The 115,343-nt window shown below is 65.4% G+C and carries 92 protein-coding genes, 1 tRNA gene and 1 pseudogene; 56 read left to right on the top strand and 38 right to left on the bottom strand.

Annotation, left to right across the window (positions count from 1 at the left end; translation table 11 throughout):
• Positions 1–53 precede the first annotated feature (53 nt).
• Entirely contained in the window at positions 54–1,520 is a 1,467-nt protein-coding gene (locus AC1DQQ_RS14755) for a hypothetical protein (RefSeq protein WP_478045606.1), read from the bottom strand.
• 513 nt (positions 1,521–2,033) lie between these two features.
• On the opposite strand from AC1DQQ_RS14755, the gene AC1DQQ_RS14750 reads away from it, so the two are divergent.
• From AC1DQQ_RS14750 to AC1DQQ_RS14680, 15 genes are all read left to right on the top strand, one after another.
• Positions 2,034–2,219, top strand: a complete 186-nt coding sequence (locus AC1DQQ_RS14750; RefSeq protein ID WP_478029660.1) for a Flp family type IVb pilin — start codon at positions 2,034–2,036, stop codon at positions 2,217–2,219.
• Between the two features lie 75 nt (positions 2,220–2,294).
• On the top strand, positions 2,295–2,477 hold the full coding sequence (locus AC1DQQ_RS14745; protein WP_478029659.1) for a Flp family type IVb pilin: 183 nt from the start codon (positions 2,295–2,297) through the stop codon (positions 2,475–2,477).
• Between the two features lie 78 nt (positions 2,478–2,555).
• The gene (gene cpaB / locus AC1DQQ_RS14740) at positions 2,556–3,458 is read left to right on the top strand and encodes a Flp pilus assembly protein CpaB (protein WP_478029658.1); all 903 of its coding nucleotides are present in this window, start codon (positions 2,556–2,558) and stop codon (positions 3,456–3,458) included.
• Positions 3,430–4,950, top strand: a complete 1,521-nt coding sequence (locus AC1DQQ_RS14735; RefSeq protein WP_478029657.1) for a type II and III secretion system protein family protein — start codon at positions 3,430–3,432, stop codon at positions 4,948–4,950. Before cpaB ends, AC1DQQ_RS14735 begins: the two co-directional genes overlap by 29 nt.
• Before the next feature lie 5 nt (positions 4,951–4,955).
• Positions 4,956–5,270, top strand: a complete 315-nt coding sequence (locus tag AC1DQQ_RS14730) for a hypothetical protein (protein WP_478029656.1) — start codon at positions 4,956–4,958, stop codon at positions 5,268–5,270.
• A 1-nt stretch (position 5,271) separates the two neighbouring features.
• Positions 5,272–6,813 carry a pilus assembly protein TadG-related protein gene (locus tag AC1DQQ_RS14725; RefSeq protein ID WP_478045605.1) on the top strand — a complete coding sequence of 514 codons (1,542 nt, stop codon included), beginning with the start codon at positions 5,272–5,274 and terminating at the stop codon, positions 6,811–6,813.
• Entirely contained in the window at positions 6,810–7,328 is a 519-nt protein-coding gene (locus AC1DQQ_RS14720; RefSeq protein ID WP_478045604.1) for a TadE/TadG family type IV pilus assembly protein, read from the top strand. The genes AC1DQQ_RS14725 and AC1DQQ_RS14720 overlap by 4 nt, the downstream gene beginning before the upstream one ends.
• The gene (locus tag AC1DQQ_RS14715; RefSeq protein WP_478029653.1) at positions 7,325–7,939 is read left to right on the top strand and encodes a TadE/TadG family type IV pilus assembly protein; all 615 of its coding nucleotides are present in this window, start codon (positions 7,325–7,327) and stop codon (positions 7,937–7,939) included. The genes AC1DQQ_RS14720 and AC1DQQ_RS14715 overlap by 4 nt, the downstream gene beginning before the upstream one ends.
• 31 nt (positions 7,940–7,970) lie before the next feature.
• Positions 7,971–9,158 carry a CpaE/TadZ family protein gene (locus tag AC1DQQ_RS14710; RefSeq protein ID WP_478029652.1) on the top strand — a complete coding sequence of 396 codons (1,188 nt, stop codon included), beginning with the start codon at positions 7,971–7,973 and terminating at the stop codon, positions 9,156–9,158.
• Positions 9,158–10,525, top strand: a complete 1,368-nt coding sequence (locus tag AC1DQQ_RS14705; protein ID WP_478029651.1) for a CpaF family protein — start codon at positions 9,158–9,160, stop codon at positions 10,523–10,525. Before AC1DQQ_RS14710 ends, AC1DQQ_RS14705 begins: the two co-directional genes overlap by 1 nt.
• Entirely contained in the window at positions 10,525–11,526 is a 1,002-nt protein-coding gene (locus AC1DQQ_RS14700) for a type II secretion system F family protein (protein WP_478029650.1), read from the top strand. The genes AC1DQQ_RS14705 and AC1DQQ_RS14700 overlap by 1 nt, the downstream gene beginning before the upstream one ends.
• Positions 11,527–11,530: 4 nt before the next feature.
• Positions 11,531–12,499, top strand: coding sequence for a type II secretion system F family protein (locus AC1DQQ_RS14695; RefSeq protein WP_478029649.1), 969 nt, complete (start codon positions 11,531–11,533; stop codon positions 12,497–12,499).
• 4 nt (positions 12,500–12,503) lie between these two features.
• Positions 12,504–13,514: a LytR C-terminal domain-containing protein gene (locus AC1DQQ_RS14690; RefSeq protein WP_478045603.1), complete on the top strand. Its 1,011-nt coding sequence runs from the start codon at positions 12,504–12,506 to the stop codon at positions 13,512–13,514.
• Positions 13,511–14,323, top strand: a complete 813-nt coding sequence (locus tag AC1DQQ_RS14685) for a hypothetical protein (RefSeq protein ID WP_478045602.1) — start codon at positions 13,511–13,513, stop codon at positions 14,321–14,323. The genes AC1DQQ_RS14690 and AC1DQQ_RS14685 overlap by 4 nt, the downstream gene beginning before the upstream one ends.
• Positions 14,320–14,868, top strand: a complete 549-nt coding sequence (locus AC1DQQ_RS14680) for an A24 family peptidase (protein ID WP_478045601.1) — start codon at positions 14,320–14,322, stop codon at positions 14,866–14,868. The genes AC1DQQ_RS14685 and AC1DQQ_RS14680 overlap by 4 nt, the downstream gene beginning before the upstream one ends.
• On the opposite strand, the gene AC1DQQ_RS14675 is transcribed toward AC1DQQ_RS14680, so the two are convergent.
• The 4 genes from AC1DQQ_RS14675 to AC1DQQ_RS14660 form a co-directional block, all read right to left on the bottom strand.
• A complete protein-coding gene (locus tag AC1DQQ_RS14675) occupies positions 14,848–15,477 on the bottom strand; it encodes a response regulator (protein ID WP_478029644.1) in 630 nt (209 codons plus the stop codon). The two genes, AC1DQQ_RS14680 and AC1DQQ_RS14675, sit on opposite strands and share 21 nt — an antisense overlap.
• Positions 15,455–17,182: a sensor histidine kinase gene (locus tag AC1DQQ_RS14670; protein ID WP_478045600.1), complete on the bottom strand. Its 1,728-nt coding sequence runs from the start codon at positions 17,180–17,182 to the stop codon at positions 15,455–15,457. The genes AC1DQQ_RS14675 and AC1DQQ_RS14670 overlap by 23 nt, the downstream gene beginning before the upstream one ends.
• 226 nt (positions 17,183–17,408) lie before the next feature.
• On the bottom strand, positions 17,409–18,584 hold the full coding sequence (locus tag AC1DQQ_RS14665; RefSeq protein WP_478045599.1) for an MFS transporter: 1,176 nt from the start codon (positions 18,582–18,584) through the stop codon (positions 17,409–17,411).
• A gap of 12 nt (positions 18,585–18,596) precedes the next feature.
• The gene (locus AC1DQQ_RS14660; RefSeq protein ID WP_478045675.1) at positions 18,597–19,631 is read right to left on the bottom strand and encodes an aldo/keto reductase; all 1,035 of its coding nucleotides are present in this window, start codon (positions 19,629–19,631) and stop codon (positions 18,597–18,599) included.
• A gap of 99 nt (positions 19,632–19,730) precedes the next feature.
• Here AC1DQQ_RS14660 and AC1DQQ_RS14655 point away from each other — a divergent pair, with 99 nt between their 5' ends.
• The 6 genes and pseudogenes from AC1DQQ_RS14655 (at position 19,731) to AC1DQQ_RS14630 (ending at position 24,458) form a co-directional block, all read left to right on the top strand.
• On the top strand, positions 19,731–20,624 hold the full coding sequence (locus AC1DQQ_RS14655) for a LysR family transcriptional regulator (RefSeq protein WP_478045598.1): 894 nt from the start codon (positions 19,731–19,733) through the stop codon (positions 20,622–20,624).
• 170 nt (positions 20,625–20,794) lie between these two features.
• Complete coding sequence (locus AC1DQQ_RS14650; RefSeq protein WP_478045597.1) at positions 20,795–22,393, top strand: alpha-amylase family glycosyl hydrolase; 1,599 nt, start codon at positions 20,795–20,797, stop codon at positions 22,391–22,393.
• Complete coding sequence (locus AC1DQQ_RS14645) at positions 22,390–23,415, top strand: glycosyltransferase family 4 protein (protein WP_478045596.1); 1,026 nt, start codon at positions 22,390–22,392, stop codon at positions 23,413–23,415. The genes AC1DQQ_RS14650 and AC1DQQ_RS14645 overlap by 4 nt, the downstream gene beginning before the upstream one ends.
• Before the next feature lie 140 nt (positions 23,416–23,555).
• Positions 23,556–23,631 (top strand) — tRNA-Thr (locus tag AC1DQQ_RS14640).
• Positions 23,632–23,707: 76 nt separating this feature from the next.
• Positions 23,708–24,025, top strand: a pseudogene (locus tag AC1DQQ_RS14635) (Arm DNA-binding domain-containing protein); the annotation flags it as partial.
• Positions 24,026–24,041: 16 nt separating this feature from the next.
• A complete protein-coding gene (locus tag AC1DQQ_RS14630; protein WP_478045595.1) occupies positions 24,042–24,458 on the top strand; it encodes a phage integrase central domain-containing protein in 417 nt (138 codons plus the stop codon).
• Positions 24,459–24,824: 366 nt separating this feature from the next.
• Here AC1DQQ_RS14630 and AC1DQQ_RS14625 read toward each other — a convergent pair whose 3' ends face one another.
• The 6 genes from AC1DQQ_RS14625 to AC1DQQ_RS14600 are packed head-to-tail and all read right to left on the bottom strand — an operon-like array spanning position 24,825 to position 29,775.
• Entirely contained in the window at positions 24,825–25,598 is a 774-nt protein-coding gene (locus AC1DQQ_RS14625; protein ID WP_478045594.1) for an SDR family NAD(P)-dependent oxidoreductase, read from the bottom strand.
• A gap of 21 nt (positions 25,599–25,619) precedes the next feature.
• Positions 25,620–27,170, bottom strand: a complete 1,551-nt coding sequence (locus tag AC1DQQ_RS14620; RefSeq protein WP_478045593.1) for a class I adenylate-forming enzyme family protein — start codon at positions 27,168–27,170, stop codon at positions 25,620–25,622.
• The gene (locus AC1DQQ_RS14615) at positions 27,109–27,903 is read right to left on the bottom strand and encodes an SDR family NAD(P)-dependent oxidoreductase (protein WP_478045592.1); all 795 of its coding nucleotides are present in this window, start codon (positions 27,901–27,903) and stop codon (positions 27,109–27,111) included. Before AC1DQQ_RS14615 ends, AC1DQQ_RS14620 begins: the two co-directional genes overlap by 62 nt.
• Positions 27,896–28,234: an EthD family reductase gene (locus AC1DQQ_RS14610; RefSeq protein ID WP_478042334.1), complete on the bottom strand. Its 339-nt coding sequence runs from the start codon at positions 28,232–28,234 to the stop codon at positions 27,896–27,898. The genes AC1DQQ_RS14615 and AC1DQQ_RS14610 overlap by 8 nt, the downstream gene beginning before the upstream one ends.
• A gap of 4 nt (positions 28,235–28,238) precedes the next feature.
• The gene (locus tag AC1DQQ_RS14605) at positions 28,239–29,036 is read right to left on the bottom strand and encodes an enoyl-CoA hydratase/isomerase family protein (protein ID WP_478045591.1); all 798 of its coding nucleotides are present in this window, start codon (positions 29,034–29,036) and stop codon (positions 28,239–28,241) included.
• 40 nt (positions 29,037–29,076) lie between these two features.
• Entirely contained in the window at positions 29,077–29,775 is a 699-nt protein-coding gene (locus tag AC1DQQ_RS14600) for a carboxymuconolactone decarboxylase family protein (RefSeq protein ID WP_478045590.1), read from the bottom strand.
• A gap of 154 nt (positions 29,776–29,929) precedes the next feature.
• On the opposite strand from AC1DQQ_RS14600, the gene AC1DQQ_RS14595 reads away from it, so the two are divergent.
• From AC1DQQ_RS14595 to AC1DQQ_RS14560, 8 genes are all read left to right on the top strand, one after another.
• Positions 29,930–31,171, top strand: a complete 1,242-nt coding sequence (locus AC1DQQ_RS14595) for an acyl-CoA dehydrogenase family protein (RefSeq protein ID WP_478045589.1) — start codon at positions 29,930–29,932, stop codon at positions 31,169–31,171.
• Positions 31,168–32,244, top strand: coding sequence for a phosphotransferase family protein (locus AC1DQQ_RS14590; RefSeq protein WP_478045588.1), 1,077 nt, complete (start codon positions 31,168–31,170; stop codon positions 32,242–32,244). Before AC1DQQ_RS14595 ends, AC1DQQ_RS14590 begins: the two co-directional genes overlap by 4 nt.
• 61 nt (positions 32,245–32,305) lie before the next feature.
• Positions 32,306–34,759: a TonB-dependent receptor gene (locus tag AC1DQQ_RS14585; RefSeq protein WP_478042338.1), complete on the top strand. Its 2,454-nt coding sequence runs from the start codon at positions 32,306–32,308 to the stop codon at positions 34,757–34,759.
• A 16-nt stretch (positions 34,760–34,775) separates the two neighbouring features.
• Positions 34,776–36,113 carry an FAD-dependent oxidoreductase gene (locus AC1DQQ_RS14580; protein ID WP_478029623.1) on the top strand — a complete coding sequence of 446 codons (1,338 nt, stop codon included), beginning with the start codon at positions 34,776–34,778 and terminating at the stop codon, positions 36,111–36,113.
• Positions 36,110–37,408 carry a spinster family MFS transporter gene (locus AC1DQQ_RS14575; RefSeq protein WP_478045587.1) on the top strand — a complete coding sequence of 433 codons (1,299 nt, stop codon included), beginning with the start codon at positions 36,110–36,112 and terminating at the stop codon, positions 37,406–37,408. Before AC1DQQ_RS14580 ends, AC1DQQ_RS14575 begins: the two co-directional genes overlap by 4 nt.
• Before the next feature lie 7 nt (positions 37,409–37,415).
• Positions 37,416–38,324, top strand: coding sequence for an SDR family NAD(P)-dependent oxidoreductase (locus AC1DQQ_RS14570; RefSeq protein ID WP_478045586.1), 909 nt, complete (start codon positions 37,416–37,418; stop codon positions 38,322–38,324).
• Positions 38,321–39,076: an SDR family NAD(P)-dependent oxidoreductase gene (locus AC1DQQ_RS14565; protein WP_478045585.1), complete on the top strand. Its 756-nt coding sequence runs from the start codon at positions 38,321–38,323 to the stop codon at positions 39,074–39,076. Before AC1DQQ_RS14570 ends, AC1DQQ_RS14565 begins: the two co-directional genes overlap by 4 nt.
• Positions 39,073–41,028, top strand: coding sequence for an oxidoreductase (locus AC1DQQ_RS14560; RefSeq protein WP_478045584.1), 1,956 nt, complete (start codon positions 39,073–39,075; stop codon positions 41,026–41,028). The genes AC1DQQ_RS14565 and AC1DQQ_RS14560 overlap by 4 nt, the downstream gene beginning before the upstream one ends.
• Positions 41,029–41,031: 3 nt before the next feature.
• On the opposite strand, the gene AC1DQQ_RS14555 is transcribed toward AC1DQQ_RS14560, so the two are convergent.
• From AC1DQQ_RS14555 to AC1DQQ_RS14515, 9 genes are all read right to left on the bottom strand, one after another.
• Positions 41,032–42,048: an NADP-dependent oxidoreductase gene (locus AC1DQQ_RS14555; RefSeq protein ID WP_478045583.1), complete on the bottom strand. Its 1,017-nt coding sequence runs from the start codon at positions 42,046–42,048 to the stop codon at positions 41,032–41,034.
• Positions 42,045–43,058, bottom strand: a complete 1,014-nt coding sequence (locus AC1DQQ_RS14550; RefSeq protein ID WP_478042345.1) for an acyl-CoA dehydrogenase family protein — start codon at positions 43,056–43,058, stop codon at positions 42,045–42,047. Before AC1DQQ_RS14550 ends, AC1DQQ_RS14555 begins: the two co-directional genes overlap by 4 nt.
• Before the next feature lies 1 nt (position 43,059).
• Complete coding sequence (locus AC1DQQ_RS14545) at positions 43,060–44,235, bottom strand: acetyl-CoA C-acetyltransferase (protein ID WP_478045582.1); 1,176 nt, start codon at positions 44,233–44,235, stop codon at positions 43,060–43,062.
• Positions 44,236–44,257: 22 nt separating this feature from the next.
• The gene (locus AC1DQQ_RS14540; RefSeq protein WP_478045581.1) at positions 44,258–45,439 is read right to left on the bottom strand and encodes an acyl-CoA dehydrogenase family protein; all 1,182 of its coding nucleotides are present in this window, start codon (positions 45,437–45,439) and stop codon (positions 44,258–44,260) included.
• Positions 45,439–46,587, bottom strand: coding sequence for a thiolase family protein (locus AC1DQQ_RS14535; RefSeq protein ID WP_478045580.1), 1,149 nt, complete (start codon positions 46,585–46,587; stop codon positions 45,439–45,441). The genes AC1DQQ_RS14540 and AC1DQQ_RS14535 overlap by 1 nt, the downstream gene beginning before the upstream one ends.
• Positions 46,584–47,009: a Zn-ribbon domain-containing OB-fold protein gene (locus AC1DQQ_RS14530; protein WP_478045579.1), complete on the bottom strand. Its 426-nt coding sequence runs from the start codon at positions 47,007–47,009 to the stop codon at positions 46,584–46,586. The genes AC1DQQ_RS14535 and AC1DQQ_RS14530 overlap by 4 nt, the downstream gene beginning before the upstream one ends.
• Positions 47,010–47,086: 77 nt before the next feature.
• A complete protein-coding gene (locus AC1DQQ_RS14525) occupies positions 47,087–47,860 on the bottom strand; it encodes a helix-turn-helix transcriptional regulator (protein WP_478045578.1) in 774 nt (257 codons plus the stop codon).
• Positions 47,861–47,866: 6 nt separating this feature from the next.
• Positions 47,867–48,475 carry a TetR/AcrR family transcriptional regulator gene (locus tag AC1DQQ_RS14520; RefSeq protein WP_478029606.1) on the bottom strand — a complete coding sequence of 203 codons (609 nt, stop codon included), beginning with the start codon at positions 48,473–48,475 and terminating at the stop codon, positions 47,867–47,869.
• Positions 48,476–48,546: 71 nt separating this feature from the next.
• The gene (locus AC1DQQ_RS14515) at positions 48,547–49,245 is read right to left on the bottom strand and encodes a carboxymuconolactone decarboxylase family protein (protein WP_478029605.1); all 699 of its coding nucleotides are present in this window, start codon (positions 49,243–49,245) and stop codon (positions 48,547–48,549) included.
• Positions 49,246–49,364: 119 nt separating this feature from the next.
• On the opposite strand from AC1DQQ_RS14515, the gene AC1DQQ_RS14510 reads away from it, so the two are divergent.
• The 8 genes from AC1DQQ_RS14510 (at position 49,365) to AC1DQQ_RS14475 (ending at position 59,463) form a co-directional block, all read left to right on the top strand.
• Positions 49,365–50,117, top strand: coding sequence for an SDR family NAD(P)-dependent oxidoreductase (locus AC1DQQ_RS14510; protein ID WP_478045577.1), 753 nt, complete (start codon positions 49,365–49,367; stop codon positions 50,115–50,117).
• A gap of 17 nt (positions 50,118–50,134) precedes the next feature.
• Complete coding sequence (locus AC1DQQ_RS14505; protein ID WP_478045576.1) at positions 50,135–50,896, top strand: SDR family NAD(P)-dependent oxidoreductase; 762 nt, start codon at positions 50,135–50,137, stop codon at positions 50,894–50,896.
• Positions 50,893–52,044 carry an acyl-CoA dehydrogenase family protein gene (locus AC1DQQ_RS14500; RefSeq protein WP_478045575.1) on the top strand — a complete coding sequence of 384 codons (1,152 nt, stop codon included), beginning with the start codon at positions 50,893–50,895 and terminating at the stop codon, positions 52,042–52,044. Before AC1DQQ_RS14505 ends, AC1DQQ_RS14500 begins: the two co-directional genes overlap by 4 nt.
• Entirely contained in the window at positions 52,041–53,099 is a 1,059-nt protein-coding gene (locus AC1DQQ_RS14495; protein WP_478045574.1) for a phosphotransferase, read from the top strand. Before AC1DQQ_RS14500 ends, AC1DQQ_RS14495 begins: the two co-directional genes overlap by 4 nt.
• A 789-nt stretch (positions 53,100–53,888) precedes the next feature.
• Complete coding sequence (locus AC1DQQ_RS14490) at positions 53,889–56,186, top strand: TonB-dependent receptor (RefSeq protein ID WP_478045573.1); 2,298 nt, start codon at positions 53,889–53,891, stop codon at positions 56,184–56,186.
• Positions 56,173–57,111 carry a hypothetical protein gene (locus AC1DQQ_RS14485; protein WP_478045572.1) on the top strand — a complete coding sequence of 313 codons (939 nt, stop codon included), beginning with the start codon at positions 56,173–56,175 and terminating at the stop codon, positions 57,109–57,111. Before AC1DQQ_RS14490 ends, AC1DQQ_RS14485 begins: the two co-directional genes overlap by 14 nt.
• 82 nt (positions 57,112–57,193) lie before the next feature.
• The gene (locus tag AC1DQQ_RS14480; protein WP_478045571.1) at positions 57,194–58,021 is read left to right on the top strand and encodes a GntR family transcriptional regulator; all 828 of its coding nucleotides are present in this window, start codon (positions 57,194–57,196) and stop codon (positions 58,019–58,021) included.
• Positions 58,022–58,089: 68 nt separating this feature from the next.
• Positions 58,090–59,463, top strand: a complete 1,374-nt coding sequence (locus tag AC1DQQ_RS14475) for an MFS transporter (protein WP_478029595.1) — start codon at positions 58,090–58,092, stop codon at positions 59,461–59,463.
• Between the two features lie 102 nt (positions 59,464–59,565).
• On the opposite strand, the gene AC1DQQ_RS14470 is transcribed toward AC1DQQ_RS14475, so the two are convergent.
• Positions 59,566–60,384, bottom strand: a complete 819-nt coding sequence (locus AC1DQQ_RS14470; RefSeq protein WP_478045570.1) for a phytanoyl-CoA dioxygenase family protein — start codon at positions 60,382–60,384, stop codon at positions 59,566–59,568.
• 170 nt (positions 60,385–60,554) lie between these two features.
• Here AC1DQQ_RS14470 and AC1DQQ_RS14465 point away from each other — a divergent pair, with 170 nt between their 5' ends.
• From AC1DQQ_RS14465 to AC1DQQ_RS14450, 4 genes are all read left to right on the top strand, one after another.
• The gene (locus AC1DQQ_RS14465) at positions 60,555–61,514 is read left to right on the top strand and encodes a poly(ethylene terephthalate) hydrolase family protein (protein WP_478045569.1); all 960 of its coding nucleotides are present in this window, start codon (positions 60,555–60,557) and stop codon (positions 61,512–61,514) included.
• A gap of 239 nt (positions 61,515–61,753) precedes the next feature.
• The gene (locus AC1DQQ_RS14460; protein WP_478045568.1) at positions 61,754–62,554 is read left to right on the top strand and encodes a phytanoyl-CoA dioxygenase family protein; all 801 of its coding nucleotides are present in this window, start codon (positions 61,754–61,756) and stop codon (positions 62,552–62,554) included.
• A 13-nt stretch (positions 62,555–62,567) separates the two neighbouring features.
• Positions 62,568–63,383, top strand: coding sequence for a phytanoyl-CoA dioxygenase family protein (locus tag AC1DQQ_RS14455; RefSeq protein WP_478045567.1), 816 nt, complete (start codon positions 62,568–62,570; stop codon positions 63,381–63,383).
• Positions 63,380–64,408 carry a phytanoyl-CoA dioxygenase family protein gene (locus AC1DQQ_RS14450; RefSeq protein WP_478045566.1) on the top strand — a complete coding sequence of 343 codons (1,029 nt, stop codon included), beginning with the start codon at positions 63,380–63,382 and terminating at the stop codon, positions 64,406–64,408. The genes AC1DQQ_RS14455 and AC1DQQ_RS14450 overlap by 4 nt, the downstream gene beginning before the upstream one ends.
• A 398-nt stretch (positions 64,409–64,806) precedes the next feature.
• On the opposite strand, the gene AC1DQQ_RS14445 is transcribed toward AC1DQQ_RS14450, so the two are convergent.
• Positions 64,807–65,604 (bottom strand): GntR family transcriptional regulator, encoded by a 798-nt coding sequence (locus AC1DQQ_RS14445; RefSeq protein WP_478045565.1) that lies wholly within the window; start codon positions 65,602–65,604, stop codon positions 64,807–64,809.
• A gap of 180 nt (positions 65,605–65,784) precedes the next feature.
• Between AC1DQQ_RS14445 and AC1DQQ_RS14440 the strand changes: the two genes are divergently transcribed.
• Positions 65,785–67,779, top strand: coding sequence for a cellulase family glycosylhydrolase (locus tag AC1DQQ_RS14440; protein WP_478045564.1), 1,995 nt, complete (start codon positions 65,785–65,787; stop codon positions 67,777–67,779).
• Between the two features lie 35 nt (positions 67,780–67,814).
• On the opposite strand, the gene AC1DQQ_RS14435 is transcribed toward AC1DQQ_RS14440, so the two are convergent.
• The 5 genes from AC1DQQ_RS14435 to AC1DQQ_RS14415 all read right to left on the bottom strand — a co-directional run bounded on the left by AC1DQQ_RS14435 (position 67,815) and on the right by AC1DQQ_RS14415 (position 76,735).
• Positions 67,815–69,323 carry a tryptophan halogenase family protein gene (locus AC1DQQ_RS14435; RefSeq protein ID WP_478045563.1) on the bottom strand — a complete coding sequence of 503 codons (1,509 nt, stop codon included), beginning with the start codon at positions 69,321–69,323 and terminating at the stop codon, positions 67,815–67,817.
• Positions 69,320–70,369, bottom strand: a complete 1,050-nt coding sequence (locus tag AC1DQQ_RS14430) for a cupin-like domain-containing protein (protein ID WP_478029580.1) — start codon at positions 70,367–70,369, stop codon at positions 69,320–69,322. The genes AC1DQQ_RS14435 and AC1DQQ_RS14430 overlap by 4 nt, the downstream gene beginning before the upstream one ends.
• Entirely contained in the window at positions 70,362–71,075 is a 714-nt protein-coding gene (locus tag AC1DQQ_RS14425; RefSeq protein ID WP_478042365.1) for a SapC family protein, read from the bottom strand. The genes AC1DQQ_RS14430 and AC1DQQ_RS14425 overlap by 8 nt, the downstream gene beginning before the upstream one ends.
• 71 nt (positions 71,076–71,146) lie before the next feature.
• Positions 71,147–74,335 carry a TonB-dependent receptor gene (locus tag AC1DQQ_RS14420; protein WP_478029576.1) on the bottom strand — a complete coding sequence of 1,063 codons (3,189 nt, stop codon included), beginning with the start codon at positions 74,333–74,335 and terminating at the stop codon, positions 71,147–71,149.
• Between the two features lie 144 nt (positions 74,336–74,479).
• Positions 74,480–76,735, bottom strand: coding sequence for a beta-glucosidase (locus tag AC1DQQ_RS14415; RefSeq protein ID WP_478045562.1), 2,256 nt, complete (start codon positions 76,733–76,735; stop codon positions 74,480–74,482).
• A 267-nt stretch (positions 76,736–77,002) separates the two neighbouring features.
• Here AC1DQQ_RS14415 and AC1DQQ_RS14410 point away from each other — a divergent pair, with 267 nt between their 5' ends.
• Positions 77,003–79,489 (top strand): glycoside hydrolase family 3 protein, encoded by a 2,487-nt coding sequence (locus AC1DQQ_RS14410; protein ID WP_478045561.1) that lies wholly within the window; start codon positions 77,003–77,005, stop codon positions 79,487–79,489.
• Between the two features lie 127 nt (positions 79,490–79,616).
• A complete protein-coding gene (locus AC1DQQ_RS14405; RefSeq protein WP_478042368.1) occupies positions 79,617–80,636 on the top strand; it encodes a LacI family DNA-binding transcriptional regulator in 1,020 nt (339 codons plus the stop codon).
• Here the strand turns inward: AC1DQQ_RS14405 and AC1DQQ_RS14400 are convergent.
• Genes AC1DQQ_RS14400 through AC1DQQ_RS14390 form a run of 3 tightly spaced genes read right to left on the bottom strand, consistent with a single transcriptional unit; the run spans position 80,596 to position 84,730 of the window.
• On the bottom strand, positions 80,596–81,462 hold the full coding sequence (locus AC1DQQ_RS14400; protein ID WP_478042369.1) for a LysR family transcriptional regulator: 867 nt from the start codon (positions 81,460–81,462) through the stop codon (positions 80,596–80,598). The two genes, AC1DQQ_RS14405 and AC1DQQ_RS14400, sit on opposite strands and share 41 nt — an antisense overlap.
• Positions 81,463–81,494: 32 nt before the next feature.
• Positions 81,495–83,897 carry a sodium:solute symporter family transporter gene (locus tag AC1DQQ_RS14395; RefSeq protein ID WP_478045560.1) on the bottom strand — a complete coding sequence of 801 codons (2,403 nt, stop codon included), beginning with the start codon at positions 83,895–83,897 and terminating at the stop codon, positions 81,495–81,497.
• Positions 83,897–84,730, bottom strand: a complete 834-nt coding sequence (locus AC1DQQ_RS14390; RefSeq protein ID WP_478045559.1) for an HpcH/HpaI aldolase/citrate lyase family protein — start codon at positions 84,728–84,730, stop codon at positions 83,897–83,899. The genes AC1DQQ_RS14395 and AC1DQQ_RS14390 overlap by 1 nt, the downstream gene beginning before the upstream one ends.
• Before the next feature lie 242 nt (positions 84,731–84,972).
• Here AC1DQQ_RS14390 and AC1DQQ_RS14385 point away from each other — a divergent pair, with 242 nt between their 5' ends.
• The 8 genes from AC1DQQ_RS14385 to AC1DQQ_RS14350 all read left to right on the top strand — a co-directional run bounded on the left by AC1DQQ_RS14385 (position 84,973) and on the right by AC1DQQ_RS14350 (position 95,490).
• Entirely contained in the window at positions 84,973–87,213 is a 2,241-nt protein-coding gene (locus AC1DQQ_RS14385; RefSeq protein WP_478045558.1) for a TonB-dependent receptor, read from the top strand.
• A gap of 13 nt (positions 87,214–87,226) precedes the next feature.
• Positions 87,227–88,180, top strand: coding sequence for a ribokinase (locus AC1DQQ_RS14380; RefSeq protein ID WP_478045557.1), 954 nt, complete (start codon positions 87,227–87,229; stop codon positions 88,178–88,180).
• 10 nt (positions 88,181–88,190) lie between these two features.
• Positions 88,191–90,335, top strand: a complete 2,145-nt coding sequence (locus AC1DQQ_RS14375; RefSeq protein ID WP_478045556.1) for an SUMF1/EgtB/PvdO family nonheme iron enzyme — start codon at positions 88,191–88,193, stop codon at positions 90,333–90,335.
• 7 nt (positions 90,336–90,342) lie between these two features.
• Complete coding sequence (locus tag AC1DQQ_RS14370) at positions 90,343–92,163, top strand: glycoside hydrolase family 127 protein (RefSeq protein WP_478045555.1); 1,821 nt, start codon at positions 90,343–90,345, stop codon at positions 92,161–92,163.
• A gap of 35 nt (positions 92,164–92,198) precedes the next feature.
• Positions 92,199–93,725, top strand: coding sequence for a carboxylesterase/lipase family protein (locus tag AC1DQQ_RS14365; RefSeq protein WP_478045674.1), 1,527 nt, complete (start codon positions 92,199–92,201; stop codon positions 93,723–93,725).
• Positions 93,726–93,727: 2 nt separating this feature from the next.
• A complete protein-coding gene (locus AC1DQQ_RS14360) occupies positions 93,728–94,933 on the top strand; it encodes a CaiB/BaiF CoA transferase family protein (RefSeq protein WP_478045554.1) in 1,206 nt (401 codons plus the stop codon).
• Positions 94,934–95,055: 122 nt separating this feature from the next.
• Positions 95,056–95,211 carry a DUF3309 family protein gene (locus AC1DQQ_RS14355; protein WP_478042379.1) on the top strand — a complete coding sequence of 52 codons (156 nt, stop codon included), beginning with the start codon at positions 95,056–95,058 and terminating at the stop codon, positions 95,209–95,211.
• A 96-nt stretch (positions 95,212–95,307) separates the two neighbouring features.
• Positions 95,308–95,490: a hypothetical protein gene (locus tag AC1DQQ_RS14350; protein WP_478029560.1), complete on the top strand. Its 183-nt coding sequence runs from the start codon at positions 95,308–95,310 to the stop codon at positions 95,488–95,490.
• Positions 95,491–95,541: 51 nt separating this feature from the next.
• Here the strand turns inward: AC1DQQ_RS14350 and AC1DQQ_RS14345 are convergent, their stop codons facing one another.
• Complete coding sequence (locus AC1DQQ_RS14345; RefSeq protein ID WP_478045553.1) at positions 95,542–98,529, bottom strand: hybrid sensor histidine kinase/response regulator; 2,988 nt, start codon at positions 98,527–98,529, stop codon at positions 95,542–95,544.
• A 209-nt stretch (positions 98,530–98,738) separates the two neighbouring features.
• Here AC1DQQ_RS14345 and AC1DQQ_RS14340 point away from each other — a divergent pair, with 209 nt between their 5' ends.
• Entirely contained in the window at positions 98,739–99,035 is a 297-nt protein-coding gene (locus AC1DQQ_RS14340; protein ID WP_478045552.1) for a plasmid stabilization protein, read from the top strand.
• 99 nt (positions 99,036–99,134) lie between these two features.
• On the opposite strand, the gene AC1DQQ_RS14335 is transcribed toward AC1DQQ_RS14340, so the two are convergent.
• Positions 99,135–99,650 (bottom strand): YciE/YciF ferroxidase family protein, encoded by a 516-nt coding sequence (locus AC1DQQ_RS14335; RefSeq protein ID WP_478045551.1) that lies wholly within the window; start codon positions 99,648–99,650, stop codon positions 99,135–99,137.
• Positions 99,651–99,865: 215 nt separating this feature from the next.
• On the opposite strand from AC1DQQ_RS14335, the gene AC1DQQ_RS14330 reads away from it, so the two are divergent.
• The gene (locus AC1DQQ_RS14330) at positions 99,866–100,372 is read left to right on the top strand and encodes a CinA family protein (protein WP_478045550.1); all 507 of its coding nucleotides are present in this window, start codon (positions 99,866–99,868) and stop codon (positions 100,370–100,372) included.
• A 109-nt stretch (positions 100,373–100,481) separates the two neighbouring features.
• On the opposite strand, the gene AC1DQQ_RS14325 is transcribed toward AC1DQQ_RS14330, so the two are convergent.
• From AC1DQQ_RS14325 to AC1DQQ_RS14315, 3 genes are all read right to left on the bottom strand, one after another.
• The gene (locus tag AC1DQQ_RS14325) at positions 100,482–101,669 is read right to left on the bottom strand and encodes a S53 family peptidase (RefSeq protein WP_478029559.1); all 1,188 of its coding nucleotides are present in this window, start codon (positions 101,667–101,669) and stop codon (positions 100,482–100,484) included.
• Between the two features lie 169 nt (positions 101,670–101,838).
• Complete coding sequence (locus tag AC1DQQ_RS14320) at positions 101,839–103,131, bottom strand: glycoside hydrolase family 130 protein (protein ID WP_478045549.1); 1,293 nt, start codon at positions 103,129–103,131, stop codon at positions 101,839–101,841.
• Between the two features lie 283 nt (positions 103,132–103,414).
• Entirely contained in the window at positions 103,415–105,736 is a 2,322-nt protein-coding gene (locus tag AC1DQQ_RS14315) for a TonB-dependent receptor (RefSeq protein WP_478042383.1), read from the bottom strand.
• A 403-nt stretch (positions 105,737–106,139) separates the two neighbouring features.
• On the opposite strand from AC1DQQ_RS14315, the gene AC1DQQ_RS14310 reads away from it, so the two are divergent.
• Positions 106,140–107,120, top strand: a complete 981-nt coding sequence (locus AC1DQQ_RS14310) for a LacI family DNA-binding transcriptional regulator (protein ID WP_478045548.1) — start codon at positions 106,140–106,142, stop codon at positions 107,118–107,120.
• On the opposite strand, the gene pgmB is transcribed toward AC1DQQ_RS14310, so the two are convergent.
• Positions 107,111–107,779, bottom strand: coding sequence for a beta-phosphoglucomutase (gene pgmB / locus AC1DQQ_RS14305; protein WP_478045547.1), 669 nt, complete (start codon positions 107,777–107,779; stop codon positions 107,111–107,113). The genes AC1DQQ_RS14310 and pgmB overlap by 10 nt on opposite strands.
• A 2-nt stretch (positions 107,780–107,781) precedes the next feature.
• Positions 107,782–109,908, bottom strand: coding sequence for a glycosyl hydrolase family 65 domain-containing protein (locus tag AC1DQQ_RS14300; protein ID WP_478045546.1), 2,127 nt, complete (start codon positions 109,906–109,908; stop codon positions 107,782–107,784).
• A gap of 143 nt (positions 109,909–110,051) precedes the next feature.
• On the opposite strand from AC1DQQ_RS14300, the gene AC1DQQ_RS14295 reads away from it, so the two are divergent.
• The gene (locus AC1DQQ_RS14295; protein ID WP_478045545.1) at positions 110,052–111,278 is read left to right on the top strand and encodes an MFS transporter; all 1,227 of its coding nucleotides are present in this window, start codon (positions 110,052–110,054) and stop codon (positions 111,276–111,278) included.
• Positions 111,279–111,422: 144 nt separating this feature from the next.
• Here AC1DQQ_RS14295 and AC1DQQ_RS14290 read toward each other — a convergent pair.
• Positions 111,423–115,343: beta strand repeat-containing protein (locus AC1DQQ_RS14290; RefSeq protein WP_478045544.1), on the bottom strand; the 3,921-nt coding region annotated here is incomplete at its 5' end.

Genomic DNA, 115,343 nt, shown 5'->3' with positions numbered 1-115,343 from the left:
ATCTTCGACCTCTTCCTGCAAGCCGGGAGGGGAGTCCGGGGCAGGCACGAGTGTCAATGCGTCGCCGCTCGGTCATTGACGTGGATCACTGCCCATTTGTCGGTATAGGCCCGGCGCCATCCCGGCTCGCGGTCCAGGATCTTCACCAGCGCGTTGTCGGGCGGCAGGATTGTCCAGCCGAATTTCCAGCGCTCCTCCGCTGCTTTCCAGCGCGCGGCGTCGCCATGCGCGATCTTGACATAGTCGGCGGTGAAGGCGTCGCCATACATGTCCGATCGTCCGTCGATGAACGGCGCGATCCCCTCGAACGCCAGCAGGCCGCCGAAACTATATTCGTTGAACACCGGCTTGTCGCGCAGCCCGGGCGGGAGGTTGCGCAGCGCAGTGACCGGGACGCCATAGCTGTCTGGCCGATCGAACGGAGTGATGAGGCGATAGGTCGCGGTCCCGACGAACAGCAGCAGTGCGACCGCCAGCAACGGCGCCAGCTCGCGGCGCTCCGCCCATAGCCGCGGCAGCAATGCCGGCCGCGGCCGCTCTGCATCCACCGCCCAGGCGCGCCCGAGCGGCTCCGCGAGGAGGATCGTGGCGAGCGTCACCAGCACCATCTGGTTGCGCATATGCTCGAACGTGATGTGCAGCGCGGCCAGCAGGATCAGCAGGCGCATCGCTGGAATGCGAACCGGGCGCAGCAGCAGGAAGAACAATCCGCTGAGCAGCAGCACCTCCAGGCTCGACGCACCGCCGAACCGCGCCGGCTGCCATTCGGCGATCAGCGAGAGCAGCGAGAGGTTGTTGACGTAGAAGGGGTAGAGCAGGCCATCCAGCCCGGCCGGGGTCGCCATCGCCGCCGCGAGCGAGACGATGCCGAATAGCCCCCATTGCCGGACCACGCGCAGGCGGTCGCCTGGTGCGGCGGAAACCAGCGCCTCAAACCCCAACCCGCCGGCCAGTGCCAGGCCGAACACGAAGCTGCCATGAGCATTGGCCCAGACGAGCATAAGAATCGCGAGCGCGAGCGGGGGCGCGCGCTCGCGCTCGCGTGCGCGCAAGAGCGCGATCAGCCACGCCGCGAGCATCGGCAACGCGAGCAGATGCGGCCTCGCCAACAAGGACTGCCCCAGCCCGATCGACAGATAGAGCATCATCAGCGCCGCCGCACCGGGTCGCTGCCAGCGCCGCAAATAGAGCGCGACGATGGCGTAGAGCGCCGCCACCGCGGTGCCGAACAGCAGGATCAGCCCACTCCAGCCACCATAACGCCAGGCGCCATACATCAGCAGTTCGGACAGCCATTCGTGCGCGACCCAGGGATGGCCGCGCGCGGTGAACGAGAAAGGGTCGGATCGCGGGACCGTGCCGTGCGTCGCGATCCACTGTCCGGTCGCGATATGCCAGCCGGTATCGCCATCGGCGAAGGCCGAGGACAAGACAGTCACGAACGCGAATGCGGTAAAGCTGGCCAGCAATAGTAAGACAATATCGGGAAGGTCAGCATCGCTGGCTTTTCCCTTACTCATTTTGGTAAGACTAATTGTGGCATAGAAATCTCCCCCTAGGCCCGCTCATCGGACTAATGGGTGATTCGTTTTTTGCAAAAGTGATTCGCCCATTTGTAAGAATCGGACAGGCGATTCATACCGTTGGATAAAAGCGACAGAGCAATATATCCATTCCGGCCCGAAATGGGTATGACGAACGATATACAAATTATGCCCTTTGTCCCGCGCGGCACATTTTTTCTGCGATTCTTGATGGTTAACCGGCAGCACCCCTTCCCCAACGCCGTTAGCTTAAGTGCCTGATAAACCGACAATTAAGCTTTAATGGTTAACAGGAGTTAGCCGTAAGATGTTGAAATAAATATGCAATTAGTGGGTTATTGACTCGTTACCCACTTCGACCCCTTCTGAACTGGCATTCCGAGGACGCCTGATCGGGCGAGCTCTGAAACGAGTTAGGCACACCCGATCCCAGACTGCCCACGGAATAGTTGGGGCCGGCGAGTGCCGGCGGGGAATTGGGGAAGTGACATGACCATGATCAAGAATCTTTTGCTGGACGACAGCGGCGCATCTGCCGCTGAATACGCGCTGATCCTCGCGATCGTCGGCACCGGCATCGCCGTAGCCGCCTACACGCTCGGCACCTCGATCAGCAACGCCATGAACAAGGCGTCGAACTGCATCAATCGCGTGCCGAGCAACGCGGCCTGCTGATGCACGGCTGACGCAGGCGGAGCGCTTTCGGGAGGGGGAGCGCTCCGCCGATCCGGCAAAGAAGGAGTTTTCGACATGACGATGATCAAGAATTTGCTGACCGACACCAGTGGTGCCTCGGCGGCGGAATATGCGCTGATCCTGGCGATCGTCGGCACCGGCATCGCCGTTGCCGCATTCACGCTCGGCGGATCGATCAGCAATGCCATGAACAAAGCGTCGAACTGCATCGCAAACGGCGTCAACGGCGTTTGCTGATGAACTGAGCGGGGTCGCGGATCATCCGCGATCCCGTTCCGATCGCGGTAGCGATCGGCCGGCGGGGGGTCGGTAATCATGCGTGGACAGGGACTTATCATATTGGGCGTCGCGATCCTGATCGGGCTCGCGGCCGTTTTCCTTGCCAATTCCTATCTTGGCCGGGTCGAACAGCAACAGACGACCACGGCCCAGGGCATGGTCAAGGTCGCCGTGGCGAGCGTTCCGCTCGACTTCGGCACGCCGATCACGCCCGACAAGGTGCGGCTGGTCGATTGGCCGGCGAGCTCGCTGCCCGAGGGGACGTTCAGCTCGATCCCGCAGCTGCTGCCGATGAACCACACGCGCGTCGCGCTTCGCCCGATGGCGGCGAACGAGCCGATCCTGCGCTCCAAGATTTCCGGTGAAGGCGGCCGCGCGGCGATTTCCGCGGTGCTCGATCCGACCAAGCGCGCCGTCGCGGTGCGCGTCGGCGACGTCGCCGGCGTCGCCGGCTTCGTGTTGCCGGGCGACGTCGTCGACGTGCTGATCACCCGCACGCCGATGAATCCCAATGGCAACAGCCAGCAGATCACCGACATCCTGCTGCAAAAGGTCCGCGTCATCGCGATCGACCAGGATGCCAGCGACAACACCGACAAGCCGGCGATCGGCAAGACCGCGACGCTGGAAGTCGCGCAGGTCGATGCGCAGAAGCTCGCGCTGGCGCAACAGGTCGGACAGCTCAGCCTGGCGCTGGTCAATCCCGCGTCGGAAACCAGCCCGACGGTCGAAACCGTCAGCACCAACGATCTGCGCGATGGCGCCTATGTCGGTGGCTATTCGGACGGCGCGCCGCGCTTTCAGCCGCCACTCCTTTCCGCTCCACCCGCAGGGCCGCGCGCACCGCCGCGCAAGCCGGCCAATCCCGACCTCACGGTCATGATCGTCCGCGGTACCAAGGACAGCAGCTATGAGGTGGGTCGCTATGTCGGTCGCTGACATGAAAGCGCGCTGTCGCGTGCTCGCACTGGCGGCCAGCGCCGCCGCCATCATCGCCCCGGCGATGACCCAGGCGCAGGAAACGGTCAGGACCGCGGATGCCAATCTGCGCGCCGGCCAGCTCGACGTCGCCGTCAACAAGAGTCAGGTGCTGACCGCCGACCGGCCGTTCGCCAAGGCGCTGATCGGCAATGCCGATGTCGCCGACGTCCTGCCGCTGACCAATCGCTCGCTTTATGTGCTGGGCAAGAAGATCGGCACGACCAGCCTGACGCTCTATGACAAGAACAACAATCTGATCTCGGTGATCGACGTCGCGGTCGGACCCGATGTCCTCTCGCTCCGCCGCCAACTCAGCGAGCTGATGCCGAGCGAGCAGATCGGTGTCCGTATGTCGGGGGACTCGGTAGTGCTGACCGGCACCGTCTCGAGCGGCCCGGCGATCGATCGCGCCAAACAGATCGCCGCCACTTATGCCGGCGACAAGGTCGTCAACCTGCTGGCGGTCGGCGCGTCGCAACAGGTCATGCTCGAAGTGCGGTTCTCCGAAATGAACCGCAACGTGGCGAAGAGCCTGGGGATCAACACCGCCTTCACCAACGGCAATGGCGCCAGCACCTTTCAGGGCGGTATCGGCAATACCGCGCCAGGCACGGCGCTGCTGACCAACAAGAACGGGGTGCCGACAGTCAATCTGTCCGGTATCCTCGACACATTCGGTGTCGTGTCCAAGGGCATTTCGCTCGGCAATCTCAACATCTTCACCGCGCTCGATGCGCTCGAGCGCAAGGGGCTGGTGACCACTCTGGCCGAGCCGACCCTGGTCGCGCTGTCGGGCGAGTCCGCATCGTTCCTGGCGGGCGGAGAATTCCCGGTGCCGGTGTCGCAGGGCGGCGGCAGCGGCGGCGGCCAGAATAGCGGCAGCAACGCGATCACGGTCGAATACAAGCCGTTCGGCGTCAGCCTGGCGTTCACGCCGACCGTGCTCGATGACGGCGTGATCAACATGGTGGTCGCGCCCGAAGTCAGCTCGATCGATCCTTCGGCCTCGGTCACGATCAACGGCCTGACCATTCCCGGGCTGCAGACGCGGCGTGCCAAGACCACGCTGGAACTGCGCGACGGCCAGTCGTTCGCGATCGCCGGATTGTTGCGCAAGGATTTCCAGAGCACCGTGCGGCAATTCCCCTTGCTCGGGTCGATCCCGATCATCGGCGCGCTGTTCAGCTCGAGGGGATTCCAGCGCCAGGAAACCGAGCTGGTCATCATCGTCACGCCGCGGCTGGTGCGGCCGGTGCCGGCGGGCCAGCTTCGCCTGCCGACCGATCGCGTGCAACCGCCGAGCGAGCTCGATCTGTTCATGATGGGGCGGACCGACAAGGCGGTCGGGACCAATCCATTCGACCCGAACGAGCCGCCCAAAGATGGGCCGAAGCCGATACCACCCGCCGGAGGCTTTTCCGGTCCCAATGGCTACGCGCCGCAAAGGTGACCGATATGCGCTTCATCCATCCGATCGCGGCTATCACGTTCCTGGGGAGCATCGGCTTGCTGGCCGGGTGCACGCCGATCGACACCACGTTGGGCGACTCGGTGAAGACCGATTATGCCCTCCAGACGATCAATCCCGATCCCAAGCCGGTGCCGGCCGAGGCCGCGGTGATGGAAGGCGGATCGGGGACGCAGGCGGCGGGGGCCGCCGAGCGCTATCGCAAGGGCGCGGTCAAGCAGCCCCAGGCCCAGTCCACCGGCAGCGGCGGGAGTGTCGGCAGCGGCGGAGGCGGGGGGGGATCCCCCCCCAGCTCCAACTGACATGCGCCGCGCAGCCCAAAAGCTCTGGAAATCGGAGAGCGGTTCGGTCGCGCCCATCGTCGCCATTTCGCTGTTCGCGCTGATCGGCGCGGCCGGGATCGGGTTCGATTATTCACGGCTTGTCGGCTTGCATACCGAGCTGCAGGACGCCGCCGACCACGCCGCGCTGGCCGCCGCCGGGCAGCTAGACGGCAAGACCAATGCCCGTAGCCGCGCGGTCTCGGCCGCGCAGAGCCTGATCACCAATCTGGCGCTGTTCGCCAATGACGGCGCCAACCGCGCCGTGTCGGTGACCAGCGGCAACGTCGTCTTCTATCAGGACAAGGCCAAGACCACGCTGTCGACCAGCGATGCCAATGCCTATTTCGTCCAGGTCACCGTCGACACCAAACAGGCGCGCTATGCGCTGACGCCGGTCGTCGCCGCCTTTACCTCGCCCGCCATCAACGCCAAGGCGTTTGCGGGCGTGGCGTCGGGCATCTGCAAGGTGCCGCCGGTGATGATCTGCAATCCGCAGGAGACGGCCACCGTCAAGACTTTCGACGCCAGCGGGCTGATCGGCGATGGCCTCAATCTGGTGTCCGTCGGCGGCGGCAATGGCGGCTGGGCACCGGGCAATTTCGGGTATCTCAACACCCACGCAGGCAGCAACGGCGCGCAAGGTTTGCGCGAGGGGCTGGGCTGGCTGACTCCGGCCGGCGACTGCTTGCCGCAAACCGGGGTCGACACCAAGCCGGGTGCCAGCGTGTCGGTCACCGACGCGCTCAACACGCGCTTCGACATTTACGATTCTGGCCAGCCTTGTCCGAGCGGCGGCACCTGTCCGCCGTCGGCAAACACAGTCAAAGACCTGGTCAAGCAGAACGGCAACGGCAACAATTCCTGCACGCTCGGCAACAATGGCTGGCAGGAAGCGTCGAATCCGTATCTGCCGACCAGCGCCACCACGCCGCTGACTTCGGCACAGATGCCCAACGCGATGGGCTATCCACGCGACATGTGCCACGCGGTAAGCGCCGACGGCACCTGCGCAAGCGGCCGGATCGGCGACGGGTTGTGGGATCGCAACGCCTATTTCTACGTCAATTATGGGTCGGGGTTCGACTGGCGTACGGCGATGACGACAGCCGGGTACAATTCCAACACCGTCACGCGGTACCAAGTCTATACGTGGGAACTGACCAACGCCGCGTCGCGGATCAACACGCCGCGAGCGGTCGGCGCCAACACGACCGCTTATGGTGCACCAATCTGCTGGTCGGGAACGCCCTCCGGCGGAATCACTCCGGGCGGCAACAATGTTGACCGTCGGCGGATTTCGGCGGCGATCGTCAATTGCCAGCAGAACAGTGTCAACGGATCGTCGACCAATGTGCCGGTGGTCAAATGGGTCGAACTGTTCCTGACCGAACCGTCGGCCAACCGGGCGCGGACCACCGCCGGCGACATCTATGTCGAAATCATCGGCGACACCGATAGCGGCAGCGCGGGCGGCACCGCGGGACAGGTGGTACGCAAGGACGTACCCTATCTGATCGAATGAGCGGGGGGCGCTTCTCGATCGCCTCACGGGCGCTGGCCTGTCGCCGCGGTTCCGCGGCGGTCGAAATGGCGCTCGTCACGCCATTCTTCCTGGTGCTCGCCTGCGGCGCGGTCGACCTGGGCAATTACTTCCTGTCCGAACATGCCGTGCTGAAGGGCGTACGCGACGGTGCGCGCTACGCGTCGCGGCGCTACCCGGTCAATTGCGCCGCGGTGACGACCGACACTAGCGCCATCGCCGTCGCGACCCAAAATCTGGTGCGCACCAACACCGTCGACGGAACCGGCACTGTCCGCCTCAACGGCTGGACCAGCAACGCCACGATCGTCGTGTCGGTCGCCTGCAACACCGACACCACCTATCGCGGCGGCATCTACACCGCGTCGACGGCGGGCGTACCGGTGGTCTCGGTGACCGCGACGGTTCCCTATCCCTCGCTGTTCAAGGCATTCGGCATCACCAACACGACGATCAACCTCAACGCGACCGCGCAAGCGGCGGTGGTGGGCGCATGACGACGTTACGCGCGCTGCTGCGATCGACGCATGGCGGGACCGCCGCCGAATTCGGCCTGCTGACGCCGTTGCTGCTGTCGTTCATGATCGGCACGGTCGATCTCGGCCGGTTCCTGTGGACCTGCAACCGTGCCGAAAAGGCAACCCAGATGGGGGTACGCTACGCGGTCACCAACGACATCGTGCCGACCGGGCTGGCGACTTATGACTTCGCGATCGCCGGTGGCATTCCGCAAGGCGATCCCATTCCGTTGAGTTCGTTCGGTGGCGCGGATTGCAATTCGGCGAGCGGCACGGTGACCTGCGTCTGCAGGACTGGGGCGACTTGCCCCACGCTCACCCCCGTCAATACGACGGCGTTCAACGCCATCGTGACCCAAATGCAGCGATTCTACCCGAGCCTGACCGCCGACAAGGTCACGATCAGCTATGAATATTCGGGCTTGGGATATGCAGGAGATCCTAACGGAATCCAGGTATCCCCGGTCGTCACGGTCCGGCTCAAGCAGCCGACCTTTACGCCGATGCTGTTCCGCTTCTTCGGGAGCGCCACGATCAACCTGCCTACCTATGCGGCGTCGCTGACGCTGGAAGATGGTAAAAGCACATGAACCGGGAGTTTGAGTTGTGGGAGCGGTAGAGTTGTCCGAGTTCGAACCGAATAGCTGGACCATCAGGCGGCCCGGCGCGGCGGTCGAATTGGTGCTGTCGCAAGAGGAAGTGCTGACCGCCGAATTCGGCCCCAGCGTCGTCGGCGGCTGGTCGCTCGACACCAGCAAGATCGAACTCGATGACGAGGTCCCGGAAGAGATCGTCGAGCGCGCGCGGGTGATCGTGATCGAGGTGCGGCCCGACCGGCCCGCCTCGCTCGCGCGGCTGATCAGGCTGCACGTGGCGCACCCATCGATCGCGGTGATCGCGGCGGTCCGCAACCTGACCGTGCCGACAATGCAGGCCCTGCTCCGCGCAGGCGTCAAGGACATCATCGCCTTGCCGCTGGTCCGCAACGACCTCGAAACAATGCTCGAACGGATGCGCGAGGAGATCGAGCGCGGGTTGGCCCTGGCGACGCCGACCGGCAAGGTCGTGTCGATCATCAAGAGCGTCGGCGGCGTCGGCGCGACCGCGTTGCTGACCCAGGCCGCCGCGCTTTATGCCCGGCGCGAAGCCGATCGCGGGTTCAAGGCCTGCCTGTTCGACCTCGATCTGCAAGGTGGCAACGCCGCGACGCATCTGGGGATCAGCCCGGCCTTGACCGTCAGCGAATTGCTCGACGCCGGCAAGCGGCTCGACCCGGCGGTGCTGACCTCGGTCGCCGCCGAACATGCGTCGGGCCTGCGGGTCGTTGCCGCGCCGACCGACCTGATGCCAACCGACACCGTCGGCACCGACCAGATTTGCGATATCGTCCATCTGGCGACCGCGGAATATCGCACCGTCTTCCTTGATCTGCCGAGCGACTGGACCAATTGGTCGCTCTCGCTGGTCGCGCAGTCGGACGTGGTGTTCCTGATCGTCGAATTGTCGATCGCCAGCCTGCGCCAGGCGCAACGCCAACTCGCCTTGCTGCTCAAGCTCGGCGTGGCGGCCGAGAAGGTTCAGGTCGTGGTCAACCGCGTCGAGAAACGGCTGTTCCAGCAGATCAACCTGAAGGACGCGTCGGACACGATCGGCCGCCAGATCGGGCTCAGCGTCACCAGCGACTTCGCGTTGATGAACACCGCGCTCAATCGCGGGGTGATGATCGGCGACATCAAGTCGAAAAGCGCGGTAACCCGCGACCTCAACAAGCTGCTCGACGCGATCGACATGCTGCTCGAGCGCGGCTGATGAGTGCCTGGCAGATCAGACGCGCCGGCGAACGCGCTGCCTCCGGGCAAGCCGAAACCGTGCCCGACAAGGACGTCCAGTCGCAAGCCGAGGCCGATCGCCACACCGCGCTCAAGGTGGAATTGCACCAGCGCCTGCTCGACCTGATCAACCTGTCGGCGCTGGAGACCATGTCGCGCGAGCAGATCCACGCCGAGATCGGCGAGATCGTCCACGAACAATTGTCGCTGCAGAAACACGCGCTCAACCTGGCCGAGCGCAAGCGGCTGGTCAGCGACGTGCTCGACGAACTGCTCGGGCTCGGCCCGCTTGAGCCATTGCTCAAGGATGAGAGCATCACCGACATCCTGGTCAACGGCTTCGACTCGGTGTTCGTCGAGCGCCACGGCAAGCTCGAGCCGTCGTCGATCCGCTTCAAGGACGAGCGCCATCTGTTGCGCATCATCCAGAAGATCGTTTCCGCGGTCGGGCGCCGGGTCGACGAGGCGTCACCTTATGTCGATGCGCGACTGGCCGACGGCTCGCGCGTCAACGCGATCATCCCGCCGCTCGCGGTCGACGGGTCGCTGCTCTCGATCCGCAAGTTCGCGCGGGTGCCGATCGATATGGATCGACTGATTTCCTATGGCAGCGTGCCGCGGTCGGTCGCGCAGGTGCTCGAAGCGATCGTCGAGGCGCGGCGCAACATCCTGATCTCGGGCGGCACCGGATCGGGCAAGACCACGCTGCTCAACGCGATGTCGGCCTATATCGACAATTCCGAGCGGATCGTGACGATCGAGGATTCGGCCGAACTCCAGCTGCAGCAAGCGCATATCGCGCGGCTGGAAACGCGGCCGGCCAATATCGAGGGTAATGGCGAAGTCACCCAGCGTGACCTGCTCAAGAACGCGCTGCGCATGCGGCCCGACCGCATCATCGTCGGCGAAGTCCGCGCCGGCGAGGCGTTCGACATGCTGCAGGCGATGAACACCGGCCATGACGGGTCGATGACCACGGTCCACGCCAATACCGCGCGCGATGCGCTGTCGCGGCTCGAACAGATGATCGGGATGAGCGGGATCGACATCGCGCCGCGCTCGGCGCGCGCGCAGATCGCCTCGGCGATCAACGTCGTCATCCAGGTCGGCCGATTGTCCGACGGCAAGCGCCGCCTGATGAGCCTGTCCGAACTGATCGGCATGGAAGGCGAGGTCGTCACCATGCAGGAGATTTTCCGCTTCCGCCTGACCGGCCGCGACGAGCATGGCACGGTGCTCGGCCGGTTCGAAGCGAGCGGCATCCGTCCGCATTTCATGCAGGAACTCGAGGATCGCGGGATCAAGCTGCCGGCCGATATCTTCAATCCCAGCGCGGCGCTCGACTGATGTCCTCCGACGTCATCCGGCTGCTCGTCCTCGCGCTCGTCTTCGCGGCGGTCGTGCTCGGCATCGAGGGCGGCATGCGCTGGTATCGCACCAATCGCGGCGGCGCGATGGCGGTCAACAAACGCCTGCGCCTGATCGCCAGCGGGTTCGACCGGCCCGAAGTCCTCGCGCGCCTGCGCCGCGACACTTGGGGCGACGCGATCCGCTTGCCCGGCTTCCTGGCCGGCCCGGGGAAGAAGCTCGATACGACGCTCCGCACCGCCGGGTTCGGCCTGTCGCCGGGACGCACCTTCATGCTGATGCTGCTGATCGTCGCGGTGTTGTTCATGCTGACGATATTCGGCGCCGTCATCTTCGGTTTCCGGATCGGCCTGGGCACGGTGCTGATGGCGGCATGCTTCGCCACCGCGGCGGGCATGGTGCTGCCGCTGATGCTGATCGCGCAGCGCGCCGAACGCCGCCGCAAGAAGATGGCCGAGCAATTCCCCGTCGCGCTCGACATCTTCGTGCGCGGGCTGCGCGCCGGGCACCCGGTGGCGTCCGCGCTCGATCTCCTCACCCAGGAAATGACCGACCCGATCGGCAGCGAGTTCGGCATCGTCACCGACGAAGTCGCTTATGGCGCGGAATTGCGCGACGCGCTGCAGAACATGGCCGATCGCTGCGATCTCGACGATCTGCGCATGTTCGTCGTGTCCTTGTCGGTGCAGAACGAGACCGGCGGCAATCTCGCCGAAATCCTCGAAAACCTGTCCCAGGTCATCCGCGAGCGCGCCAGCATGGTGCTGATGGTCCGCGCGCTCAGCTCGGAAGGCCGCATGACCGGGACGATCCTGACTGCGTTGCCGGTCATGGCGTTCGTCGCCTTGTTCCTGCTCAACCCGCCTTTCTACCTTCAGGTGGCGGGCGATCCCGCTTTCTCGATCGGCTTCGGCTGCCTGATCGGGCTCTATCTGATCGGATTTTTCATCATCCGCCGTCTCATCAACATCAAGGTCTAGCGCGATGTGGGAAACCGTCATCCAGCAATTTCCGCGCTATGCGATCCTCGCCGGCCTGTTCGCCGTGGTCGTGATGATCGTGCTTGGCGTGTCGACCGTCGTCACCGGGCGCGCCGCCGTGCGTCGCCGGCTCGCCGAAGCGGCAGCGGCGGGGCAGACCGGGGGGCATGTCGCGACCTTGCGCGATTCGGGACGCGCCGACGCCTGGAGCCGCCTTGTCGGCGCGATCGAGAAGCGCGGGGTGTCCCTGGTCGATACCAACAACGCGACACTGACCGCGCGGCTGGCGGCAGCGGGCTATACCTCGCCCCAGGCACCGCGCGTGTTCACCCTCGCGCGGCTGGCGTTGACGCTCGGCCTGCCGCTGCTCCTGGTGGCGGCGACCGTCTTTCGCGGCGAGGCGCCGTCGCTGCTCAAGCTTTATCTGTTCGGCGCGGCGCTCGCAGTGCTCGGACTCTATTTGCCCAATCTCTGGGTATCGGCGCGCGCATCGCGGCGCCAGGAGCAGATCGTCAACGGCTTTCCCGATGCGCTCGACCTGATGCTGGTCTGCGTCGAGGCCGGGCTCGGCATGGAAGCGGCGTTCGATCGCGTCGGGCGCGAAATGGCACGGTCGCATCCGCTGGTCGCCAATCTGCTCGCGACCACGGTGCTCGAACTGCGCGCCGGGCGCGGCCGCGAGGAAGCGCTGCGCCGGATGGGCGATCGCGCCGCGGTCGACCAGATCCGGTCGTTCACCACCTTGCTGATCCAGTCGAACAAGCTGGGCTCGAGCATCGGCCAGACGTTGCGCATCTATGCCGGCGAAATGCGCGAGCGCCGCAAGATGCTGGCACAGGAAAAGGCGCATCGTCTGCCGGTGCTGATCTCGATCCCGCTCGTCGCCTGCATGTTGCCGGTGATGATCGGCGTGCTGATGCTGCCGGCTGCGATCCGCGTCGTTCGCCAGCTTCTGCCCATGATGGGAGGATGACGGAATGAAGCGCAATCTCGCCTCGCGTGCCGCGCTGATCGGCCTGTTGGTCGCTGCCAGCGGATGCACGAGCTCGGCCAAGCGAACCGCGCTGCCCGAGGGAACGCGGTTCACCGCCGCGACCGACGCCTCGTCGATCGCCGCCGCGCGACTGCTCGCGGACGGCAATTACGGGTTGGCGATCGAAATGTATCGCCGCATCCTGGTCGCGACTCCCGACGATGCGACAGCGGTCGAGGGGCTCGCGCTCTGTTATGACCATTTGCGCCGCTACGATCTGAGCGACGTCTATTTCCAGAAGGCACTGGCACTGGCGCCGCGCAACGACGCTTTCTACCGCGCTTATGCCGCGTCGCTGACCGCGCAGGGCCGCAATGACGCCGCGGCGTTGCTCGACCTGGACATGCGCACCATGCTGGCCTCGGCATCCGCCACGCCTGCCGCCGCACCGATGCCAACACAGCCAGTTGCGCCGCCGCCGCCAATAGCCGCCCCTGCGCTGGCGAGCGCGGCCGCGGTGCCGGTCGCGCCGGCCCCCGTCATTGTCGCCGGCCCGCGCCTCGAACAACTTGCCCCGGGGGTCGTTCGTCTGATCCTGCCGCCAGCGCGCAGCGTCGGTAAGGGAGCAATCCTCGCCTCTTCGCCCGCGCCAGCGTCGGTACCCGCACCCTCGCGGGTAGCGTCTCCGAAGCCGATCGCCACGCCGTTGGTGCCAGGCGCGCTGCGCAACACGATGGTGGTCAATGCCGCTGGGCGCAAAGGCGTTGCCGGGCGCGTCCAATCCTATCTTGCCGGGCGCGGCTGGCGCCCACTCGATCGCGGCGACAGCGGCATGCGCATCGCGGTCAGCCGTATCCTCTATCCGCCGTCGGGCGAGGCGACCGCACGCCGGCTGGCGCGCGCAGTGCCGTTTCCGACCCGGCTGTACGCCACCAGCCAGGCCAACCGGATCCAATTGCTGGTCGGCGCTAACGCGCTGCGGTTCGCCGCCAAGCCCGCCGGGGGACGACGGTGATCCTCGCCGTCCGGCTGCTATCGCTGGCGGCCCTGTTTGCTTGTGGCACAGCGTCGGCGGCGCCGCCGGACGATCTCGTTTTAGTCGATGCCGCGATCCGGGGCGGGCGGCTGGTCCAGGCGCAGACGATGCTCGATCTGTTGCCCGACGCCCAATCCGGCACGTTCGATGTCGCGGTGCTCCGCGCGCAGCTGATGCTGGCGCAAGGCCAATATGCCGAAGCCGAGCGTGCGTTCGGCAAGCTGGCAGCAACGCCCAGCGACGATTGCCGCGTGGTCGCCGGGCTCGGCAGCGCGGCCGCGGCGATGCGGCATACCGAGGTCGCCCTCGCCCGGTTGCAGGATGCGACCACGCGCTGCCCGGCCAACTGGCGGCTATGGGCCGATCTCGGCCACGCTTATGATTCCGGCGCGCGGTGGAACGACAGCAAGGCGGCCTATGAGCGGGCGTCGGCACTGGGCGCGCCGCGCGCGTCGCTGCTCAACGACATGGCGATCTCGCTGTTGATGCAACACCGCTATCCCGAAGCCAAAGCCTTGCTGCAACAAGCGCTGGCGGCCGATCCGGATGATCGACGTGTCGCCAACAATCTCGATATCGCCGCCGCATCGATGGGCGAACCGCCGGTGCGCAGGCGCGGGGAGGATGCGGCGCGCTGGGCAGAGCGATTGTCCAACGCCGGCTATGCCGCCTCGCTCGCCGGCCGGAGCGACGATGCGCGGGCGTGGCTGACCCAGTCGCTCGCCGCGGCGCCGATCTATCCGGCGGCAACCGCCAATATCCTCTCGTCGCTGGGGCCCCAGAAATGACGACGCTTCCCAACGTCCTGTTGATCGCTTTGTATCTCGTGCTGGCGCTCGCCGCGCTGACCGATGTGTGGAAATTGCGCATCCCGAACATATTCCCGGCCACGATCATCCTGCTGTTCCCGGTCTGGATGTACAGCTGCGGCTGGAACGCGCAGCTGTGGCAGAACGCGCTCGTGTTCGTCGGCACCTTCCTGGGCGGCCTGTTCCTGTTCTCGCGCGGATGGCTCGGCGGCGGCGACGTCAAATTGATGGCCGCGATCGCCTTATGGTTCGACTTCAAGGGCGCGGCGGCGCTCTATCTGTGGATGGGGATTGGCGGCGCGCTGCTCGCCATCGTCTTCATCGTGCTCCGGCGGATGCTTCCGGCCGGGATCGCGCAATCGACCAACGTTGCCAGCCTGAAGGCCCGCGGCCCCATTCCCTATGGCCTGGCGATCTCGGCCGGCGCGATGCTCGCGATCGTCGGGGGCAACATCAATCCGCAGCCAAAGGCCTGGTATCTCGATCCGGCCAGCCTGACCGGCTCACATCGCTTCGGCAGCTAACATCATGATGAGCTGAGCGCGCGAACTGATCCCCAGCTTGCCGTAGATGTGGTGCAGATGGAGCTTGACCGTGCCTTCGGTCAGTCCGCAGCGGCGCGCGATCTCGCGGTTGCGCAGGCCTTCGCCGACCAGCTTGACCAATTCCTCCTGCCGGCGCGTCAGCCCATATTGCGGCAGCACGGGCACCGACTGGCCGGCCATGCTGCGCTTCAACACGCGCTCGATGATGGTCGGATCGATCCAGGTGTCGCCGCGATTGACCGCCTCGATACAGGTGATCAAATTGCTCGGGTCGTTGTGCTTGAGAACGATGCCGTTAATGCCCAGTTTGACCGCCTCCATCGTCTCGACCGGCTTCAGGCCGACGGTGAGAAAGACGATCGGGATCTGATTGCCCGCGCCGCGCAATGTCCGCAGGATGTGCAGGCCGCCGCCATCGGCCATGCTGACGTCGAGCACCAGCAAGTCGAATACGCCATGCGCGACGCGGTCGATCGCATCGACCGACGTTCGGGCGGTGTCCTGGACAACATGGCCGTTGGTCTCGAGAAACTGGCGCAGCCCCTCGAGAAAGATCGGGTGATCGTCAACCAGCAGCAGTTTCGACATGGACACCAGCCTTTAGTGGAATTCTGAGCGACAATAGCACACCGCGCTCCATCGGATCGGTATAAGCGCGCCCGTTGAGGGCTTTCACGCGCTTGGTCAGCGAATGCGACAAGACGCCTTCGACGTCGGCGCCATCGGCGCTGGTGTCGATGACCGTCGCGCCGTTGCTCCTGATCGCGACGAACACCGCCTCGTCGCGCAGCGCCGCGGCCACTTTGACCACGGACGCATGGGCGTGCTGCACCGCGTTCGAGACGGCTTCACGCACCAGGAACTCGACTTCGAGCGCAATGTCGGGAGAGACGGGCAGCACCGCTGGCTCGGCCTGGACCGAACAGTCGATGCCCCATTGCCGCGACAGCAATTCGGCGCGCTGCGCCAGGTGGCTGGCGAGATCGATCCGCTCGCTGACCGGCTGGGCGCTGTCGTTGATCAGTTCGCGCAGGCACGCCTGTTCGGCGGAGATGATCGACTCCAGGCCCTTCAGTCGCTCCTGCCGCTTGGCGACCGGCATGTCGGTTTCCTTCATCAGGACCGCGACCTGCATCCTGAGCCCGGCGAGCGTCTGCAACACGCTGTCATGCATGTCGCGACTGATCTCCAGCCGCGCATTGGCAAAGGCGTTCTCGCGCCACGCCTCGAACATCTGGTAGCGGTCGAGCGTCGCGCTGACCGCATGGCCGGCGCTGACGACCTGACCCAGCAGCACCTCCGACACGCGCGGCAATCCGATCAGATAGACATAGCCGTCCATCGCGTTCGCCGCGATCGGCATCGCTGCGACGATCGTCGCGCCGTCGACCAGCTCGTCCGGCAGGAAACCGGGCTCGATCGTGCGAACGACCGGATCGCGCGCGACCTCGCTGTTGACCATCGCCTTGCCGGTCCGCGCCTCCCACAGATAGGCTTCGTCCCAGCCGGTCGGCAGCAGCATGCGGTCGGCGATCGCGGACGGCGGATCGATCCGCGACAGCGCGCCGTCCGCGAAACGATAGAAATGGCGGTCGTCATCCTCCCCGCCGCGCCAGCAGATCAGAATCGTCGACACTTGGAACCGGCTCGCCAGCCGCGCCGCGATCTCCTCGATCGGCATCGACCGCGCGCGCATGCCCGTGGCCAGCAACTCGCCGTTCCAGCGGTCGCTCGATGTCGCATCGGTCTGCCGCATCTTCACCACCAGCGCGGCGGCGGCAATGAAGGTCAGCACCGTGAATTGCAGCATCCGTTGCCCGTCACTGATATGGGGCAAGGCCGGCCACAAAGCCGCAGCCCGATTATGGAGAAGAATGACGAGCGAGAAGATCAGATATTCGAGCGCGACGCTGGCAATACTCGACTGAATCCGCTTGGCGACCAGCAGGAAAACGATGAACGGCAGATAGAGAATGGTGACGGTCGGATAGAAGATCAGCACGCCGAGGCCGATCGCCTCATCGGCGACCGATCCGATACGGCGTATCAACCACGTGACTTTCCAGGACACCAATCTCACGACCAGCGCCGCAACCGCGAGCAGCAGATAGGCGATGAAGCACCAGTGGACGGCCCGATCGAGCGCCGAAATCGGGAACGGGATCGCCATGACGATACCCAAGGCGATCGTCGCGAGCAGCGTGCGGCCGGCGGCGACGACGTCATGCGCCACCGAATAACCGAGATCGCGCCGCAGCGCCTCTCTAAGACCGTTTGCAAACTCGCCCGTCAATCGCCCTCCCCCCGCAGCGATGTTACACCATCGACACACTAATGTCAGATGATCTCGTAGCGCCGATTGTCCCAAGAAATGCACCGCCAGCTGCAAACGCAGGTCGTCGATTGGGGACGAAAAGCGCCTTTCGCCCCCTGGCATCGCCAGTTAATTCGCAATTCTACGTATCGAATCCCCGCCCCCAACGCCGCGCGCGATGAACGCGGGCGGCCGGGACAACAATCTATATCGCCGAACACGGACGACGAGCGGGAAGCGAGTGCCGCTTGGCGGCGAGCATGACCGCGACCAATCCGATCGCCGACGTCACCGCTCCGGCCAGCGCGACGGCCGGGTAGCCCCATCCGGCGGCAATCACGCCGCCGCCCAAAGCGGCGCCAAAGGCATTGCCGAGATTGAACGCGCCGATATTGACCGAGGACGCGAGGTTCGGAGCGTCCGCGGCCGCCGCCATCACGCGCACCTGCAGCGGCGGCACGAGGGCGAAGCTCGCCACGCCCCAGGCAAAGACCAGGATCGCGGTCGGGGCGGCATAAGACATCGTCAAGGCGAACGCGATCAAGATCGCCGACAGCGACGCCAGGGTAACGATCAGCGTGCGGTCGACGTGCCGGTCCGCGAATTTGCCGCCGGCCCAATTACCAACCGTGAGTCCCAGACCGTAGGTCACCAGCATCGCGGTGACGAGGCCGAGCGAGGCATGGGTCGCGTCGCGCAGGATCGGCGCGATATAGGTGAAGACGGTGAACATCGCGCTCGATCCGATCACGGTGAGCGCAAGCGCTCCCAGCACCTTGCCGCGCATCAACACGCGCAGCTCGGCGATGGCATTGCCGCCTTCCGGTGCCGGCAGGGCCGGCAGCGTCAACCGCAGCGAAACGATGGTGGCCACACCCAAGGCGGCGATGCCCCAGAACGAGGCGCGCCAGCCGAGATGCTCGCCCGCCCAGGTCGCGAGCGGCACGCCGACGACATTGGCGATGGTCAGCCCCATGAACATCGCGGCGACCGCGCTGGCCCTCCGCTGCGGCGGCACAAGCCCAGCCGCGACGATCGACCCGACGCCGAAAAAGGCGCCATGGTTGAACGAGGTCAGGATCCGCGCCGCCAACAACAGCGCATAACTATGCGAAACCGCCGCCAGCACATTGCCCAGCGTGAAGATGGCGGCGAGCCCGATCAGCAGCGCCCGGCGCGGGACGCGGCCGGTGGTCAGCGTCATCAGCGGCGCGCCGATCATCACGCCCAGCGCATAGCCGCTGATGAGCAGGCCGGCGGCCGGAATCGAGACGCCGAGATCTTTCGCGATCACCGGGAGCAGCCCCATCGGGGCGAACTCGGTCACCCCGATGCCGAAGGCGCCGACCGACAAGGCCAAGAGGCCGGGATTGAACTTCATTGCCGCCTCCTTTCAGACCAGCGCCGGATTGAGGCGGGCAAAGCCCTCCTGCTGGCGGTAAGGCGTGTGCGGATAAGGCGGCAGCACGTCGCTTGCCGCATCGAGCCTTGCGACCTGTTCGGGGGTAAGCGACCAGCCGACGGCGCCAAGATTGTCGCGCAATTGCTCCTCGTTGCGCGCGCCGATGATCACCGACGAGACGGTCGGGCGTCGCAGCAGCCAATTGATCGCGATCTGGGGCACGGTCCTGCCAGTCTCGGCCGCCACCGCCTCGAGCGCGTCGATGACACGATAGAGCTGCTCGGTTTCGACGGGCGGCGCGAATTGTTCGGTGTCGTGCAGCCGGCTTCCCGCCGGTACCGGACGATCCCGCCCGATCTTCCCGGTCAGCCGCCCCCACCCAAGTGGGCTCCAGACCAGCGCGCCAAGACCCTGGTCGGCGGCGAGCGGCATCAGCTCGGATTCGTAAGCGCGGCCGATCAAGGAATAATAGACCTGGTGCGCGACGAGACGAGGCCAGCCGTAGCGATCGGCGATCGCTTGCGCCTTCATGATCTGCCAGCCGGGATAATTGGAAACGCCGGCATAACGGATCTTTCCCGTGGCGATCAGCAGATCGAGCGTGCCCATGACTTCCTCGGCGGGTGTCGAGGCATCGAAGGCATGGAGCTGGAGCAGATCGATATAGTCGGTGCCCAGCCGCCGCAACGCGTCCTCGACCGCGCGGATCAGCCGGGCCCGGGATGCGCCCCAATCCTGCGGCCCCTCTCCCATCGGCAGGCCGGTCTTGGTCGAGATCAGCACGCTATCGCGGCGGTCGCGGATCGCCGCACCGAGAATCTCCTCGGAGGCGCCGTTGGAATAGACGTCCGCCGTGTCGAACAACGTAACGCCGGCATCCAGGCACAAGTCGACCAGCCGCCGCGCCTCGACGACATCGCTCGTTCCCCAGGCGCTGAACAGCGGCCCGTGACCGCCGAAGGTTCCGGTGCCGAAACTCAGCGCCGGTACCCGCAAACCCGATGACCCCAATTGCCGATATTCCATCACTCGTTCATCCCTTGTTCGTTTGGCGCATAGATGGACATCAAGGCTTTGCCCGTGTACCCGCCGTCGACGCGAAAGATTATTGCATTGGGCGCAAAGATGGCGAGCGGAACCGATCGGGCGCGCGAGATGGCGCTGTTCATGGCGGTGATCGACAATGGTAGTTTTTCGGCGGCGGGCCGCCTCCTCGACCTCAGTCCGTCGGCGGTCGCGCGCGGGATCGACCGGATCGAGGCGCGGCTCGGCATACGCCTGCTGCTGCGCTCGACTCGCACGCTGGCGCTGACCGCGGAAGGCCAATCCTATCTCCAGGCGGCGCGGCGCATCCTCGCCGATCTCGACGATGCCGAGCAGCAGATCGCCGACCAGGGCGCGCCACGTGGCCGCCTGAGCGTCAGCGCGGCTTTTGCTCATGGGCGGCTCTGCGTGGTGCCGCTCTTGGGCAAGTTCGCCGCCTCCTATCCGCATATCCTGGTCGATATCGCGCTGACCGACACGCTGGTCGATGTCGCAGCAGGCCAGGCCGATGTCGCGATCCGCTTCGGTCCGCTGCCCGACAGCACGCTCACGGCCCGCAAGCTCGGCGAGACGCGCCGGGTCATCGTCGCGTCACCAGACTATCTCACGAAACACGGAACGCCGCGCGAGCCCGAAGACTTGCACCGGCATAACTGCCTCAACTTCAACTTCCGACGCGCCGAGCCGATCTGGCCATTCCGCCGCGACGAGAGCGATTTCTCGCTCTGCGTGAAGGGCAATATCGAAGCGAATAATGGCGAGACGCTGGGCCAGCTCGCCGCGATCGGCATCGGCATCGCGCGCGTCGGCGCCTTCAGCGTCGCCCAGGAGATCGCCAGCGGCCAACTCGTCCCGATCCTGGAGGCGTTCAATCCCGGCGATGTCGAGCAGATTCACGCCGTATTCGTGGGCGGCGTCAGTACCCCGGCGCGGATACGGGTCTTTGTCGACTTTCTGGCCGAAAATTTGCGGTGAGATCGCCCCATCTCGATGACCAACGAGTCCTTTCGGAACCACGCAGCCAGTTTCGAGCTTTTAGCCCGATCCCGAGGAGAAGATCATGATCGTTCAGCGTCAAGTCCACGCACTATCGACGCCCGGCGACGTCGCGCCGCTTTCCAGAGGCGTTGAAAAGGCGTGACGGAGTGACATCGACCAGGAAAGCGCCCTGGTGGGAAAGCGGCGTCATCTATCAAGTCTATCCACGCTCGTTCCAGGACAGCAACGGCGACGGGGTCGGCGATCTGCGCGGGATCGAGCAGCGGCTCGATTATATCGCGGCGTTGGGCGTGGACGCGATCTGGCTGTCGCCGATCTTCCCGTCGCCGATGATCGATTTCGGCTATGACGTCGCCGATTATTGCGGCGTCGATCCCTTGTTCGGGACGCTGGACGATTTCGACCGGCTGCTGAAGGCGGCGCATGCGCGCGGCCTCCGACTGTTGCTCGATTTCGTCCCCAACCATAGCTCCGACCAGAATCCCTGGTTCCTCGAAAGCCGGCGATCGCGCGACGACCCCAAGCGCGACTGGTACATCTGGCGCGATCCGGCGCCGGGCGGCGGCCCGCCCAATAACTGGATCAGCGATATGGGCGGGTCGGCCTGGCAATGGGACGAGGCGACCGGGCAATATTATCTGCACGCTTTCCTGAAGGAGCAGCCGGACCTCAACTGGCGCAACCCTGCCGTGCGCAAGGCGATGACCGACGTGCTGCGTTTCTGGTTCGAGCGCGGCGTCGACGGATTCCGGATCGACGTGCTGTGGCACATGGTCAAGGCGGAAGGGCTACCCGACAATCCGCTTAATCCGCATTACCGCGCCGAACTGGGCGAAAAGCTCAAGCTGCTGCAGATCCATTCGACCAACCAGCCCGAGGTCCATGACATTGCCGCGGCGTTCCGCGCGCTGGCGGACAGTTATGGCAACCGCCTGCTGGTCGGCGAGATCTGCCTGCCGGTCGAAACGCTGATGCATTATTACGGCCGCGGCGCACCGGGGGTGCACCTGCCGTTCAATTTCCAGCTGCTCGACGCGCCATGGCACGCGCAATCGCTCGCCGCGATGATCGGCGCCTATGAAGCGGCGTTGCCCGAGGGAGCCTGGCCGAACTGGGTGATCGGCAGCCACGATGCCCCACGCATCGCGGCGCGGCTAGGCGAGGCGCAGGCGCGTGTCGCAGCGATGCTGTTGCTGACGCTGCGTGGCACGCCGACCTTGTATCAGGGCGACGAGCTCGGGATCGGCAAGGTGACCATCCCGCCGAACCGCATCCGCGATCCCCAGGATTTGAGGCAACCGGGCATGGGCCTCGGCCGCGACCGCTCGCGCACGCCGATGCCCTGGGACGGATCGGCCAATGCCGGGTTCAGCACCATCGAGCCGTGGCTGCCGCTCAACGACGACTGGCCGCTCCGTAACGTCCAGGCCCAGCAGCAGGATAGCGGATCGATGCTGTCGCTCTATCGCCAGTTACTGCGCTGCCGGCGGGAGTCGTCGGCACTGGCGCTCGGCGCATTCGAGCTGGTCGCGGCGGACGGCGATCTGCTGGTCTATGACCGGTTCGACGATCGCGAGCGCGTGCGGGTGGCGCTCAACCTCGCCGCCAATGCGATCAAATTGCCGTTCGATTTCGATCCCGCCGCGCACCTGCTCGTCGGCACGCACCCGCGCGAGAGCTTGGGCGACATGCTGCGCCCGAACGAAGCAATGGTCTTTCGCCTGACCGACCCGGCCGCGTCATGAAGATCGCGATGCTGGCGCCGATCGCCTGGCGCACCCCGCCACGCCATTATGGGCCATGGGAGTTGGTGACCAGTCTGTTGACCGAGGCGCTGGTCGCGCGAGGCGTCGACGTCACGCTGTTCGCGACTTTGGACAGCATCACCTCGGCCAAGCTCGACGGCATCGTCCCCGCGCCCTATTCCGAGGACCCGACGATCGACGCCAAGGTGTGGGAGTATCGCCACCTCTCGCATTTGTTCGCGCAGGCCGATCGCTTCGACCTGATCCACAATCAGGCCGATTTCCCAGCCCATGCCTTCGCGCCGCTGGTGCGCACGCCGATGGTGACGACGATCCACGGTTTCTCGTCCAAACGCATCCTGCCGATGTACCAGCCGTTCCAGGATCGCGTTCACTACGTCGCGATCAGCGAGGCGGACCGGCATCCCTCGCTGCGCTACGCCGCCACCATCCATCACGGCATCGCGCTGGAGGAATTTCCGTTCGAGCCGGACGGTGGCGACGGCCTGTTGTTCTTCGGCCGCATCCATCCCGACAAAGGCGCGAAGGAAGCGATCGCCGCCGCCCGCCGCAGCGGCCACCGGCTCGATATATACGGCATCGTCCAGGACCAGGCCTATTTCGATGCGGCGGTGGCCCCCGAACTCGACGATCATATCCGATATCACGGCCCGGTCGGCGGCGCCGATCGCGCGCGCGCACTCGGCAAGGCGCGCGCGCTGCTCCACCTGATCAATTTCGACGAGCCGTTCGGCCTGTCGGTGGTCGAGGCGATGGTGTGCGGCACGCCGGCCATCGCCACCCGGCGCGGATCGATGAGCGAGCTGATCGAGCATGATAGAACCGGGTTTCTGGTCGACGACGCCGAAGGCGCGATCCGCGCGATCGACCGAATCGGCGCGTTGGACCGGGCCGTCGTTCGGCAACGCGCCATCGAGCGCTTTTCGGTCGGCCGCATGGCCGACGAGTACATCGCGCTCTACCGCTCGGTGCTGCAGCATGTAGACGTCCGCAACGGCTAACTGACGCGCTGCCCGCAACCGACTGCTAGACGAAACAACATTTCCAAGGGATCCAGAAGGCGCCATCGCGACGGCGCGCTTGTCAGTCTCCGACAAGCCTGATAAGCGCCCCGCCTTGCCGTGCCGGAAGGCGCGTGCGGGCCGCCTTAGCTCAGCTGGTAGAGCATCGCATTCGTAATGCGGGGGTCACAGGTTCGAGTCCTGTAGGCGGCACCATTACATATGGGGAGCACCCCTGTAAAACCGCGGAAAACCTGCGGTAACTGCCTCGGCGGTCCCACGAAATCTCATTATGTTCCGCCGTGGCCCACCAAAAAGGGGCCACGAATGGTGGGGCCACGAGCGGTCCAGGAGGCGTGGCCCCATGCTTACCGTTGTGCAGATTCGGGCGCTTGAACCGAGGTCGCGCCCTTATACGGCTTTTGATTCTGACGGCCTCTTTTTGCTGGTTCAGCCGTCAGGCTCATTGCTCTGGCGCTTTCGCTACAGAAAGTTCGGCATCGAGCGGAAATTGTCTCTCGGGAGCTTTCCCGACATCAGCTTGCAGCAAGCGCGCAAGGAGCGCGACAAGGCGCTGGCCCAGTTGGTCGACGATATCGATCCAGTCGAGGAGAAGCGTGCGCCGCTTGAAAGCCGAGCTTGCCGCCCAAACCACGTTCAAGCTCGTGGCCGACGAGTTCATCCAGAAAATGGAAAAGGAGGGAAAGTCTCCCGCCACGATCAAGAAGGCGCGGTGGTTTCTCGAACTGCTGGAGGACATCGGGAAGCGCCCGATTGCCTCGATCACGCCGCACGAGCTGCTCGACGCCTTGAAGCGGATCGAGCGCCGAGGTCACCACGAGACGGCGAACAAATTGCGATCCTTTGCCGGCCGCGTGTTTCGCTACGGTTTTGCGACGCTGCGGACCGAGCAGAACCCTGCGCGGGGCGCTCATCTTGCCAAAGGTCAAGCATCACGCTGCGGTCATCGAGCCGGCGAAGGTCGGCGCTCCTGCGAGCCATCGACGATTATGAGGGTCGGCCCGAGACTGTATTCGCGTTGAAGCTGGCACCGCACGTGTTTCTGCGGCCGGGCGAACTGCGCCAGGCCAAATGGAGCGAGATCGATTTCGCGCGCTGTTTGAGATAAAGTCGTTAGAGCGGAATCTGGCATTCCTCCCGCTCTGCCACAGCCATTGAAATTACTAGGCAACCCGCGAAATCCGAGCGCCTTTCCGCCCTCGGCCAAGTGCTTGAAAGACCTAGGCATGGGCCTCCGCCGATAATGTTTTTGCCGCTTCCTCGTCCGAACGGCGGATTGATAACGCCCCCTTATGTCGAACAGTGCGGCGGCTGAAGTCGCACATACGCGAAATAACACGGTTCGCGCTTGTCCGGCAGCGCCGCCAACTATCCCTAGAAATCGCGGCTCACAGTGTCTGACCGTCATCGATCGTGAAGATCGACCCGGTCGTCTGGGCGCTCGCGTCGGAAACGAGGTAAAGAACCATCGGATCGAGCGCCGATTCATCCATCACGCGCCGACGCGCGAACCCATCCAGCAAACTCTGGCCGGCCGACGTTTCCCAGATGGCGTCGTTCATTTCGGTCGCGACATAGCCGGGGCACAGGATGTTGACGTTGACCCCCTTCGCCGCCCAATCCTTGGCGAGCGACCGGCCCATCTGGGCGACCGCGGCCTTGGTCGCGCTGTAGGGCGCGATCCCGGCCGAGGGGTGGTGTGCGGTGATCGAGGAAATGATCACGATCCGGCCATGGCCACGGTCGAGCGCGCCCGCCGCGACCATGCGCCGGGCGCCTTCGCGCACCGTCAGGAACACGCCGCGCAAATTGACCGCCACCATCTGGTCGAACGCCTCGACGGGAAGGCCGAGCGCACTGCCCGCGACGTTGAGACCGGCATTGGCGACGACCGTGTCGACCGGTCCGAACCGCGCCGCCGCAGCGTCATAGGCGGCGACGATCGACGCCTCGTCGGTGACGTCGAGCGTCACCGCGAGCGCCTCGCCGCCCGCCGCCGTAATCTCGTCCGCCAGTGACTCGAGCAGCCCCGCGCGGCGCGCACCGATCACGACCTTCGCGCCGCTCGCCGCGAGAATGGCAGCGAAGCGGCGACCAAGCCCGGATGAGGCACCGGTAACGAACGCAACCCGACCGGTGAGGTCGAACGAAAAACCTTTCATCTGTCCCCCTTGCTGGCGCAGCTAGCCTCGGCCGAGCGCCGTTGCGGCGCGCGCGGCCATCGCCTTCTTGTCGAGCTTGCCGGTCGCGCCGACCGCCATTTGCTCGACGATCAACAGATGCTCGGGCCATTTCTTGCGCGAGAGGCCTTCGCGTTCGAGATGGTCGACCATCGTCGCAAACATGAACGGCGCCGCGCCCTGGCGGACCCGGCAGACTGCGCAAGCCTGTTCGCCCAGCTTGGGTTCGGGCACGCCGACCACCGCGACCTCGGCGATCGCCGGGTGGCGCAGCAGCGCGGCCTCGATCTCGGCGGGATCGATGTTGAACCCGCCGCGAATGATCTGGTCCTTGATCCGACCGACCACGGTGACGAATCCCCCCTCGTCGCGGACGATCTCGTCCCCGGTCAGGAAGAAGCCGTCGCGGCTGCGCCGCTCCTGGCCCGACCCGAGTCCCTCGGCATAACCGAGGAACAGCGACGGCCCGCGCACGCCCGCCTGCCCACGCGACCCGCGCGCTAGTGCGACGCCGTCGGCATCGAACGCTTCCTCCTCGGTGCCCGGAAAGGGAACGCCATCCGATCCTTGCCGCCGCGCAAGCGGATCATCGGGGCGCGTTGAGCAATGCCCCATGCATTCGGACATGCCGAACATCCTGAGCGCCTTGAGACCCAGCAGCGTTTCGGCATCGGCGATCAATTCGGCGGTCATCGCGCTGCCCCCGACCGCGGCGGCGCGCAGCGGCAGGGTTCCTGACCACGATCCAGTCTTCGCCGCCTCGACCATCGTATAGAGATGGGTCGGCACCATGATCGCCCAGCCGCAGCCATGCTCGACCGCCCGGCGCATCGCCGCCGCCGGATCCCAGGGATCGACGAACACCAAAGGCCGCCCCTGCGACAAGGCGAAATGCGCAGTGAAGGTAAATCCCGGCGCGCTATCCAGGGGCACAATGCCGAGGATCGAATCCGCCGGTTCCAGTGCCGCGATCGCCGCGCAGGCGCGGGTCGCATAATTGAGCGCGGCGGCGCCATGCATCACCGCCTTGGGCACACCGGTGGACCCCGAGGTAAAACCGATCAGCACGGTGTCGCGATCGCGCGGATCGGCGGTACGCCCCTGGCGTGCGGCTTCGGCGACGATGATCGCGCCGTCGCTACCGATAACGACATGCGCGGCGTGGCCGAGCCGCGCCTCGAGCACCTGGCGGTCCGCCTCGGACAGTTTCGGCGAATAGGGACAGAAGGTCGCTTCGCAAGCCGATGTCGCCAGCGCCGCCGCCAGCGTCTCGGCACGCTTGACGCCGGCGACGAGAACCCGGCTCCCCGCCGTCACGCCCGTCGCGGCCAGGCGCTCCGTGATGTCGAGCGCGAGCCCGTAGAGTTCGCGCCGCGTCCAGCGGCGATCATCGCAATCGATCAGCGCGAGCGCGTCCGGGTCTGCGCCCGCATGGGCCACGAATTGCGGCCATAATCGCTCACCGGTCCAGGTCAGGCCGTCGGCACGAAACTCAACCAATCGACTGCCCTCCGTCGACGAGGAAGGTCTGGCCAGTGATGAAGCTGCCGGCATCCGACGCCAGCAAGGCGAGCGTACCGCTCACTTCCTCCGGCTTGCCGAACCGCCCAAGTAGAATGCCAGCGCGCGTCTTCTCCTGGATCGCGGGATCGAGCGTCTCGGTCATTCCGGTCTCGATCGATCCCGGCGCGATGGCATTCACACGGATGCCGTGTCCGGCCCATTGCGCGGCGAGGTCGCTGGTCAAATGGACGATCGCCGCCTTGCTGGTGGTGTAGGGCACGACCTGGCCGTCCTCGGGCCGGTACGAGATGAACGCGCCGACCGAGGCAATGTTGACGATCGATCCGCCGCCGTTCGCGATCATGTGCCGAGCGGCGTGCCGGCAGGCGAGGAAGGTGCCGGTGACGTTGATATCCATCACCTTGCGCCAGCCCTTGAGCGGAATGTCCTGCGGCAGTCCCCACCACGAGGCGCCGGCATTGTTGACGAGCAGATCGAGCCCGCCGAACTCGGCGACGACCTTGGCCACCGCCGCTTCGACCGAGTCCTCGTCGGCGATGTCGCACGACAGGCCGATCGCGGGGACGCCGAAACGCTCGGCAATCCCCACCGCGATCGCCGCGCATTCCTCGCCGTTGCGCGAAGCCAGCGCGACCGCGCAGCCGAGGTCGGCAAGCGTCGCCGCCATCGCTTCGGCCAGCGCGCCGCGCCCACCGGTGATCAGCGCGCGCTTGCCATCGAGGCGGAACGCCGCGGTCGCGAAACCGGGGGCAAGGTCAGCCATCGCCGCCCCCGGCAAGCAGATCAACCTCATCGGTGATCAGGATGATGCGCCGGCCGCCCATGCCCTTGGTCTGCGCGGTCGCCGCCTTCCATTCGGGCGAGGCGAAGGCCGCGTCGAGCGCGGCCTGGTCGGCGAAAGTCAGCACGGCATGTCCGTCCCAGCCCGGCGTTTCGGGACTGTCATAGTCCTTGGTAACCACGCCATGGCGATAGGCGAGCAGGCCGGGCAGCAGCTTCGCCGCATCGGCATGCGGCCCGCGCCACCATTCGGTGAAACGCTCCTGCGGCCAGTCGCCGGGGCGACTGGCGAGCACGACCATGCTGACCGACATCGCCTTAGTTGCCCGTCCAGACTGGCTTGCGCTTTTCGAGGAAGGCCGCGACGCCTTCCTTGGCATCGGCCGAATGGTGAACGACGTTGCAGGTCATCGTCTCGAGCGTGATCAGCGTATTGGTGTCCGCATCCATGCCGCGATTGAGCGCCATCTTTGTCATCCACATGCAGAACGGGCTCTTGTCGATCAGCGGCGCGCAGAAATCGGCGATCAACTGGTCGAACTCGGCCATCGGCGCGGAGGCGTTGCACAGGCCCCATTCGACCGTTTCGTCGCCGGTCAAGAGCTTGCCGGTCAACATCAGCTCCTTCGACTTGCGCATGCCGATATAGCGCGGGAGACGATAGATCGGCCCTGCACCGCCGAACAGCGCGCGGCGGATGTGGAAGTCGCCGATCTTCGCTTCGGACGCCGCCAGCGCGAAATCGCACGAGATCATCAGTTCGAACCCGCCCGCGACGGCATAGCCCTCGACCGCTGCAATGGTCGGCTTACCCATGTTGTAGATCTTGTCATAGGTGCGTGCCGAGTCGATCGCGAGCTGTAGCGAGGTGGTCGATTCGTGCAGCACCGGGCCGACCAGCTGGTCGAGGTCCGCGCCCGAGCAGAAGGTGTTGCCGCGCCCGCGGAACACGACGGCAAGCGCCTTCTTGTCCGCCGCCGCGCGATCCACCGCGACTTCCAGTTCGCGCAGCAATTGCGGGCTGACGCAATTGCGTTTGTGCGGGCGGTTGAGCCAGATCGTGCAGATGCCGTTGCCGGCCAGTTCGTACTGGATGACGTCCTTTTCGAGTTCCATGAGTATCTCCTTCGATATTCGAGTGAATGGGCCCTGGGGTCTATTGGTCGGGAGCGAGCATCGCACCGACGCCCATCCAGGCCGCGATGCCGGCAGCGGGGACGGCGCAGAGCACCGCCTCGGCGATTTCCTGGTCGGTCGCGCCTGCCATGCGCGCGCCGCGGACATGCGTCGCGGCCATCGGACTGTAGCCGGCGGCGAGGATCGCCAGCAGCAGCAGTTCGCCATGTTTGGGCGACAGCGGATTGGCGTCGATGCTGCCGCGACGCATCAGGTAATAAGCGTCGGCCGCAGCCGGACACAGCCGCATCAACTGGGCGAGCGGCGCCGGAATCGTGCCGAAATAAGCGCGGAAGTTGGCTTCCGCCTCACCCGGTTCGGCACGCGGCAGGTCCTGCGGCGGCGGTGCGCTGGGGTCATCGAAGACGCTTGCGATCACGTCGGCGAATTCGAGTGCCGCGCCTTCGCCGCGCAAGCTGCTGAGGACGATGAGCCCCGCGGTCGCGTCGCGGACGATCAGCCCGAGCGATGCCCCCCGCGCCAGCTCGCGCCGCGCCAGATCGGGATAGCGGCGGTCGATCGCGGCGACTGAGGCGAACAGCGCCTTGAGCCGTGCCGGCACCGCGCCATCGGTATCGATGACGGCACGGAAACCCGCATAGCCCGCAAGCGTGTACGGCGCATGGCCGCGCAGCAGCGCGACGTCGCCCAATGGCCCAAATGATCTTGGCGTCGTCATCGACCTCTCCCGCCTTAAACTTGTCGACCGACTGGTCGGGCGTCAACCATCACCCCACTGTCCAATTTGACAGCCGACCGGTCGGTCGGGAAATAGTATGGCCGACCGACCGGACGAACGATCCGAGAGAATCGACAGGAGGGATATCCGCGCCATGGCGTTCGAACAGTCGCAGCGATCCAGCGAATGGATGGGCCGCGTCCGCGGATTCATGGACGAGCATATCGTCCCCGCGATCCCCGTCTATCACGCCGAACTGGCGGCGATCGACCGCTGGCGCGACATCCCGCCGGTGTTCGAGTCGCTCAAGGCCAAAGCGAAAGCCGAAGGGTTGTGGAACTTCTTCATGCCCCCATCGGAGCATGACGACGCCTATTTCACCAGCCCGGGACTCACCAATCTCGACTACGCCCCGATCGCCGAATTGATGGGGCGCGTCTCGTTCGCGAGCGAGGTGTTCAACTGCATGGCGCCCGACACGGGCAATTTCGAGGTGCTCCATCGCTACGGCACGCCGGCGCAGAAAGAGCGCTTCATGGTGCCGCTGCGCGACGGCGTCACGCGCTCGGCGTTCCTGATGACCGAACCCGCCGTGGCTTCGTCCGACGCGCGCAACATTCAGACCGAGATACGGCGCGACGGCGGGCATTATGTCATCAACGGCCGCAAATGGTGGTCGTCGGGCGCTGGCCATCCGCGGTGCGACTTCTTCGTGCTGATGGGCAAGACCGATCCCGACGCGCCCGCCTATAACCAGCAATCGATGATCCTGGTGCCGCGCGACACACCCGGGGTCACCCTGGTCCGGCACCTGCCCGTCTTCGGCTACGATCACGCCCCCCACGGCCATTTCGAGGTGCTGCTGGAGGAGGTGCGCGTCCCCGCCGAGAATCTGCTGCTGGGTGAAGGACGCGGGTTCGAGATCGCGCAGGGCCGGCTCGGCCCGGGCCGCATCCACCACACGATGCGCAACATCGCGACAATGGAGGTCGCGCTTGAGAAGATGTGCCGCCGCCTGGTCGACCGCCATGCCTTCGGCAAATCGATCGCCGAGCATTCGGTGTGGGAAGAACGGATCGCCCGCGCGCGCTGCGAGATCGAGATGGCGCGCCTCCTCTGTCTCAAGGCGGCGCACATGATGGACACGGTCGGCAACAAGGCGGCGCGCGCCGAAATCGCGATGATCAAGATCGCCGCGCCCCGGATGGCGCAGCGGATCGTCGACGATGCCATTCAGGCACATGGCGGCGGTGGCGTCTCGGACGATTTCGGGCTTGCGGAGCTGTGGGCCAACACCCGCATCGTCCGCCTGACCGACGGTCCCGACGAGGTCCACGAACGTCAGCTCGCGCGAATGGAACTCGACAAATATCGCGCCGCAAGGAAGGCGGCATGAACGCGCCCGCCGCACAGATCGGCGCGACCGTCGCCGTGGCGCCGGGCAGCCAGTTCGACGAAGATCGGCTCACGCGTTACTTGCGCGGCGCCATCCCCGGCCTGACCGGCGACATTGCGGTCCATCAGTTCCAGGGAGGCCAGTCGAACCCGACTTTCCTGCTCGAAACCGCCGCCGGCAAGCTGGTCCTGCGCCGCAAGCCTGCGGGCGTGCTGCTCGCCTCCGCCCATGCTGTCGACCGCGAATACCGCGTCACCCGCGCGTTGTTCGACGCCGGGCTGCCGGTACCCGAGCCGCTGGTACTATGCGAGGACACCGACGTCATCGGCACGATGTTCTATGTCATGCGCCACGTGCCCGGCCGTGCCTTCTGGGATCCGCGCATGCCCGGTTTGTCGCGCGACGAGCGCGCGGCGATCTACGATTCGGCGAACGCCACACTCGCGGCGCTCCACCGCATCGATTATGCCGCGATCGGGCTCGGTGATTACGGCAAGCCCGGCAATTATTTCGCGCGCCAAATCTCGCGCTGGTCGCGCCAGTACGACCTGTCGCGCACTCGCGACATCCCCGAAATGGACAGACTGATCGCCTGGCTGCCCGGCGCGATTCCCGCTTTGCCCGAGCGCACGACGATCATCCATGGCGACTATTCGTTCCACAATTTGCTGATCCATCCGACCGAGCCGCGCGTGGTGGCGATGATCGACTGGGAATTGTCGACGCTCGGCGATCCGATCGGCGACCTCAGCTATCACATGATGGAATGGACCCGGCCGGAGGGTGTCGATGTGCGCGGCACGCTCGCCGGTGCCGACCTCGATGCGCTCGGCATCCCGAGTCCCGCGGACTATGCCCGTCGCTATCGCGAGCGCACCGGGTTCGACAGTGACCCGACGCACCCATTCTACACTGCCTACAATCTCTTCCGCGTCGCGGCGATCCTCCAGGGGATCGCGGGACGTGCGCGAGAAGGCGTCCAGACTGCGGCGAATGCGAGCGAAATCATCGAGCGCATCGACCCGCTGGCCAAGGCCGCTTGGCGGGCAGCCCTGAAGGCGGGCGCAACCTGAAAACCAAACAAAACGACTTCGGCGAGACCGGGGCGATCACGTAAAGGGAGAGGGAAACGATATGGACAAGCTATTCTGGAGTTCGGCGCTCGGCGCCCTTGCTACCGCCCTGGCGTCGCCCGCCATGGCGCAGGAACAGCCGGCGCTCGCCGCTGCCAACGCGAACGCGAACGCGCCGCAAGCGGCCCCCGGTGAAGCCAAGGCCGCCCGGGACGATCAGACCAACGACGCCGATATCGTCGTGACCGCGCGCCGGCGTTCGGAGCGTCTGATCGACGTGCCCGTGGCTGCCACGGTGATCACCCCGGCACAGATCCGGCAATACGACCTAACGTCGGTCGCCAACATCAAGATTCTGGCACCACAAGTCTCGCTCGACCGCGGCTTCACTGGGTCGGGCACGTCGATCACGATGCGCGGGGTCAGTTCGGCGAGCCTCGACGCCGGGGTCGAGCAATCGGTCCTGCTCGATTTCGACGGCATGGCGATCAGCCGCGGACGCATTCTCAACGACGCCTTGTTCGACATCGAGACGGTCGACGTCCTCAAGGGGCCGCAGGCGTTGTTCTTCGGCAAGAACTCTCCGGGCGGCGTGGTGTCGGTCAAGTCGGCCGATCCGACGTCGACGTTTTCCGGGTTCGTCCGCAGCGGTTATGAATTCAACGCCGATACCGCCTCGATCGAGGCGGCGGTGTCGGGGCCAATCACCGACAAGCTGGGCGCCCGCCTCGCGCTCTTCGCCAGCCAGAGCCAGGGCTATATCCGCAACATGAACAACGGCGTGCCCGATCTGCTGCGCAGCGCCGCGACCGGGAGCATCTTCGTCCCCGCCGCGCAGGGCCGGCTCGGCGCCGAGAAGAAGCTCGCCGGCAGGTTCACCCTTAAATATGAGGACGGCAATTTCGATGCGACCTTCAAGATGCTCGTCAGCCGTTATGAAGGCCAGAGCCTGCAAAGCTTCGACGAGGTCATGGGCTGCCCTGCCGGTCGGGCGCGGCCAGGCACCGGCGCGGCGCTGCTCGATCCGACCGGCGACTGCAAGCTCAATGACCGCTCTTCGCAGGGCTGGCTGTCGCCGACGATCATCAACCTGTGGCCACAGGTGAAGTCGCACGACAATGGCCGCCCCTATTCCAGCGACGATACCTATCTGCCGACGCTGACGCTCAATTACACCGCGGGCAAGATCAAGCTGACCTCGGTCACCGGCTATTACGATTATGCCTATGTCAGCCAGGGCAATGCCGACGGCACCGCTTATTCCCAATTCTGGTCGTACAGCAACGAGAAGAACAAGAGCTTCTACGAAGAACTCCGTGCCGTCTCCTCGTTCGACGGCATGTTCAACATCGCGTTCGGCGGACATTACGAACAGAACAAGCGGACCCTGTACGTCGGTGGCGCGAACGGTCCGTTATTGCCCGACGCGACGACCGGCAAATTTCACGCTTATGACAACGAACAGCATAATGAGAGCACGGCATTTTCCGGGTTCGGACAGCTGATCGTCAAATTCTCCGATTCGCTCGAGCTTGCCGGCGGCGGGCGCTATACGTGGCAGAAGAACAAGCTCAACAGCTTCAGCACCTTCGTGAACTCCAACGCCGTCGGGATTCTGCCGGTGGGCACGGTCATCAACGGCGAAAAGAGCGCGAGCAATTTCTCGCCCGAGGCGACGTTGAGCTGGCATCCGCATCGCAACGTGCTGATCTACGGCGCGTATAAGACCGGGTATCTGGCGGGCGGATACTCGAATCCCGGCATTCTCGCATCGACCGCCACGAAGAATACGTTGAGCTTCGACGCGGAGAAGGTGCGCGGGTTCGAGATCGGGACCAAGGCGTCGCTGTTCAACAACAAGCTGACCACCACGCTCACCGGGTTCAGCTACAAATATACCGGCCTGCCACTGACCTCGCTGCTGGTATTGCCAAACGGAACCCCGGTGTTCGTCACGCAGAATGCCGCCAGTACGTTGACCAAGGGTGTCGAGTTCGAAGCCACCTATCGCCCGATCAAAGGCACCACCTTGCGCACGACGGCGTCCTATAACGATGCCCATTTCCAGTCCTTCCCGATCGCGCAATGCTATGCCGGGCAGACCGCAGCGCTCGGATGCATTCCTGCTGCCGGATCGGTACCGGCCCATCAGGACCTGTCAGGGAAACCGGTCTATCGCGCGCCCGACTGGGTGCTGACCGCCGGGATCGCACAGGACGTCAGTCTGTCGTCCAACTTCAAGATGACGCTCAACGCCGACCTTCGCTACACGGCGGGCTATTATACCGGGCTCAATCTCAACCCGGTGTCGTATCAGCCCAGCTTCACGATCATCAACGCGGGTGCCCGGATCGCCACGGTCGACGACCGCTGGGCCTTGTCGCTGATCGGCCGCAACCTGACCAATAGGCGCTACGGCACGCTGGGTGTCGACAAGCCGGGCGGCGTGGGTGAGGTCTTCACCGTCGCCGGTGAGCCGCGCGCCGTCCTCGTCCAGGTCGAGATGAAGTTCTAGGAAGCGCGACTAGCCGATGACCGACGAAGAGACGATCACATGCGACCTGTTGGTCATCGGCGGCGGCATGGCGGGCATGTCCGCTGCCGGCTGGGCCGCAGAGCGCGGCGCGCGCGTGATCGTCGTCGAGAAGGCAGCGGCGCTGGGCGGGTCGGCGGTGCTGTCGGGCGGGGTGTTCTGGACGGCATCCTCGCGCGAGAAGATCGACCTTTATGGCGGGGGCGATCCGGCGCTCGCCCGCGTCGTGTTCGACACTTATCCCGCGGCGGTCGCCTGGCTGCGGCGCCGCGGGATAGACATGTCGCCGCGGATCGACGTGCTTCACGGACAGGGCTACCAGATCGACATTCACGCCCATATCCGCGGCTGCGCCGATCTGGTCGAGCAGCATGGCGGGTTCGTCATCCTCGAGACCGAGACGACGGCGCTGCTGCGCGACGAGGACGGTCGAGTGACCGGAGCGCGGACTCGGCACGCCGATGGCGAGGTGACCGTCAAATCGGCGGCAACGCTTCTCGCAACCGGTGGCTATCAGGCGTCGCCCGAACTGCGCGCGCGCTACATTCATCCCCAGGCCGAGAAGATGCTACTGCGGTCCAATCCGATCAGCGACGGTGCCGGGCTGCGACTCGGCGAGGAAGCGGGCGGCGAGGTCGCGGGGACCAATGCCGGGTTCTACGGCCATCTGGTCAGCGAGCCGCGCGTCTGGGACGACGAGCGGCTCTATGTCGCGCTGTCGCAATATCACAGCGAACATGCGCTGCTGATCAACGAGCGCGGCGAGCGCTTCTGCGACGAGAGCTATGGCGACCACGCCAATACCGCTCACACGGTGCGGCAGCCTGGCGCGCGCGCATTGTGCTTCTGGGATTCGCGCGCGCATGCGGCCTATGCCACCGTCCCGGTCGTCTCGGTCGGCGTCCCGCTCGACAAGATGCAGGTCGCGATCGAGAATGGCGGCAAGGGCATCGTTGCGGAGACGCTCGATGAGGTCGCGGATTTCGCCGCCGCGCAGGGGTTCGACGGCGCCGCGACACGCGCGACGATCGCCGCGTTCAACCATCAGGCCCGCCACGGCTGGGAAGTGATGGACCCGCCTCGGACCGACGATTTCGCCGTACTCGACAAACCGCCTTTCTATGCGCTGATCGTCCACCCGGCGATCACCTTCACCTTCGGCGGGCTGACGATCGATCCCGAGGCGCGCGTGCTACGCAGAGACGGCACGCCCGTCCCCGGGCTGTTCGCGGCGGGCAGCGATGCCGGCGGCGCGTTCGGACGCGGCTATGCGGGTGGGCTCGCGCTTGCCGCCACCTTCGGTATCACCGCCGCGCGCTCCGCGGGCTGGGCATGACGACGATGACCGTACTCGATCCGCAAGCGACCGGACGCGCCGGCACCCGGCGCCTCGCGCTGCTCGCCTTGTTCCTGGTCTCCGCGTTCAACTATATCGACCGCACGATCGTCTCGCTGCTGCAGATTCCGATCAAGGCGGACCTGGGGCTGAGCGATGGGCAGCTCGGCGCATTGACGGGGCTCGCCTTCGCGTTGTTCTACGCGACTTTGTCGCTGCCGATCGCGCGGCTCGCCGATCGGCTCGACCGGCGCTGGATCATCGTCGTCTCGCTCGCGATCTGGAGCGCGATGACCGCGCTGTGCGGCCTCGCCACCAGCTTCGCCATGCTGGTCGTGCTGCGCATCGGTGTCGCGGTCGGCGAGGCGGGCAGCGTTCCGGCCAGCGTATCGCTGATCGCCGACTATTATCCGCCACACCGCCGCGCGACCGCGATGTCGACCTGGGGCCTGGCGCTGCCGGCAGGGCTGATGGTCGGCTATGCCGGCGCCGGCTGGCTGGGCGCGGTACTGGGCTGGCGGCTGGCCTTTGCGGTGATCGGCGGCGCGGGGCTGGTGCTCGCGCCGATCGTCCTCGCGATTCTGGCCGAACCGAAACGCGGCAGCGCCGACATCGTTACTGCCGTTCCTCCAGCCCCCGCCCTGCCGATCGGCGCGTCGCTCGGCGTGCTGTGGCGCGCCAGGGGCTTTCGCTACGTCGTCATCGCGGGGATGCTGCACGGATTCTCGCAATATTCGATGATGACGTGGAACGCGCCGTTCTTTTCGCGCACGCACGGCCTGTCGCTCGGCACTGTCGCGGCGCTGATGGCGTTGCTGAGCGGGGGTGCGGGCGCCGTCGGGATGTTCGCCAGCGGCTGGATCACCGACCGGCTCACCAAGCGCGATCCGCGCTGGCGCGTGTGGATCATGGCGTTGGTGGTCGGCATCACGGTGGTCGTCGCGCTGCTGCAATATCTGACGCGGTCGACCCCGATCGCGATCGGCGCGGCGACGATCGCGGCGGCGTCGATGATCGCTTATTACGGCCCGATTCTCGCCGCGACCCAATCCGCCACGCCGCCCAACATGAGGGCGTTCGGCAATGCTGTACTGCTGCTTTGTTTCAATCTGTTCGGCCTCGGCCTGGGGCCGTGGCTGACCGGCTTGCTGAGCGATGTGCTGGCGCCGCTGGCCGGGCAGGACGCACTGCGCTTCGCGCTCGCGATCATGCTGGCTCCCTCGGCGGTCGCGGCGCTGGTTTTCCTCTACGCGGCACGGTTCTTCAGCCAGTCGCAGAATGTCGTGACGGAGTAAGACGGACATGCACGATTTCGAGGGCAGGACCGCGGTCATCACCGGCGCGGGCAGCGGAATCGGCGCCGCTTTGGCTCGCCGCGCGGCGAACGAGGGAATGAACGTCGTCCTGGCGGACATCCAGGAAACACAAGCGCGAGAGATTGCCACGGCAATCGGGGGCGATCGGGCGTTGGCGGTGCGCTGTGACGTATCCGACGAGGCAAGCGTCGCGGCGCTCGCCGACGCCGCTTATGCGCGGTTCGGCACGGTCGACCTGCTCTGCAACAATGCCGGAATCGTGCCCGGCGGACGGCATCGCAAGGTTTGGGAATATGGCCTGGGCGACTGGCAATGGTCGCTCGGGGTCAATCTCTATGGCGTGGTCCATGGAATGCGCGCATTCGTGCCGAGGATGATCGCGGCCGGTCGGCCTGGCCATATCCTCAACACCGCATCGGTCGCCGGCGTCGTCAGCGGTTCGGGATCGGCGTGCTATGGTGCCGCCAAGCATGCCGTCGTGCGCGCGACCGAGGCGCTCTATGCTGGCCTGAAGGAAATCGGCGCGGCGATCGGGGTGACGATGCTTTGTCCAGGGCTGGTCAAGACTGGAATCTACGACGCCGAACGCAACCGCCCCGCCGCCTTCGTCGAGAGTGACGACCCGATCAGCGAATCCGCCGAGCTCGAGGCGATGCGCGAGGAACTCTACCGCAACGCCACCACTGCCGAGGAAGCCGCCGATATCGCGTTCGACGCGATCATCGCGGATCGTTTCTATGCCTTCACCACCACCGCCTTCGATCCCGCGATCAGGCAGCGGGCCGACGATATCCTGGCACGCGCCAATCCCAGCTTCGACGATATCGTCGCGATGAGCCGCCGCGACGCGGGTCTCGATCGCGAACCATCGGCCAGCGAACCGCACGCGGCATGAGCCGTTTCATCGATCACCTCGTGCTGGTGACCGGCGCCGCTTCGGGCATCGGCCTCGCGGCCGCGCGGCGTTTCCTGGAGGAAGGTGGGCAAGTCTATCTTGCCGATCGCGATGCCGACCGGCTCGCCGAGGCGGTTGCCGGGCTGCCTTCCGCTGACCGGCTTCACGCCATAACCTTCGACGCGACCGACGAAGCGGCCTGGACGGCGCTGGCGAACCGCACCGCGCACGAAGCCGGCCGGCTGGACGTGCTGGTCAACAATGTCGGCAATGCTGTCGTTCGCCCGATCGCCGAAACCAGCCTGGCGCAGTGGCGCGACACCATGGCGATCAATCTCGACAGCGTCTTTCTCGGCACGCGTGCGATGCTGCCGCTGCTGGCCGCGTCCGGGCATGGCGCGATCGTCAACCTGTCTTCGGTTCGCGGCATCATCGGCGGCGTCGATATCGCCGGCTATTGCGCGGCGAAGGGTGGCGTGCGGATGTTCACCAAGGCAACCGCGCTCGAATGCACGGCGCTGAGCAATGGGGTCCGCGCCAATTCGGTCCATCCGGGGCTGATCGAGACTCCGCTCGCGGCAGCGGTGTTCGCCGACCCCGAAAAAGCCGCGCAACGCCTCGCCAATATTCCGCTCGGCCGGATGGGACGGGCAGACGAGATCGCCGACGCGATCCTGTTCCTGGCGAGTTCGGAGTCCAGCTACATGACTGGTGCCGAGTTGGTGATCGACGGCGGCACGATCGTGCAATGACGTCGACCGGCGGCCCGCCATTTCCGCGCCTGTTCTCCCCAGTCGAGATCGGTCCGGTCACGCTCCGCAACCGTATCGTCATGCTGCCGCACGGCACTTCGATGGTCGTGGACGGCGCCCCTACCGACGACGACATCGCCTATTACGAAGACCGCGCGCGATCGGGCGTGGGGCTGATGATCACGGGGGCGGCGGTGGTCTCGCCCGACACCGCGCGGCGCGGACGCAAGCTGATCGAGACCTATAACGACCAGGTCCTGCCCGCGCTCGCACGGCGCGCGGCGGCGGTTCGCGCGCAGGGCGCGGCGATCGTCGGCCAGATCATCCATCTGGGCCGCGAATCGATCGGCATGGAAAGCGATCATCCGTTGCTTGCGCCAAGCCCGATCCGCTCGCCGCGCGATCCCTTCCCGCCGCACGAGATGGACGACGCCGACATCCGCCGGATTATTGCCGACTTCGCCCGATCCGCGGCCAATCTGAAGGCGACCGGGCATGACGGCGTCGAGATCCACGGCGCGCACGGCTATCTCGTCGGCCAGTTCCTGTCGCCCGCCACCAATCACCGCGACGATGGCTGGGGCGGCGACCCGGTGCGCCGGATGCGCTTCCTGTTCGAACTGATCGACGCGATCCGCACCGCCTGCGGCGACGACTTCTTGCTCGGGCTGCGGCTCAGCGCCGACGAGGAACTCGCCGACGGCCTCGAACTGCCCGACACCAGGCGCATCGTCGAGGCGATCGCGCGCGATCATCCCGTCGATTACCTCAGCGTCACCCAAGGCACGCGCGGCGCCTATGTGAAGGACGTGACCCAGCCCGAGGCTACCGCGGCGCGCGCCGCCGGCGTGCTGCGAGATGCGTCCGGACTGGTGACGATCGTCGGCCAGCGCTTCACGTCGCCGGCACTCGCCGAAAAGGCTCTGGCCGACGGGCAAGCCGACGCCGTCGGCTTCGCACGCGCTTTCGTCGCGGACGGCGATTGGGTGGCCAAAGCGGCGCGCGGCGAAGCCAACCGCATCCGCCCGTGCGTCGGGCTGAACCAGGATTGCCGCGCCTTCGCGCCGCATCTGCACTGCGCGGTCAACCCGCTGGCGGGGCGCGAGCGCGACCCTGCCTTTGCGTCGTTCAAGCCCGCTGCGGAGCCGCGCCGCATCGCAATTGTCGGCGGCGGACCGGCGGGCATGGAAGCAGCAAGGATCGTGGCGCTGCGCGGGCATCGGGCCACATTATACGAAGCGAGCGACGGCCTGGGCGGACAATTCCTCTATGCCGCCGCGATCCCCGAACGTTCCGGCCTACTGCGGTTGATCGATCACTTGCAGAGTGAGCTCCGCCGCCTGCCGGTCGATATCCATCTCGGCCGTCGGATCGACTATCCCGGCGATCTTGTCGGACACGCGGATGCGATCGTGCTCGCCACTGGTGCCGTGCCTCGGCCGCTCGACCCCGAGCGCGATGGTGCGGGCGTGTGCGGCTGGCTCGACATCTTCCGCGATGGCGCGCCCGCACCGTACGGTTCGGGGCAGGTGCTGGTCCAGGACGACGGCAGCGGTTTCTGGTGGACCTATGGCGTCGCCAATGCGCTGGTCGACGCGGGGTGGCAGGTCACCCTGTCGACCCCGTCGGCGACGATCGCGGGGGCAATCCCGGCGGAGAGCGTAGCGCCGTTGCTGGTGCGGCTCGGCACGGGCGACACACGCTACGAAGTCTTGTCCGAATTGCTCCAGGCGGGGGAGGGGGTCGCCAATCTGATGTCCCTGACTAGCGGCGCCGAACGCACGATCGCGGCGGATCTGGTGGTGGTACAGACCGGGCGCTCGGTCGCCGGCCCGAGGCCGGCCATCTTTTCCGATCGCGGGCTGGAGGTCCACTCGATCGGCGATTGCGTTGCCCCGCGGCGCCTGTCGCAGGCTTTGTTCGAAGCGCATCGGCTGGCGGTGCGGCTCTGAGGCTCAGTCCGCCGCGACGATCAGCGTCCCGGCATTGCGCCCCGCGAATAGGTCGACGAACGCAGCCGGGATCGCGTCGAAGCCGTACCGTTCGTCAACACGCACCGTGAGCGCGCCGCTGTCGATCCATGCGCTCAAGGCCATCCGCGCTTCGTCGGCGCGGTCAACGAAATCGCCGACGACGAAGCCTTCCATCCTGAGCCGCCGATAGACCAGTTTCATCATGTCGCTTGGTCCCCGCGCCGGCCCGTCGCCGTCATAAGCGGCGATCTGGCCGCACAGCACGACCCGCCCGTGCGCCGCCATCCAGTCGATCGCGGCATCGAGGATCGCGCCGCCGACATTGTCGAAGAACAGATCGATCCCGGCCGGGCATAGTTCCGTGAGGCGCGCGCCCACGTCTTCGCCGCGATAATCGATCGCCTCGACGCCGCAGGTCTCACGCAGCCAAGCGCATTTGTCCGCGCCACCTGCGATCCCGATCACGCGCGCACCCAGGATCCGCGCGATCTGGCAGGCGACCGACCCAACCGAGCCGGCCGCTCCCGACACCAGCACTACGTCGTTCGCGGCGACCCGTCCCACCTCGGTCATCCCGAAATAGGCGGTCAGGCTGTTGAGCGAGAGCGGCCCCAGTGCCTGGGCAAAATCCATCTCGGCGGACAGCCGAAACGCCGGCACTGCGGCGGTATCGGGCGCGATCACGCTCCAATCCTCCCAGCGCGCCATCGCGATCAGGCGATCCCCGATCTGCCAGCCGGGGTGGTGCGAGGCGACTATTTCGCATCCCGCCATGCCCGATATCACCCCGCCGATCGGGATCGACCCGCGATCGCTGCGCCCCGGCGGGTTGAGCCAGTTGCGGATCGTCGGCGCGATAGCGAACATGTGGTTGCGCACCAATATCTCGCCATCGTTCAGCGGCGGCGCGACGAACGGCACCTCGACCAGTGCGAAATCGTCGATCGCAACCGGCCCGTCCGGACGCCGCGCCAGCGTCCAGCGGCGGTTGATGGTCATGCCGCCAGTCTGGCGCGAGCATCCGCCGCGCCGCCAAACAGCCGCGCGAGCACCATTATCCGCCGCAAGCCTCGCCCGACCGGCAATTCATCGGTGACGCCGATCCCGCCGTGAAGCTGCACCGCTTCCTCGGCGAGGAACTGCGCCGCGTGGGCGACATAGGCCTTGGCCGATCGCGCGGCGCGCCCGAAGTCCGCATCCTCCCGCCCAGTCGCGGCCGCCTTGATCGTCAGCGAGCGCGCCTGTTCGAGCGCGACGAACATCCGAGCGAGCTTGTGCTGTACCGCCTGGAAGGTGCCGATCGCCGCGCCGAACTGACGCCGCGTCGCGGCATAATCGGCGGTCTGCGCGTAGAGCAGCGCCATCACCCCGATCATCTCCGCGGCATGCGCGAGGTCGACCATGGCCAGCGCCGTCTCTGCAGCGCCGGCAGGCAGCGCGATCCGCGCGGCCTCGCAATCGGTCAGCGTGACGCAGGCCGCCGGTGTCCCGTCGGCGAGCCGCCGCGGCGTCAGCGTGGCGGCATCCGTATCGAGCGCTGCGACATAAGCGGCGTCATCCCCCAGCACGACGAGCGCCGAGGCCTGCGGCGCCCAGCGCACGAATTCGACCCTGCCCGAGACGCTGCCAGCCTCCTCGCGCAGCGATCCAACCGCCAGCGCCAGGATCGCCTCGCCCGCTATGGCCGGCGCGACCAACCGCCGGACGAGCAAGTCGTCGCCATATCGCGCCACGATGTCGGCCGCGCCGAGCACGGCCTCGCCTAAAGGCGTGATCGCCAGCCCCCGACCCAGCGCCTCCGCGACGATCATCACGTCGTCCGATCCGCCACCCATGCCGCCGGCACGCTCGGGCAGCAGGAAGCCGAACAGCCCGAATTCGGCCATCGCACGCCAGTCGGCCGCCGGCATCGGCGCGGCCCCGATCGCTGCCGCCTCACCGCGATCAGCAAGAAACCGCGCGACCATATCGCGCAGCATCGTCTGTTCCTCACTCGGCTCCAGCCGCATGTCAGACCCGCTCGACGATCGTGACGTTGGCGATCCCGCCGCCCTCGCACATCGTCTGGAGGCCGTAGCGCCCGCCGCGCGCATGGAGCGCATGGATCAGAGTCGCCATCAGCTTGGTCCCCGTAGCCCCTAGCGGATGGCCGAGCGCGATCGCGCCGCCATTGACGTTGAGTAGGGCCGGATCGGCGCCGATCGCCTTGAGCCAGGCCAGCGGGATCGACGCGAACGCTTCGTTGACCTCGAACAGGTCGATATCATCGAGCGCAAGGCCGGCCCGCTCGAGCGCACGCCGCGTCGCCGGGATCGGTTCCTCGAGCATGATAACGGGATCGCCCGCGGTAACGGTCAGGTTGTGGATGCGCGCCAGCGGGGTCAGCCCGTGCACCTTGACCGCGGCTTCGGACGCGACCAGCACCCCGCTCGCCCCGTCGCACACCTGGCTTGCGGTCGCCGCGCTCAGGCTGCCGCCCTCGGTCAGCAACTTGACCGACCCAATCGATTCGAGGCTGGCATCGGCGCGGACGCCCTCATCGCGCTCGTGGACCAGCCGGCCGCCTTCGGGCGTCGTCACCGCGACCGGGACGATTTCGCGCGCGAATGCCCCCGCTTCGATCGCGGCGGCGGCCTTGCGATGGCTGTTCAGCGCGAAACGGTCGAGCGTATCACGGTCGAGGCCGTATTTGTCGGCGACCATCTGCGCGCCGGTGAACTGGCTGAATGCCGGGACGCCATAACGCGCCTGGATGCTCTTCGCGAACGGTCCCTCGCCGATCCCCGCCTGCGCCGCCAGCGTCACCGGCGAGCCCATGGGCACGCGCGACATGCTTTCGACGCCGCCTGCGATCACCAGATCCTGGGTGCCCGACATCACAGCCTGCGCGGCAAAATGCAGCGCCTGTTGCGAGGACCCGCATTGGCGGTCGATCGTCACCGCCGGCACGCTGTCGGGCAACGAGGACGCCAGCACGACGTTGCGCCCGAGCGCGAAGGTCTGCTCGCCGATCTGGCTGACGCAGCCGATGATGACGTCGTCGATCGCCGCCGGATCGACCCCGGTCTCCGCGACGATCGCGTCGAGCACGCGCGCACCCAGATCGGCGGGGTGGATACCGGCGAGCCGCCCGTTGCGGCGGCCGCCGGCGGTACGTCTGGCGGAAACGATATAGGCGTCGGGCACGAATGCGATCCTTTCGCGAAAGTCAGGGCGCGGCCGGAGCGGCGCGCGCGATCAGGTTGAGCTGGATCTCGCTCGTCCCGCCGAAGATCGACCAGGCACGGGCGTTGAGATAGCGGGCTGCGGCCAGCCCCGCCTCGGGCGGGCCGACCAATAACCGAGCATCGTCCGCGTGGAACGGGCGTTCGGTGGGCAGCTGGAGTCCGGCAAGCCCGAACGCATCGACCGCCAGCGCCTCGATCCCCTGGCGGATTTCCGACGCGATCAGTTTGACCGCGAGGCTGCGCGGGGCCGGCGCCTGACCTTGCTCGATTTCAAGCAGGGTGCGCAATTCGGTCATTTCCAGCGCCTCGGCTTCGAGCCGCAGCTGCACCGCGCGATCGGCGAGCAGCGCGCCGAGCGGCGATGCCGCGGCAACCAGTCGGTCGAGATCGGCCAGTAACTGCGGAGCATAACCCGTCCCGCCACGCTCGTTCTCAAGCAGGAACTTGGCGATGCCCCAGCCCTCGCCTTCCGCGCCGATGCGGTTGGCGACGGGTACACGAACGTCGTCGAGGAACACCTCGTTGAGCTCATGGTCACCCGACGCGCTCAGGATCGGGCGGACGGTGACGCCGGGCGAGGTCATGTCGATCAGCACGAACGAGATTCCCGCCTGCGGTTTGACCGCGGCATCGGTGCGCACCAGTGCGAACAGCCAGTTGGCGAACTGTGCCTGGGTGGTCCAGATCTTCTGCCCGGTCACGATATAATCGTCGCCGTCGCGCACCGCGCGGGTCCGCAGGCTGGCGAGGTCGGAGCCCGAGCCCGGCTCAGAGAAACCCTGCGCCCAGACATGCTCGCCCGACCGCAGCGCGGGCAGGAAGCGCCCCTGCTGCTCGGGCGTGCCGTAAGTGTAGAGTACCGGCCCGACCAGCTTAAGACCCATGCCGGGCAGTATCGGCGCGCCGGCCCGCGCGCATTCGGTCTCGAAGATCCAGCGCTCGACCGCGCCCCAACCGGGTCCGCCCGCACTCGCCGGCCAGAAATAGGTCAGCCACCCCTGCGCATCGAGCGCCGTCTGCCACGCGCGGTAGACATCGGGCTCGGCGAACACGCCCGAGGTCAGCGCCGCGCCGCGCCGCATCACGGGGGTGAGCACGGTGTCGAGGAAGCCGCGTACCTCTTCCCGGAAAGCGCGTTGTTCGGGCGAGAGCGCGAGGTCCATCAGGCGCGCTCCACGATCGCTACGGCGGAGACGCCGGGCGCGCCGTAAACGTGGCTGTACCCGATCCGCGGGTCGCCCGGCACTTGCCGCGCGCCCGCTTGCCCGGTCAGTTGGACGTAGTTCTCGTACACCTGGCGCAGCCCGGACGCGCCGATCGGCTCGCCGCAGGCAAGGCAGCCGCCGTCGGTATTGACCGGCAGAATCCCGTCGATCCGAGTGCGGCCTTCGGCGATCCACGCTTCCTGTTCGCCATCGGCGCAGAAACCGTTCTCGGCCATGTGCATGATCTCGGCGCCGCTCTCGGTGTCCTGGAGCTGAGCGACGTCCACATCCTCGGGCCCGACCCCCGCCATTTCATAGGCGGCCCGCGACGCGATGTTGGTGGGCGAGAGGCCACGGTCGATGTCGAGCGCGGGCGAGAAGACCTCGAACGACCCCGGCGGGCGGCTGCGCACCGACGCCGCGCGCAGGCGGACTGCCGGCAGGCCAAGCGATTTCGCCTTCGCCTCGCTGGCTAGGATCAGCGCGACCGCGCCTTCAGCGGGCGAGCAGAACATGAACTTGGTCAGCGGGTCGCTGACCATCGTCGAGGACAGGATCGTCTCGGCATCGACCGGCTCGCGCCGCCAGGCATGGTCGGCCAGCTCGCCGTTCGCGAACGCCTTTTCGGCAACCGCCGCCAGCGTGCCATTGGTGATGCCGTGCATCGCCATGTAGCGCTGAATCTTCATCGCGAAGAACTGCGTGGTCAGCATCAGTCCAGTTTCGCCATACCAATCGGGCAGGCCCCATTCGGCCGGCTTGGGATCGAACGCGCCGCGCGGATGCTTGTCGAAGCCGACCGCGATGCCGAGGTCGAACTCGCCCGACTTGATCGTCGAATAGGCGCCGAACATCGCCGACCCGCCGGTCGCACAGCCATTGGCGACGTTGATGAACGGGAGGCCGGTCAGCCCGAGCTCGGACACCATCGTATCGGCCTTGCCGGCGGCATCCGACCCGCCATAAGCGAACCGGATGTCGCGCCAGTCGAGCCCCGCGCGCCCGAGCGCTTGGCGCACCGCGAACACGCCCTGCTGCAGCCCGGTTCGTTCCGGCGTGCGCCCGAACGGATGGATGCCGGCGCCGACGATATAGACGCCGCTCACGCCGCTTTCTCCGTGATCGGGGCGAAGGCGAACGTCGTCCGCCGCTCGCCGCTTTCGAGCGTGAAGGGCTCAGCGACGAGGCGCATCGGCATGTCGATCGCGAAGCCGTCGAGCGGCGCGCCGGTGAGCCGCCCCTCGACGATGATCGCATCGCCGAGCGCGACATAACCCACGGCATAAGGCGCGAACGCCTCGGGCCCGGCATAAGGCGGCGATTTGGGCCGGAAGCGCTGGATCGTCCACGACCAGAGCCGGCCTTCGCGCGGCAACAGGACGGATTCGTATCGCTCGGGATCGGCGTCTCCCGGCGCCGGGAACACCAGCCGCCCGCTCTCGCGCTCGCGCGCCGCCAGCAGCGCCAGGGCGCCGTCCGCGTCGAGATGCAGCAACCGGTCGTCGATCGGCGGTGCCAGATCAGGCATATCCTTCCTCCTGCCCAGAAACCTAGTCAGGCAGGTCGGTCAGCGCCTCTGTCCAATGGGTCAGCTAGCGTTTCGCGCTAGCGCAGGGTGCCGAGGAAGCCGAGTTGCGCGGCCTTGAACAAGGCCTGGTCGCGGTTGACCGCGTCGAGCTTCTGCGCCGCCGAACGGATGTGGAAGCGGATCGTGGTGCGCTTGAGATTGATGATCATTGCGATCTCGTCATTGGTCTTGCCCGCAGCCGCCCAGCGCAGGCATTCGACCTCGCGCTTGGTCAGCATCACCCGCGCGATGCTGGCCGGGCGCCGCTCGGTTACCTTGACGTAGCTCGCGACGAAGATGCGCGCGAGCAACGCCAGCGTCTCGCCGACCGCCTCGAACGGCGCGGAAAGATCGTCGACCGCGGGATCGGGCGACAGGAAGCTCGCCGCCGCGATCTGCCCGAACGGCAGATGGATCGGCGCGACGATCGCCGCGCTGGTCAGCGCGCGCTCGCGAAAGTTGGTGAGGTCGAGCCCGGCGAGCAACGCGTTGGGCGTGCGGGTGCGGATACCATCCGCGTTGCACCAGAACGGCTCGCTCTCGAACCGGCACGCCATCGGCAGCGGAGAGGTCAGCGCCAGCTGCGGAAATCGCCACCAGCGCGAATCCTCGCCCGAAAAACCGAAGACGTCGCCGGCCAGGATTATGCCCTCGGCATCCTTCATCGGCTCGGCCGCGGCGATATTGTCGGTGACCGCGACCTTCAGCCCGGCCAGGCCGTGCACCGCGTCGCGCAACGCTTCCGCAGCCGGCCGGATTTCCGCCAGCGATCGGACACGCACCGCGGCCAGCATGTCCTCGTTGACGTGCATCGCGTCCTATCCCGCCTTCAGGCCATCGAAGAATGGACCGCACAATGCATCGGCGACCTCTTCGGGCGTGCGCGTTTTCGCCATTGGAGGATACCATTTATACGCCCAGTTGCACATGCCGAGGAAACCGTAGGTCGTGATCACCGGGTCGACCGCGCGGAACCGGCCGCTCTCCACGCCTTCGATGATGAGCGCCTTGACCCCGTCGAAATAGTCGCGGCGGCGGGTACGGATCGCGTCGCGCATCTTGCCTTCGAGGTCGCCGTAATTGTCCATGAAAGCGCGGACATAGCCGGGATGCGTCGCGATCTGGCCGAGGATGTCGACGCACGCCGAGCGCAGTGAGTCGGCCGGATCGGTGCCCGCTTCGTGTTTCAGTCCGTCCAGCAGCGCAGAGATGTGCGTGTCGTGGATCGCGTAGAGGATCGACAGCTTGCTGGGAAAATAGTGATAGAGCGTCGGCTTCCCCAGTCCCACTTCGTCGGCAAGCATCTGCATCGACGTGTTGTGAAAACCGACCTTATCGAACAAGGCGGCGCAATGCTGGATGATTTCGATGCGCTTTTCGTCATGCGCTTCGGTGGTCCGACGTTTTCGCGCTGGTTTGGCGCCCATCGATCATCCTTTCCCTGTTATATCCAGGACGTGCCCCGGCACGATCGCGAACTCAAGACGCGCCGCCTTGTTCATTTCGCCCCGGCATCCATCGCGGTCGCGCCGACCACCCAGGCCGACAGACCGGCGACCGGCACCGCGCACAATACCGCCTCGGCGACTTCGGCCTCGCTGGCGCCCGCGCGCCGGGCACCGTCCATATGGACCGACGCCCAGTTGCTGTAATCCGCCGCCAGCACCGTCACCAGCAACAGCTCGGCATGGCGCGGTTCGAGCGCGGTGCCCGACAGCGTTCCCTCGCGCATCAGATAATAAGCGTCACCGCCGACCGGCACGAGATCGAGCAGCTTACCGAGCGATGGCGGCATCGTCGTGAAATAAGAGAGGAAATTCTGCTCGGCTTCGCCCGGCGCGACGACCAACTCGCGCTCGTCGGCCTCGATCCGGGCACTGTCGGGATAGACGCGCGCATAGATCGATTCGAAGCGCAGCGCGGCGCCTTCGCCACGTGAACTCGCGAGGATCGCCACCGTGCATCCGGCAAGCTCGACGTCGAGCCCCGCCGCTGCCGCCGCGCGCAATTCGCGCTCGGTCATGTCGGGATAGCCTTTCGCGCACGCCGCCGCCGCGACGAACAGATGCTTGAGCGTTTTCGGCAAGGCGCCGTCATTCTCGATCACCGACCGGAAGCGGCGATACCCCGCCAAGGTCTTCGGCGCATGGGCCCGAACACGGCCCACGGCGTCGAGTGTTACCGCAGCTGCGGTCATTGCGCGCCTCTCCTTTTTGCTAGACCAACCGGTCGGACGGTTATGCTAACGGCAGGATCGCGAACACGTCAACGGACGGTTTGGTCAGCGTGACGAGGATTAGGAAAGGCGGCTTTCGGATGTACGATCTAACGGTCAAGGTCGCGCTGGTGACCGGCGCGGCATCGGGAATCGGGCTCGCGACCGCACGCCGCTTCGCCGCGGCGGGCGCAGCCGTGATCCTGGTCGACCGCAATGCCGACGGGCTGGCCGCGGCGGTCGAGTCGCTCGGCGATGGCCGGCATCGCGGCGTCACGATGGACGTTACCGACGAACCCGCCTGGGCGAAGCTGGCCGACGAGATCGATCGGGACGCCGGACGCCTCGATATCCTGGTCAACAATGCCGGGTTCGGCGTGTTCCGGTCGATTGCGGACACCACGCTCGACCATTGGCGCGCGATCATGGCGGTCAATCTCGACAGCGTGTTCCTCGCGACGAAACATCTGCTGCCGCTCCTCGGGCGATCGGGGAACGGCGCGATTGTCAACATGTCGTCGATCCGCGGGATCGCCGCCGCCGCCAATACCGGCAGCTATTGCGCGGCGAAGGGCGCGGTCCGGATGTTCACCAAGGCGACCGCGCTCGAATGCGCGGCTTTGGGCAATGGCGTGCGCGCCAATTCGATCCATCCGGGCCATATTGCCACGCCGCTCAGCGCCGGCGTTCATGCCGACCCCGCGATCGCCGCCCGCCTGCTCGCCGACATACCGGTCGGCCGGATCGGCACGCCTGAGGAGATCGCCGACGCGATCCTGTTCCTGGCAAGCGACGCGTCGAAATACATGACCGGGGCCGAACTCGTCGTCGACGGCGGCTCGACCGCGCAATAAAACCGGAGAGACAGACTATGGAAATCGGGAATGCGGCAGCGATCGTCACCGGCGGCGCGTCGGGGCTGGGCGGCGCGACCGCGGCGATGCTCGCGGCGCGCGGGGCGAAGGTTACCTTGTTCGATCGCGACGGCGCTGCCGGAGCGGCGCATGCAACCGCGATCGGCGGGCTGTTCGCCCAGATCGACGTCACCGACGACGCGGCGATCGACGCGGCTCTGGCTGAAGCCGAAGCCGCGCACGGAATCGCGCGGATCCTGGTCAATTGCGCGGGCGTCGCGCCCGCGATCAAGACGGTGGGTAAGGAGAATGTCCCCCACCCGCTGTCGGCATTCCGCCAGGCGATCGAGGTCAATCTGGTCGGCAGTTTCGCGGTGATCGCGCGCTTCGCCGCGCGATTGGCCGCCGCCGATCCGATCGGCGAGGAACGCGGCGTCATCGTCAATACCGCATCGGTTGCAGCCTATGACGGCCAGGTCGGCCAGGCCGCCTATGCCGCATCGAAAGGCGGCGTGGTCGGCATGACCCTGCCGCTGGCGCGCGATCTCGCCCAGCATCGCATCCGCGTCATGACGATCGCGCCGGGCATCTTCCTGACCCCGATGCTGATGGGTTTGCCGCCCGCCGCGCAGGAATCGCTCGGGACCCAGGTGCCGCATCCCAGCCGGCTCGGACGGCCCGAGGAATATGCCGCTTTGGTTGAGACGATCGTGACCAATCCGATGCTCAACGGCGAAGTGATCCGGCTCGACGGCGCGATCCGGATGGCGCCGCGATGAGCGCCGCCGGCATCGCCGCCAAGGTGGAAGCCTTCGTCCGCGACGTGGTTGCCCCTTATGAGCGCGATCCGCGGTGCGGTCCACACGGGCCGAGCGACGAACTGGTCACCGAGCTTCGTGGCAAGGCGCGCGCGGCCGGCGTGTTGACGCCGCATATCCTGGCGAATGGCACGCACCTGCATCATCGCGAGGTCGCCGTCATCTTGCGCGCGGCCGGCCTCTCGCCACTCGGTCCCGTCGCGGTCAATGTCGCGGCGCCCGACGAAGGCAATATGTACCTGCTCGGCAAGGTCGCGACGGCGGAGCAGAAAGCGCGCTTCCTCGCACCGCTCGTCGCCGGCGAGGCGCGCTCGGCCTTCTTCATGACCGAACCCGCGACGGACGGCGGTGCGGGGTCGGATCCGTCGATGCTGCAGACGATCGCGACGCGCGACGGCAATGGCTGGCGGATCGACGGGCGCAAGGCGTTCATCACCGGCGCGGAAGGCGCCAGGGTCGGCATCGTCATGGCCAAGGCCGAGAAAGGCGCCTCGCTGTTCCTCGTCGATCTGCCCGATCCCGCGATCCGCATCGAACGCGTGCTCGACACGATCGATTCGTCGATGCCGGGCGGCCATGCGATCGTCGCGATCGAGCGGCTCAGGGTTACCGCAGACCAGATGCTGGGCGCACCCGGAGACGGCTTCAAGCTAGCGCAGGTCCGGTTGGCGCCGGCGCGGTTGACGCATTGCATGCGCTGGCTCGGCGCCTGCACCCGCGCGAACGAGATCGCGACCGACTACGCCAATCGCCGCCAGGCGTTCGGTAAACCGCTGATCGACCATGAAGGTGTCGGGTTCATGCTCGCCGAGAATGTAATCGACCTGAAACAGGCCGAATTGATGATCGATTGGTGCGCGGGCGTGCTCGATACGGGTGCGCTCGGCACCGTCGAGAGCTCGATGGCGAAGGTCGCGGTCAGCGAGGCGCTGATGCGGATCGCCGATCGCTGCGTCCAGGCGATGGGCGGAACCGGCGTGTCGGGTGATACGATCGTCGAACAGGTCTTTCGCGAGGTGCGCGCCTTCCGCATCTATGACGGACCGACCGAGGTCCACAAATGGAGCCTCGCCAAGAAGATCAAGCGCGACTGGATCGCCGCGCAATGACCGCGGACTCGTTCGCCGGCACCGGCGCAGTCCGTCTCGCGCATCGCTTCGACGAGGAACGGCTCGCGGACTGGATGGCCGCCAATGTCCCCGGCTTCGAAGGCCCGTTGCATGTCGAGCAGTTCAACGGAGGCCAGTCCAACCCGACCTACAAATTGGTCACGCCCAGCCGCCGCTACGTCCTGCGCCGCAAGCCGCCCGGCACCTTGCTGCCCGGCGCGCACGCGGTCGATCGCGAGGCGCAGGTCATCCGCGCGGTCGAAGGCGTGGGTTTTCCCGTGCCGCACGTTCATGCGCTGTGCACCGACGACGCGGTGATCGGCACCTGGTTCTATGTGATGGACATGGTCGACGGCCGGATATTCTGGGACGCGACCTTGTCCGGCGAAACCACGGCGGCGCGCGCCGCGATCTACGACGCGATGAACGCCGCGATCGCGCAGCTTCATACGATCGATCCGGAAGCGGTCGGGCTCGGCAGGTACGGGCGTCACGGCCAGTATATCGAGCGGCAGGTCGCGCGCTGGTCGCGCCAGTATCTGGCGGACGATATCGCCGGCCGCGACGCCAATATGGACCGGCTGATCGCCTGGCTGCCCGAGCATATCCCGGCGGGTGCCGAGACGACATTGGTCCATGGCGATTTTCGCATCGACAATCTGATCTTCGCGCCCGACGCCTTCGCCGTCCGCGCGGTGCTCGACTGGGAGCTGTCGACGCTCGGCCATCCGCTCGCCGACTTCGCCTATCACCTGATGATGTACCGGATGCCTGCGCTCACCATTCCCGGGCTGGCGGATAGCGATCTGGCCAAGCTCGGCATCCCGAGCGAGGAGGATTATGTCGCGGCCTATTGCCGCCGGACCGGACGCGCGGGGATTCCTCACCTGGACTTCTACGTCGCGTTCAACTTCTTCCGCTTCGCCGCGATCTGCCACGGCATCAAGGCGCGGATGCTCCGTGGAACGGCCGCTTCCGCGGAAGCGGGACGGCTCGCGGCCGACCTGCCCGTGCTCGCGTCTCTCGCTTGGCAGCAAGCCGAGCGCTCGTGCTAAATCGTGCCGGGCACCTGCCGGCCGTTCCGATCAAGCAACGGGACAAGGGCCGTCTGAACGGCAGTTGCTCGCGAGTAAAGCTCTTGCCGTCAAAAACTGCCCTGTATCGCCCAGAGACGAGTTCGCCTTAGACTGACAGCACCGCCACTTGCACCCTCTCCCGGGCTCCCCAGAACACCCGTAACCTTTTATAAGTCCGTCAGGATTTTTGGATTAACCGTCCCATCGAATTTACTCAGTCCCTCCTCTTCCCACCACAATGCGGCGGGTAAAATGGAGGGCATTTCGGGGATTGCCTCATTCTGAATCTGGAGGTTCGCGCACAGGAAGGTACTGGTTCCGCCAGACCAAACTCGCACACCACCTGAGCGGCGCAGCGCGAGGTTGCCGTCCGGCTGGAACGAAGCGAACGCGATGCCGCTGCCGGGTCGCGGTCGACATGAGCCTCTGTCCCGGTCGTGGTCTATCAGATCTACCGGCTATTGGCTGACGGCGGCTCCGACGAACTCCGATTGAGGAAGAACGTGCCGATGAGCTCGGCCGGCCCCGTGGAATGATCGCGAATCCATCGTTCAGAGACCGGTTCGCCTAGGACTGACGGCACAATCCGTCCGTTAGCCGACGCCTGTCGCCTCACTCAAAAGCCTCGCGTTAGGCGAAACCGCATTTCCGCGAACGGCGCTGGGGTGCGAGGGCCGCCCCATCGTGCTTAAAATATCGAATGATTGACAACATCATAAATCCGATAAATTATTAGTGATAAATATAGTAATTTATCAGGAGAGGTGAATGCTCAGTTTTCGATTCCGGGCGGTTGGAAGCGTCGCTGTCAGCATGTTGGCGCTAAGCTGGACGACCGCGGCGCAGGCGCAGGACAAGCCGGCGCCCGATCCGCAAGCGCCGGGCACGCCTGCCGCGAATTCGCAGGCACAATCGATCGACACACGCGGCGACATCGTCATCACCGCGCAGCGCCGCGCCGAGAATCTGCAGGACGTGCCGCTGTCGGTCGCGGTGATTGGCGGCGACAAGCTCACCTCGCTCAAATTCAACGAGACCAGCGACCTGCAATATATGGTCCCGAGCGTCACGCTGACCAATTCGGCGGGACCACGCAATTTCGGCTTCTTCATCCGCGGCATCGGCACCAGCACCTTTTCGTCCGAGGCGATCGAGGGCAGCGTCGCCTATGTCCTGGACGGAGTCGTCATGGGCCAGGCTGGAGCGTCGCTCGGCGACCTCCCCGATATCGAGCGGATCGAAGTGCTGCGCGGGCCGCAAGGCACATTGTTCGGCAAGAATGCATCGGCCGGTGTGGTCAACGTCGTGACCAAGCGGCCATCCAGGGAATTCACCGGCAACGCCAGCGTCAGTTGGGGTTGGCCCGACAATGACCGCCGCTTCAGCGCCTATCTGTCGGGGCCGATCACCGACACGCTTCGCTTCTCGATCTCGGGGCGGCGCAACAAGCGCGACGGCTATGTCACCAACGTGTTCGATGGCCGCAAATTGAACGACCGCGACGATTGGGGCGGGCGCGCCAAGCTGGAATGGGAGCCGACCGCCAACCTGACGCTGACCGGCATCGCCGATTATTACAAGCGCGACTCCGATTGCTGCGTGTGGACGCTCTATTCGGTGGGGACGCCCCCGGGCGCGCCCGAACTGTTTCAGATCGCAAAAGGCATCAAGCCGGGCAGGGACAATCTCGACCAGGATATCAATGGCGACGTCTTCTCCAACGCCAGGAGCAAGGGCGTGTCACTGCAAGCCGATTATCGCCTGGGCGGCTTCACGCTGACCTCGATCACCGCGTGGCGGACCTGGGAGACGACCGACGGGCTCGATTCGGATTCGGCACCGATCAACCTCCTTGATGTCAATTATGCCCATTTCAACCAGGCGCAGTTCAGTCAGGAAATCCGGTTGGCCTCGCCGACCGGCAAACTGATCGATTACGTGCTCGGCGCCTATTATTTCGACGCCGACGTCAATTCGCGGTCGACCCAGATTTTCGCGACGGTGCCGTTCCCGTTCTTCAACCGCCGCGCCCACATCACCTCGGATTCGCGCAACATGGCGCTGTTCGGCCAGGCCAATCTCAACATATCGAAATCGTTCAAACTGATCGGCGGACTGCGCTACCTCAAGGACCGGGTGGAAGCGGCCAAGGATCGTCTCGATCCGACTTATCATCTGACCGATTCCGATCGTAAAGCCGAACAATCCTACGCGTTGGTGTGGCGCGCCGGTGCTCAATACGACATCGCCAAGGACGCCAACGTGTTCGCCACCGTGACGCGCGGATTCAAGGGCGGCGGGTTCGACACCAATATCGGCGTCAAGACCTTGCGCTACGTGAAACCCGAGCGGCCAACCAATTACGAAATCGGCCTGCGCACCTATTGGCCCGACGCGCGCGTGACGTTCAACGTCACCGCTTTCTACACGCATGTCGACAATTACCAGACAGCGGGCCGCGACCCGGTCACCGCGACCTATCCGATCGTCAGCAGCGAGGCGAAGACCAAGGGCGTCGAGTTCGATCTCGGCTGGCGGCCGATCGCGGCGACCGACCTCAATCTGGTGCTGAGCGGTTCCTATGTCGATGCGCGCTGGGGCGATTTCCCCAACGCGCCGTGCTTCGGCGGGCAGACCGTGGCGGAAGGATGCGTCCCCGCGCCGGGATCGCCGGCGGGATCGCCCGGCGTGCAGCAGAATCTGACCGACGCGCCGCTGCCCTATTCGCCCAAATGGCAATTGAATGCGGGCGGTTCGTACGGCGTCGATTTGTCGTCCAGGCTCAAGCTGCAATTCGATCTGTCGGCCAGCTATCGCTCGTCGCAGCTGATCGCCTTCCCCAACAATCCGCGCACGCGACAGGACGGCTATGTGCTGGTCAACGGCGCGATCGCGCTGGCCAGCGGCAAGCTGTGGAAGCTGTCGGTTTACGGCAAGAACCTGCTCGACGAGCATTTCGCCGTGACGATGTTCTCGACCCCGTTCGGCAGCGCGCGCAGCCTGAGCCAGTTCCGGCCATATGAATCGCAGCGCTCGGTGGGGCTGTCGCTCGATGTCGGTTTCTGAACCGCGCGATGCAGGCGGGGAGGGCTTACCCCCTCCCCGCCTGATCGCGGGATTGAGCTTCGTCACGATCGCCGAACTGCCTGACTGGTCCGCCGGACCCAAAGGCAGCACGGCGGAAATCTACGCCGCGCTACCGGGCGCCGGCTATGAAGGTATCCAGACGCTCGAGCCGGCGGTCGCGCGCGGCGCCGGGCTGATCCCATTCGGCATCGCGCGCGTGATCCATGACCTCGACCAGCTTCGCGCAATGACGCGGCACTGGCGCGACCAGGGCTGCGCCTGCACCACGGTGCAGCTGGGGACCGGTCTCGAGGAAGACGACGATCTGATGCGACTCGCCGAGGGCATGCTGCAGATCGCCGAGCAGGAGCGGCACAGACTCCACCTCGAAACGCATCGCGCGACGATGACGCAGGATATCCGACGGACGCTCGGACTGATCGAGCGCTTTCCCGAACTGACCTTCAACGGCGATTTCGCACATTGGTATACCGGCCACGAACTGCCGTATGGCGATATCGAGGCCAAGCTCATCGCCATGCGCCCGGTGTTCGAGCGTGTCCGCTTCCTCCACTTGCGCGTCTCGTCCGGCGCGTTCGGCCAGCTCAGCGCGAGCGACCCGGCCGAAGCGCAGCATCTCGCCATCTTCCGGCGGATGTGGACGGAGAGCATCGGCGGCTTCCTCCTCACCGCCTGCTCCGGGGACTATTTGCCCGCGCTTTGCGAATTGCTCCCCGCGCGCACTTTTTATCCCAAGATGGTCACCGGCTCCGATGGCAGTCCGCGCGAGGAAAGCGACCGCTGGGTCGAGGCCGCCTTCCTCACCGAGCAGGCGCGCGCCTGTTTCGACGCTGCCGTCCAGGGCATCGCGGCATCGGCACCCCCAGCCCTGCCGATGCTCGCGAGCGACGATGGCCGCGAATAGCCGTCACGGCGAAGGGACACCAAAACACCCCCGCGACGATCGCCCGCGGCTGGAAGGCGTGCTGGTTGCGCGGGCGCGAGGCATGTCTAATAGTCGCGGCGTGCCGACCGACATTCCGTCCGTAAAGAACTTCACCGCACCGTCGGTCATCGCCCCCGTCGACCCCAAGCGAAATCCGACGCTGGCGGTGCAATATTGGCTCGGCCGCGACATTGTCCGCGGTGTCTTCGCGCCGCTCGAACGGCTCAAGGTCGAGCAACTCGTCGCTTTCTACGATGTCGGCCACAGCCCCGTGCGCGAGGCGATTTTATTGTTGTCGACCAGCGGGTTGGTCGTACATGAGCACCAGAAGGGGCATCGCGTCGCACCGGTCTCACTGGCCGATTACGACGATCTGATTCGCGCCTATCGCAAGATCTATCAGCTCATGCTCGACAGCGCGCTCAAGCATGGCAACGAGGCTTGGGAGGAAGCGGTGGTGCTCCAGCTCCACCGCTCGCTCAAGGTCGAGAAGAATTTCGACGATCCCGAGCATCGCGAAATGTGGCAGCGCGCTTATTCGGCGCTGCACTGGACCTTGCTGTCGGGCTGCGGTTCGCCGATCCTGATGCGGATCTGGGCCGATCTCGGCGGGCGGCTCGAACGCTATGTCAATTTGTTCGCCGATCTCGAGATCGACCGCGTGCTCGACCATCACAGCAAGCATCGCGAAATCGTCGACGCGGTGGTGCACCGCGATGCCGAGCGGCTGCACGAGCTGGTCGCCGACATGTTCGAAATGGGCGTACAGTTCCACCAGACGATCAGCCGTACGCTTTCCAGCTACGAAAAGTCCGCTCACGCCGACCCCGCGCCGGAGAGGGAGGGTGCGCCGCGCAAGCGTGGACGGCCGCGCAAAAATCCGCGTTAAAATAGATAAATTCTCTAGCTAATTATCAATTCTCCATTTATTCCTCCCCAAAAAATCGGGAGGATGGGATGGCCGGACTGGCGCGTACGAAATTAGGCATCTCGCGCGTGATCGGCTTCACGGTCGGCGATTTCGCGTTCAATCTCTATTGGCAGAGCATCTCGCTCTATCTGCTGTTCTTCTACACCGACGCCGTCGGGCTGAGCGCGGGGACGGCGGGACTGATCTACATGATCGCCTCGATCTTCGATGCGACGATCGACCCGCTGATGGGCGCGATTGCCGATCGTACGCGGACGCGCTGGGGACGCTACCGCCCCTATCTGCTGTTCGGCGGCCCGTTCGTCGGAATCGCGTTCGTCCTGCTCTATTTCAAGCCGGATCTGGCGGGGTCGGCACTTGCCGCCTGGATGCTCGCCACGCACATCCTGTTCCGCATCGCCTATACGGTTGTATCCATCCCCTATACCGCGATGAGCGCGCGCATCACGCCCAATTCGGGCGAGCGCGGATCGATCGCCGGCGCGCGGATCATCTTCGCGACCCTGGCAGGGCTGACCATCGCAATCACGACCCAGCCGCTCGCAGCTCATTTCGGCGGAACGGTCGACTCACCGCACGGCTATCTGATCGCGGCTGTCCTGTTCGCGGCGATGGCGACAATGATCTTCCCGATCGTGTTCGCCGCCACTCGCGAGCCGGAAGGCGACGTCCACGAAGTCGTGCCGCACAGCCTGGGCGAATATTGGCAGGCGCTGAAGGGCAATCGCGCGCTCTGGACAATGCTCGCCGCGATGTGCGCCGGGGTGATGTGTTCGACCGCTTTGGGCAAATCGATCCTCTATTATTTCAAATATTACCTCCACGACGAGGCCCAGGCGCGCACCGCGCTGAGCCTCTGCGCCGCATCGGGGCTGATCGTCGTGCCGATCTGGATGGTCGTCACCCGCTGGATCGGCAAGCGCAACGCCTGCCTGGCCGCGGTGGTCTGGGGCCTGGCCGGCTTGACCTGGTTCGCCATCACCGACGTGCGGACGACGGCGCTGGCGATCGGATTCTTCCTGTGGATGCAGGTGACCGGTCTCGGCCTCGCGCTCGGCTTTTGGTCGATCCTGCCGGATACGGTCGAATATGGCGAATGGCGATCGGGTCGGCGGACCGAAAGCTTCGTGTTCGGGCTGGGGCAGTTCTTCCTGAAAGTCGCATTAGGCCTTGGTGCGGGGCTGTTTGGCTGGTTGCTCGGCGTAATCGGCTATCAAGCCAATGTCTCGCAATCGGCCGAGACGCTGGCGCGAATGAAAGTGCTGATGACCGCATTACCCGCGCTCGGGCTGGTCATCGCGGGCATCGCGATGTTCTTCTACCCGCTGCGCGGCAAGCGGCACGACGAGATCGTCGAAGAGCTCGAGGCGCAGCGCCGCGTGGTCGCCGGCGAGGCCTGATCGGTTCTCCCCAGGGAGAGTGACAGTCTCCGCAGGGACTGTCGGAGGGGGAGGAGCACGACGGCGAGCAATCGCCGTCCTCCCCCTCCATCATTTTAGTGCCTAACCATCGATCAGAAATTGGCGAGCGGGGTCGTTCTGAAACACCACCGAGCCATCGGTGCCGAACGTCCGCGCGCCGTCGGGGGCATATTGCAGGATATACGCCTTGCGCACCGTCCCATCCTTGAGGTTGGGTCCGGTCCGATGCGGCGCCAGTGACGAGAACAGGATGATGTCGCCGGCGGCGGCGGGCGCGGCCACCGCATCGTCGGCCTGCTCGAGGCACTTCAGCCCGATCGGGGTGAGCCAATGGTCGAGCGTGCCCAGCCGGTGCAGGCCGCGCGCGATCCAGGGACAGCCATTCTCCTCATCGACATCGACCAGCGGGATCCAGAAGGTCAGATATTGCTGCGGCTCGATGAAGGTATAACCATTGTCCTGATGCCAGGGGAATTCCTGCTTCTTGCCGGTCTTCTTGTACACCGACTGGTCCCAATAGAGCCGCATCGGCGCATCGGCGAGGTCGTGGCAGAGGTCGCGGATCACCGGATGTGCGGCGAAATCGCGCAAAGTCTCGGACTGGGTAACCAGATGCGCGGTGAACGTGATCGTGCCCGATGAGGTCAGGCGGAAATTGCCGCCCTGCTGCTCGCTGACATAGGTTTCATAGGCCTGTTCGATCGGATCGATCGCGGCCTCGACCTCGGCCAGTTCGGCGCGGGCGAACGCGCCGCGCACGATGACGAAGCCGTCGCGGTCGAACGCCTCCACTTCATCGCGGGTCAAGCGCCGCAACGGCCGGTCGCCGGGCACGTCCTGCCAGTCGAAGCCGGCGCTGCGCGGATCGATCCGCGGTGCAGTGGTCGGGAGATTAGTCATCATCGTCTCCTGTTGAAGGGGCCTCGGCCCAATAATTTAAATTCAGCTTGATTCGATAATTTTCTGCATTTAATTCTATTTTCTATAAAGAGAGTCGATAATTATTAAAGGGCATCGAAACCGTCCCGGACGGAACGGCCCGATGCCAAATTCGGCGAAGGGAGAGGATTATGAAGCGGTTAGCCTGGTTGGCTGCGGCGTTGGTCGCGGTAATGCCCATGAGCGCCTACGCAGGGCCCAACCTTCCGACGAAGCCCATCGAGCAGAAATATTACGCCAACGGCCCCTGGACCGTGACGACGACGGTCACCGCCACGGCCTGCGATTCCAAGGGCGACCTCTGCGATATCTATTTCCCCGCCAATCTCGGCGCCAACGGCTTCCTGCATCCGATCGTGGTTTGGGGGAACGGCACCGGCACGACGCCGATCGCCGCCAGCACTTACGCTTATTATCTCCGTCACCTGGCGTCGTGGGGCTTCGTCGTTATCGCGACGCAGGACGGCACTACCGGCATCGGCCAGACGCTGATCGACAGCGCCAATTACATCAAGGCGCGCAACACCGACGCGAGCAGCGTCTTCTTCGGCAAGCTCGACGTGACCAAGATCGGCGCCGTCGGCCATTCGCAAGGCGCCACCGGGGTGATCAACGCGATGATCCATTCGGGTGGCATGATCCGCACCGCGGTCGCGTTCCACCTTCCCGCACAGATGTGGTGCAGTTCGTCGTCCAATTGCCTGCAGACGGCGACGCTGACCGGCGCGACCTCGGGCTCGTTCCTCTATGTCAGCGGATCGGCCGACGGTTTGATCTCCCCCGACACGCAATTGTTCGGCAGCCAGCTCAACTCGAATACGGCGTATTACAACGCGACGCCTTCGGCTCTGACCAAGGCCAAGGCGATCATCAAGGGCACCAACCATAATGACGTCCAGGGCAATCCGACCTGCCCGTCGGGGCTCGGGTCGTGCAACAACGGCGTCGATGCCTATCTCGGCTATCCGACCGCCTGGCTGATGTGGCAGCTCCAGGGAGCAGCCGACGGACAGCAGGCGTTCAAGGCCTCGACCGGCGAGATCTATACCGAGACGACCAACTGGCAGAGCATCTTGAGCAACGTACCCTGACCCTGGGCATGGGGTGACGTCTCGCGGCGATCCTAGCCCAGCACTCGATCACCCAGTTGTAACCCATCTAGCTTGCATCCCACCCCGGCGCTCCTTCGCCGGGGTGGCTTCGTTGGTGTGGTGGTCGGTGTCTCCCACGCACGGCATCGCTCCGCCCTTTCGCCTCTTGCAAATTCGATCTATTTTTGATGTAAATTGCGTAAATATGCTGCATTAGATCGAATCATGGGGAGATGGATATGCCGGATCGCGACAGCTGGGAGGAGCGTGGCTTCTTCATCGAACGTGGCCTGCTCTCGGCGGCCGTCACCGAGCGGATCGAGCGCGAGGCGGTTGACGCGATCCGTGCCGACCCGCCGGCGGGGCATGGCGGCGAGCGCGTCTATTCGACCGCCGACGATTTGCTGATCTATCCTGAAAAGGCGCCGAGCCCGGTGGCGCGCAACCCCGAGGATTTCATCGCCAAGGTATTCAATTGCCACATCGTCGGCGCGGCGCACGACCTCGCCGTCGATCCCGTGCTCACCGATCCGCTGCGCGACATCCTCACCGACGATATCGACTGTTTCCAGAGCCAGTTCATCTTCAAGAATCCCGGCGTGCTCGGCCAGCCCTGGCATCAGGACGCTTATTATTTCCGCTACGACAAGCAGCCGCAGGTGACCGTCTGGGTCGCGCTGAGCCGCGCGACCTTGGAGAATGGCTGCCTGTGGGTGCTGCCCGGGTCGCACAAAAGGCAGCAGGTGTTCGAGCATGTCGCCGACCGCCGGCCGGAAAGCCTGCAGGGCTATCAAGAGATCGTGTCGGAGGACACCGCCGAGGAAATCCCGGTGACGATGGAGCCCGGCGACGTGCTCTTCTTCCACTCGTACCTGATGCATCGCTCGACCGACAATGTCGCCGATTATCGCCGATCGGCGATGGTCTACCATTATGCCGAGGCGGGCACCGAACCGCTCGATGCGGTCGCGGCGGCGACGCTCGCGCACGTCAACCGCTGGCTCCCCGCGCGGCGCGCCACTTCCACCATCTCAGCCTAGAAGAACGGATCCAATGTCGACCCAGACCTATCCCCGCCCGCATCCGCTCAACCACGATTTCCATTGGCAGGACGTGCCCGGCGCGCGGCCGCTGCGCCGCCTGACGCGCGACGGAGTGAAGGCGTTCGACCGCGACGGCTTCATCGTCATCAAGAACGCGTTCAGCGATGCCGAACTGACTGCGGTCGAGGCGGCGATCGACCCGATCGAGCAGGCCTATGAAAAGTACGTCAAGGAACAGGGCGGCAATCTCAGCCTGACCAACACCGACGCGATCACCTTCACCACGCATATCGTCAAGCATTCGGACGTGCTGCGCCGCTTCGCCGCGCATCCCGTGATCCGCGACCTGTGCCACGATCTGATGGGCGGAACGGTGCGGCTCTATTGGGACCAGTCGGTCTACAAGAAGACCGGGGTGAAGCAGGAATTCCCCTGGCATCAGGACAATGGCTACACCTTCATCGAGCCGCAGCAATATCTGACCTTCTGGATTCCGTTGCTCGATGTCGACGAGGAGAATGGCTGTCCCTGGATCGTGCCCGGCCTGCACAAGGGCGGCACGCTCGACCATTGGCGCACGCCGATCGGGCTCAAGTGCCTCGAGGAGGCCGAAGACGCGGTCGCGGTGCCGGCGGAGAAGGGCGACATCATCCTGTTCTCGTCGCTTTCTCCGCATCGCACGGGGCCGAACCTGCGCGACGGCACAGTGCGCAAGGCGTACATCCTGCAATATGCCCCCGACGGCGCGCATACGATGGTCGACGGCGAGACGATCCGCCAGGACGATGCCGAACGCCAGTTCATCATCGAGGGCGCCGGACAATGATGCGCGACGACAGCGCGGCGCTGATCGAGGCGTATCGCAGCGATGGCTTCGTCGCGGTACGCGGGCTGATCGATCCCGCCGAACTCGCCCCGCTCGCCGCCGAAGTCGATGCCGCGGTCGCGCGGCGCAAGGCGCGCGACACGCGCAGCCTGGCGGAGAAGTCGCGCTACGAACAGTCGTTCGTGCAATGCCAATATATGTGGGAGGATTCGCCCGGCATCCGCCCCCTCACCTTCCACGAGAATGTCTGCCGGATGGCCGCCGAGCTGATCGGCGCCCCGGCCGTGCGGCTGTGGCACGACCAAGCGCTGTTCAAGGAGGCTGGCGGCAAATCGACCCAGGCGCACCAGGACCATCCCTATTGGCCGATCGCCGAGGACGCGACGATCACCGCCTGGATTCCCTTGGTCGAGGTTGATCGCGAGACAGGCTGCATGGGCTATGTCCCCGGCTCGCACCGCGACGCGCGGCAATTCGTCGACATCTTCGCCGGCAACGACAGCAACGGGCCGCAAGTCGAGGACCAGGCAGTGTTCGTCCCCGCTCGGCCGGGCGACGTGCTGTTCCATCATGGCCGCACGATGCACATGGCGCTGCCCAACCAGTCGGGGATAACGCGCCGCGCCTATACCGCGATCTATTTCGCCGACGGCTGCACGCGCAGCGGCGAGCGATCGCATCCCTCGGTCGACCGAACCGGCATCGCGATCGGCGGCCGATCGACGGGCCGGCGACACCGATTGCCTGGCCGCTGGCAGGCGGCGGGTTCCCGGAGCCGGGACCGTGGCCAGACACTGGCGACGAGAGGTTCCGGCGTTCGGCTGTGCTCGGGATCATCCCGGAAGTGGCGTAGGTCGGCCCAAAACCGGCTGCTCGCGCTTATGCCGGCTGCACCGAAAAGCGGATCTCGCGAGCATAGAACGACCCCTCGAGCCCAATGCTGCTCTCCCAGGTCAATTCGAGGTCCCCGATTTGTGGACCCGCTGACGTGGCCCATCCGCCTTGCTTCGCCGCGACCCGCCTGACGCCGAGATCCTGAACGATTGCGCCGGCATCTCCAACCAGCGAGATGCCAGTGATTCCGTCGAAGTGAACGAATAGACGCGCATGGCGGTCGCAGACGAAAAATCCTTTCGCGTCTATCTCGCTCGTCATCCGACAAGCTTTAAAGACGATCGTCGCCTCGCCGGCCGTGACGTCTAACCTCTCGATCTCCCAATCATGAAAAGAGGGTACGAAGCCGAACCATCCGGTGACCTCATCGCTCCCGGGCAACGTCCGAAAAAGCTTCTCGTCCGTCGTCCAGTAAATTCCGTCAGAGCTTGGCATGGCACCGTGCTATCCCAACCGCCCCAACACCAAAAGGCGGGATTTACCGCGCCCGCGGGGCTGCCACCACGCTGACGCTGAGCCGGCGCATGCGTCAGGCGGCCGTTACGGGGCGCCGTCCACGCACACTCTGAACACCGCCGCGCCGGCGCTTCGGCTGGTCGAGCTCGGCGAGGTTACGCCGGATGGTCTCGCGCATCGGCTCGCCGCCCTCGAAGAAGCGGTCGAGCAAGGAATGCAGCCGGTCGGCGTCGCCGCTGACGATCGCCTCGACGATCACGCGGTGCTCGGCATGGCTGTCGCGCGCACGGTCGGTGGCGAGATCGGCGTGAAGATTGACGTAGCGCTCGGCGCGGTCGCCGAGATTGCCGACCACCCCCCTCAGGATTCGCGATCCGCAGCCGGACAATATTTCCTCGTGCAGGCTCTTATATGCTTGCTGCCACAATTCGCGCGCCTCGGGATCGGCATCGGTCATCACCTTGCTGACCTTGAGCGAGCGGTGCAGCGCGAGCACGACGCGCTCTTCCCACTCCTCGCCGCCACGCTCGACCGCCATTTCCAGCGCGAGCTGATAAGTCCGCCGATAGATATCGATCAGGTCGTTATAATCGGCCAGCGACACGCCGGCGACGCGATAGCCCTTATTATGCTCGTGCTCGATCAGCCCGCGCGCCGAGACCAGCAGGATCGCTTCGCGCACCGGGCTGTGCCCCACACCGTAATATTGGGTGAGCTGTTCGACCTTGAGGCGTTCGAGCGGCGCGAACACGCCGCGTACGATGTCGCGGCGCAACCAGTGCGCGATCGCCTGGGTCGGGTTCTTGTCGGCGTCGATCCCGACGGTCAGGCGGGGATCGGTAAATGTTGCGACGGAAACCAATGCTGTCACATCAGGTCTTTCTGATCGGGCGAGATGCCGGCCTCATAGAGCAGCGGGCTGGGCGAATTGAAAGGTGTACCGGAAAACCACCCGCATCTCCTTTTCGTATTTTTTGATCATAATTGACTTTTTATTCTATTTTCGATCAAATTATAGCCGACCATTTCGTCACGGCTAGGCTTAGAAACCATGACTATCGACATCGCGACGCGACCTGCCCTTCTCCCCACCCTCTCGATCGACGGGGATCGGTTCGTCGACAGCCATGGGCGCCATGTCATCCTGCGCGGGGTCAATCTGGGCGGCGATTGCAAAGTGCCCTCCCCCAATGGCGGCACCCAATATCCGAGCGATTTTGCCGACCATCGCACCGTGTCGTTCGTCGGGCGCCCCTTTCCGATCGCCGAGGCCGACGAGCATCTGGCGCGGCTGGCGCATTGGGGTTTCAATTGCCTGCGCCTGCTCACCACCTGGGAAGCGGTCGAGCATGCCGGGCCGGGCCAGCACGATCAGGACTATCTCGATTATTTCACCGAGATCTGCGCGCGCGCGGGCAAGCACGGCCTCTATCTGTTCGTCGATTTCCATCAGGACGTCTGGTCGCGGATGACCGGCGGCGACGGCGCGCCGGGCTGGACGTTCGAGGCGGTGGGCCTCGATTTCACCAAGTTCCACGCGGCGGGCGCGGCGCACGTCATGCAACAGGTCTACGATTATGGCAGCGACGTCCGCCGCCAGCCGCAATATCCGCAGATGAGCTGGGGATCGAATTACCGCCTATCGGGCAATGCGATCATGTGGAGCCTGTTCTGGTGCGGTGCCTTGTTCACCCCCGACCATCGCGTCGACGGCGAGAACATCCAGCATTACCTGCAGCGCCATTATCTCGGCGCGATGGAAGCGATCGCCGAGCGCGTCGCCGGCATGCCGCACGTGCTTGGTTTCGATACGCTCAACGAGCCCGGCACCGGCTGGGTCGGCGATGGCCTGAGCTATCGCCACTTGGCCCCGAGCGAGGAAAACCGAACGCGCCCCCGCCCCGGTGTCGCGACGTCGGCGCTTGACGGTCTGGCCGCGGCGAGCGGGCTATCGGTCGAAGTGCCAGTGCTGCGGCGCAACCTCGATACCGGCCATGCCGAGCCGGCGGGCAGCCGCGTCATCAATCCTGACGGCGTATCGATCTGGCGCGACGGCGTGACCTGTCCGTTCGCCGCCGCGGGCGCCTGGCGTGTCGAGGGCGGTAAGGCGGTCGCGCTCGACGAGGAATTCTTCCGCAGCCGCGACGGCCGCCGCATCACGATATCGGAGGACGGCTTCGGCCCGCTGTTCCACGCTGTCGCGGAGACGACGCGGCGGCACAATCCCGACTGGTCGGTGTTCGCCGAGCTCGACGCGTTCGGCGCGGCGTCGGGGCGCCCCTTCCCCGAGCGCATGCCCGAGCGCTCGGTCAATGCCAGCCACTGGTACGACGCTTCGACGCTCTATCTGAAGACGTTCGATCCCAACAATTCGTATGACTTCCTTACTGGCGAACTCGCGACCAGCGAGGATCAGGTGCTGCAGCGTTATGTCGCGCAGATCGGCTATAAGGCGGCGGGCGGCGCCAAGACATTCGGCCCCAACGGCGCGCCGTCGCTGATCGGCGAATTCGGCATTCCCTATGATCTCGACGAAGGCGAGGCCTACGCCGCCTGGGATCGCGGCGAGCGCGATCCGGCGATCTGGGCGAAACACGATCTGTTGCTCGGGCTGATGTACGACGCGCTCGACGCGCTGCAGCTCAACTCGACGCAGTGGAATTACACCGCGTCGAACCGCAACGACCTCAGGATCGGGGACAATTGGAACCAGGAGGATCTGTCGATCTTTTCACGCGACCAATTGGTAGCAGGCGATTCCAATTCTGGCGGTCGTGGGGTCAGGGGATTTTGCCGGCCATTCGCCAGGCACGTCCAGGGACGAATCCACAACATGCATTTCGACCGGGCGAGTGGCGACTTCGCGCTGACCTTCGACGCTGATCCGGCGATCGCGGCGCCCACTGAAATCTACGTGCCGCGAACGCAATATCCCAACGGCTGCACATTCGACGTCGCCGGGGCCCACCTTGTCTTCGCGGAGCAGCTTGCGTCGGTTCGGATCGAAAAAGCCGGACGAATCACGATCACCATAAAGCGGCAATGACGCGCCGGTTCGCCATCGGCGGACGAATGTCGATGTCAGCGCAGCGCTGCCGCCGGAACCGGTGCCGCGTAGCGCGTCAGGAACTGAGCCAGGCTCGGCAGCTGCGGCAGCCGGGCCTTGATCCCCGCGTCGAGCCCGTCCAGCGCCTGGCGAAGATTGGCATCGGACAGCTGGCTCGGCAGCAGATGCCAGCCATCGGGCGTCAGGCCCTGCCCCATCATCACCTGGCACCAGGAATCGACGCGGAAAATCTCGTCCTGGTCCTGATGCGCCATCGCCTGTTCGCGGAACAGGTCGAGGCGGGCGGCCAGCGTATCGGGCAGATCCATCTGCGCCATGCGTTGCCAGAACGGCGCGTCGCGATGGTTGAGCGCGTAATGCAGGATGACGAAATCGCGCACGTGCGTCCACTCGGCTTCCGACCGCGTGTTGAAGCGTGAGGCCAGCGCATCATAGTCGCGCGTGAACGGGAACGACTGGATGAAGCGCGTGATCGCGATCATCACCAGATGGATGCTGGTCGACTCCAGCGGCTCGATGAACCCGCCGGCGAGGCCGAGCGCCAGGCAGTTGCGATGCCATGCCCGGCGGCGCATCCCCGCGGTGAAGCGCAGCAGGCGCGGCTCGAACAAGGGTTCGCCGTCGATCCCGGCCAACAGCGTCTCGCGCGCGGTGTCATTGTCCATGTCCGCGCTGCAAAACACGATGCCGTTGCCGACCCGATGCTGGAGCGGAATACGCCAGCGCCACCCGGCGTCATGCGCGATGGCGCGGGTATAGGGGACGGGTTCGCCGGCGCTTTCGGTCTGGACCGCGAACGCGCTGTCGGTCGCCAGCCAGTGGCTCCAATCGTCGAACCCGGCCTTGAGCGTTTGCTCGATCAGGAGCGCGCGAAAGCCGGTGCAGTCGATGAAGAAATCACCGTCGACCCGCTCGCCCGATGCCAGCACCAGCGATCGGATGTCGCCGCTGTCCGCATCCTGCGACACTTCCGCGATACGGCCCTCGACACGTTTTACCCCGTCGGCCTCGGCAATGTTCCGCAGGAACCGGGCATAAGCGGTGGCGTCGAGATGATAGGCATAAGCGAGGCCGAGCTCGGGATCGGCGGAGAAGCGGTTTTCCGCCGCCGCGCGCAGCTCCAGCGAGTAATCGCCATAAGGACGCCCGAACCCGCGATGCCGCGCCTCGAGCCAGAAATGCTGGAAATCGGCGACGAACACCGATCGCCCGACCGATCCGAACGAGTGGAAATAATGGTCGCCCGGCCGGTCCCAATTCTCGAAGCCGATCCCCAGCTTGAAGCTGGCATTGGTCGCGCGGACGAACGCGTCCTCGTCGATGCCGATGAAGGAATGGAAGCTGCGGATCGTCGGGATGGTGGATTCGCCGACGCCGACGGTGCCGATCTCGTCGGATTCGACAAGCACCACCTCGATCATCGGGCTGAGATGCTTGGCGAGCGTGGTCGCGGCGATCCAGCCTGCCGTGCCGCCCCCCGCCACGACGACGCGACGGATCCTGTCGGGAGTTGCTTCGGTCATCGATTGAGCTGCCTTTGGATCAGGGCGCGCAACTGCCGCGCCGCCATGGGATCGAGGGACGCCAGCGGCCCGCGGGCCGCGGTGGGCAAATGGGCCGCCGGGCGCTCGGGCGGGCCGAAGATGTAATAGTCGAACATCGCGCGCCACGCGGCTTTCTCGTGCGCCGGGCGATCGCGGAGCGAGAGCATGGCGTGGAGCAAGGTCGTCATCGGCGTGTCGAGGAAATCGGGTGCCGCGTTCCACCAATAATTGACCAGCACGTTGAAGTCGTCGAGCGCCTCGACCTGGTGCCACCACAAGGCCGGGTAAACGAGGACGTCGCCGGGCTCGAGTTCGGCGATCTCGCCGGCCGCCGCCGCCTTGGGAAAATCGGGGAAGCGGTCGAGATCGGGTGCGGCGAAATCGACCATCGTCACGACTTGCCCGCCCGGCGTCGGCGCCAGCGGACCGGGATAGAGGTTGGCGACCTGGTCGGGCGGGAACAAGGTGAAGCGGCGATGCCCGACCGCGCAGCACGCCGCATTGTTCGACATGTCGAAATGCGCCGCCGCGATCGTACGATTGCCGAGCCAGATGCTGGCGAGCGGCGGATGCTTGGCGAACAAGTCGCCCGCGGGCGCCAATTCGTTCTCCGCACGAAAGCCCGGGAAGAAGGTGTCGAGGTCGGTCGAGCCGATGTAGAAAGCCGGTGCGTCTGGGTTGCCGCGCTGTTCGAAGATGCGGGCGAGGAAGGCGTCGAACGCGACGCGTTCGCCGCGGAAGTTCATCGCCGTCGCGTCTTCGTTATAGTGGAAGCGGCCGCCGGTTGCCGGGTCGGCGGTATAGCCGACCACCGGCTGTCCGCTGTGGAACCGCAGCAGATAGTCGACGGCGCGTTCCGGCGATTGCAGCCCAGCCTGGACCAACGGCCAGTCACGCGCGACGCCCTTCAGGATCGTCGGCACGCCCTCGGCGACAATGGCAGCGAGATCGGGCGCGGCGATATTTCCGTCCAACTCGCGGGTTCGCCGAGTGACGGCGATCCGGACGGGGGCGGCATCAGCCATCGCGGCGCCGCTTGCGCGCGACCAGCGCGGAGATGTTGCCCAGCGAGGATGCCGCCCAGATCGCCGGCCGCAGGAAATCGTCGCGATGCAATGCCGCGAGCGCCGCGCCGTCGAGCGCGGCGAGCCGATCCTGCGCGATCGCATAGCCGTCGGGCACGGTGAAACGGCGTCCGTCCTCGGTCTCTATCCGCAGCTCGACCGGCTGGATCAGGTCATGCTCCTCGAACGCGGCGAACATGGCGGGCGCGGCCTGCGATCCGACATAGACGCGCTGGAGCGCGGTTGCGACCTGGTCGAGTAGGGGCGCGTTGCCGCCATGGTCGAGGAAGATCGCAGCGCCCTCGCCGCCATGGCGCACGCGAGGATGCGACGGGTCGATATGGATCATCGGTTCGCCGGCAACGCCTTCCGGCGGGACCCCGATCGAGAACGGACCGCGGCTCATCAGCGCGGGGATATAGCGCGCGTCCCAATGCGTGCCGTCGAGATAGAGATTCTCCTCGGCATCGAACCCGAGCAGGACGGTCGCGCGATAGGCGCCGGCAGGGTCACGCCGGAACAGGATCGCATATTCGCGCTGCAATTCCTCGAACTCGGTGGCGAACACCATCGTCTGGTTGACGGCATCGCCATAAGCGGCGCCGCGATCCACCACGACCCGCAGATCGGCATGGTCGACATTGTTGAGTAGGACGGGGTTTGCCATCGCTGCCGATCCTTAGACGAAGAAGGCCGCTTGTGCAGCGGCCTTCCCCATTTCCAGCATGTGATGGCTGTTCAGAACTTGAAGCGCGCACCGACCAGATAGCGGGCCGACCCTTCGGCCAGATACCAGGTGTTGCTCGGATCGCGACCATAGGTCCGGACACCTTCCTCGGTAAGGTTGATGCCTTCGAAGCTTACCGCGATGTTCTTGGTGATGTCATAGCTGAGGTTGAGGTCGAGCTGGCCATAAGGCGCGGTGTACACCGGGTTGTGATAAGAGTCGCGGTTGAGCTGGCTCAGGAACTTGGCGCGCCAGTTATAGGCCAGACGTGCCGAGATCCCGTATTTCTCATAGATCAAAGTAACGTTGGCGGTGTCCGACAGACCGACCAGCGCGAACTGGTCGACATTGGGATTGGCCGCCACGTCGATTCCGACATCGCCGCGCACCAGCGTGTAGCTGGCGGCAAGGCCGAAACCGGTCCGGCCGAAGAAATACTGGCCAGCGATCTCGACGCCGTAAATCTCCGCGTCCTTGTTGTTGATCGGCGTGTTGACCGAGAAGTTGAACAGCGGATCACTGGAGTTGGCGATAATGTCGACCGCGGCCAGCGTCGAGTCGACGAAGCCCTGATCGAGTGCACCATTGTGATAGTTCGCCTGGAACGCTGCATTCGCCGCCGCCACGTTGCCGTTATTCTGCTGCAGCAAAGCGGTATAGGTAAACAGGTTCACGTCGGTGATGCCGGCCTGTAACGCAGTCAGCTGGTCCTTGGCTATGCCCGAGCGCGTGCCCGCAGCAGCCGATGTGGGATCCCGCAAGCCGAACAGGTTGCGATTGACCAACGTGTTGCCGATGAAGTTGTGGACGCGCTTGTCGAAGAAGCCGACCGAGAAATAGCTGTCCTTGTTCGGATACCATTCAAGCGAGACGTCGAAATTATCCGAGTCGAGCGGATTGAGATCGGTATTGTTGGCAAAACCGGTCGCAGTGCCGCCGATCGCGGTCGGACGCGGCGGCGCGCCGACAGTGGTCGAGGCGAACAAGCTGCCATAGGGAGCGCGCGCGATCGTCTTCGAGTAAGAGAAGCGCCCCTTCAGCTTGTCGGTAAAGCCGATCGAGAAATCCATCGACGGCAGCAGATTGTTGTAGGAGCCCTTCGACGTCAGCGCCTGACGATCGGTCGAGTTGAGGATGTTGAAGTCGTTGTCCGCCTGCCAGACGATTGCGAGCGGAACGGGTTGCAGCGACTGGGCCGTGACCTTGGTGCTCTCGAACCGGGCACCGGCGACGAGCTGCGCCTGCATGTTGCCGATCGTGCCGTTCCAGGTGATCTGGCCATAGACCGACCAGATGCTCTCCTTGACACGGTTGAAGCTGTTGGTGTCGATATTGTTCTGGTGGTTCACGCCATCGTTCGTGATGCCGATATAATGCTGATACAGCGTATTATAGAGCTTGGTCGCGTCCTCGGTGCGCCACGCCACCAGCGTATTGGCGTCAGCGTTCGGATTGTTGTGGGTGAATTGGCAGGCGGTGCAGAACTGGAAGACCTGCCCGGGCGCCACGGCATTGATCTCGGGCGGCAATGAGTTGCCCCAGTCGCCGAGAACCTGACGCGTATTATACTGCGTCTGCAGCGTATTGGTGGTGCGGTAGCCGCCGCCGAAATCGAACTTGCTGCCACCGCCCAGATCCCAGGTGCCGTCGAGGCGCAGTTCCTTGATGCGCTGCGATTGGGTCGAGGCGAATTGGCGCTGAATCGCGCCGGACAGATCGCCTGCATCGAGCTTGTTATTGCAATTGCCCTTGATGAACGGCGTGCCGTTGGGGGTGACGCTCGGCGTGCAGTCGTTGAAGGTCAACGTCTGCTGCGGGAAGCCGCCCGGAGTGGTGGTGAGCGAGTGCGAGGTCACCACCGGCATATTGAACGCGACCGTGGTCGAGGTCTGGCCATTGGGGTTGTCCGGCAGGCTTTCGGCCTTGCCGAGATGCCCGTCGAGCACGAACTTCAACCGATCGGTCGCCTGCCAATCGATATTCAGACCGACATCCCACAAACGGTTCTTCTGTGCGCGATAGGCCTGCTCGAACGCCTCATCCTTCACGCCGTTGATGGTTTCGTGAAGGTAGGAGGTCGTGGCGATGCCGTTGGACGCGTCGTCGAACGTCACCTCGTCGAATGGCCGGTTGAACCAGTTGGACTGGGTCGAACGGCGCTCGGACGCCCGGAGCTGCGCATACATACCGTCAGCAGTAATGGTCAGCCCGTCGGTCGGCCGGAATTGCAGCATCGCCTGACCGTTCAGCCGCTCACGGCTGTCCTCGGAGAAATGGTAGCGGCTGTCATCAGGCACCGAAACCAGGACATTGGCATTGCCCGGCACGTTGTTGAGCTTGGTCGCGGCGTTAACGAAACCATTGGCCGGATTGAGGAAATCCGACAGAGTGCGAATATTCCAGTCGTTGCTCGCGACGGTGGGGACGCTGAAGTTGCGCTTCTGGTAGCTGCCGAACAGCGAGACGCCGACCTTCTGATCCTTGTCGCTCCAGCTGAGCAGGCCGGAAACTTCCGGCGTCACATGGCTGCCGCAGCTGATGCAGTCGTCGGCACTGGTATCGTAACTGGCCTTCGCGCCGATCGTGCCGGTGAACCCACTTTCCCGCGCATCGAGCGGGCGTCGGGTAACGACGTTGATCGCGGCACCGATGCCGCCCGACGGAATCGCGGCGCGGCCGGTCTTGTAGACTTCGAGCGTCTTGACCCCTTCCGCGGCGAGGTTCGCGAAATCGAACGACCGGCCGAAGCCGCCCGCGCCATCGCCGTTCTGATCGCCGCCCACCGAGACGATATTCGACGTGGCGAGCTGGCGCCCGTTCAAGGTGACGAGGTTGTACTGTGCGCCGAACCCACGGACGGTGACGGTCGAGCCTTCGCCGTTGACGCGGTCGATCGACACGCCGGTGATGCGCTGGAGCGATTCGGCCAGGTTGGTGTTGGGGAATTTGCCGATATCCTCGGCCGAGATGGCGTCGACGATACCGTTGGAATTGCGCTTGATCGCGATCGAGCGTTCGAGCGAGGCGCGGACGCCGGTGACGACGATGTCACCGCTCGATGCGGCCTGATCGTCGGCCGGTGCCGGCGGCGCCGCGTCGGGCGCAGCCGTTTGCGGTTGAGCCTGAGCCGCAGCCACGCCCGGCGCTGCTAGCCCGACCGCAAGTGCCAGCGCAGACGCAGAAATTCTCAATGTCCTCATGCCCCGGATCCTCCCTACCTGGTCGGCATCTTCCCATGCCGACACGATTTTGATGTTAAGCGATGTGGTCTCGCCTCGACTGTCTTCGTATCGCGTCCGACATCGATGTCAATATCGGACAAAGCCCATTTCGGATCGTTCGGTTTAGCGTTGCGCCAGGGCAACACTGGCCGATTGCAGCGGGTGCGCGGCGTCGGTTGCCAAGGTCAGTTTGTAGCTGCCCGCGGCCTGCCGCCACCGGCCGGCTTGCCAGCGCGTCAGCGCGCGCGGATCGGCCGATATCGTCACGGTTCGCGTCTCGTGCGGCGCCAGCGCTTCCCGGCTCCATCCGGCGAGTCTCAACGGACTACCATCGGGCAAAGTCACGTAGAGCTGGGGCACGGCGACGGTCGCGCGGTCGCTTTGATTGGTGATCGCAACCGTCACGCCGGGCTTGGCTCCGCCGGTGAAGCGGGCCTTGGCATAACTCACCCTGGCATAATTGAGGCCATAGCCGAACGCGAATAGCGGCTGGCTGTTCTGCGCCGCATACCAGCGGTAACCGACATTGGCGCCTTCCTTATAATCGACATCGAACGATGCGACCGGCTCGGCGGTCCCCGAACCGGCGTTGCTCGCGGCGTCGTTCTTCAGGCTTTCCAAGCCGATAGGCCCGGAGCGCGGCAGCTGCGCAGACGTGCGCGGAAAGGTCATCGGCAAGCGCCCGGTCGCGTCGACATCGCCGAACAGGATGCGCGCGATCGCTTCGCCGCCGCGCTGGCCGGGATACCAGGCCTCGACCACTGCCGGCACGCGATCGATCCACGGCATCAGCACCGGGCCGCCGGTCTCGAGCACGACGACCGTCTTCGCCTGGGCCGCGGCGACCGCGTCGATCAGCGCATCCTGATTGTCGGGCAGCGCGATGTCGCGATTATCCTCGGCCTCGGTCGACCATTGCGTGGCGAAGACGATCGCGATGTCGGCGTCGCGCGCCGCCGCTGCCGCGGCCGCCGGATCCTTGCCGTCGACATAGGAAATCCGCGCGCCCGGCGCGAGCGCCTGGATCGCCTTGAGCGGCGAGGAATTGTGATATGTCACGCGCACGAACGACATCGCCGCGCCCGATGTCAGCGGAATCTCGATCGGCACGCCGCCGACCGAACGCACCTGGCTCGACCCGCCGCCCGACAGCACGCCGACATCGGCATGGCCGCCGATCAGCACGATCTTCTGCGCGCGCTTGGCCAGCGGCAGGACATTGCCCCGGTTCTTGAGCAGGACCATCGATGCTTCGGCCACGCGCTGCGCCACATCCGCATGTGCCGCATAATCAATAGGTTGCACCGCCGCCGGCGATGGATCGTCATAAAGGCCACTGGCGATCACCCCGGTCAGGATGCGACGCACCATCTCGTCCAGCCGCGCCACCGGGATCGTGCCGTTCGCGATCGCGGCGGCGAACGGCGCGCCGAAATAGATTTCCTTGTCGAGTTCCTGACCCGATTCCTGATCGAGGCCCGCCATTGCCGCCTTGACCGTCGAATGGACTCCGCCCCAGTCGGACATCACCCAGCCGGGATATTTCCAGTCGTCGCGCAATATCTTGGTCAGCAGGAAGCGGTTCTCGCACGCCCAATCGCCATTGACCTTGTTATAGGCGCACATCACCGAGCCGGGCCGGCCGTCCTTCACCGCGATCTCGAACGCGAGCAGGTCGCTCTCGCGCAACGCCGCTTCGTCGATCCGCGCGTTGAGGATGGTGCGCCCGGTCTCCTGCGCGTTGAGCGCGAAATGCTTGACGGTCGAGACGATATGGTTCGATTCGACGCCGCGTATCGCAGCGGCGACGAGCGTGCCGGCGAGCAGCGGGTCTTCCCCAAGATACTCGAAATTGCGCCCGTTCCAGCCGTCGCGCGTCAAATTGACCCCGCCGGCGAGCAGGACGTTGAAGGTCTTGGCGCGCGCTTCCGCCCCGGCCATCGCGCCGCCGGCATAAGCCAGCTTGGGATCGAAGGTGGCGGCGGTGGCGAGGCCCGAGGGCAGTGCCGTCGCGACGTCGTCGGTGCGCAGGTTCATCTGGTTGGCGACGCCCAGGCTGGCATCGCTCTCGCGCAAGGTCGGGATGCCGAGCCGCGGCACGCCGGGCACATAGCCGGCCGAGGGAACCATGTCGGCGGGGCGGGGATCGATCTTGTTGGGGAACAGTCCGTGGATATAGGTCAGCTTCTCCTGAAGCGTCATCGCCTTGACCAACGCCGCGGCGCGCGCCGCGGCCGACAAGCTCTTGTTGCGCCAGGGTTCTCCGATGCGATTCGTTGCACCCGCGCTGGGCTTCTGCCCGGCATCGCGCGCAGCGAGCGCGGCCGGCAGACTGACGCAACCGATGCAGATCAAGGCGCCAAACAGACGAGACTTCATCGCGGATTCCTCAATCCATGTGGCAAAAAAAGCGGCCGCCGCAGCTTGCGGCGGCCGCTAGCCCGCCGGCGCGAGGCACGGCGGGGGAGGATTCGAGAATCGGAAAAATAGGGGAGGCAAAAGCGTCGGACGGCAGGGCTCGCGCGGCGATCATCATCCCTCTCCCCTCTTTCGGTTTTTCCGAAATGCTTGACGTAGATCGCCAAGACCGACATCGATGTCAACGAGTTTCGGCGAGCGACGCCTGCAGAACGATAAGGGGTGGAGATGATTCGTAGGGGAGCGCCGTTGGCCGGCTTTGCCATGGCCGCTTTGGCAGTTGGGGCGCCGGCGTCGGGACAGACGGCATCCTCCGTGCGCGCCGACGCCCCCTCCGCTGCCGCCTCCAGCGTCGCGAACCCGGCGACCTGGCCCGCGATCAAATCGCCGGTGCGCGAAGATCCGGTCATCGAAGACAAGATCACCCAGTTGATCGCGCGCATGTCGCTCGAGCAGAAGGTCGGCCAGATCGTGCAGGGCGACATCGCCTCGATCACACCCGACGATGTCCGCAAATATCATCTCGGATCGGTGTTCAACGGCGGCAACTCGGACCCGGGCGGCAAATACAATGCGCCCGCCAAGGACTGGCTCGCGCTCGCCGATGCCTTTTGGGACGCGTCGACCGGCGACGATCCCAAATTGCCACGCATCCCGGCGATCTGGGGGATCGACGCGGTGCACGGTCATTCGAACATCGTCGGCGCGACGCTGTTCCCGCACAATGTCGGGCTCGGTGCGATGCGCGATCCGGCGCTGATGCGGCGGATCGGTGAAGTGACCGCGATCGAGATGCGCGTGACCGGCATCGATTGGACCTTCGCGCCGACCATCGCCGTGGTCCGCGACGACCGCTGGGGCCGCAGCTACGAGGGGTTCGGCGAAGTCCCCGAGATCGCCGCCAGCTATGCCGGACCGCTGGTCACAGGGCTGCAGGGCAAGATCGGCTCCAGGGACTGGCTGAAGGGCCCGCACGTCATCGCCACCGCCAAACATTTCCTCGGCGACGGCGGTACCAAAGACGGCAAGGACCAAGGCGACGCTCAGGTGTCGGAAGCGCAGCTCCGCGATCTGTTCGCGCCGCCCTATGAGGCTGCGATCAAGGCCGGCGTGCAGTCGATCATGATCAGCTTTTCGAGCTGGAACGGCCGCAAGATGACCGGCAACCACAGCCTGTTGACCGGCGTCGTCAAGGATCGCTGGAATTTCGACGGTTTCCTGGTCAGCGACTGGAATGCCCATGCCCAGGTCGAGGGATGCACCGCATCCGACTGCCCGCAGGCGATCCTCGCCGGGCTCGACCTCTACATGGCGCCGGACAGCTGGAAAGGCATCTGGGAATCGACCCTGCGCGAGGTGAAAGCGGGAACGATCCCGATGAGCCGGCTGGACGACGCCGTTCGCCGCATCCTGCGGGTCAAGTTCCGCGCCGGCATCTTCGAGGCGAAACGGCCGTCCGAACGCCCTTATGCCGGCCAATATGACCAGCTCGGCTCGCCCGATCACCGCGCGGTCGCGCGCCAGGCCGTGCGCGAATCTTTGGTGCTGCTGAAGAATGCGGGCTCGCTGCTGCCGCTGAAGGCTGGCGCCGATATCCTCGTCGCCGGAGACGGCGCCGATAATGTCGCCAAGCAGGCCGGCGGCTGGACATTATCGTGGCAGGGCACCGGCACCCGCCCCAGCGACTTTCCCAATGCCACCTCGATCTGGCGCGGTATCGAGAATGAGGTCAAGGCCGCCGGCGGCAAGGCCAGCCTGTCGGTCGACGGGCAGTTCGCGACCAAGCCGGATGCCGCGATCGTCGTTTTCGGCGAAAATCCCTATGCCGAATTCCAGGGCGACCGCAGCGACGTGGCGTTCGACGACCCCGCCACGATCGACAATCTGGCGACGATGAAGCGGTTGAAGGCGGCAGGCGTGCCGGTGGTCGCGGTGTTCCTGTCGGGGCGCCCGCTCTGGGTGAACCCCTATCTCAACGCATCGGACGCGTTCGTCGCCGCCTGGCTGCCGGGATCGGAAGGAGAAGGCGTCGCCGACCTGCTGTTCGGCAAGGCCGATTTCCGCGGCAAGCTACCGTTCAGCTGGCCCAAGCGCCCCGATCAGGCACCGCTCAATGTCGGCGATCCCGGGTATGATCCGCTCTTCGCTTATGGTTTCGGCCTCAGCACGCGCGACAAAGGCGATCTCGCCCCGCTGCCGGAAGATCGCGGCACGCTGAAGGGCGACCGCAACATCCTGTTCGCCCGCGGCAAGCCGACCAACGGCCGACACTTCCTGTTCGGTGCCGATGGCGCGCTGTCGGCCGATCCGGATCCGGCGCTGATATCGGCGCGGTCGGCCGATCGCGGGGCGCAGGAAGATTCGGTCAGGATCGCCTGGACCGGCAAAGCGAGCGCGACGGCGGCTTTGGTCGGCGAGCCGGTCGACTTGACGCGCGAGGCCAATGGCGACGTCGCATTGGTCATCGACCTCAAGGTCGACGAGGCGCCGACAGCTCACGTCCTGCTGGGCGGCAGGGACGTGACCGCGCGGCTGACGGCGCTGGCGGCCAGCAAGCAATGGGGCCAGATCGCCGTGCCGCTGCGCTGCCTCGTCGGTACGCCGCTCGACCGTGTTACCCAGCCGTTGACGCTGACCTCGGCGGGCCGACTCGACCTGACGATCTCCGCCATCCGCTTCGCCTCGCCGCCGGAAGGGGTGGTCGATTGCCGCTGACCCTCGCCATTGCATGGGGGATGAGGCCGGCTAGAATCCTCTTCGTGACGTCCCGGCCTTGCTTCCGCGCCAATTGGTATTATCGCACCGCCTCACCGGCCGATCGGCTGGCGGACATTTGCATGGCATGAAGACGGTCACCATCAAGGACGTCGCGGAACGCGCGGGCGTGTCGCCCAAGACGGTGTCGCGCGTCATCAACGATGAAGTGCACGTCCGCCCCGAAGTGCGCGAACAGGTCATGCGCGTGGTCGCGGAACTCGATTACCGGCCCAATGCCTTCGCGCGCGGATTGTCGAGCGCCAAGTCTTTCCTGATCGGGATGTTCTTCGACGATCCCGCCTCGGTCTATGCCGCCGACCTGCAGCGCGGCGCGCTCATCCGCTGCCGCGCGCTCAGTCATCACTTGCTGATCGAACAGGTCGACCGCGTCCAGCCCGATTGGATGGCGCGGCTGGATGCCACCTTGCGCACGGTAAAGCTGGCGGGCGCGGTGCTCACCCCACCGATCTGCGACTGGCCGGACCTGATCGACATGCTCGAGGCGAACGAAGTGCCGATCGTCCGGATCGCGCCCGGCGACGCACTCGACCGCACGCCGCAAGTTCGGATGGACGACCGCGCCGCGGCGCGTGAAGTAACCGAGAAGCTGATCGCGCTCGGCCATCGCGATATCGGCTTCATCAAGGGCAATCCCACCCACAGCGCGACCGTGCGGCGGTGGGAAGGGTTTTGCGACGCCATTGCCGCCGCGGGGATAACGATCCCGCCGAAACGCGTGCTGCAGGGAGATTTCACGTTTCGCAGCGGCCTGATCGCGGCGGAGGCGATCCTGGGCGAGGGCGAGCGGCCGACCGCGATCTTCGCCAGCAATGACGAGATGGCGCTGGCCGCATTGGTCGTCGCCATGCGCCATCAGATCGCGGTTCCCACTGCCTTGTCGATCGTCGGGTTCGACGACGCGCCGGTGTCGCGCATGGCCTGGCCACAGCTCAGCACCGTGCGCCAGCCCAATCCGGAAATGGCGGCGGCGGCGATCGATCTACTGATCGGGCCGGGACAGCAGACCCGCGACGGCAGCGCCTGCGTCGAACTGCCCTACGAATTCATCGAACGCGGGAGCCTCGCGGCGATTCCGCGGAACTAGGTTTCTGCGCGGCTGACAGGCGCGCGCTTTCCTGCAGCAATACCGTCACCAGCCGCATCCGCACGCTGGAGCGCGACCACACGATACCGATACGCCGCCCGATCCGCCGCTCCGGCAGTTGCAGGCGAACGATGTCGATCCCTTCGGGCCAGGGTGGGGTCCAATCGGGAACGATCGACACGCCCAGTCCGCGATCGACCATCATCGCGATCGCATTCAAGGCATTGAGCTCGAACCGCTCGCGCGGGACGATGCCGAGTTCGTTCAGATAGACCTCGGCCGACCGACCGCCCCATTGATTGCGGTCGTAGCGTATCAGCGGTTCCTCGCGCAGCAAGTCGAGCGGATCGCGGTCGGCCAACGCGCGCGGCGCCAGCACGATCAACGGTTCCTCGCGCAACAACAGCCAGTCGCAGGTCTTGGGCAGCGGATAGGGCGCTTCGAGCACCAAAGCCGCGTCGAGTTTGCCCGCTTCGACATCGACGAAGAGCTGCGCCGAATTGCCCGACTGGATGTGGATGTTGACCTGGGGAAAGGTCTTGCTCACCGCCGCCAGGATATCGGGCAGCAGGCCGGTCAGCGGCGTGGTGCAGGCGCCGAGCCACAATTCGCCGGTCACTTCGCCTTCCTGCGCGATACCGCGCAGATCGGTCGCGTCGCGCAGCAGCTTGCGCGCAGGCGCCAGGACGCGCGCGCCCTGTTCGGTCATCCGCATCGTCCGGCCGACGCGGAGCAGCAAGGGGGCGCCCATCTCCCGTTCGAGCGCGTGGAGCTGCTGGGCGACCGCCGACGCGCTGATGTTGAGCACGCGCGCCGCGGCGGCCATCGATCCCTGGTCGACGACCGTGACGAACGTCCTCAGGAAGCCGGTGTCGATAGTAGCGACTCCTCCGATTGCGCCTTGCCGCGACGTGGCGTGAAGATCGTCAGACCCTCGAGCGAATGGCTGGGCGGCGGGAACAGGAAGCTGGCGACATAGCCGATCGCGATCGACGAGGCGATTGCCAGCGCGAGATAGAGATAGGGGTGGACGAGGCCGAAAATCCACACGACGAGGGTGATGATCGACGCCAGCACGATGCCGATCGCCACGCCTTGCCAATTGGCGCGCCGAGTGAACAGGCCGAGCGTATAGGCGCCCGCGCAGCTACCGCCGAACAGGCCGAACAATTCGATGGTCAGGTCGAGCAGCGAGTGGATGTCGAGCCGTGAGAGGACGATCGCGATGGCGATCCCGACCAGGCCGACGCCGACGCTGGTGATCTCGGCGAAGCGGACGATCTGGCGCTGGCTGCGCCCGGGGATCAGCCGATCGTAGAAATCGACCGACAGCAAGGTCGCGACGCTGTTGATGATGCCCGACAGCGTCCCCATCGCCGCCGCGATCAGGCCGGCGATGATCAGCCCGACCACACCATGCGGCAGCTCGGTGCCAATGAACGAGGGAAACACCGTGTCGATCGGCAGCAGCGGATTGAGCTGCCCCGGATGCACCCGGTAATAAGCGAACAGCACCGTGCCGATCATGTAGAACATGAAGGCGCTGGGCAGCAGCACCGCCGCGAACAGCCAGACCGAGCGCCCCGCAGCCTTTTCCGACGGCGTCGCCAGCACACGCTGCATCAGCACCTGATCCTTGGGGAAGGTCAGCACGACGTCGAACAGGACAAGGATGGTGAACGCCCAGACCGTCGGCTGGGTGACGTCGAAGCTGAAGTTCAGCATCCTGGTCTTGTCGAACGCCGCCGCGGTGTCGACGATCGTACCGAAGCCGATCTGCCAGACGATGAAGCCGATCGCGAACAGCGCGCCGCAAGTCAGTACCAGCACCTGGAACACATCGGTCCACACCACCGCGCGCATCCCGCCCAGCGCGGTATAGACGATGGTGAACAGGCCGACGACGACGATGCACGCGACGATGTTGGTGTCGGTGATCGTGCCGATCGCCATCGCCGGCAGAAACAGGACGATCCCCATCCGCCCGCCGATCTGCATCATGATCCACAGTGCGCTCGACAGCATGCGGATCGCGGGGTGAAAGCGCTGTTCGAGATAGTTGAACACCGATACCAGGTTCAGGCGGCGGAAGATCGGCACGACGAAGACGGCGACGAACATCAGTCCGAACACCGTCGTCATCTTCGACATGATATATTCCCAGTCGGTCTCGAACGCCTTGGCCGGGACCGCGAGATAGCTGATCGAGCTGATCGAGCCGGCGAACATGCTGATCCCGGCGGCCCAGAACGGAATGGTGCGCGAGCCGAGGAAGAACTCGCTCGACGATCCCTGCTTGGCGCGCCGGTAGAAGGTCAGCCCGATGCCGAGCATGCCGAACAGATAGACGCCGATGATCGCCATATCGATCGGAGCGATCGACTGGCGCGCGGATTTGAGCGTCAGCGCCGAGAAGGCGAGGCCGTTGCCGTCGCGCCATGCCGACAGAATGCCGTCGCCCTGGCTGACGGCAGCGACTGGCGGGTGCGGCAGCGCCGATCCCAGAGGTGACCAGGCGTCGGTGATCGCGCTGTAGCTGTAGAGGCGCGCGCCGTTCGCGCCGCCGATCAGATAGAGCAGATAGGCCTGACCGATCGCGCGCGCCGAGCCGGGGACGACCGCACCCGGCGCCGGCGCGCCCGCGCTCCAGCCCTTGAGCCGTATCCAGCGCCATTGCTGGCCGCTCGCGAGGGTGACGAAGATGCCGCCATTCTGCGCCCCGAGCGCAGCGGGTACGCCGCCGCCGGGCCAGGCGTCGAGGGGCTTCCAGGCGTCCGCCGTGGTCCAGTCGAGGCGAAGAAGATGCGCCACGCCGCGGGCGTCTGTTCCGGCCACCAATACGGCGTCGGGTTCGAAGGCGGCAGTGGCGGACGTGAGCGACATCGGCAGTGGCGGCAGGATTCGCAGCCTGAGGTCACCGCCTGAAAAATGGAGCCCGGCGATCAGTTGAGCCCCTCCGTCATCGCCGCGTCCGATGAGCAACGTACGGCGGCCGTCGCTTATGACCGTCAGCAGACGCCCAAAGTCTATATGCCCCGCATATACCGCCGACCAACCTCGCGGCCCCAGCACGAATGCACGCTTGCCGCCCATATCGATCGCTACAGGACGACCATCGATCGCCGCGAGCAGGACTGGCCCTGAACTCGGCAGCGTCGGAAGCCTGGTCGTCACCGTCGACATCGGCGGCTCGGCAAAAGCCGGTCCTGCGACTCCGATCAGCAGGCAGGCGGCCAGCAACAGCTTGAGCAGCGCGCGCATCAGGCGTCGCCCGCGCGGCGGAGCGTTTCGCGCGCCGCGGCGACCGCGGGGGCATCGGCCATCGCGCCGTCGAACAGGAACGCGCCATGCCCGCGCGCGCGCGCCTCCGCCGCCGCCGCCAACAGGCGCCGGGCGCGCGCCACGTCGCCGCCTTGGTCGAACACCTCATTGGCGATCGCCACCTGGCGCGGATGGATACAGCTTTTGCCGGGATAGCCGAGGCTGCGCGCGAGCTCGGCCTCGGCGCGGAACCCCTCGTCATCGGCAAGATCAGGCCACGCCCCGTCAAAGGCGAGCCGCCCGTGCTCGCCTGCCGCGAGCCGGATCGACCACAACGCGGCATGGACGTGGCGAAGGTCGTGCCGATCCACGCCGAGCGACGCGAACAGATCGTTGAGCCCGACCTGCAGCCCGATCACCCGCGGATGCGCGCCGGCGATTCCGGCGCCTTGGGAAATTCCCCGCGGAGTCTCGATATTGACCAGCAAACCGGCGGCGATGCCGGCCGATTCCATTTGCACGGCGACCATCCGCACCGCGGCCGGCGACCCTGCCTTGGGGAGGTTGACGCAGTCGACGCGGAGGCCGGCCAGCGCGCCCAGGTCGTCGGCGAAAAACGGGCTTTCGAGCGCGTTGATCCGGACGATCATCCGCTTGGCCGATGAGAGGACAGCGTCCGACCGCAACCATTCGGCCAGCCGCGAGCGTGCCGCCGCCTTGTCGCCATCGGGCACGGCATCTTCAAGGTCGAACGACAGCGCGTCGGCATCGCTCGCCAAGGCTTTGGCGAAGAATTCGGGTCGCGAGCACGGCACGAACAACTTGCTGCGCATCGCAGCTCCCTCCCATGTCGCCGCACCTTGCGCGATGCGGTCGACCGGTCTGTAGCGCGGGAAAAGCGCTTAGTTGCTGCGTTCACAGCACAGGAAAACTGTCGTCTCACCAAGCCGAACCGTAGCCAGGCTTGGGTCGGAGAACCACAGAAAATCTTGGGTGTGAACGCAGCAGTCTACCGCTTTTGCGTGCCTCGGCCTCGCTTTAGGCTGCTGAAAAAATACGCCGGGGAGGATTTCCAATGAACAATCATGCGCGTCTGACGCTTGCCGCCGCTCTGCTGTCGAGCGTCGCTTTGCCGGCCTTTGCCCAGGCCGGTCCCGATCCCGCCACATCGGCCGAGCCGCAGACCGCGAATGCGGCGGCACCCCTCGACGGTCAGACCAGCTCCAGCAACCAGCAGGACAGCGCGGAGGACCGCGGCGAGATCGTCGTCACCGGCAGCCGCTCGCCCAAGGCGGTCGACAAGATCGCCGGTGCGGTCACCGTCATCACCTCGGCCGAAGTGAAACGGTCGCTGACGATCACCGAGGACGCCACCGCCATCCTAGCCCGCTCGGTGCCCGGCTATTCCGAATCGAACCAGACGATGAACACGCTGGGCGAGACGATGCGCGGCCGCACCGCGCTCTACATGTTCGACGGCATTCCGCAGTCGACGCCGCTGCGCGACGGCAGCCGCAACGCGACCTTCACCGACATGGCGACGATCGAGCGGATCGAAGTGATCGGCGGCGCCTCGGCGGCCGAAGGGATCGGCGCCGCCGGCGGCATCATCAACTATATCTCCAAGCGCGCGACCGAACCCGGCACGCATTTCGGCGTCTCCGGCCGCTTCGGCACTCAGTTCGACGACGACAGCTCGGTGTGGAAGGTCGGCGCCACGATCGCGCACAAATCCGACGCCATCGATATCTTCGCCGCCGCTTCCTATCTCAGCCGCGGCATCACCTATGACGCCAAAGGACGCCGCATCGGCCTCAGCGCGTCGAGCTCGCTGGCCGATTCGAAGCAGATCGATTTCTTCCTCAAGGTCGGCAAGGATTTCGGCGCCAACGATTCGCAGCGGCTCGAGGCCGAGGCGAGCTATTTCAAGCTCACCGCCAATGGCGATTATCATTATGTCGCCGGCGTCCGCCCACCGGCGGGCAAGGACCAGACCACGGGCATTCCCGATACTGCCGAGCCGGGTCCGCCGGTCGATCCGCTCACCGGCCAATTGCTGTTCAAGCCCGACTTCAACCGCTTCCAGCAATATGCGGTCAATTACACCAACAAGGATCTGGTCGGCGGCAGCCTGGTCGCGACCGCTTATTACGCCAAGCAGGAGATGCGTTTCCCCGGCGACAACGCGATCGACAAGCAGGATCCGAAGATCGATCCGACCGGCAAGCTTTACGATCAGTCCGAGATTCTCTCGAAGAAATACGGCCTGCGCACCTCGTACACGCACCCCGATTTCCTGCTGAAGGGGCTCGAACTGCGGTTCGGCGTCGACCTGGTCCACGACCAGACCCAGCAATATCTCGCGGTGACCAACCGCGTCTGGGTGCCGCCGATGAACTACACCAGCTTCGGCCCCTATGTTCAGCTCGAATATGAGATCGGCCCGATCACGCTGAGCGGCGGTATGCGCCACGAGGACGGCCGGGTGAAGGTCGACGACTATACCACCACCGCGTATCGCAACAGCGTGTTCGTGAAGGGCGGCACGCTCAAGTACAAGAACGATCTGTTCAACGCCGGCGCGATCGGCCGGCTGGGCAGCGGCTTCTCGGTCTATGCCACTTATGGCGAGGGTTTCACCCTGCCCAATTTCGGCATCCCGCTGCGCAACGTGAACGTGCCGGGCAAGTCGGTCGAAGGGCTGCTCGACCTCGAGGCAGTGATCTTCAAGAACAAGGAAGTGGGCTTCAACTGGCGCGGCAAGCAGGGCAGTTTCGGCCTGTCCTATTACCAGTCCAAGTCGGCCCTTGGATCCAGCCTGTCGGTCGATCCGGTGACCAAGGACTATGTCCTCAACCGCAAGCCGATCAAAATCTACGGCATCGACGTCACCGCCGAGTTCCGGCCGACCTCGACCCTGCGGTTGAATGCCTTGTTCAGCCACGTCATCGGCAAGACCACCAAGGCCAATGGCATCACCTCGCCGCTGGACGTCCAATTGGGTATTATCAATATCGCCCCCGACAAGCTCAACGGTCAGATTTCGTGGCAGTTCAACCCGCAAGGGTCCGTCTCGTTCGGCGCCAGTCACCTCTTCAGCCGCGACCTCAACACGATCAACGAGCATACCAAGGGCTATACGCTGTTCGACGCCACAGCCAATTATCGCGTCGATCAGGTCGGCACCTTCTCGCTCGGCGTCGAGAATCTGTTCAACAAATTCTATTTCCTGAGCTCGTCGCAGATCGATATCTATCAGAATTATTTCGCGGGCCGCGGACGGACGGTATCGTTGACGTTCAGCCGCAATTTCTGAGGCGAGAAGAGCCGTGGGCGATCGCTCCAAACCGTCGGTGCTGATCGCCGGCTCCGCCAATGCCGATTTCGTCGTCCGAGCCGCCCGCATTCCCGCGGCCGGCGAGACAATGCTCGGCGGCGATCTGGCGATCTTTCCCGGCGGCAAGGGCGCCAATCAAGCGGTCGCCGCTGCCCGCGCCGGCGGCGTCGCCACCAGGATGGTTGTGGCGCTCGGCGATGACGATCTCGCGCGGTTGATCGCGAGTTCGTTGACCAGCGCTGGCGTCGAGCTCGACGTCCGGCGCTCGTCGAGATCGACCGGGGCTGCCCTGATCACCGTGTCCGACGAGGGCGAGAATGCGATCACCGTCGCGCCCGGCGCCAATATGGATCTCGGCCCGGACGATCTGCCCGATCTCGACGGTGTCGCGTGGCTGGTGATGCAGCTCGAAACACCGCTCGACACGGTTGCGGCTTTCGCTCGCGCCGCGCGCGATCGCGGGATCAAGGTACTCCTCAACGCGGCGCCGGCACGCGCCTTGCCCTCCGCCCTGCTCGCGGCGGTCGACTTGCTGGTCGTGAACGAGGACGAGCTTGGCGTGCTGGTCGGTGCCGAGGGATCGATCGCCGAACGGCTCTCGCGCACCGGGGTCGCCACCACGGTGGTGACGCTGGGCGGCCGCGGCGCCTGCGCACGCGTGGGCGAGGATTATGCGCTCCAACCGGCCTTCGCCGTCACGCCGGTCGATACCACCGCTGCCGGCGATACCTTTTGCGGCGTTCTGGCCGCAGGCCTTGCGGACGGTCTGGACGTACCGGCGGCTTTGGCCCGCGCCGCGGCGGCCGGCGCGCTCGCCACCACCAAAGCGGGCGCGCAATCGAGCATCCCGGCGCGCGCCGAGTTGGATGCGTTCATCGCCACTGCGCACCAGCATGGTCAGGACGACCTCGCCGCTTATTGTGGCCTGGGCCCGGCAGCGAATTGAAGAAAGTCCCATGACCAACCCGATCCGCACGACCAGCGACGTCAAATTCTCGCACGCCCTCACTGGCCCCTATCTGCCGACGCCGGGCAAGGTGCCCGGCTGGCCGTTCCAGGAAATGGGCCGCTGGAAAATCGACGCCGACGGTGCCGCCGACGAATGGGTGCAGGGGCTGATCGAGTGGCGCCGCGAGCATCTGATCCGCATCGGCTTCGACGACGAACTGTACCGCCGCCCGGAACTGCAATGGTCGCAGTCCAACTTCGTCCATCATCTGCTGATGGTCGACGATCGCTATTTCTACGATCCCGACACCGGCCGCTATACCGTCGACCGCTATCTCGACGATCTCGAGGCGCGGCTCGGCACGATCGACAGCGTGCTGCTCTGGTATATCTATCCCAATATCGGGATCGATGACCGCAGCCAGTTCGACCTGGTCGACGCGCTCCCCGGCGGGATCGATGGACTGAAGCAAGCAGTCGCCGACTTCCACCGCCGCGGGGTCAAGGTGTTCCTGCCGACCATGCCGTGGGACAATGGTACGCGGCCGGGCGACGCGCCCGATTGGGAACGGATGGCGGCGATCGTCGCCGCGACCGGCGCCGACGGCATCAACGGCGACACCTATAGCGGCGTGCCCCTCGCCTTTCACAAAGCGTGCGAAGCGGCGGGCGGTGCGGTGGTGCTGCAGCCCGAGACGACGGCACAGGCCGGCGACCATATCCTCAGCTGGAACCTGCAGAGCTGGACCAAGCGCGTCCCCGACGAGAGCATCCCGACGGTGCTCAAGCTCAAATGGCTCGAGCCGCGCCACATCATCAACATCGAGAACCGCTGGAGCCGGACGCGGACCAACGACCTGCAGCACGCCTTTTTCAACGGCGTCGGCTACGTCGCCTGGGAAAATGTGTTCGGCTTCGTCAACCGCTTCACCCCGCGCGACGCCGAGACCTTGCGCCGCGTGGCGATGGTCCAGCGCTTCTTCGCGCCGCTGATCGTCAGCCCCGATTGGCGGCCCTATGAGCGAACCTTGCAGGCTGGGATTTTCGCCAGCCGCTTTCCCGGCGATGGGCGGACCTTGTGGACGCTGATCAATCGCGCCGAATATGCCATTGATGGCGAGCAACTTGCGGTGCCGCACAAGGCGGGCACGCGCTATTTCGATGTCTGGAACGGTGTCGCGCTCGATCCGCGGATCGATGGCGAGCGCGCGATCCTGACGCTCGACATCGCCGGACGCGGCTTCGGCGCGATCCTCTCGGTTGCCGAGGGCGAGACCGTCGCGGGTCTCGACGCCTTCCTGGTCGAGATGCGCGACCGCGCCGCCACCCCGCTCGCCTCGATTTCGGCGAGCTGGAGTTCGGCCAAGCAGGAGCTCGTGCCGATCGCGCCGACCGCTCGTCACGCCGACGCTCCCGACGGCATGGTGCCGATCCCCGCCGGCGAATTCGACTTCGCGGTGCACGGGATAGAGATCGAGGGTTACGCCGCCGACGGCGTCGATGTGCAATATCCTTGGGAAGACAGCCCGCGCCGCCATCATCGCCGCCGCATGGCGATCCATGCCTTCTGGATCGACCGCTTCCCGGTGACCAACGCCCAGTTCAAGGCTTTCCTCGACGCCAGCGGCTATGTCCCCGCCGATGACCGCAATTTCCTGCGCCATTGGCAGGACGGCGCGCCGCCCGCCGGATGGGAGAACAAGCCCGTCACCTGGGTCGCGATCGAGGATGCGCGTGCCTATGCCGATTGGGCGGGCAAGCGTCTGCCGCGCGAATGGGAATGGCAATATGCCGCGCAAGGGAGCGACGGCCGTTCCTATCCCTGGGGCAATGAATGGGACGAGGCGGCAGTACCCGCGCCGTCGCTCGACCGCGTGATGCCGGCGCCGGCCGATGTCGACGCGCATCCCGCCGGTGCGAGCCCGTTCGGGGTGATGGATCTGGTCGGCAATGTCTGGCAGTGGACCGACGAATATCGCGACGATCGCGTCCGCGCCGGCGTCCTGCGCGGCGGCAGCGCCTATCAGCCCCAGACCTCGCATTGGTATTTCCCCCAGGCCTATCGCCTCGACGAACACGGCAAGTTCCTGCTGATGGCGCCGGCCAAGGATCGTTCGGCCGGGATCGGATTCCGTTGTGCCGCCGATCGCTGAACCGGCAATGCGCCTCGCCCCGCTCGGCGCGGTGACGCTGGGCGGGCTGCTGGGCGAGGCGGTCGAGGCCAATCGCACCGGCAGGCTCTCGCACTTCATCACCGACGAACACAGTCCGGCGATCGCCTTGTTCGCCCCCGACATCGTGGCGCGCGACGAGGAAGGCGATTGGTATGGCGAGCATGCCGGCAAATGGCTGGTCGCGGCGACGCGCGCGGCGGTGCGCGCCGGCGACGACGCGCTGCTGGCGCGCGTGGTGCGCGTCGCCGATTATCTGATCGAGCAACAGGATGCCGATGGCTATCTCGGCAATTACGCGCCGGCGCGCCGCTTCATGGTGCCGCAGCCGCCCAAGCCGGTTACCTGGGATGGCGCGCCGGCGCTACGCACCTGGGATATCTGGACGCATTCCTATCTGATCCTGGGCCTGGTCGAGTTGTGGAAAGCGGCGGGCGAGGATCGCTATCTCATCGCTGCCCGCCGTATCGGCGACCTGTGCTGGCGGACGCTGAGCGAGGACGGGATCGCGATCACCGATCTCGGCAACCATTTCGGCCTGTCGGCCACGGTGCTGCTCGATCCCGCGGTCGACCTCTATCTGGCGACCGGCGAGCAACGCTATCTCGACCTGGCGCGCCTCGTGCTCGATCAGGCCGAGCGCGAGCCGCGCAATCGGCTGCTTAGCATGGCGCTGGCCGGCGCCGACCCGTCGGAGATCGCCACCGGCAAGGCCTATCAATTGCTGTGGAACCTGGTCGGTCTCGCCAAGCTCCATCGCGCGACCGGTGAGGAGCGCTACCTCACTGCCGTCCGCAACATCTGGCAAGCCGTGCGCGCGCATCACCTGACCTTGGGCGGCGGACCCTGGGGCGGCGTCGCGCATCGTTCGCGCGAGGTGTTCAACCCCGCCGGCGTGTTCAGCCCCGAAGCCTATGTCGAGACCTGCTCGACCATGGCCTGGATCCAGCTCAACCGCGAATTGCTGGTGATCCTGGGCGACGCCGCCTTCGCGCAGGAGATCGAGCGCAGCGCCTATAACGACCTGCTCGGCGCCCAGGCGCCCGACGGCGAGGATTGGTGCTATTATTCCTTCCCCAACGGTCGGCGCACCCACACTACCTATTGGCGCTGCTGCAAGTCGAGTGGCGCGATGGCGCTCGAGGAGCTGGCGGCGATCGCCTATGGCGTGACCGCCGACGGGGGGCTGGCGGTCAATCTGCTCGGTGCGTCCGTCGCCGACATCGCGTTGCCGAACGTAGGTAAGATCCGGCTTCGCCAGGAAACGCCTTACCCGTTCGAGGGACCGATCAGGATCGAGGTGACGCCGGCATCGCTGGCGTATTTCGCGATCCACGTCCGTATCCCCGATTGGGCCGAGCACGCCACGTTGCGCGTTGGCGACGACAGCATCGCCGCGACGCCCGGCAGCTATGCGCGGATTGAGCGGTATTGGGCACCCGGCGACATGATCATGCTCGACCTGCTTATGCCGCCCAAGCTGCATCGCGCGGTCCAGCGTAACGTTCAGGAATCGCTGGCGCCGGGCGGCGAGCCGGTGGCGCAGGAAGTGATGCGCTACGATTTCGTCGCGATCACGCGCGGGCCGCTCGCTTATGCGACCGGATTGATCGACGGTTTCAAGCGCAGCGAGACGGTGCGGTTCGTTGGCGCGCCGGTCGCGGTCGCGGATGGCGATACCGTCCGCCTCGAGCCCGAAGGCCGCGCCCCGATCGTGTTCGAGCCCTGGTACCGCGCGGGTGGACGGCACGACGGCGCGTGGCGACTGACCTGGCTCGGCCTGGCCGACGATGCGGAGGCCGGCGCGTGACCGGAGACGCCTTTCCTGCACCAACCCGGCGCGCGATGATCGCGGGCAGCACTGCGTTGCTCGCTATCGGCGCGGCCCGGGCGACCGGCGATCCGTTGGTGACCTGCCGCGCCGGACGGTTCCAGGGTCGGCGGCAGGATGGCGTCGCGTCGTTCCGGGGCATCCGCTACGGCCAGGCCCGGCGCTTCGCGGCGCCTGTCGCGGCGCCGTCCTTGCGAGAGACGGTCGCCGCGACCGAACCCGGCCCGGCTTGTCCGCAGCGCGGCAAGCGCCGGCCGCAAGCCGAGGATTGCCTGTTCCTCAACCTGTGGACGCCCGCGCCAGACGCTCGCGTGCGGCTGCCGGTATTCGTGTGGATCCATGGCGGCGGCTATGCCTATGGCAGCGCCAACGACCCGATCACCGATGGCGGCGGACTCGCCGCGGCGGGCGATGTCGTCGTGGTGACGGTCAACCACCGGCTCAACGCGCTCGGCTATCTCTATCTCGCGCGGCTCGATGCGGCATTTCCCGACAGCGGCAATGCCGGTCAGCTCGACCTGATCGTCGCGCTGCACTGGGTGCGCGACAATATCGCCGCGTTCGGGGGCGACCCGACGCGTGTGACCCTGATCGGCCAGTCGGGCGGCGGTGCCAAGATCGCGACCCTGATGGCGATGCCCGCGGCACGCGGCCTGTTCCGCCGCGCGATCACGATGAGCGGGCAGCAAGTGACGGTGTCGGGTCCGATTCACGCAACGCGTCGCGCCCGCGCCTATCTGGCCCGCCTGGGCATCAAGGAGACCGAGGCCCGGCGCCTGCTCGATCAGCCGGTCGAGACGCTGATCGAGGCGCTCGATGCCGACGATCCGGTCGAGCACAGCACAATCTATTTCGGCCCGGTCCTCGATGGCCGGTCGCTGGCACGCCATCCCTTCTGGCCCGATGCGCACCCCGATGGCCTCGGCGTCGATGTGATGCTCGGCGGCACGCGCGACGAAACCCGCGATTTCTCCGATCCCGCCTCGCCCGAAATGCGTGGGCTGAGCTGGGATGCCCTGCCCGACCGTATCGCCGCCGAACTGCCGGTCGACTTGCTGCCCGAAGCTTTGGTCCGCGCCTATCGCGCGCACATGCCCGCAGCCTCGCCGGCGGACATTTTCTATGCCGCGACGACCGATGGCCGCAGCTGGCGGCCGCAGATCATCGAGGCAGAGGCACGGGCCCGCGCCGGTCGTCCGGCGTTTGTCTATCAGGTCGATTTCCAGTCCCCGACCAACCCCGATCGCGGCGCGTTCCACGGCGTGGATATCGGACTCGTCTTCGGCACGTTCGACGCGCCTTATGCCTGGACCGGCAGCGGCCCCGAGACGAGGATACTGTCGCGCTTGATGCAGCGGCGTTTCGTCGCCTTCGCCCGCACCGGCCGTCCCGACCTGCCCGGATTTCCCGCCTGGCCCGCTTATGACGAACGCCGCCGGGCGACGATGATCTTCGATGTCGCCAGCCGGGTCGAGAACGACCCGCGCCGCTGGCAGCGCGAATTGTTCGCCCCTGCCCCTTATACCCAGCCGGGAACCTGACCTTGACGAACGCCTCCTCTTCTTCCCCGTCCGCGTTCGACAATCCCGCGCGCAGCGGGCCGCGCGGGCCGTTGTCGGGTATCGGCGTGCTCGACCTCAGCGCCTATATCGCCGGGCCCTATGGCTGCTCGCTGCTCGCCGATCAGGGCGCCGACGTGATCAAGATCGAACCCCCGGCGGGCGACAATCTGCGCAACTATCCCTCCACGCTCGAAGGGGAGAATCGCGCCTTTCTCGGCGTCAATCGCAGCAAGCGCGGCATCGTGCTCGACCTCAAGGACGAAGCCGAGCGCGCGCGGCTGCTGGCGCTGGTCGCGCAAGCGGACGTACTGGTCCACAATTTCCGCCCCGGCGTGACCGACCGGCTCGGGATCGGCCATTCGCAACTCGAGGCGATCAACCCGCGGCTGATCTATTGCGCCGTCACCGGTTATGGCGAGGAAGGACCGCTGCGCGGCAAGGCCGGATACGATCAGGTGCTCCAGGCGATGACCGGGATGTGCGTACTGCAGGGCAAGCCGCCAGTGCCCGAACTGACCTATGGCTCGCCGGTCGATTATTATGCCGCCGCCCTGGTCGCGGCCGGCGTCTCCTCGGCGCTGTTCGAGCGCGAGCGTAGCGGCAAGGGGCAATATGTCGGCGTGTCGCTGCTCCGCAGCGCGCTGACGATGCAGTCGGCGCGGATGATCCAGGCCGAGGGGGAGGCGCACGACATCTCGCGCGACATGCGATCGGGCGGGATCACCGGTCTCCATCCGACCGGCGACGGCTATCTCTATCTGTCGGCCAACACGCCGCATTTCTGGAATGCATTGTGCGAGCGGACCGGGCTCGAAGCGCTGGCGCGCGATCCGCGCTATGACAGCGTCCGCAAGCGCGCCGAACATGCCGCCGAGCTCGTCCCGCTGCTGCACGCCGCGCTCGCCAAGCGAAGCGCGCTCGAATGGGAAGAGGTGTTCGGCGAAGCGGTGCCCTGTTCCGCCGTGCACCATATCGAGGAAATGTTCGACCATCCGCAAGTGCACGCCGAGGGGATGGTGACGAGCATCGCGCACCCCGTGCTCGGCCGCTATCGCGGCGTCGCGCGCGCCATCAAGTTCGCGCGCACGCCGGGTCCCGAACCGTTCGCGGCACCAATGCTCGGACAGCACAATGATGATGTGCCGGCGGTGCCGTCAGGCGACGAGTCCCCGCCTGGCCTGGCCTGATCGCCGAATAGACAAGCGAGAAGCGCGGTGGCGAGAGCCGAGGTCGCTTCGCACCGGAGCCTCGATCGGAACCGCAATCGCGTCCGCTGGTTGTACTAGCCAATCAGAACAGGAGCGGAACAATGCTTGGAACGATCCTTATCATCATCCTGGTACTCGCCTTGGTCGGCGCTCTCCCGACCTGGGGTCATAGCCGCAATTGGGGATATGCGCCTTCGGGCGGATTGGGACTTGTCGTCGTCATCCTGATCATCCTCCTGTTGCTTGGCAGGCTCTGAGTATCGCCGATCGGCCAACGCCGGGAAATAGATTCATAGTGTTGGAACCGGGCAACGGCCCCGCCGGTTATCGTGCGGCAGTAAAGGAGAGGCGTAATGGCAGACGATGATAAAACGACCGTGATCGAGAGAGGCGGTAGCGGAGGAGCGATTGCTCTGCTCGCCGTCGTCTTGGCGGTAATCGCCGTGGTCTTGTTCCTGATGTTTGGTCAGAACATGCTCAGCAACACGAAAAAGGTCGATGCCGACATCAAGATCGACACGCCGGCGAAACCGTAACTTGTTCTGGGGACCGGCTTTTCCAATCCCGCCGGTCCCCGATCTCCGCTGTTATTTCTCGGCTTCCTGGCAAGCCACGCCGAGTAGCCGTAGCGTATCCTGCAACTTCCCCGCTTTGTAAGGCTTGGCGATCACCGCCACATTCCGGTCGTCGCTGAAGTGCCGCTTGAGTTCGGCGGCACGCACGCCCGAAGCAACGACGATCGGCAAGTCCGAATAGAGCGCGCGCAACTCGCGCAACAAGCTGTCGCCGGTGTGATCGGGAAGGTCGTCGTCGAGCACGATCGCGTCATAACGTCCCTGTGCCGCGCGCACCTTGCCCAGGGCTTCGCTGCCGGTTCCGGCTTCTTCGATCCGCAATCCGCTTGCCGCCAGCGCCTCGACGAGGAGCGATCGCACAGCAGTTTCGCCTTCCACGATGAGGACATTGCCGGTGCCGGTATCGATCATGTCGCGGACCTTCTGGGCCAGCGCCTCGAAGGTGAAGGGTTTGGTGATCATCTCGACCCCAGGATCGAGCCGGCCGCCATGCACGATCGCGTTGCGCGTATAGCCCGAGGTGTAGAGGACCCTCAGGCTGGCCTGGAGCTTGCGGGCCTGCTCGGCCAGTTCGCGACCGCTCATGCCGGGCATGACCACATCGGTGAACAGTAGCGCGACCGGATCCGCCTGGCGTTCGAGCAGCCGAAGCGCGGACGGACCGTCATGCGCTTCGATCACACGATAACCGAGCTCGCGCAGGCAATCGACGGTATAGGCGCGCACGTCGTCGTCATCTTCGACCACGAGCACCGTCTCCTGCCGCGGGCTTTGCTCGATTCCGGGCGTTGACCGCGCCGGCTCCTCCTCTTCCGCGGCGCCGCTGAGCAGCCGCGGCAGATAGATTTTGACCGTCGTGCCCTCGCCTTCCTCCGAGTAGATCTTGATATGGCCGCCCGATTGCTTGACGAAGCCATAGATCATCGAAAGGCCGAGCCCGGTGCCCCGACCGACCTCCTTGGTGGTGAAGAACGGCTCGAACGCCCGCTCGATCACGTGGCGCGGCATGCCGCTCCCGGTATCGGTGACCGCGATCATGACATATTGGCCCGGCGGCACTTCCGCCTGGATCGCGGCATAGCCCTCGTCCAGTCGAGCGTTCTCGGTCTCGATCGTCAGTTCGCCGCCCTCGGGCATCGCATCGCGGGCATTGAGCGCGAGATTGAGGATCGCGCTCTCGAGTTGGTTGGGATCGGCTTCCGCCCGCCACAGGCCCGGCGAGGTCACGATCTCCAGCCGGATCAGTTCGCCAAGCGAGCGCTGCAGCAAATCGGACATACCCGAGACCAGCTTGTCGGGCGCGATCGGCTTGGGTGCAAGCGGTTGGCGGCGGGAAAAGGCAAGCAACCGCTGGGTGAGCGCCGCCGCCCGTTCGGCGCCCTTCATCGCATTGTCGAGCGAGCGGCGCGCCCGCACGTCGCCCACATCCGCCGCATCGAGCGCCCGCTGGGCAATGCCGATATTGCCCGTGACCACGGTCAGCAAATTGTTGAAGTCATGGGCGATTCCGCCGGTCAGCTGGCCCACCGCCTCCATCTTCTGCGCCTGGCGCAAGGCTTCCTCGACTTCGCTGCGCCGGGCGACTTCCGCTGCGACCTGCTCCTCCAGCCCGTCGTTCAACTCGCGCAGCCGCGCCTCATTTTCCCGTCGCGCCGTGATGTCGAGGACAGTGCCGATGAAACGGACCGCCTTCCCCTCATCGAAAATCGCGCGGCCGCTCGCCGCCAGCCAGCGCTCGACACCGTCGATAAGGCCGATGGTGCGGTATTCGGTTTCGTAATTGCCGGAGCCATCAGGATCGAGTGCCGCTTGCACTGCCGCGTCCACACGCTCGCGATCGTCCGGGTGGAGCCCTGCGAGGAAGCTGTCCTCATAGTTGACGTCGGCATCGGGCGGCAGGCCGAACAGCTCCTTACACTTGACGTCCCAGCGCAAGTCGCGAGTCACCGGATCGAAGTCCCAGGTTCCGATGTCGGCGGCCTCGTTGGCCAGGCGCAACCGGTCTTCGCTCGCAGCGAGATCGGCTTCGGCCGTGCGGCGCTGCTGCAGCTCGCGCTGAAGTGCCTGGAATAAGCGCGCATTGTCGATCGCCACCGCGGCTTCCGCCGCCAGGCCCTCGAGACCGCGTTCCGATGCCGGCGTGAAAACGCCGGCCTGATCATGACCGAAAAACAACCCGCCGATGACGTCGCCGTCGCGCGCGATCACTGGCACGGCGAGGTAGCTGCGGACCGGGAGATGGCCCTCCGGCATGCCGTTGTGCGGCGCATTTTGCCCATAGCGCGGATCCTTGGTGATATCGTCCGAGCGAACGATCCCTTCGCCGCTGAAGGTCGGCGCGAATACCGCGGTGTTGCGCGGCATCGGGAATTGCGAGAACGCCTCTTCGGGCGCTCCCGACAGCGTGTAGAGCATATAGCTCTCGCCCGCGTCGTTCAGCACATTGTAGAAAAAGGCGCCGAACGCCGCCTTGGTCAGCTCGACGCCGGCATCGGTGACGATCTGGACGAGCTTGTGCAAGTCGGTCTCAGCGGCCAGCGCGGATCCGGCGCGGTTGAGAATTTCGAGCGCGCGCCGTTCCTCGAGCAAGGCCTCCTCCGCCTCGCGTTGCCGCGACCGGTCGCGCAATATCTTGGTGAAGCCGATGACGATGCCGTCGGCATTGCGGAGCGGGGTCATTTCCCCGGTCGCCCAGAAGCGGCTGCCATCCATACGCACGCGCCACCCTTCCGCGCCGCCGCCACGGCCGGAGCTCAACGCCTCACGGCGCTCGTCTTCCAACGCCGCGACGCCGGTGCCTTCGAGAAATAGCCCCTCGAGCGTGCCGCCGAGCATGTCCTCCTCTCGCCAGCCGAGCAGCCGATGCGCTCCCTCATTCCAGCTGGTGACCCGGCCTTCGGTGTCGGTGGTGATGATCGCGGTATCGACCGCGCTGTCGACGATCTGCCGCCATTCGTCGGCGGTAATCGATTGGCGCCCTTGGCGACGCGCAGCGGTCATGCCTTCCCCTTTTTCCAAGACATTCGTGAACGACCAGTAACTTACATTGGTTGCAACGGCGTGGACGGCCGGGTTGGACACAGGATTTCAGCGCGGGGGCCGGATCGTGCGAACGATAAGCGCGTTTTATTGCCGAGCAATCCATTGCCAGCAAGGACCATCCCGTAACCAATATGACGGGCGATTTCTCAACTGAAAGGAGACGGACCATGCCTCGCGGGGACAAATCGTCCTACACCGACAAACAGAAACGCAAGGCCGAGCATATCGAGGAAGGCTATGAGGATCGCGGCGTCGGCAAGGAAGAAGCCGAACGCCGCGCCTGGGCGACGGTCAACAAGGAATCGGGCGGCGGCAAGAAGTCCGGATCCGGCCGCGGCAAGAAGGAGAACCACGAAAGCTCGCGCAAAGGCGGCCGCAAGGGCGGATCGAGCCAGACCCAGGCCCAGCGCTCGGCCGCGGCCAAGAAGGGCTGGGAAACCCGCCGACGCCAGGGCAACGGCTGACGCTACTGATCGCCGATGCCGGCCAACCCGATCCGCTGCGTATGCGGCGTAAGAAACCGGCTGGCGGAACGCTAGCTCCGCCAGCCGTGACAGGAGTGGTCAGGCGGTTTCGAGTTCGGCGTTCGAATTGACCTTGGTCTCGGCCATGCTGGTCAGCTTCTCGTCGGTCGCCTTTTCCTCGGCGAGCGTCTCGGCCAACACCGCCGCGCAGTCCGACCGACCGAGTTGCTTGGCCCAAGCGATCAACGTGCCGTAGCGCGTGATCTCGTAATGCTCGACCGCTTGCGCCGCGGCGATCAAAGCGGCGTCGAGCACATTCTTGTCCTCCACGTCGCCGGCGATTTCGTTGGCTTCCTTGATGATGCCGTCGATCGCCGGGCAATTGACCTGCTTCGGCTCCTGGCCATGCATCTGGAACACCTGTTCGAGCCGCTTGATCTGCCCCTCGGTCTCGCGAAGATGCGTTTCGAAGCCCTGCTTGAGCTGGGGATCGGTCGCCTTTTCGATCATCTTCGGCAGCGCCTTGGTGATCTGGTTCTCGGCATAATAGATGTCCTGGAGCGTGTGGACGAACAGATCGTCGAACGTTTTGATGTCCTTGGAAAACAAGCCCATCTTGGCCTCCTCAATAGCTGGCAAACGATCGCCCGCCCCGCGTTTGCCCAACGAGGAACGTGCGGCGAAGTTGCCCGAAATATCGCGACCCTGACACAGGTTAGTCTTTTTCCGCCGCCGCTGCGGAAACCGGTCGCCCGGTGGTTTGTTGCCATTCCACAACGACCAGGAGCCGCCCAAGGCGGCCGCCCGAGCAAGGAGGATGACGCGGCGCGATGAGCGAATTGCTGGATGTCTTGCCCGATCGGATCGAACAAGCGGCACGTGCGCTGTTGAACAAAGCGTGCGACCGCGACCTGGCGATCGTCACCGCCGAGAGCTGCACCGGCGGCCTGCTCGCGTCGCTGCTGACCGACGTCGAAGGCACGAGCCGCGCGTTCGAGCGCGGATTCGTCGTCTATACCGACGAAGCCAAATGCGAGTTGCTGGCGATCGACCGCGATACCGTCGAGCGCTGCGGCGCGGTCAGTCGTGAGACCGCGATCGCGATGGTGCGCGGCGCGCTCGAACGCTCGCACGGGGACATCGCGGTGTCGATCACCGGTTTTGCCGGGCCGGGCGGCCCCGATGACGAGCCTGGCCTAGTCCATTTCGGCTGCCTGCGCCGCGGTGGCGAGGTCGTGCATCGCGAAGAGCATTTCGGCGATATCGGCCGCGGGCCGGTCAGGCTGAAATGCCTCGAGGTGGCGCTCGAAATGCTCGACCAGAATCTGGCTGAGTGACGTTAGAGCCAACTGCCCAATCGGGAGCGGGGTAGCGAAATACCCGATCCCCTGGTTTCCCGCTTTCGCAGGAACACAGGGCAATCGAGTACCTCATTGGGCCCTAGCGTTAGAAAGCCGTGATGCCGTTGGGCGTGCCCAGGCCGGTCGGCCCGTCATAGCCGGCGCGAGCGGTGCAGAAATAGGTGCCCCCGCAGCTGCCGTTGCTGCCCGACGTCACATCGTACAGCGCGCCCGTATTGGCATAAGGATTGCTACCATAGGTCACCCCGCCACCATTGGCGCCATAGACGCCGCCGATCAACGGTGCCGCCACGCTGGTACCGCCAAAGACCAGCCAAGTCGGCTTACCACCATTGCCCGGTCCGTAGACGGCGACGCCAGTGGCCGGATCTGCCACCGCCGCGACATCGGCTTCCATGCGCATGGAGCAGCCACCGTCGAGCTGCCAGTTGGGCTTGGCATAGATGGTGCTGCACCCGCTGCCCGCACCGGCCCACACCGTCTCACCCCAGCCGCGCGCGCTGGTGTTGCGCTTCAGCGTCGTGCCACCGACCGCGATGACGTGCGGCGAGGATGCCGGGAACTGTACGCCATACCCGCTATCGCCGGAACTGACGGTGACCGCCACGCCGGCATGGTCGTATGCCGATTCATAGGCCTGCGATCCGCTTTCGCCACCGCCATAACTGTTGCTGATAACGTGCGCCCCAAGCGACGCCGCGGTGTTCTCCGCCGCCGCCAGATTGCTGAAGCTCGCCGAATTTGCCTGGACCAGGATGATCTTGCATCCCGGGCACATCGCGCTGACCATATCGAGATCGAGCGCGGTTTCCTGTGCCCAGCCGTTATTCTGGCGCGGATAATTGCCCTTCACGCCGGACTGGTTGTACTTGGTGAAGCAGCCGTTCGCGGTGGTGCAGGCGGGAAGCCCATAGGTTGCGCGATAGGTCGCCAGATCGCTCTCCGCATTGGCATAACCATAAGCATCGACGATCGCGACCGTCGTCGTGCTGCTGCCCTGCGCGGAGACGTTATAGGCGGCCCGCAAGTCGGCCGGACCGAAGCCCGACGGAACGACATTGGGCGCCGCATCGCGTTCGATCGGCTTGCCCTTGTCGTCGGTGACGATGCGCGCGTGGCAACGTGCCGTTCCCGGACCCGCGGCCCCCGGGCAAACCGCGGCGTGATAGACGTTACCGGACTTCAACAGCCCCTGGGCGGATTGCGCCTGGAGACTCATCGGAATCCCCGTCAGGAGGGCGAAGGCCGCGATCGAAGCAGCAAGACGTGCCATGCTTGTCCCCTTTTTGTCGACATCATGTCGAAACACCGGAGCCTCTCACGCCGGTACCGCCGCCGTAAATATATCCATCGATATATCCCGAGGGGTGACTCGGGCAAATATCGTGCGTGCAATCCGGACTGGCTCAATTTCGCTGCCGCCGCCGGAAAGCCGTTGTCCCTCAGTCCATCCGTTCGAGCAGATCGTCGACGCTGCAGCTGGCGAAGCTCGCGAAATTGTCGGCAATACCAAAGGGTAGCAGCAACGTGCGATCATGGACGATCGCGCCGCAGCCATAGACGACATTGGGGACATAACCGCTGCGTTCCTCGGGGCTGGGCCGCAGGATCGGTTCGGGCGTGCGCGCGAGCAATCTGGTCGGGTCGGCCTTGTCGAGCAGGCAGGCGCCCATGCAATAATTGCGCATCATGCCGACGCCGTGCGTGATGACCAGCCAGCCCTCGTCGATCTCGATCGGCGAACCGCAATTGCCCATCTGGATGAATTCCCATGGATAGCGCGGGCCGATGAGCTTGGTGCCGCCATTCCAGGTGGTGATGTCGTCCGATACGATCAGCCACAGATTCTCATTGTCCTGGCGGCCGATCATGTTGAAGCGGCCATCGACGCGGCGCGGGAACAGCGCCATGCCTTTGCTCTGCGGCACCGATCCCTTGAGCACCGTCATCTCGAACGTGTTGACGCCGGTGCCGCGGAACAGCTCGCACCGTGCATTGCGGCCGTCGAACGCGGTATAGGTGCCGAGGAAGCTCGGCGTGCCGTCCTCTTCGGTGAACCGCACCATGCGCAGATCCTCGATCCCCTGGCGCTGGCTGGCGGTGATCGGAAACAGGACGCTTTCCGAAGGCTCCTTGCTTCCCTCGCAGATGATCCGCGTCGTGCCCGACGTGCCGCTCTCATCCGGCCCTTCGATCCGCGGGGACGTGACCCAGGGACTCGGATCGTCGACCTGGAAACCGGTGCTCGCGCTCCAATTGCCGGTGCGGAAAGTAACCGAGGAGACGTGACCTTCGCCGATGCCGCGCAACGAGAGGATGAAGTTCAGGCCGTCGGCCGGCGCGTCGTCCTGGTTCATCCGCAACACGATGCTGGGGTTGAACAGGGCTGCCGCCTCGAACGAATATTCGGCGCTGAGATAGGCACCGATCAGCAGCTGCTGCTCCGGGTTCGCCGTGACGTCTTCCGGCAAGCTGTCGCGCACAGCCTCGAACCGCCGCGTCAATATGGTCTCGACATTGCGATGCCGCTCGGACAGCGACGCGACCACCGTTTCGCAATCCTTGCGGCAGCTGGCCGTATCGAGCGACAGCACGCGCTCGATCACCGTGCGCATGCGGGGATGCGCGGCATCGCGGAACGGTTCGGGATAATCGACGCTGAACGGTTTGATCACCGTGCGCGACGGGTCGGGGTGCAGATGGAGGCCGGAGAAAGTGAACAGATCGTCGCTCATGCGGTCGGTCTCCGTGCGGGGACGACGGGCGGTCGCCGGGAAGGGTGATAGGCCAAATCGAAATGATCGGCGTCCCCTCAAACGCCGCATGGCGCGACAGGCTCCCTCGCCATCGACACGGTCCGACAAACGAGGCCTTGCGATGCCCGACCGCAAAAAGAAACCGTCGCCCCGGCGGAGGCCGGGGCCGTTGGCCGCATCACGACATCGCGGCCCCGGCCTCCGCCGGGGCGACGACATGGCGTCCTCCGATCCGCCCCTTTTCCGCTATTACCCGCTCAGCTCAGAAAGCGTAGCTGACCGACACCCTGTACGAGCGACCGAAGATCGGACGCACGTCGGGAAGCGCAGCGCCCGGGCCGGCAAGGAAGCGTGGATTGCCTTCGGTCAGGCCGTGCGAGTTGGTCAGGTTGTCGCCCGAAATCTGCAGCGTGTAGCCGTTTACCTTCGCGCGCAGCCCGGCGCTCAGCGTGGCGTAAGCCGGCAGCAACTGGGTATTGGCGAGATCGCTATAACGTTTCCCGATCGCTTCATACGTGCCGTAGAACGTGATGTCGGACTTGTCCGAGAAGCGCGCGGTATAAGTCGGCGTGAAGCGCACCTGATAGGACGGGATACGCTGCGCTTTCTTGCCGTCGAAGTCCGGGATGTTGGGCGTGTCGGTCTTGGCATCTTCGAGCACGGCATTGCCGATGAACCCGAAGCCGCTGGCGCTGTGATACGACGCGTCGAATTCGATACCCTTGGTCTTCGATCCGGCGATCTGCGGCGGCACGCCGACATCGTTATACACCGCGCCGACGACCTTGTCGTAGAAGCCGGTCACCGCCGCTTCGAACCCGCCGCCACGATATTTCACGCCGCCTTCGTACGACCGCACTTTCCAGTTCAGGTCGAGCCGCGGTCCGGTATTGCCGAGTTGCGAGCGGACATCGTCGAACGATGGCGAGTGATAGCCCTGCGAGACGCGAGCATAGACGTCGAAATTGCGGGTCGCGCGATAGTTGAGTCCGACCGTCCACGGCGTCGCCTCGCGGCTGATCTTCGCCGAATCGGGCAGGCCGTTGCCCGTGATGTGGAAGTCGATATCGGTCCATTGATGGCGGATGCCGGCATCGAGGCGCAATGCGTCGGTGATGTTGAATGAATCCGACACATAGATCGCGTTCACCGTGGCGCGACCGCGATCCGAAATGGCGAAGGCCGACAGTGCGCCGTTGTTCAGGTCGACCAGGTCGCCCGAGCCGCCCACTTGCATCCAGCGATTGCCGCCCAGGCTCCAGGCGTCGTCCGAGGTGAAGTGCGAGAAATAATAGCCGAGGTTGAGCGTGTTCGGGCCGGTCTTGAAATTGACCACCGCCTCGTTCGAGACGTTCTGGAGTTTCTTGTCGACCCACCACGACCCGAATTGCTGCACATAGTCGGTCGGCGCGAGCGTCTGGCCGGTGTTGATCGTGTGGACGAGCGTTTGGCCGGGATTGCCAGCCGTCGCGAGCGCATTGGCCACGGTGATCGCGCCGGCGCCCTGCGGCACCAGGCCCGTCGTCCGCAGCGTGCCGCTGGTGAAGCCGAAACGGTCGGTGAAACTGATCCCGCCGCCGAAATCGTAATCGAGGCTGGCGCCGGTGACGACGCCCTTCCAGCCGCGGCCATCGGCCAGGTCGACGCGCTCGGTCGCGCCACTGCCCGCCGAGCCCGGCGAGATGATCGTCGCGTAACGCGTATATTGGTTGAGCTGGTTGTACGTGCCGCGATCGATGCCGGGCACGTTCGCCGCGAACGGCAGGAACCATTCGCCGTGATCGTCGGTGTAGCGGGCGAAGATGTTGAACTTGCCGTGCGAGAACTTCTTGGTGATGTTGGCGGTGATCTGCTGGCCGCGCTCGGTGTTGAAGCCGGCGCTGCGCACCGTGTCACCGCGCGAGACGTACCCGCCGACCATATAATAGAGATCGTCGGCGAGCTTGCCGCTGAGCCAGCCGTCGACTCGCCAGGCACTGTAATCGGTGATCGAGGCGCCGATGCTGCCCTGCGTCTGGTCATGACCTTCGCGCAGGCGGAGGTTGGTGGTGAGGCCGGGCTGCCCGTCCGAATAAAGCGAGGCCGGACCGCCATTGACGCCTTCGATCCCCGCGACGGTTTCGTCGAGGCGGACAATACCGGTCTGATCCATGAACGACAGGCTGCTCGATCCATAGACTGGGACGCCGTTGAACTGCATCGTGACGAACGGCGCGTCGCCGGTGCTGGGGATGCCGCGGACGAAGATGTTCGAGGTGCCGACGCCGCCCGAACTCTCGACCCACACGCCGGGGATCGACTTGAGCACGTCGCCGGAGCTCTTGGGCGCCTGGAGCTTGATATCGTCCGCCGACAGCGTCGTCACCGAATAGCCGGCTTCGAGCTTGTTGATGCCATTACCCGCGGCGCGGCCGGTGACGATGATGTCGGGCAGATCGGCGGGCGGCGCGGTGTCCGCAGCCTGCGCGGGATCGGCGGCCGGCGCCGCTGCGGGCGTCTCCTGCGCCGCGGCCGGATGGGCCAGGGCAATCGCCAGCGCGAACCCCGACACAGCAACGAAATTGCGATTGCGCGAAACCATCATGATCCTCTCCTGCCGCTGCCTTCCTGCTCGGGAAGTGCCTGAGGACGGGGTCTACACACGAATGAATTGCATTTCAATACGCCGTTACATAAGCGTATTATTATAATAGTTCCTTATATATCAATTATATAGCTTAAGGAGATAGGTGACGGATGTAGCAGAGATGTCACAGCGCCTGCAACGAAATTTCAGACCGCTATCGGGGCACAAAAGGCGTGCGGCGCGCTTTATCCCGTCATCGCGTAAAGCGTTTGTTGCATCGGGGATCACGACCAGCCTATTTTGGGCGCGCTGAGCGGGGGCGGTGCATCGTCGAGGATCGTCGGAAACCAGTTTCAATGGTTGTCCGGCGGCCCGCTGATTGAGGAGCCGAGCTTTGCGTCGACGTGCGATGGATCTGAACATGGGGGATATCGCCCGGCTCGCCAATGTGTCGAAGCCGACCGTGTCGCGCGTGCTCAACAACAGCCCACTGGTCAATGAAGCGACGCGCGAACGCGTGCTGCGCGTCGCGCGCGAAAATGGCTATGCGATCAACCGCAACGCGCAGAAACTGCGCCAGGCGCGCAACGACACGGTCGCCGTCGTGCTCGATTTCGGCTCGCATCGCGCCGGGCGAATCGCCGATCCGTTCATCTTCGAATTGCTCGCCGGCGTGTCCGAGGCCTTATCGGTGCGCAACCAGGATTTGTTGCTCTCCCCTTCCAACCTCACCGATGTGCAGAGCCATCTCGACCTGATCAGTTCGCGCGTCGCGGACGGCTTCATCTTCCTCGGGCAAGGCGTGCGCGGCCCGATGCTGCGCGATCTGGCACGAGCCGGAGCCCCGTTCGTGGTGTGGGGCGGCGTGGATCCTGCCGAACCCTATTGCTCGGTCGGCAGCGACAATCGCCTGGGCGGAGAATTGGCCGGCGACCTGTTCGTCAAGCGCGGCGCGAAACGCTGGCTGTTCGTCGGCAATGTCGCGCATGCCGAGATCCGCATGCGGTTCGACGGCCTGCGCGCGGTCGCCGCCAAGCATCCCGAAGTGACGGTCGAGCATCTCGAGGTCGAGCACATGGCCTATGCGCCCGCTTACCAGCAGACCTTGGCATGGCTGCGCGGCAATCCGCCGCCCGATGCGGTCTTCGCTTTCTCGGATACGGCCGCGATCGCGATCGTCGCCGCGTTCCGCGAGCTGGGGCTGGAGGCACCGGCCGATTATTCACTGTGCGGGTACAACAACATCCCGCCCGCCGCCGATTTCACTCCGGCGCTCACCACGATCGAACAGGAAACCCATCTGGCCGGCGCGATCCTGGTCGAAAAGCTGATGCAGATTCTCGACGGCGGGAAGCCGAAATCGAGCGTGCTCCCGACCCGGCTGATCGTTCGTCAGACCTGAGACGGAGCCGGCGTCAGCCGCAGCACCTGGTCGAGATCGACCGCCGCGGTGGAGGCGAACACCAAGTCGGCTTCGGCCAGGATGGCAGCGTCGCCGATCCCGATCGCGACCATGTCCGCCGCCTTGATCGCGGTCACCCCGGCCGCGGCGTCCTCGAACCCGACGCACGCCGTTGGCGCAACGCCCAACCCTGCCGCGCAGGCCAGGAAGATGTCGGGCGCGGGCTTGGACCGCGCGACCTTGGCGGCGTCCGCGACGAAATCGATCGAGCCCAACAGCCCAGCCCGCTCAAGCACCATCGTCGCGTTTCGACTGGCCGAGGCGACCCCCAGCGACAGTCCGGCGGCGCGGGCACCGGCCAGTAAAGCGGTGGCGCCCGGCAAGATGTCGGCATCGCTCATCGTCGCCAGCGCGTCGAGATAATAGCCGTTCTTGCGCGCGGCGAGCTCCTCTCGCGCCGGGAGGTCGAGCGACACGTTACCGAGCGCCAGTATATGCTCGAGCGATCCCATGCGATCGACACCCTTGAGCGCCTCATTGTCCTGCTCGTCGAACGCGATGCCGAGCTCGTCGGCGATCCGTTTCCAGGCGACGAAATGCAGCCGGGCGCTGTCGACCAGCACGCCGTCCAGGTCGAAGATCGCCGCGCCGAACGCCATGGTCAGGCAGCCAGCTCGTCACCGGCGACGCGGATCGCGACCGTGCGATCGCCGCGCACCGACACGCTTGCGGTTCGGCCCGACACCGCGACATCGACTGGCGCACCGCGGAAGGTGACGGTGAAGCGATAGTCGGACAGTCCGGGTATCTCCACAGGATCGAAGCACAATGTGTCGCCATCGACGCGCATGCCGGCAAAGCCCATCGCCAGGGTCGTCCAGCTTCCCGCCAGCGCCGCCATGTGCAGGCCGTGATCGGCATTGCCGAACAGATCGTTGAGGTCGGTCAGCGCCGCGACCCGCCAATAATGCGCCGCCCGCGCGCCATCGCCGGCACGCGCCGCCGCGGTCGCGAACGCGCTCGCCGACAAAGTCGAATCGTGTACCGTGGTCGCTTCGTAGGTGTCGAGCATCCGCCGCCGCATCGCCGGATCGAAAGCCTCGGGCATCAGCGCCAAAGCGAGCACCGCATCCGCCTGTTTCGAGACGCGGCGGCGATAGATGGCGAGCGGATGGACGTGCAGCAGCAGCGGATAGGCGGCCGGCGGCGTCGTCTCGAACGGCCAGGGATCGAGCTGGAAATAGGCATCGTCCTGGGCATAGACTTGCCGCTCGTCATCATACGCCAGCAGCATCGCGTCAGCGGCGCGAACCATGCGGGCGGCTTCCGCGTCGTCGATCAGCGACGCCGCCAGTCCTTCGCGCGCGGCGAACCGCAAATGCCGCGCCGCCATCATGTTGGTGTAGAGGTTGTTGTTGACGATCGCCGAATATTCGTCGGGTCCGGTCACGCGATTGATGACGAAGGCGCCGCCGCGCGCCGCATCGTGATACCCGATCGCCAGCCAGATGCGCGCCGTTTCCACCAGCATCGCCGCGCCGCCGGCGTCGAGCAACGAGCGGTCGCCGCTCGCCGCCAGATAAGTCTCCAGCGCATAAGCGATGTCGGCATTGATGTGATATTGAGCGGATCCGGCAGGAAAATAGGACGAGCATTCGTGCCCGCCGATCGTCCGCCACGGATAGAGCGCGCCGTGCTCATGCCCCATCGCCCGTCCATTGTCGCGCGCGGCAGCAAGCTTTGAGATCCGCCATTCGAGCATCGCCCGGGCGATGTCCGGCCGGGTGAAGGCGAAGACCGGCATGACGTAGAGATCGGCGTCCCAAAAGACATGGCCTTCATAGCCCTCACCGGTCTGACCCTTGGCGCCGATCGAGGTTTTGCCGTCGCGCCCGACCGCCATCGCCAGCTCGGCCAAGGCGAAGCGGATGGCGAGTTCGGCGTGGGGCTGGCCCGGCATGGCGATATTGCTCGCCGCCCAGAAATCCGCGAACCAGGCGACCTGGTCGGCCAGCAGAGCCTCATAGCCTCGCTCGGCCGCGGCGCGCACTATCGCGGTGAGCGCAGCAACGCCGTTCCCGTCGGTGCCGGCGTGGTAGCCCGACGCGAAATCGACCTGCACCCGACCATCGATCGTCCGGCGCCCGATTTCGCGCATCGCGCATGTCACGACGAAGCCGCTCGTGCGCAACCGATCGCTGCGCATGGCGGCGCCAGGCTCGTCATGGGCTTGCGGGTCGACCCAGGGGCTGGTGGCCATGACCGGCGCGACGCGCGGGTCGTAAACGCCCTGGCTGGCGACATCGGCGGCACGGTCGCCACTTCCCGGCGGCGGCGTCACGATTGGCGACACAATCACATCGGCGCCGTCGGCGAAGCTGACCCGCGTCAGCACCAATGCGGTATCGGCCATCGAGACGAATTGCTCGATCGCGATCTCGGTCGCCCCAGCTGTGAAAGTTTCGGTCCGCACACAGCGGACGAGGTCGAGTTCGACGCCCGCCGGCGCACCGACCGGTTCGCCGCCGACCATGATCGCCGGCCGGGTGGCATCGGCGACCGCCAGGCGAAGATCGCTTTCGCGGGCATAGCCATGCGCCGCCTCGTGATAAGCGATCGGCACGCGTTCATAGACGCCGTTCAGATAGACTTTGGGCGCTTCCGCCGCCTCGCCCGGACCGCGAATGCCGATGAAACCGTTGCCGATCGAAAACAGCGCGGGAACATGGTCCGACCGCGCGGAATCGCCGTCCGCCGCAAGGCGCCAGGCGTCGCGCGCAAATCGCAAGTCAGCAAAAGACGCTTCGGGTAATGACCGCCCCACGCAATTCCTCTCCGATGCGGCGATCAAACGCCCGATTGCCAATGATATGCATTTCATAATAGGAGATGGTCAAGACAATAAGCCGGGCATCCCGGCAGGGGAGGCGCATGAACAGGACCCGGATGATCGTCGCACTGGCATTGACCTATGCCGTGTTCGCGGTGCTGCTCAACAGCGTCGGCACCGTCATCCTGCAATCGATCGAATCGTTCCACGTGACCAAGGTCGCGGCAAGTTCGCTCGAGGGATTCAAGGACCTGTCGATCGCGGCCACCAGCTTCCTGCTGGCGGCGCAGCTGCCGCGCTTCGGGCTGCGGCGTGCGATGATCGTCGCGCTAGCCTTGGTCGCGATCGCCTGCCTGGCGATGCCTTTATTCCCCGGTTTCTGGACCACGCGCCTGCTGTTCCTCGCGGTCGGGGTCGCGTTCGGGGTGACCAAGGTATCGGTCTACAGTTTCGTCGGCCTGTTGACCGAGGACAGCGCGCGCCATGCGTCGCTGCTCAACGTGATCGAGGGCGTGTTCATGCTCGGCGTGCTGAGCGGCTATTGGATTTTCGCCGCCTTCATCGACCCCGCCGATCCCGGCAGCCGGCAATGGCTGAACGTCTATTACGTCTTGGCCGCCGTCAGCCTCGTCGCCTTGGCGCTGCTCGCCGTCACGCCTTATGACGAAAGCGCGGTCGACGAACCCGCAGCCGCGCCGCAGGGCCCGGGACAGAAATTCGCCGAGATGGTCGCGCTCGCCTGGCGGCCGCTGAGCCTTAGCTTCATCGCTGCCATCTTCTGCTATGTCCTGGTCGAACAGGGCATCGGCTCGTGGCTGCCGACGTTCAACCGCGAATTGCTCGGGCTGTCGGCGCCGATGAGCGTGCAGGCCGCATCGATCTTCGCGGTGTGCCTGGCGGCAGGGCGGCTGGGCGCCGGCGTGATCGTGCGGCGCACCGGCTGGTTCCCGCTCGTCCTTGGATGCCTGATCGGAATGGCAGTGCTTATCGTCGCGGTGCTGCCGCTCGCCGCCGCGCATCATGGCCAGGTCACGAGCTGGGCCGGCGCGCCGATCGCCGCCTTTCTGTTCCCGGCGATCGGGCTGATGATGGCGCCGATCTATCCCGCGCTCAATTCGGCGATCCTGTCGTCAATGGCGCCCAGGGAGCAGCCGGCGATGGTCGGGTTGATCGTGGTGTTCTCGGCGCTTGGCGGGACGACCGGCTCGTTCGTCGTCGGCCACATCTTCGCGATGTTCCAGGGGACGATCGCCTTCCACGTGTTGCTGATCCCGATCGCCGCGCTGGCGGTGGCATCGACGATGGTCCGACGGCAAACGGTGCGATAGGGGGTCAACGTTTCGTCGCGGTCGGTCGCTCTGGTGAATTTCCCCGCCGGTGGCGCGTCATTTATATGATTGTATCCAATATCCAATCGATACGGATACGGCCGCGCCATGTCCGAAGACACGACGCGGCCGATGCCCCACCGGTTAGAAGTTGAAGCGCAGTCCGGCGTTGATCGTGAAGCTGCGCAGCCGCGAGTCGTCGTCGATATTGCCGACCACGAAGCCCGAGACCCGACTGTCATGGGCATTGACAAGCAGCCCCGCCGAGTAGCGCATCGCGCTTTTCCAGGTGTTGGTCTGGAGCGAGAAGGTCGTGACCGGCGCTCCGAACCCAAAGCTCGAACTGTCGTTGCGCGACCAATTTTCCATCCGCGCCGCGCTGATGAACGGTTCGAATGTCGCCGTCGCTGCCGACCCGCCACGATAGGACAGGCGCAAGCCGGCCTGGCCGATCTTGGTCGTGTCGCTGCCCGGCGTCCACACGCTGAAGGCATCGATCACGAGCGGATCGATCTTCGTATCGGCATAATTATACTGAGCGAACGGCGTCGCGGCGAAGCCGGTCGCGCCACCCACCCGGTACGACGCGCGGACCGAGCCCGCCGTTGCGTCACCGCGCATGCGCTGCGTTCCGACCGTCCCGAACAGCGACGGCATGGCGACCGTATAATGGCGCCATTCCTTGCGGATGTTGCCTTCGAGTTCGAAGGCACCGTTGCCGACCACCAAATAGCCACCGACGAACGGCGTTTCGACCTTGATCCGCTCGCCGCCTGCGAGTGGTGCCGAGGCGCCGTACCAGCCGCCCATCACACCGGCATTGATCTTCCAGCCGCCGCCGATGCCGCCGAATGAGACGTCGGCGCCGATCTGTGCGGCATGCTGGCTGGTGCGGAACTGCGTGGTCGAGGTGTAGCTCAGACCACCGCCCGTCAGCGAGGAGCTGATCGTCTGCTTGCTGTGCCCGCCGCTGCCGCGCATCCACAGGCTGAACCGCGTGCCGCCGACATCGGTCCGGTTGGTCACGAACGGGCTGATCGGATCGTCGAGCAGGCCCGATGCCGATTCGGCCATGTAGCTGAGCTTGCCGAGCCCGGCCGCGGTCGGATTGACCGCCTGGATCAGGCCGAACTGATGGGCGTTCGACGGGTTCTGCCCGAAGCTGTCGAGGATGAAGCCAGTGGTCGGAAACACGGTGCTGGAGGTAAAGGCACTAGCGGGGGCTGCCCCGGCGACCGTCACCACGGGCAAGAACCCGCCAGGGACGAACGACCGCGTACCGACCAGGTTCATCGTGACATTGGTGTTGCCCGTGGCCGAACCGCCGATGTTCAGGCGATCGGCCGTGGCGGTATTGGTGCTGTAGTCGGCCCAGAACTGGCCCCCGCCCGAATAATTGCCGCCGACGGTGACGACGTTGCTGGTGAGGTTGTTACGAGCGTTGATGATCCCGGTATTGGCCATCGAACCCGCGGTCGTGAACGTGCCCGCGCCGGCAAAGGTGATGCGACTGGCATTGTTGGTATTGCCGAGGATCGTCAGCGAGCTGCCGGCGCCGAGATTGACGTTGCCACCATTGACCAGATTGCCAGAGATGCTCGACGCGCCGGTCAGATTGGCGATGCCGGTCGGGCTGTTGATCCAGTTCGACGTCGCGACGGTCGACCCCAGCATCTTGATCGCGCCGTTGATCGTCCCGCTGTTGAACAAGGTCGACGGCGTGTTGTTGACGCTGATCAACACCGCATTGGTGCCGCCGGTGATCGTGCCGGTGTTGGAGATGTTGGCGCTTCCGGTGCCGGTCGCCACCAGCCTGACCCCGTCGATCGTACCCGTGACGAGGCCGGCATTATTGACCACCAGCGGGCCGTCGACCGTGCTGAGATCGATGCCGTAATCGGGGTCGATCTTGCCCGTGCCGGTGACGTTGACGGTGATGCCGCCCTTGGTCGACGTGCCGTAGACGCCGGCATAGCCGGGGGTGCCCGCGGTGATCTCGCCCGCGACCGTGATCGTCGTCATGCCAGTCGACAGGCCGCTATCGGTATAGATGCCGCTGCCGTTGGTCGCGGTGATCTTGGTGCCCGCCGCCTGCGATACATCGATCGTTCCGGCGTTCGCCGCGGGATTGAAGTTGACAGCCTGGATCCCGTTGCCGTTGGTCGCGGTGACGTTGCCCAGCGCGTTGACCGAAATACCGCCGGTGCCGTTGGTCTGGGCAATGATACCGGTGGTGCCGGAGACATTGCCGGCGGTCACGCTGACTGTGCCCGCAGCGCCGGCACTGATCTGTTCGGCGAGGATCGCCGCGGCGCCGGTCGAGGACACGTTGCCCGCATTCACTACCACGTTGCCGCCGTCGGTCAGCCCGACAATGCCATAGCCGGTGGTCGCGGTGACCGGGCCGATCGTGGTGACCGTGACGTTACCGGTGCCGTAATTCTCGGCATCGACGCCGAACTTCCCGCCGACCGCGCCGTTGGCGGTGACGTCGACATTGCCGGCCGACGTGCCGATCAGCCCCGCGACGATGCCGGCATTGCCGCCATAGATGTCGCCATTGGCCACGACCGTGACGTTGCCGGTGAACGAGCTCCCGAACGCGTCGATGCCGTTCTGATCGGTTGACGTGACCGCAGCGGTGGTGACGCTGATGTCGCCGCCGGCATTGGTGTCGCGCACCAGGATACCCGATCCGCCGGTAGCACCGCTCGCGCCCGAAATATCGACCGTGACCGTTCCAGATCCGTTGTTCTGGATCGACGCGCCGTTACCGTTCAGCCCGAAGAAGCCGCCGGTCCCGGTGACGCTGATATTACCCGCGCCCCCGGTTCCACCCACCAGGGTCAGGCCGTTGGTCGCCCCGGTCACCGTATCGGCGACAGCCACCGTCACCGCGTCGTTGCCAGTCGCCGTAATACCATCCGCCGCCGTGCCGGTCACCGTACCGTTGGTCGTGACGCCGACCGTACCAGTGCCGAAGTTGGTCGCGACGATGCCGGTCGTGCCCGAGACGTTGCCGCCGGTCACATCGACATTGCCCGCGCCACCCGCCAGGACCTGCTGCGCGATGATCGCGGTATTGCCGGTCGAGGTGACGTCGCCTGCATTGACCGTGACGTTGCCGCCCGTGGCCAGCGCATAGATGCCGTTACCCGTCGTCACGTTGACCGGGCCGACCGTCGTCACCGTCGTATTGCCGGTGCCGAAATTCTCGGCATCGACCCCGAACCGTGCGGTAATCGCGCCGTTCGCGGTAATGTCGATATTGCCGGTCGCCGCTGCCGGGAAGATCGCGCCGACGATGCCGGCATTGCCCGCCTGGACGTCGCCGTTCGCCACGATCGTGAGGTTGCCCGCGGTCGACACGCTCTGAACGTCGATGCCATTCTTGCCGACCGCCAGTGCGGTCACCGCGCCGGTCGTGACGCTGATGTCGCCGCCCGCGGCCGTGTCGCGAACGATGATCCCATTACCCGCCGTTGAGCCGCTCGCGCCGGAGATATCGACCGTGGTTGTACCCGATCCGTTGTTGAGGATGTTGGCACCGTCTCCGGTACCGCCGAAGAAGCCGCCGGCACCGGTGACGAGAATGTTGCCCGCGCCGCCAGTGCCGCCGATCAGGGTCAGGCCGTTGGTCGCACCGGTAACCGTATCGGCGACGGTCACCGTCACCGCGTCGTTGCCGGTTGCACGGATGCCCTCGGCAAACGTGCCGGTCACCGTGCCGTTGGTGGTGACGCTGAGCGTACCGGTGCCCAAATTGTTGGCGAAGATGCCGGTCGTGCCCGAGACGTTGCCTGCGGTCACATCGACACTGCCCCCGCCGGTCGCATCAACCTGCTGCGCGACGATCGCGGTGTTGCCCGTCGAGGTGACATCGCCCGCGGTGACCGTGACGTTGCCGCCGGAGGTCTGTGCGTAGATGCCGTTGCCGGTGGTAACGTTGACCGGGCCGACGGTCGTGACCGTGGTATTGCCGGTGCCGAAATTCTCGGCGTCGATGCCGAACCGCGCGGTAATCGCGCCATTCGCGGTCACGTCGATATTGCCGGTCGCCGCTGC

The sequence above is a fragment of the Sphingomonas sp. P4_G3 genome (assembly GCF_056401105.1).
This window is presented reverse-complemented; position numbering and strand designations above follow the sequence as displayed.

What these genes read in the sequence shown, in the direction of transcription:
- AC1DQQ_RS14755 (WP_478045606.1), bottom strand. Translation starts at nt 1,520, where the DNA reads ATGAGTAAGGGAAAAGCCAGCGATGCTGACCTTCCCGATATTGTCTTA.
- AC1DQQ_RS14750 (WP_478029660.1), top strand. Translation starts at nt 2,034, where the DNA reads ATGACCATGATCAAGAATCTTTTGCTGGACGACAGCGGCGCATCTGCC.
- AC1DQQ_RS14745 (WP_478029659.1), top strand. Translation starts at nt 2,295, where the DNA reads ATGACGATGATCAAGAATTTGCTGACCGACACCAGTGGTGCCTCGGCG.
- cpaB (WP_478029658.1), top strand. Translation starts at nt 2,556, where the DNA reads ATGCGTGGACAGGGACTTATCATATTGGGCGTCGCGATCCTGATCGGG.
- AC1DQQ_RS14735 (WP_478029657.1), top strand. Translation starts at nt 3,430, where the DNA reads ATGAGGTGGGTCGCTATGTCGGTCGCTGACATGAAAGCGCGCTGTCGC.
- AC1DQQ_RS14730 (WP_478029656.1), top strand. Translation starts at nt 4,956, where the DNA reads ATGCGCTTCATCCATCCGATCGCGGCTATCACGTTCCTGGGGAGCATC.
- AC1DQQ_RS14725 (WP_478045605.1), top strand. Translation starts at nt 5,272, where the DNA reads ATGCGCCGCGCAGCCCAAAAGCTCTGGAAATCGGAGAGCGGTTCGGTC.
- AC1DQQ_RS14720 (WP_478045604.1), top strand. Translation starts at nt 6,810, where the DNA reads ATGAGCGGGGGGCGCTTCTCGATCGCCTCACGGGCGCTGGCCTGTCGC.
- AC1DQQ_RS14715 (WP_478029653.1), top strand. Translation starts at nt 7,325, where the DNA reads ATGACGACGTTACGCGCGCTGCTGCGATCGACGCATGGCGGGACCGCC.
- AC1DQQ_RS14705 (WP_478029651.1), top strand. Translation starts at nt 9,158, where the DNA reads ATGAGTGCCTGGCAGATCAGACGCGCCGGCGAACGCGCTGCCTCCGGG.
- AC1DQQ_RS14700 (WP_478029650.1), top strand. Translation starts at nt 10,525, where the DNA reads ATGTCCTCCGACGTCATCCGGCTGCTCGTCCTCGCGCTCGTCTTCGCG.
- AC1DQQ_RS14695 (WP_478029649.1), top strand. Translation starts at nt 11,531, where the DNA reads ATGTGGGAAACCGTCATCCAGCAATTTCCGCGCTATGCGATCCTCGCC.
- AC1DQQ_RS14690 (WP_478045603.1), top strand. Translation starts at nt 12,504, where the DNA reads ATGAAGCGCAATCTCGCCTCGCGTGCCGCGCTGATCGGCCTGTTGGTC.
- AC1DQQ_RS14680 (WP_478045601.1), top strand. Translation starts at nt 14,320, where the DNA reads ATGACGACGCTTCCCAACGTCCTGTTGATCGCTTTGTATCTCGTGCTG.
- AC1DQQ_RS14675 (WP_478029644.1), bottom strand. Translation starts at nt 15,477, where the DNA reads ATGTCGAAACTGCTGCTGGTTGACGATCACCCGATCTTTCTCGAGGGG.
- AC1DQQ_RS14665 (WP_478045599.1), bottom strand. Translation starts at nt 18,584, where the DNA reads ATGAAGTTCAATCCCGGCCTCTTGGCCTTGTCGGTCGGCGCCTTCGGC.
- AC1DQQ_RS14660 (WP_478045675.1), bottom strand. Translation starts at nt 19,631, where the DNA reads ATGGAATATCGGCAATTGGGGTCATCGGGTTTGCGGGTACCGGCGCTG.
- AC1DQQ_RS14655 (WP_478045598.1), top strand. Translation starts at nt 19,731, where the DNA reads ATGGCGAGCGGAACCGATCGGGCGCGCGAGATGGCGCTGTTCATGGCG.
- AC1DQQ_RS14645 (WP_478045596.1), top strand. Translation starts at nt 22,390, where the DNA reads ATGAAGATCGCGATGCTGGCGCCGATCGCCTGGCGCACCCCGCCACGC.
- AC1DQQ_RS14625 (WP_478045594.1), bottom strand. Translation starts at nt 25,598, where the DNA reads ATGAAAGGTTTTTCGTTCGACCTCACCGGTCGGGTTGCGTTCGTTACC.
- AC1DQQ_RS14620 (WP_478045593.1), bottom strand. Translation starts at nt 27,170, where the DNA reads ATGCCGGCAGCTTCATCACTGGCCAGACCTTCCTCGTCGACGGAGGGC.
- AC1DQQ_RS14615 (WP_478045592.1), bottom strand. Translation starts at nt 27,903, where the DNA reads ATGGCTGACCTTGCCCCCGGTTTCGCGACCGCGGCGTTCCGCCTCGAT.
- AC1DQQ_RS14610 (WP_478042334.1), bottom strand. Translation starts at nt 28,234, where the DNA reads ATGTCGGTCAGCATGGTCGTGCTCGCCAGTCGCCCCGGCGACTGGCCG.
- AC1DQQ_RS14605 (WP_478045591.1), bottom strand. Translation starts at nt 29,036, where the DNA reads ATGGAACTCGAAAAGGACGTCATCCAGTACGAACTGGCCGGCAACGGC.
- AC1DQQ_RS14600 (WP_478045590.1), bottom strand. Translation starts at nt 29,775, where the DNA reads ATGACGACGCCAAGATCATTTGGGCCATTGGGCGACGTCGCGCTGCTG.
- AC1DQQ_RS14595 (WP_478045589.1), top strand. Translation starts at nt 29,930, where the DNA reads ATGGCGTTCGAACAGTCGCAGCGATCCAGCGAATGGATGGGCCGCGTC.
- AC1DQQ_RS14590 (WP_478045588.1), top strand. Translation starts at nt 31,168, where the DNA reads ATGAACGCGCCCGCCGCACAGATCGGCGCGACCGTCGCCGTGGCGCCG.
- AC1DQQ_RS14585 (WP_478042338.1), top strand. Translation starts at nt 32,306, where the DNA reads ATGGACAAGCTATTCTGGAGTTCGGCGCTCGGCGCCCTTGCTACCGCC.
- AC1DQQ_RS14580 (WP_478029623.1), top strand. Translation starts at nt 34,776, where the DNA reads ATGACCGACGAAGAGACGATCACATGCGACCTGTTGGTCATCGGCGGC.
- AC1DQQ_RS14575 (WP_478045587.1), top strand. Translation starts at nt 36,110, where the DNA reads ATGACGACGATGACCGTACTCGATCCGCAAGCGACCGGACGCGCCGGC.
- AC1DQQ_RS14570 (WP_478045586.1), top strand. Translation starts at nt 37,416, where the DNA reads ATGCACGATTTCGAGGGCAGGACCGCGGTCATCACCGGCGCGGGCAGC.
- AC1DQQ_RS14565 (WP_478045585.1), top strand. Translation starts at nt 38,321, where the DNA reads ATGAGCCGTTTCATCGATCACCTCGTGCTGGTGACCGGCGCCGCTTCG.
- AC1DQQ_RS14560 (WP_478045584.1), top strand. Translation starts at nt 39,073, where the DNA reads ATGACGTCGACCGGCGGCCCGCCATTTCCGCGCCTGTTCTCCCCAGTC.
- AC1DQQ_RS14555 (WP_478045583.1), bottom strand. Translation starts at nt 42,048, where the DNA reads ATGACCATCAACCGCCGCTGGACGCTGGCGCGGCGTCCGGACGGGCCG.
- AC1DQQ_RS14550 (WP_478042345.1), bottom strand. Translation starts at nt 43,058, where the DNA reads ATGCGGCTGGAGCCGAGTGAGGAACAGACGATGCTGCGCGATATGGTC.
- AC1DQQ_RS14540 (WP_478045581.1), bottom strand. Translation starts at nt 45,439, where the DNA reads ATGGACCTCGCGCTCTCGCCCGAACAACGCGCTTTCCGGGAAGAGGTA.
- AC1DQQ_RS14530 (WP_478045579.1), bottom strand. Translation starts at nt 47,009, where the DNA reads ATGCCTGATCTGGCACCGCCGATCGACGACCGGTTGCTGCATCTCGAC.
- AC1DQQ_RS14525 (WP_478045578.1), bottom strand. Translation starts at nt 47,860, where the DNA reads ATGCACGTCAACGAGGACATGCTGGCCGCGGTGCGTGTCCGATCGCTG.
- AC1DQQ_RS14520 (WP_478029606.1), bottom strand. Translation starts at nt 48,475, where the DNA reads ATGGGCGCCAAACCAGCGCGAAAACGTCGGACCACCGAAGCGCATGAC.
- AC1DQQ_RS14515 (WP_478029605.1), bottom strand. Translation starts at nt 49,245, where the DNA reads ATGACCGCAGCTGCGGTAACACTCGACGCCGTGGGCCGTGTTCGGGCC.
- AC1DQQ_RS14510 (WP_478045577.1), top strand. Translation starts at nt 49,365, where the DNA reads ATGTACGATCTAACGGTCAAGGTCGCGCTGGTGACCGGCGCGGCATCG.
- AC1DQQ_RS14505 (WP_478045576.1), top strand. Translation starts at nt 50,135, where the DNA reads ATGGAAATCGGGAATGCGGCAGCGATCGTCACCGGCGGCGCGTCGGGG.
- AC1DQQ_RS14500 (WP_478045575.1), top strand. Translation starts at nt 50,893, where the DNA reads ATGAGCGCCGCCGGCATCGCCGCCAAGGTGGAAGCCTTCGTCCGCGAC.
- AC1DQQ_RS14495 (WP_478045574.1), top strand. Translation starts at nt 52,041, where the DNA reads ATGACCGCGGACTCGTTCGCCGGCACCGGCGCAGTCCGTCTCGCGCAT.
- AC1DQQ_RS14490 (WP_478045573.1), top strand. Translation starts at nt 53,889, where the DNA reads ATGCTCAGTTTTCGATTCCGGGCGGTTGGAAGCGTCGCTGTCAGCATG.
- AC1DQQ_RS14485 (WP_478045572.1), top strand. Translation starts at nt 56,173, where the DNA reads ATGTCGGTTTCTGAACCGCGCGATGCAGGCGGGGAGGGCTTACCCCCT.
- AC1DQQ_RS14480 (WP_478045571.1), top strand. Translation starts at nt 57,194, where the DNA reads ATGTCTAATAGTCGCGGCGTGCCGACCGACATTCCGTCCGTAAAGAAC.
- AC1DQQ_RS14475 (WP_478029595.1), top strand. Translation starts at nt 58,090, where the DNA reads ATGGCCGGACTGGCGCGTACGAAATTAGGCATCTCGCGCGTGATCGGC.
- AC1DQQ_RS14470 (WP_478045570.1), bottom strand. Translation starts at nt 60,384, where the DNA reads ATGACTAATCTCCCGACCACTGCACCGCGGATCGATCCGCGCAGCGCC.
- AC1DQQ_RS14465 (WP_478045569.1), top strand. Translation starts at nt 60,555, where the DNA reads ATGAAGCGGTTAGCCTGGTTGGCTGCGGCGTTGGTCGCGGTAATGCCC.
- AC1DQQ_RS14460 (WP_478045568.1), top strand. Translation starts at nt 61,754, where the DNA reads ATGCCGGATCGCGACAGCTGGGAGGAGCGTGGCTTCTTCATCGAACGT.
- AC1DQQ_RS14455 (WP_478045567.1), top strand. Translation starts at nt 62,568, where the DNA reads ATGTCGACCCAGACCTATCCCCGCCCGCATCCGCTCAACCACGATTTC.
- AC1DQQ_RS14450 (WP_478045566.1), top strand. Translation starts at nt 63,380, where the DNA reads ATGATGCGCGACGACAGCGCGGCGCTGATCGAGGCGTATCGCAGCGAT.
- AC1DQQ_RS14440 (WP_478045564.1), top strand. Translation starts at nt 65,785, where the DNA reads ATGACTATCGACATCGCGACGCGACCTGCCCTTCTCCCCACCCTCTCG.
- AC1DQQ_RS14435 (WP_478045563.1), bottom strand. Translation starts at nt 69,323, where the DNA reads ATGACCGAAGCAACTCCCGACAGGATCCGTCGCGTCGTCGTGGCGGGG.
- AC1DQQ_RS14430 (WP_478029580.1), bottom strand. Translation starts at nt 70,369, where the DNA reads ATGGCTGATGCCGCCCCCGTCCGGATCGCCGTCACTCGGCGAACCCGC.
- AC1DQQ_RS14425 (WP_478042365.1), bottom strand. Translation starts at nt 71,075, where the DNA reads ATGGCAAACCCCGTCCTACTCAACAATGTCGACCATGCCGATCTGCGG.
- AC1DQQ_RS14420 (WP_478029576.1), bottom strand. Translation starts at nt 74,335, where the DNA reads ATGAGGACATTGAGAATTTCTGCGTCTGCGCTGGCACTTGCGGTCGGG.
- AC1DQQ_RS14415 (WP_478045562.1), bottom strand. Translation starts at nt 76,735, where the DNA reads ATGAAGTCTCGTCTGTTTGGCGCCTTGATCTGCATCGGTTGCGTCAGT.
- AC1DQQ_RS14410 (WP_478045561.1), top strand. Translation starts at nt 77,003, where the DNA reads ATGATTCGTAGGGGAGCGCCGTTGGCCGGCTTTGCCATGGCCGCTTTG.
- AC1DQQ_RS14405 (WP_478042368.1), top strand. Translation starts at nt 79,617, where the DNA reads ATGAAGACGGTCACCATCAAGGACGTCGCGGAACGCGCGGGCGTGTCG.
- AC1DQQ_RS14400 (WP_478042369.1), bottom strand. Translation starts at nt 81,462, where the DNA reads ATGGCCGCCGCGGCGCGCGTGCTCAACATCAGCGCGTCGGCGGTCGCC.
- AC1DQQ_RS14395 (WP_478045560.1), bottom strand. Translation starts at nt 83,897, where the DNA reads ATGCGCGCGCTGCTCAAGCTGTTGCTGGCCGCCTGCCTGCTGATCGGA.
- AC1DQQ_RS14390 (WP_478045559.1), bottom strand. Translation starts at nt 84,730, where the DNA reads ATGCGCAGCAAGTTGTTCGTGCCGTGCTCGCGACCCGAATTCTTCGCC.
- AC1DQQ_RS14385 (WP_478045558.1), top strand. Translation starts at nt 84,973, where the DNA reads ATGAACAATCATGCGCGTCTGACGCTTGCCGCCGCTCTGCTGTCGAGC.
- AC1DQQ_RS14375 (WP_478045556.1), top strand. Translation starts at nt 88,191, where the DNA reads ATGACCAACCCGATCCGCACGACCAGCGACGTCAAATTCTCGCACGCC.
- AC1DQQ_RS14370 (WP_478045555.1), top strand. Translation starts at nt 90,343, where the DNA reads ATGCGCCTCGCCCCGCTCGGCGCGGTGACGCTGGGCGGGCTGCTGGGC.
- AC1DQQ_RS14365 (WP_478045674.1), top strand. Translation starts at nt 92,199, where the DNA reads ATGATCGCGGGCAGCACTGCGTTGCTCGCTATCGGCGCGGCCCGGGCG.
- AC1DQQ_RS14355 (WP_478042379.1), top strand. Translation starts at nt 95,056, where the DNA reads ATGCTTGGAACGATCCTTATCATCATCCTGGTACTCGCCTTGGTCGGC.
- AC1DQQ_RS14350 (WP_478029560.1), top strand. Translation starts at nt 95,308, where the DNA reads ATGGCAGACGATGATAAAACGACCGTGATCGAGAGAGGCGGTAGCGGA.
- AC1DQQ_RS14345 (WP_478045553.1), bottom strand. Translation starts at nt 98,529, where the DNA reads ATGACCGCTGCGCGTCGCCAAGGGCGCCAATCGATTACCGCCGACGAA.
- AC1DQQ_RS14340 (WP_478045552.1), top strand. Translation starts at nt 98,739, where the DNA reads ATGCCTCGCGGGGACAAATCGTCCTACACCGACAAACAGAAACGCAAG.
- AC1DQQ_RS14335 (WP_478045551.1), bottom strand. Translation starts at nt 99,650, where the DNA reads ATGGGCTTGTTTTCCAAGGACATCAAAACGTTCGACGATCTGTTCGTC.
- AC1DQQ_RS14330 (WP_478045550.1), top strand. Translation starts at nt 99,866, where the DNA reads ATGAGCGAATTGCTGGATGTCTTGCCCGATCGGATCGAACAAGCGGCA.
- AC1DQQ_RS14325 (WP_478029559.1), bottom strand. Translation starts at nt 101,669, where the DNA reads ATGGCACGTCTTGCTGCTTCGATCGCGGCCTTCGCCCTCCTGACGGGG.
- AC1DQQ_RS14320 (WP_478045549.1), bottom strand. Translation starts at nt 103,131, where the DNA reads ATGAGCGACGATCTGTTCACTTTCTCCGGCCTCCATCTGCACCCCGAC.
- AC1DQQ_RS14315 (WP_478042383.1), bottom strand. Translation starts at nt 105,736, where the DNA reads ATGATGGTTTCGCGCAATCGCAATTTCGTTGCTGTGTCGGGGTTCGCG.
- AC1DQQ_RS14310 (WP_478045548.1), top strand. Translation starts at nt 106,140, where the DNA reads ATGGGGGATATCGCCCGGCTCGCCAATGTGTCGAAGCCGACCGTGTCG.
- pgmB (WP_478045547.1), bottom strand. Translation starts at nt 107,779, where the DNA reads ATGGCGTTCGGCGCGGCGATCTTCGACCTGGACGGCGTGCTGGTCGAC.
- AC1DQQ_RS14295 (WP_478045545.1), top strand. Translation starts at nt 110,052, where the DNA reads ATGAACAGGACCCGGATGATCGTCGCACTGGCATTGACCTATGCCGTG.